Below are 113101 nucleotides of genomic sequence, written 5' to 3' on the forward strand. Positions count from 1 at the left end.
AGCAGGATCTGGAGCTCTCAAACCACTGAGTCTCCCGACTCACCGGGGCGGTTCAGTCGCCCTTGAGGATGGTCGTGGCGTCAACGAATCTGACGTCGCCGAAACCGGCGTCTGCCAACTGCTCGGCGAGACGTTGCCTGTCGAATCCTTGATGACCGTCAAAGTCGACCTTGTCGGCGTGGAAGGCACCGTCGCGATCCTCGTCGAGGTCCGCGATGGCCAGTTGGCCACCTTTGACCAGGAGCTCCGCCACGGACCGCAGCAGCCCGTCCAGGTCCTGAACGTGATGCAACGCCATCGAGCTCCACACCACGTCGTAGGCCCCATCGAGCGGGTCCGTCGTGAGGTCCACCTGGACAGCGCGCAGCCGGTCACTGAGCCCGGCCGCCTGGATCCGCTCCCGTGCTACCTGCACCATTCCGGCGGAGGGGTCGGTCACGACAACAGAGCCGACCCGGTCGGAGAGCAAGATGCTCAGCCGACCCGTGCCGCCACCCACGTCGAGTGCACTCATCCGGGGGGTGAGGGTAAGGGCCTCCTCGATGGCCTGGGCCACCGCCACCTGCCGCTCCTCATGGCCGGCGTCGTCGTCCCACGTCGCCGCCGCGTCATCGAATCCCTTGTGTTCGTGCATGTGCTCGACCCTAGCCCCGGCGCTATCGGCCGATGCCGTCCAACCAGCTTGGCCAAACCGAGACACTGCCTGGACCCGGCCGGCCCCAGGCGGCGGTGAGTCCCAGGGGCAACCCGCCGCGAGGCGAGGCTCGTCGGCTCAGGTGAGTGGGTTCAGCCGACCGTCGCGAATAGACTGGGCACGACGTGGGAGAGGAGGGCGAGCCAGTGCAAGACCGCATCTACCTGGTCCCCCTGGTCGTCATCAGCGCCCTGGTTGCCTGTGTCTTCTGGGTGTTACGCGACGCTCGGGCCAACGCCGCCATCGGACACCCCGTCACCGTCTACCTCGGCGACTTGAAGATTGACAGGCCCGAAGCCTGGGCGAGTGCGTGTCTGATGATGTGGGTGGTGTTCTTCCCGCTCTACCTCAAGGCACGATCAGTGAGCTGAGTCCCTCGCGGCGGCGGAAGGACGCAGCTGCCCATGGGAAACGAGCGCATCGACGGTACGGGCGTTCTGGTCGCTCAGACTGACGGTTGCTCGACGTCTGGGATCCTTGTGGCCAGCAGCCTCGACGAGGCCCTAACTGCCGGCCCTGGGCGAGTGTCCTTGCGCTCAAACATAGGCGTAGGCGCGCGTCAGCAACACCGGGCATGTTTGCGGTTCGACTTTGGGCTGCTTCGGCTACGAGACTGGTGCGGGGGCTGGGTCGGTCAATGTCGGTTCCGCAGTGGCCACCGCCTCCATGCGGCGAGCGTGGCGCAGACCCATCAGCCCGAGGACGAGCAGAATCACTGCCCCGATGAACGCGCCGACGGCGGCATAGCCGGCGATGGTGCCCATCGTCGCGAAGGCCGCACCGTAGAGCAGCAGCCCACGCAGCGTGTTGCCCTGGAACAAGGTCTCGCGAAGCCCACCCAGAGCCTGCCCTGCCGGACTGGCCTTCTCCGCCGGACTCATCGCCTGGTACGCCCCGCTGACCTCCGAGTAGCTCTTGCCGCCGGATGCCGCGTTCAGGTGGGCCTGGATGTAGTGGTCGGCGTACGCGCGTGCCTCTGGCCCGGTGTCCATCGGGCTCCCTGCGTAGGGCTCGAGCGCGGCCTTGTCTGCCGGCGGGAGGGCGTCGAGCGCGGCACCTTGGGGCATCGTGATGTCCTGCGCCGTGAGCTGCTTCTCGACCTCGCCGCCGATGTAGGAATACGCGTAGGTGAGCAGTCCGCCCGCCGCCAGGAGCATGACCGCCAAGATCAAGCCGGTCACCGAGATCAACTTGTCAAATGATGCACGCATGTCGAGCCTCCCTGTTTGAGCCCAAAGCGAAGCGAACTTCGACGGTACTCCTGCCGGTCAGCGGGGCACCATAGTCGACAAACCAGGCCATCAGGCTGCCCCATGAGACTCGACGGCGTTGAGGACGCCAGACGACGATCGCGGCGCCACCCAGGGACCAGGCTCTCGCCGCTCGCCCCTGATGTGACGCCTGCACACGCGGCGGGTTAGACGCGGGCGTCAGGGTTCGGGGCCATGCCGACGGCGTACCGCACACAATGCACTCGGACGGGCAGAGTCATCCGGTCCTTCCCGGACCTGTAACCGCTCCCGGCGAGACAATGAGGCATGGATGAGCCCCGGTCCCTCGTTGCCCGCTGGCTGGCCGCAGGTGACTGCGGTGACGTGGAGGCCTTCGATTGCCTGCTGCATCGCGACGTTGTGGTCCACGCCCCGCGGGGGCTCTCCACTGAGGATCTCGAGTCAGAGAAGCAGGTGTGGCGGGACGCAGTGGCAGCCATGCCCAACCTTCGCCACGAGGTACAGGAAGTCGTGGCCCAAGGAGACGTGGAAATGGCACGGGTCATCGTCACCGGGACATTGGGCCACGACTTCGCAGGCATCCCAGGGAGGGGACAATCCATCCGTATGGATCAGGCGGTCATCTGCCACCTTGAGGACGGCAAGATCGCTGAAGCATGGGAGATCGCCGACGTCGGCTCGTCGGACGACCAGTAATTCCCTGACCGGCATCTTTCCGTGTCACTTGCGGCACGCGGCGAGAGGACGGATCCTACGGCGCCCGTGTCGACGCGTTGGGGCGACCCGGGTTGCACGGTTCTGCCGAAATTGGGGACGTCGCGCACCGTTCACATGCGTTCGCTGTAGCAGTCGCCCTGAGGTCTGCCGCAGGCCATCGAGGCCTTCCCTTGCATGCGTCCGCCTTGAACTGCGCGTAGGACTGCACGGCGTCGGTCTCCACGTCCTGACTTCCGGCCGCCCGCACGACGTGAACGGACGCCGTGGTGTCCAGCAACGCCGCTTCGGTGACGCAGGTCGTCAAGGCCGCTTGCGGTGCGTCGAGCGGAGGACGACAGAGTTGTCACAGCGGCGACGGCTGCCACAATGAAGGTGGCGGCGGTGGTGGCGTTCCCGACCCGGAGCAGGCCATTCGTTCTCGGTGCGCGATCGAGCGACGCGTCTCCGTCGTTGACCCCGCACCGGCAGGCTCACCGAGGAGCCCGACCACCTCGCGGGTCAATGTTTGATGGAGCCGCCGTCGACGACGATGGTCTGGCCTGTGACGAACGAGGAGCCCGGTGAGAGCAGGAACCGGACCGGCTCGATGTAGTCGTCGGTGGTGGACGCCCGCTTGATGGCGCGGGTCTGGATGTTGGCCACCTCCGAACCGGCGATCGACGCTGACAGGGGAGTCCGGACCAGCCCCGGCGCCACCACGTTGACGGTGACTCGGCGGTCGCCGAGCTCCCCGGCGAGGCACCGAGCGAAGCCGATGACGCCCGCCTTGGACGCGGCATACGCGGCGGCTCCTCGAGGGCCCTTGAAGGCCGTGCCGGACGAGAAGAGGACGACGCGGCCCTCGTCGGCGACGTGCGGGGCGAGGGACTGCACGGCTGACAGGGTGCCGTGCAGGTTCACGGTGAGAATCCGCTCCCACGAGCCGCGTGCCATGGTGAGGAAGTCGCCGAAGCCGCCTATGGCCGCACAGTGGACGAGCCCATGCAGCCCCCCATCCGCGCGCTCGGCGATCCCGCGAGCCAGCTGGTCCATCTCCTGGTGGGCCAGGACGTCACCGACGAGGTAGGTGACCCCGGGCGCCGGACGTTCCGGTGCAGCGAGATCCACGACGACGACGTCCCAGTCGGGAGCCAGCGCGCGTGCCAGCGCCGCCCCGATCCCCGACGACCCGCCGGTGATGACGACCGTCCGGGCGGTCACCGGGTGCGGCTCTGGACGAGCCTCTGCAGCCCGGAGATGGCGTAGTCCAGAGACATCGACAACAGGCCCATCGCGAGCAGGACCGCGAACGACTCGGCGACCTGGAAGTTGTTGGTCAGCACGACGAGGCGCTGCCCCAGACCCGTGTATGCACCTACCATCTCGGACACGACCGCGCCGAGCACGGAGTAGACGGCTCCGAGGCGCAAGGCCCCGATGATGCTCGGCAGGGCGCTCGGCATCTCGACCTTGACGAAGCGCTGGACGGGTGTCATCGACAGGGACCTGGCGAGCTGGTCGACGTCGTGGTCGATGCCGCGCAACGCGGTGGCGGTGTTCGTGAGGAGGACGAAGAAGACGACGCTGGCGGCGACGAGGGCCTTCGGGCCGAATCCAAGGCCGAACCAGAGGATGAAGATGGGCGCGAGCGCAGGACGGGGGAGGCTGTTGGCCAGCGTGAGGAACGGCCCGGCCGCACGCTCGAGAACCGGCCACCGCGAGAAGGCGACGCCGCTGAGGATGCCGAGTGCGGCACCGACGACCAGACCCGCCATCGCCCCGGCGAACGTGCTGGTCACGTCCGTCCAGAACTTGGCGTCGCCGAGCTGGGTGACGAACGCTTTGGCGACGTCCTGCGGGGCGGAGATGAGGAGGGGGTCGATCAGCTGGCGCCCGCTGACGAGATACCAGCCGCCGAGAAACAGCACGCCCACGACGACCCGGATCGTCCACGTCGTGCGGGTCGCTCGGCGACGGGCACGGTTGCGCTCGACGAGGATGTCACGCTCGACGGCGTCGGCGGTGTGGTCAGCGTCCCGGTTGGCGGCATGCCGCGTGGAGGCCTGCCCGGCGGGTGAGGCGGAGGGAGAGCCCACGGTCGGTGTGCTCCTCTCGTCGATGGTGTTCACGATGGTCCTGACAGGATCGGGTCCTACGGCGGGCATTGTTGCGCGTCCCGCCGTCAGACGAGGGCCGATTGGGGCACAAGGTCCACGTCGGCGGGGGTGGAGGTGTGTGGTCCTCCCGCGACGACGAGGCTCTCGCCGGTGATGTACGAGGCCGCGTCGGAGCTGAGGAACGCGCAGACGCCGGCGATGTCCTCCGGAGTGCCGACCCGCCCGAGGGCGACGTAGCGTGCCACCTTCTGCTCGGTGTCGCCCCCGGCAAACCGCGACGACGGCGTCATGACAGCACCGGGCTCGATGCAGTTCACGCGGACGCCCAGATGGGCCCACTCCCAGGCCATCGTCCGGGTGAGCGAGGCCAGTCCGGCCTTGGCGGCCGCATACGCCCCTCGCATCGGGTGCGCGTAGTTGGCCGACGCCGAGCCGACGTTGACGATGACACCGCCCCCGGACTCGCGGAACGTCGGCAGGCAGGCCTTGGCCAGGTGGAAGGCGCCGGAGAGGTTCGCCTCGATGGTCGCGTTCCAGGCGTTGACCGAGAGGTCCTCCAGTCGCGCCCCGAAGTTGCCGCCGGCGTTGTTGACGAGCACGTCGATGCCGCCGAGCTCGGACAGCGCCGTCTCCACGATCGCTGCAGCGGTCTCGGGAGACCGGATGTTCCCGGAGACCGTGGCCGCCCGGCGACCGAGGGCCCGGACTCGTTCGGCCCCACGGGCCAGCGCCTCCAGGTCGCGTCCGTGCAGGAGGATGTCGGCGCCGGCACCCGCGAAGAGGTCGACCACGGCGGACCCGATGCCTCCTGATGCACCGGTGATGACGACGACCCGGTCGGTGAAGTCGAAGCTCGCGGATCCGGACGGCGTGCGCCCGGTCGACGCTGCGTGCGCAGGCGGCATGGTTGTCCTCTCGTCACTGGGTGCGACCAGCGTCAGGTCGCACCCCTCGGGCAGGCAATGCATGGCCCCCTATCGGGGCGATAGTCGCGCCCGGGCCAGAGGCGCCTTGACACCGCCGACCACCCGCACTGACGATCGCCGAGTCCGCTGCAGCGGACCCTGAAGAGTCGACGATGCCCAGACCAGGAGTTGACAGGCATGTCCGCACAGAGCGCCCTCGAGCGAGACACCCGTGGTCTCGCGGTGGAGTTCGAGCACGTCCACCACAGCTTCCTCCATGGGGATCGGCCTGTTCGGGTGCTCGAGGACTTCAACCTGAGGATCGAGCCGTCGGAGTTCGTCAGCATCGTCGGGCCCTCAGGGTGCGGCAAGACCACCGCGTTGTCGATGACCGGTGGCCTCATCCAGGCCCGCAGCGGGACGGTCCGGCTGGGTGACGAGGAGGTCTCCGGCGCCTCGCCGGACGTCGCGTTCCTCTTCGCCCGCGACGCCCTGATGCCGTGGCGGCGGGTGCGGAGCAATGTCGAGCTCGGGCTCGAGGTCCGCGGCGTTCCCAAGGCTGAGCGACGCGAGCGCGCCGACGCGTGGTTGAAGCGGGTGCGGCTGCATGAGTTCGCCGACTCGGACGTGCTGCACCTCTCCCAGGGGATGCGGCAACGGGTCGCCATCGCCCGCACCCTGGTCCAGAGCCCGCGGGTCGTGCTGATGGACGAGCCGTTCGCGGCCCTCGACGCCCAGACCAGGGCCCTTCAACAGGAAGAGTTCATCCGCCTCTGGGAGGCCGAGCGCCCTACGGTCATCTTCGTCACGCACGACCTCGAGGAGGCGATCCTGCTCAGCGACCGGGTGATCCTGATGGCGAGCCGGCCCGGCCGGATCGTGGCCGACATGAAGATCGACCTCGACCGGCCACGCACGCAGGAGATGCGCACCTCGGAGCCCTTCCGGCGCCACTTCGAGGAGCTGTCTGCCCAGCTGCGCCACGAGGTCGATCACGCCGAAGCGCTCCGCGCGGCAGAGGGCGGGGACTCCTGACATGCCAGCGTCGTGGGGTGCACGGGACGGGACGCGGCTCGGCTACGAGGTCGTCGGCCGCGGGTCGCGGACGATCACCTGCCTGCACTCCCTCGCGCTCGACGGGTCGTGGTTCCTGCCGTTGGCGGCTGAGCTCGGGAGCGACTACCGCGTCATCCTGCCCGACCTGCGGGGTCATGGGACGAGCGACTCCGGCCCCCTGCCGCTGAGTCTCGCGCAGATGGCCGACGACGTCATCGCTCTGTGGGACCGGCTCGGCGTCGACTCGAGCGTCGTGGTCGGCATCTCCATGGGAGGAATGGTGGCGCAGGCCCTGGCGACGACAGCCCCCGACCGGGTGGAGGCGCTCGTCCTCATCGCGACCGCCGGATCCTATGACGACGGCGCCCGGACGGCTGCGCTCGCTCGCGCCGCCGCGGCCCGGCGCCCCGGAGGCATCGAGCAGATGACCCCGGTGCTCCTCCAGCGCTGGTTCGGGGCGGAACCTTCCGAGCTGGTCGACCGCGCCCGAGGGGAGCTGTCGTCGGCGGACCCTGAGGTGCACGCGTCCTGCCTCGAGTCGATGACCCAGGTCGGGTCGATCGACCTCGACGGCGTGACGGCGCCCACCCTCGTCCTGGGCGGCCGAGACGACCTGAGCACTCCCCGCCCGGTGGTCGAGGCTCTCGCGGACGCCATTCCCGGTGCGGTTCTCGACATGGTGCCCGGCGCTCACCTGACGGCCTTCACCCATCCCCGCGAGGTCGCCGAGCGAATCCGGTCGTTCGTGGGCGTTCCTGCGGCGACCTCACCCACGCCATCCTGACGTCACAGAGCTCGGAGACCCCCATGCCCCAACCGAATCCAGCACATCCGACCCTCGACGAGGTGCGATCCCACATCGAGGCCGCGACGACGCCGGCGCTGCTGATGCTCGTCGCGCACGTCACCGGCGACGTCACGGTGCTGCGAGAGGAGTGGCGACCCGACCCCGCGCTGCTTCCTCACGGTGGCCTCGACCCGGCCGAGGAGCGGCGGGTCCGCGAGTTCTGCCTCGCCCGTCTCGCCGGGCACCTCGAGTCGCCGGAGCCCTGGCCGACCCGACCGAACAGCGAGGTGCTGGAGGCGATCGGGGCATGGAGCCTCGGCCCCGGTGTCGCCCAGGCCGCACGACTGCTCGACGCGGCGTTCGTCCCCGACGGAACGGACCCGCGGGCTCCCCGCTGGACGCTCGAGGACGAGGCTCCGGACCGCACGCTGCGCGCTGCGATCATCGGCGCCGGCATCTCCGGACTGCTGGCCGGCCTGCGGATGAAACAGGCCGGCATACCCTTCACGATCTTCGAGAAGGGCACGAACGTCGGCGGCACCTGGTGGGACAACACCTATCCCGACTGCCGCACCGACGTGCACAGCCACATCTACACGTACTCCTTCTTCCCGCACGACTGGCCGTCGTACTTCAGCCGGCAGCACGTGATCCACGGGTACCTGCGGCGCTTCGCCGAGGAGCACGGCCTCATCGAGCACATCGCCTTCGGCACCGAGGTCACTGATGCGTCGTGGCACGACCGTACGAGCACGTGGCGGCTCAGCACCTCCGGGGACGGCGTGGACAGCACCCACGAGTTCGAGGTCCTCGTTAGCGCCGTCGGCCAGCTCAACCGTCCACTCGTACCTGAGATCGAGGGGCTCGACGGCTTTCGCGGCCCGGCCTTCCACTCAGCCGAGTGGGACCACACCGTCGACTTCGCCGGCAAGCGCGTCGCGGTCATCGGCACCGGCGCGAGCGCCTTGCAGTTCGTGCCGGCCCTGGCCGGCACCGCGGAGCGGCTCACCGTCTTCCAGCGGTCCGCGCCCTGGCTCATGCCGACGCCCGAGCTGCGCGAGGACATCGCAGACGGTGAGCGTTGGCTGCTGAGGAACCTTCCGCTCTACCGGGCCTACTACCGGTTCTCGATCTTCCTGCCCCGGGCGATCGGGCAGCTCGACGCTGCCACGGTCGATCCCGACTACCCGCCGAGCGAGCGTGCGGTGTCGGCGGCCAACGAGCGACTGCGCGTCATGCTCACCGACTACCTCGTGGCACAGGCCGACGGGCGCGAAGACCTCGTCGGCAAGATCGTCCCGAACTACCCTCCCGGGGCGAAGCGGATCGTGCGCGACGACGGCACGTGGGTCGCGACCCTGAAACGGGACGACGTCGACCTCGTCAGCGACAGGGTCGTGCGGGTGGACGCCCACGGCGTCTGGACGGAGTCGGGCGACTACGTCCAGGCCGACGTGATCATCTTCGGCACCGGTTTCACGGCGTCCGAGTTCCTCACCCCGATGACGGTGACGGGGGCGCATGGCAAGGACCTGCACGAGACGTGGGGCATCGACGCGTGCGCCTACATGGGGCTGACGTTGCCGGACTTCCCGAACTTCTTCTGCCTCTACGGTCCGAACACCAACCTCGTCCTGCACGGAAACCTCGTCTTCTTCCTCGAGTGCCAGTCGGCCTACGTCCTCAGCGCCATCAAGGTGCTGCTCGACACGGGCAAGTCGGCGATGTCCCTGCGCCCCGAGGTGTTCGACGAGTACCGCGCCGAGGTGACCGCTGCCAGTGCGCTGCGAGCCTGGGGGTGGTCGAGGACGCACAGCTGGTACCAGAACGCAGAGGGCCGCTCGACGATCATGTGGCCGCTGCCCGCCCAGCGCTACCTCGAGGGGACCGAACAGGCCCACGTCGAGCACTACGACTTCATCTGAACTTCGAGCAAGGAGACCCACGTGATCCTCGAGAAGACGGTCGTCATCAACGACCTCGAGACGCGCTACCTGTCGGGTGGCCCCGACGACGCCCCGACGGTCGTGTTCCTGCACGACGGCGCATGGGGGGCGAGCTCCGACGTGACATGGGGCGGGGTGCTGCCGCTCGCGGCGGAGGGGTTCCGCGTCGTCGCACCCGACCTGCTCGGCTTCGGCGGATCGGCCAAGGCGATTCGGCTCGACCAGTCTCCCTTCGGCTTCCGGCTGCGCCACGTCTTCGCGTTGCTCGACCACCTCGGTGTCGCCGGGCCGGTGCACCTCGTCGGGAACTCGTTCGGGGGGTCGCTGGCGCTGCGCGCCCTCACCGACCCGTCCCTGCGTGACCGGATCGCGTCGGTCGCAACGATCAGCGGGACCGGTGGCCCGTGGCGGACTGAGGCCGCCGCGCAGCTCGGACCCTTCGACGGCACCGAGGCGGACGCGCGCCGCATCGTCGACCTGCTGTGCGACGACTTCGACGGGATCGACGCCCAGGTGGCCGCCCGCTCCCGCTGGGCCGCCGCACCGGGGCACTTCGGGTGCATGATGGCGATCCACCAGCCGGTGCCCGAGCCGCTCCAGGGGCCGCGGCCGGCGGACCCCTACCCGGGATCGCTGGCCGGCGTCGAGACGCCCGTGCTGCTGTTCGAGTGCACCGAGGACCCGCTCGTGGAAGCCGGATGGACGGCACACCTGCGCGCCCTGCTGCCTGAGGCGCACGTCGTCGAGCTACCCCGCAGGCATGCTCCGAACATCAGCCATCCCGCGCAGATGTGGGCTGCGCTGGCCGAGTTCCTGACGCGGGTGGCGCCGTCGGAGGCGGTGCGACTTGCTGCCCGATGACCCCCGGTCGCCCGTCGCGGCGACCGACGTCACCCATGACCGGCTCTTCCAGCTCGACGGCAACGTGTACGTCGTCGTCGGGGCAGGCGCCGGCATCGGGGAGCACGTCAGTCGGACGCTCGTGGCCATGGGTGCTGGCGTCCTGCTCGTCGACGTCGAGGCCGACGCGCTCGGCGCAGTCGCGGCCGATCTCGGGGCGCCCCACGTCGTTGCTGACGTGACGACCGAGGACGGGGTCGCCGGCGTCCGGGACGCCGTCGCGACGCACGTCGACCGCCTGCACGGCTACGTTGACGTCGTCGGGCGTATGCAGCGGAAACGCTTGGGGGACTTCACTCTTGCTGAGTGGGAGGAAGACTTCCGCGTCAACCTCCGGCACGCGTTCCTCGTCTCGCAGGGCCTGGCACCGGTCGTGGCCGCCGGTGGGGGAGGCTCCATCGTGCACGTCTCGAGCGTGATGGGCTCCCGGGCCGGCCGGAGGTCACCGGGCTACGGCCCGGCCAAGGCGGCCCTCGAGCTCTGGGTCAAGCAGCTCGCGGCCGAGTACGGGCCCTCCGGAGTGCGGGTCAACGCCGTGGCGCCGGGGCTGTTCCTCTCGCCACGCTTCGTCGCCAACGAGGCCGGCGCGCGGTCTGCCGACGCCCTCGCGTCCCGGACGATGCTCGGCCGGCTCGGCCAGCCGTTCGAGGTCGCGGCGACGATCGCGTTCCTGCTGACTCCCGCCGCGGGCTACATCACCGGCGCGACGATTCCCGTCGAGGGTGGTTCGCTGTCCGTCGACGCGACGGGCCTGGACGACGTGCCACTCTGAGCCGGCGCCAGGCGCCGCGCGTGTAGCCTCGGGCGAAGGGCCGCCGTGTCGTTCGGGAAGGTGAGGGCGTGAGGTTCGAACAGCTTCGATACCTCGAGGCCGCCCTGCGCACCGGCTCGTTCCGGCAGGCCGCGAAGGAGCTCGGCGTCTCGCAGCCCACCATCACGAACCAGATCCAGCGTCTCGAGGAGGATCTCGGCGTCGTGCTCGTGCTGCGGACGGCACAGGGCGTCCGGCCGACGTATGCCGCCGAACGCATCCTTCCGCACGCGGAAGCGGCGATCCAGGCCGAGAACCTGCTGCGGCAGGAAGCGAGCGCCGTCGAGGGCCTGAAGATCGGCAGTGTCCGCCTCGCCACGGTCTCGACCGGCAGCCTCATCGTGCTGCCGGAGCTCGTGAAGCAGCTGCACGACGAACACCCGAACATTCGCTTCGAGGTCACCGAGGGTGGCTCGGAGATGGTGCGTCATGGGGTCCTCGCGGGCCATTTCGACGTCGGGATCATCACCCGGCTGGGCCTGCCCGAGCCCGACGACCACACCGACCAGCTGCACCACATCGACCTGATGACGGGACGCCTGGTGCTCTGCGTGCCGGATTCGCATCCACTCGCCGACGCGGACACGCTCGAGGTGTCTGCCTTGAGCGGCGAGCCCCTCATCATCTTCAAGAAGGGCAGCATCCTGCGAACGGCGTTCGAGAAGCTCGTCGAGGGCGTCGAGGCGCGCGTGGTCTACAGCACCGACAGTGCCGAGACGGCGCAGCAGATGGTGCGGGCCGGGGTCGGGGTCTCCATCGCGAACACGTTGGCGCCGTCCACCGTCAGCGGCAACGGCGTGGCGCTCGTGCCGATCAAGGAAGCATGGGCGCGGACGACGCTGTCCGCGATCGTGCGCACGGGCGAGCACCGCGGGCCGGTCGTGCAGACGATGCTGCGGCTCATCCGCGAGGACGCCCAACGCGCCCTGCGCGAGCGTCGCTGATAGGCCCTCGGCATCACGGCTCCAACGATCGCGCTCTTCCCAGTGCAGCGAGGGTCTCGGAGACTCGGCGCATGGCAGGGCTGCCTTCGCGGCCCACGGCCTTCCCCGTCAGTGAGGATCCGAACGTGTCCGTTGAGTCCGCCTCCGTCGCGATGGTCGCCGAGGCAGAGGCCAAGGCGATGCTGCGGTCCTTTGGCATCGACGTGCCTTCGGGCGTGGTCGTGTCCAGCATCCATGACGTCCCCAGTAGTCTGCGAGAGCCCTTGGTGCTCAAGGCGGTTGCGCCAGCCCTGATTCACAAGTCAGACGCGGGAGGGGTCCGCGTCGGGCTTCGGCACGAGGACCTTCCGAGCGCGGCCGAGCGGATGCGGACCGACGTGGCCCAGTCCGGGCACGGGCTCGAGGCCTACCTCGTGGAGGAGATGGCTCCCAGCGGTCGTGAGGTCGTCGTGGGTGCCGTGCGCACGCCGGGTGTCGGTTGGGTCGTGATGGTCGGGCTCGGCGGTGTCTTCGTCGAGATCCTCGCCGACGTCGCGTTCGCGGTCGCTCCGGTCTCGTCCGACGACGTGCGCGCGATGCTCGGTGAGCTCAGGGGCGCCGCACTGCTCCACGGAGCGCGCGGCGAGGCTCCGGTCGACGTCGACGCGCTCGTGCAGGTCGTCGAGCGGTTCGCCGGACCGTCCGGGCTGCTCGAGTCACTGCCCGACGACGTCGTCGAGCTCGACCTCAACCCCGTCATCGTGTCGCAGACCGGTGCCGTCGTGGTCGACGCCAGGATCGTCAGCCGTGGGCTCGGTGACGGCTCCCTCGTGCCCTCCGCGCCCGTGCCTGCACGGGCTTTCACACCAGCGGACGCACCGGCGTTCGCATCCCTGTTCGCACCGCGCACCGTCGCCGTGCTCGGGGCGAAGAGCGCGGGCACCAACGGGGCCAACCTCTTCATCCGCAACCTCGTCGCGGCCGGCTACGACGGGCGGATCCTGCCCGTCCACCCGAGCGCCGAGCAGATCGAGGGACTCCCCGCCAGCCCCTCGCTCGCCGTCGTCGACGGCGTGGTCGACTACGCCTACGTCGCGCTGCCGGCCGCCCGGGTGACCGATGCCCTCGCCGCCGGTGGGGGTCGGGTGCGGTTCGCACAGGTCGTGTCGAGCGGCTTCTCCGAGACCGACGAGGGAGCCGGGCTCGAGCGCGAGCTCGTCGAGCGGCTGCGTCCCCTCGGCACCCGGGTCATCGGGCCCAACTGCCTCGGCACGCACTCGTCCGCGGCGCGCCTGACGTTCATCCCTGAGGCACCGCTCACGCCTGGTGGTGTCGCGGTCGTCTCGCAGAGCGGCGGCCTCAGCGTCGACATCCTGCGGCTGGGCGCCGCATGTGGCCTCTCCTTCCACAGCGTCACGAGCATCGGCAACGGTGCGGACGTCACACCTGCCGAGCTGCTCGAGCACCTGCTGGACTCGGCCGAGACGACCGTCATCGGCCTCTACCTCGAGTCGCTCGGCGCGGCGCGCTCGATCCTCGACGTGGTGCGGCGACGCGAGGTCGCCAAGCCCATCGTCCTGCTCGCCGGCGGCCGGACCGCCGACGGTTCGCGGGCGGCGACGAGCCACACCGGTGCGCTCTCGGGCAACCATCGGCTCTGGCCGGCGATCGCCCGCCAGTCCGGCATCACCCTCACCGACTCGCTCGAGGACTTCGTCAACGTCCTGCTCGTGATGGACACCGTGGACCTCGACGTCCGACCTCGCGGTGTCGACGCGGTCCTCTTCGGCAACGGCGGTGGTGCCAGCGTCCTCGCAGCAGACGCCCTGGAGCGTCACGGCCTGCGCACTCCGAGGCTGCCGGACGCGACGGTGGCGCGGCTCGACGACCTCGGGCTCCCTCCGGGTAACGGCCTGCACAACCCCATCGACGCCCCGGCACCGACCCTCGCGGTCCGCGGGGGCGCCATCGCCGAGGACATCATCACGACGGTGCTCGAGGAGACGTGCCCTGCGGTCGTCATCACGCACCTCAACGTGGGCATCATCCAGCGGAACCTGGGCGCGACGCACGGTGACGTGACGGGCGCGATCGTCGAGGCGGTGGCCCGAGCCCGGGTCGCCGCACGGCACGCCTGCCACCACGTCCTGGTGCTCAAGACTGACGGCAAGCCCGACACCGAGGAGCAGATCAGGGGCTACGCCGAGCGGGCGCGGACACTCGGGCTCCCGGTGCTGCCGACGTTCGAGGACGCCGCGGTCGCGGTGCAGGCGCTGCTGCGCCACCAGGCGCGAACCGCCCCCTCCGTGGCGTCGTCAGGCGGAGCCCCCACCACACCCAACGACACCGACAGCCAGCAGGAGGCGACATGACGTCGATGACCGAGACCGACGCGGCCGCGAGGCATGAGCTGCGCCGCGCGGCGGCCCTCGCGATGGGCGGCCCTCGTAAGCTCGAGAAGCGCGCCGAGGCCGGCCAGCTCAATGCGCGCGAGCGCGTCGACCGGCTATTCGACCCCGAGTCCTTCCGGGAGTCCGGGCTCTTCGCGACCTCGCACCTCGAGGCCGACAAGGACGTCACACCCGCCGACGGGAAGGTCACCGGGACCGGTGACGTCGACGGCCGCCGGGCTGCGGTCATCGCGTACGACTTCACGGTCAAGGGCGCCTCGAGTGGCCAGGTGAGCAACAAGAAGATGCAGCACATGAAGGACCTCGCGACCCGTTGCGGTATGCCGCTCGTCTACCTCGCGGAGTCCACCGGGGTTCGAATGCCCGACATCATGGGCGGTACGGGGATGGGCTCGGGCAACGAACGCACGCGCTTCCTCCGCAAGCGCGAGAGTCCTTGGGCCTCAGCGGTCTTCGGCTACGCCTTCGGCTCGGCGACCTGGCACACGGTCTCGTCCGACTTCGCGGTGTTCCGCAAGGGTGCGGTGATGGCCGTCTCGAGCCCCGGCCTGGTCAGCCGTGCGACCGGACAGCAGGTCGACGCCGAGGAGCTCGGTGGCTGGAAGCTCCACGCCGAGGTGACCGGCTTCGCGGACGCGGTGGCCAACACCGACGAGGAGGCCATCGAGCTGGTCCGGCGCTTCCTCGGCTACCTGCCCTCGCACAACGCGGAGCCGCCGCCGGTCGTGCCGGTGACGCCGGGCTCGGGAGAGCGGTCGGCCGAGCTGCGCTCGCTCGTGCCGGAGTCGCGCGCGCAGGTGTACGACGTGCGCAAGGTCATCGAGGTCGTGGCGGACACGGGCTCCGTCTTCCCCGTCAAGGCGGCATACGGCAAGAGCCTCGTGACGTGCCTGGCCCGGATCGACGGGCGAAGCGTCGGCATCATCGCGAACAACCCGATCTTCAAGGGCGGCGCGATCGACGGGCCGGCGTGCGACAAGGCGACGAGCTTCCTCACCCTGTGCGACTCCTACAACATCCCCATCGTCTTCCTCGTCGACCAGCCGGGCTTCCTCATCGGCCTCGAGGCCGAGCGCAACAAGGTCGCCGGCAAGATCATCAACTGGATGAACGCGCTCGCCCTCGTCACGGTCCCGAAGGTGACCGTGATGATGCGCAAGAACTACGGGCAGGCCTACGCCAACATGGGTGGCGGGTTCACCGCAGACGCGACCGCCGCGTGGTGGTCGGCCGAGGTCAGCTTCATGGACCCGCGCTCGGCGGTCGGCGTCGTGTACGGCGTCACGCAGGAGGATGACCCCGAGCTCTACGAGCGCCGGTTGGCCGAGATGGCGCGCGAGTCGACGGCATACGACGTCGCCCGCGTGTACGGCGTCCAGGACGTCATCGACCCGGCCGACACCAGAGGCTTCCTCATCGGTGCGCTGCGCGACAACCACCTCGCCCGCACGGACGGGGTCGGCGAGCACCTGCTCAGCACCTGGCCGACGAGCTTCTGACACGCAGCCCGGACATCCGGCGCGGAGAGCGAGTCCTTCGACGCGTCCTGACATCCGCCTTCCTGACCACCGAGTCCTGACAACCGAGTCCTGACCACCGAGTCCTGACCACCGAGTCCTGCAAAGGGGACGACATGGGAGCCTTTCCAGAGCGGCTGCTCGTCGCGAACCGCGGCGAGATCGCCCGACGGGTCATCGCGACGGCCCGGCGGCTCGGCATCGAGTCCGTGGCCGTGCACCACCCGATCGACGCCGCGCTGCCGTTCGTGCTCGAGGCCGACCTGGCCGTCCCCCTCGAGGGGGACGTCCCGGTCCGGGCGTATCTCGACGGTGCCCAGATCATCCGCATCGCCCGCGAGGTCGGCGCCACGGCGATCCACCCGGGGTACGGATTCCTCGCCGAGAACGAGCAGTTCGCCAGGGATGTCGTCGCGGCCGGGCTGACCTGGGTCGGGCCGTCGCCCGGGACGATCGCTGCGATGGGTGACAAGGTGGAGGCTCGCCGGGTCGTCGCCGAGGCGGGCGTGCCGGTGAGCGGGGGGGCGGACGATGCCCTGGGCTCGGTGGAGGAGGCCCTGCTCGAGGCGAGCCGCATCGGCTACCCGGTCATGGTCAAGGCCGCCGGAGGTGGTGGCGGCATCGGCATGGCCGTCGCCCACGACGCCGACGCGCTGCGCACGGCATTCGACGGCACCCGCTCGATGGCCGAGCGCAGCTTCGGCTCCGACCGGGTCTTCGTCGAGAAGTTCGTCTCCGCCGCGCGCCACGTCGAGGTGCAGGTCCTCGGCCTCGCGAACGGCACCGTCATCGCCTTGGGCGAGCGCGACTGCTCGGCGCAACGTCGCCACCAGAAGCTCGTCGAGGAGAGCCCGGCCCCGATGCTCGACCCGAGGGTCCGTGGGCGGATGCTCCTGAGCGCAGTGCAGGCGGCCGAGGTCGTCGGCTACCTCAACGCCGGCACGGTGGAGTTCCTGCTCGACACCGTCTCGGGCGAGTTCGTCTTCCTCGAGATGAACACGCGGATCCAGGTGGAGCACCCCGTCACCGAGCTGACCTACGGCATCGACCTCGTCGAGCAGCAGCTGAGCATCGCCCACACCGGCACGACCACGGCCGACTTCGCGCCGTCACCGCGGGGGCACGCGATCGAGGTTCGCGTGTGTGCGGAGGACCCGAAGCGGTTCTATCCGCGACCGGGAGTCATCGACGAGTGGGTGGAGCCCTGCGGGCCGGGCATCCGCGTCGACTCCGCGTATGCCGCCGGCGTGGAGGTCACGCCCTTCTTTGACTCGCTCGTGGCGAAGGTGTGCGCGTACGGTGACACGCGCGAGCAGGCGCTCGCGCGGGTCGTCGCGGCCCTGGACGAGTTCGTGGTCACGGGGCTGGTCACCAACCTCCCGTTCCTGCGCGAGCTGGTGCGGTCCGACGAGTTCGCGAGCGGCCGTTACGACACCAACGTCGTCGCGAACGTCAAGGCCGGCCGGTAGCAGGCCCGGGCCGGAACCACGAAAGGAAACCTCGATGTCCGAGAGCATCCATGCCGACATGAGCGCGAACGTCTGGAAGATCCTCGTCGCACCCGGCGACGCCGTCGAGGAGGACACGCCGCTCATGATCCTCGAGTCCATGAAAATGGAGATCCCGGTCATGTCGGAGGTCGCAGGCGTCGTCGTCGCGGTCCACGTGTCCGAGGGCGACTCGGTGGACCCCGGCCAGTCCCTGCTCGACCTCTCCACCGACTGAACACCTACCTGAGCTCCGAGTGAGGAACACGATGACACGTATGAAGGGCTGGTCCGTCACGAGCCTCGGTGAGCCCGAGCAGGTGCTCGAGCTGCGCGACCTCGTGGTGCCGGAGCCGGGGCCGCGGCAGGTGCTCGTCCGAGTCCGTGCCAGCGCGGCCAACTTCCCCGACGTCCTGATGTGCCGCGGCCTGTACCAGATCAAGCCGGAGCTGCCGTTCACCCCCGGTGCGGAGCTGTGCGGGGACGTGGAGGCGGTGGGATCCGAGGTGACGCGTCACACCGTCGGAGACCGAGTGCTCGGGCTGTGCAGCCTGCCGCACGGCGGGTTCGCCGAGTTCGCCCTCATGGACGAACACACCACGTATGCCGCCCCGGCCTCCCTCGACGACGCCCAGTCGGCGGCGCTCTTCATCGGCTACCAGACGGGCTGGTTCGGGCTGCACCGCCGCGCGCGGATTCAGCCCGGCGAGACCCTCCTCGTGCATGCCGCTGCCGGCGGTGTCGGTAGCGCCGCGGTCCAGCTCGGCAAGGCGGCGGGAGCGCGGGTCATCGGTGTCGTGGGGGGCGAGGCGAAGGCTCGGTACGCCAGGGAGCTCGGTGCCGACGTCGTCGTCGACCGCCACACCGAGGACTTCGTCGACGTCGTCAAGCGCGAGACGGGCGGTCGCGGTGCCGACGTGGTGTACGACCCCGTCGGTGGAGAGGTGTACGACCGCTCGACGAAGTGCATCGCCTTCGAGGGCCGCATCGTCGTCGTCGGGTTCGCCGGGGGCACGATGCAGCAGGCGGCGCTGAACCACGCACTCGTGAAGAACTACTCGATCCTGGGCCTGCACTGGGGGCTCTACAACGTCAAGGACCTCCCAGCCGCCGCGGCCTGTCAGGCGGAGCTCACGCGCTTGGCCGACTCGGGCCTCATCGCGCCGTTCGTCAGCGAGAGGTTCCCCCTCGACGACACTGCGTCTGCGCTCCAGCGCCTCGCCGACGGCAGGACCGTGGGCCGGGTCGTCCTCGACGTCCGTTCCTGACACCGGCCGTCGCTCTTGACCTCCTTTAGCCACTTGGCTAGAATCTAGCCAAGTGGCTAACGAGGGCCCTGTCCCTCGCATCAGGAGGACTTCATGGACGCAGTCCCAGTCGACACCGACGCCGACACCAGGACCGACACGAGCAGCGGCGGTCAAGCGACGACCGCGGATGACGGTGCGGCTGCGTGCCCGCACCTGCGCAAGTACTCGTTGACCCCACCCGAGAGCCGGCCGCTCGACGAGCCCGACTACTTCGGCGAGCTGCGCCAGGAGTGCCCGGCCAGCACCGTCACGTTGGGCGAGAGCGGGTCGTCGTGGCTCTTCACGGCCTTCGAGGACGTCAAGACGATCCTGGCCGACACGCGGTTCAGCTCCAGCCCGCTGACACCAGGTTTCCCGCTCGAGGGTGCCCCCGGCTCGGATGCGCCCGTCGCCGTGACGACGATGATCCGTTCCGATCCGCCGGTCCACACGCGCCTGCGGCGCATGGTCGCGAAGGACTTCATGCCCAAGGCCGTCGAGGGCTACCGCGACTTCGTCTGCGCCACGATCGACGCCCGCATCGACTCGCTGGCGACCCTGCCGCAGCCGATCGACCTCATCGAGTCGTTCGCCCTTGCCGTGCCCTCGGACGTCATCTCGAAGATCCTCGGCGTGCCGGTGGAGGACGAGGCGATGTTCCAGGAGCTCACCGAGCGGATGACGACCCTGTCGCTGACCCGCGAGGAGCAGTACCAGGTGATCGGCGAGTTCGCGGCGTTCTGCGACCGGCTCATCTCCCTCAAGGAGTCCGAGCCTGCGGACGACCTCCTGACGCGCCTGACCCACGAGCAGCTGCTCACCGGCGAGCTCACGCGCGAGCAGCTGGCCGGCTTCGTCATCATGCTCGTCTCGGCGGGGCACGACACCACGGCCGGGATGTTCGGCCTGTCCGTGCTGACCCTGCTGCAGCACCCGGATCAGCTCGAGCTGCTCCGGTCCGGCGCTCGGAGCTGGGACAGCGCCGTGGAGGAGCTGGTCCGGATCCACACGGTCGTCCGCATGGGCCCGCGGCGTGCCGCGACAGAGGACATCGAGGTCGGCGGCACGCTGGTGCGCAAGGGGGAGGGTGTCATCGCCTCGATCCTCGCGGCCAACCACGACGAGTCGCAGTTCGGACCCTCTCGCTTCGCCGACTTCAGCATCCCGGAGGAGAAGCCGAAGCATCTCGGCTTCGGCTTCGGGCCCCACCAGTGCGTCGGACAGAACCTCGCTCGTCTCGAGCTCGGCTACGGGCTCCCGCGTCTGTTCGAGCGCTACCCGGACCTGCGCCTGGTCGACGACGACATCACGCGACTCCGATTCCGAGAGGGCCGCGCGTTCTTCGGCATCCGTGAGCTGCGAGTACACCTGTGACCACCGACCTGAAGGCGGCGACGACCATGAACCTCACCATCGACGTGGCCAAGTGCTGCGGCTCCGGCCAGTGCGTCATGGCAGCCCCCGACGTCTTCGACCAGGACGATGACGGTGTGGCGTTCCTGCTGGACCAGACGCCACCCGACACCGAGCGCGCCAACGTCGACGAGGCCATCGCCTCGTGCCCGACCGGGGCCATCACGGTCGTCGATGGCTGAGCCGACGACTGGACGAGTCGTCGTCGTGGGCACCGGACACGGAGGTGTCCAGACAGGCAACGCGCTGCGTCGCGCGGGTTGGGTCGGCCCGATCACCCTGGTCGGCGCAGAGAAGCACCTGCCCTACCAGCGCCCGCCGCTGTCCAAGTCGTGTGCCGACGCCGAGGCCCTGGACGACCTGGCCCTGTTCCACCCAGCCGCGCACTACGACTCAGTCGGGGTCGACCTCGAGCTGGGCGCGCAGGTGGTCGGGATCGACCGCGACGGCTCTGAGGTCGAGCTGCACTCAGGCAGGCGCCTGGCCTATGACCACCTGGTCCTGGCCCTCGGTTCGCGACCCAGACCGGTGCCGGTCGCCGGCTGCGGGCTGGCCGGCGTTCACACGCTGCGGACACTCGACGACGCTCGTTGGATCAGCGCACGCCTGCGCACCGCCGGCTCGGTCGTCCTCGTGGGCGGCGGCTTCATCGGCCTCGAGCTGGCCACGGTCGCTGCCCGACTCGGCAAGCGCGTCACGGTGGTCGAGGCCGCTCCGCGACTTCTCCACGGCGCCGTCACGCCGGTCACCGGCCAGTTCCTGACCGAGCGGCATACGGCAGCAGGTGTGCGTCTGCGGCTCGGTGAGGCGGTCGACCGGATCACCGGCGTCGACGGAGCCGTCCGGAGCGTCCTCACTGCCAGTGGCGACGAGCTGTCGGCCGACCTGGTCGTCGTGTGTGTCGGTGCAGTTCCCAACTGTGAGCTGGCTCGGGCGGCAGGGCTACCCGTGGACGACGGCATCCTCGTCGACTACGACCTGGTGACGGCAGACCCGGCCATCTCGGCGATCGGCGACTGTGCACGGTTTCCCTACGGCAACCGCCGCGTGCGACTCAGCTCCGTGCAGAATGCCTTCGACGGAGCGACCCACGTGGCACGCCGGCTCACGAGCGGCGCCGGCGGGTATGCGCCGGTGCCGTGGTTCTGGTCCGACCAAGCCGGTGTCAAGGTCCAGATGGCCGGGCTCCCGACTGCGCTCCACGGCGGGCTCGGCAGCGGGCCCGAGGAGCAGCTCGACGTCGAGGGGGACGTCGCGGGCGGATCATTCAGTGTGCACCGCTACGTCGATGGTCGCTTCGTCGGCGGCGAGTCGGTCGGTATGCCGCGGGCGCACCTGGCCATGCGCCGCCGGCTGGCCGCCGAGCGTGCCTCAGCCGTCCCGCTTGCCGGATGAGCCCGAGCCGGATGCGATCGTCAGTGCCCGGTCGCGGATGCCGGCGAGCTCCTCGTCGTCGAGCTCGAGCCCTCGCTGGAAGATGGGCTGGAGCAGGCCCCAGCCGATCAGGGTGGCCCCGAACGCAGCCGTGTGGGCGCGGACCTCTCGGTCATCCCAGTCGGGATGCTGCTGCGCGATTCCGGCCGTAATGGCCCGAATGAGCGGAAACTCCCACTCCATGGACTCCATCAGATCGGGGTCGACCACCAGGTTTGCAACAATCCGCCACAGGTCGGCATCGGTCGAGAACAGAGTCGGATCACTCCACCAGTCCGCTTCGTGTTCGTTTCTGGCTTGTGCCGTCGCCCGGTCCGAGAGCTGCAGGAAAACCTCTCGGAATATCTTCTCCTTGGTGCCGAAATACTGATGGATCAGACCGTAGTTCACGTGCGCGCGTCGGGCGATCGCCCGACCCGAGACCTGGCTGGCCGGCTGGGCTGCCAACAGCTCCGTCGCAGCCGTCACGAGCGACGCCTTGACCGCCTCCACCCCCCGCGGGGGTGCGATATCGTGCTCAGCCTTGGGCGTCGCCATGCGTGTCTCTCCTCGTGTGGCACCGGCTCGACGTCAGCGCGGCGGGGTGTCCCGAGCATACTGGCGGGCCCGCTGCACCCACCGACTATCGGAGCGATAGCGCGCTCCACCGGGGTGATCCATTGACACCCCCGATGGCCCGGGATGAGTATCTGGCCACCGGCGTTGGACGCACGATGTGCCTGCAGAATCCTTGTGACCCGAGGTGGCGACCAGTCAGACCACGCGAACCGGCCGGGCCCCTGGAAATGGTCTGAGGAAGTTTGGTTCCAAGCCTTTCATCCAGTCAAAGAAATCGATTCTCGGATTCAATGCCGAATCTCATGAGGAGCAGGAATGTTCAGTACCCAGCAGCGGCTCGCAGGCGATTCGGCCTCCGCTCTCTCCGCGTCGACATCGCGCCGGACCCTGCTCAGGGCCATCGGCCTTGGAGCCGTGGCCGTCGGCGGGGCCAGCGCCCTCGCCGCGTGCGGCGGTGACCCCGCCCCCACGAGCGCTGGCACGCAGGGGGGTGCGGCTGGTGGCCTGGCGGAGCCGACCGCGTTCAAGATCGCCTCCGCGCCCGGCGACAACTACTTCCTCGACGCCGTCTGCGCCGACCAGAAGCTGTTCGACAAGTACAAGCTCGATGTCGGTGAGTTCGTCTTCCCCCAGAGCGGCGTCCAGGCGATGCAGCTCTTCGCGGCGGGGGCCATCAACGGCATGCAGCAGGACACCGTGCTGACCATGGCCAGCTTCGCCAACGCCCAGCAGGGCAAGCGGCCTGTCATCGTCGGCATGCGCATCCCCGAGACGACCTACAGCATCGTCGTCAACCAGGGCACCTGGCCCGCCGCGTCCGCGAGCTTCGACGAGAAGATGCACGCCCTGGCGGGCAAGAAGATCGGCGTGGCGGCCGTCGGTGCGGGGGCGGACCAGCAGCTGCGTCTGGCCCTCGAGGCCGCCGGCATGAAGTACGAGGACGTCACGCACCTCGGTGTCGGACAGTTCACGCCGGGCATCGCGCAGATGAGGGCGGGGCGCGTCGGCGCCTACGTCGCCGTGACGTTCGCGACGAGCGAGCTCATGGCCCAGGCCTCGGGTGGCCAGTCGTACATCCAGTTCTGGAACGAGGACGCTCCCGCGATCCTCAGCAAGCAGCAGGTCCAGCCGATCATCGTCCGCGAGGACTTCCTCGCGGACAGCAAGGACGTCGTCGCCGCGTGGAAGTCGGCCGCGTGGGATGCCAAGGACTGGATCCTGGCCAACCGCAAGGAGGCTGCCGACAAGCTGAACCAGACGCAGTTCGGTGGCAAGGGCGCCGCGGCGGCGACGGCATACATCGAGCACTACGCGACCTCCGTCGTCCCGAAGATCCTGCCCGACTGGAAGGTCGGCAAGGACGGCATCGAGGTGATGATCGCCGTCGCGGAGAAGCTCGGCGCCGTCAAGGCCGGCCAGGTGACCTACGAGAACATCGTCGCGGACTTCGCGCGGGCCTGACGCGAGCCGACCCGGTCACCATGACCACAGACGGACCCGGCCGCGCTCCTCGCGCGGCCGGGTCCGTCGCCGTAGGCCCTCGCCCGGTCACGACGCCCAAGGAGCTGCGCTGATGGATTTCGAGTTCGATGCCAGGACGCTCGAGCTGCGCGACAACCTGCTCGACTTCATGCGGGACCACGTGCACCCGGCCGAGCCGGTCGCCCAGGCGCAGCGCGGACGGCTCGAGGACCGGTGGGCCTGGGACTCGGTGCCCGTGCTCGCCGAGCTGCGCTCCACGGCCCGGGCTCGTGGCCTGTGGAACCTCTTCCTGCCCGGTGAGCACGGAGCGGGGCTGACCAACCTGCAGTACGCACCCCTCGCGGAGATCACCGGTCGCAGCGCGCACCTGGCCCCGGCAGCGCTCAACTGCAGCGCACCGGACACCGGAAACATGGAGGTCCTGTCGCTCTTCGGCAGCGAGCAGCAGCAGAAGGAGTGGCTCGAACCGCTGCTCGAGGCCGAGATCCGATCGTCCTTCGCGATGACGGAGCCGGACGTGGCCTCGTCTGATGCGACGAACATCTCGACGACGATCCGGCGCGACGGAGACGAGTACGTGATCACCGGCCGCAAGTGGTGGATCACCGGCGCCATGAACCCCAACGCGCGCATCTTCATCGTGATGGGCAAGACCGACCCGAGTGCCGAGCGGCACCGGCAGCAGTCGATGGTCCTGGTCCCACGGGACGCTCCCGGCGTCGAGATCGTGCGCGGCATGGAGGTCTTCGGCTACGACGACCACGACCACGGAGGCCACGCGGAGCTCGTCTTCCACGACGTGCGCGTCCCGGTCGACAACCTCATCGGTGAGCAGGGAGGCGGCTTCGCCATCGCCCAGGCGAGGTTGGGCCCCGGCAGGATCCACCACTGCATGCGCTCGATCGGCGTCGCGGAGCGGGCCGTGGAGCTGATGTGCGCGCGGGCGCAGGAACGGGTCGCCTTCGGCCGGCCACTGGCCGACCAGGGGGTGGTGCGGGACTGGATCGCGGAGTCGCGCGTGCGGATCGAGCAGCTGCGGCTGCTCGTGCTCAAGACCGCATGGCTCATGGACACGGTCGGAAACAAGGGAGCCCACACGGAGATCCAGGCGATCAAGATCGCGACGCCGCGGACGGTCCAGTGGATCCTGGACAAGGCGATCCAGGTGCACGGCGCCGGCGGGCTGTCACAGGACTTCCCGCTCGCCAACGCCTATGCGAGCATCCGGACACTGCGGTTCGCCGACGGACCCGACGAGGTCCACAAGAACGCGCTCGCCAAGGCTGAGCTTCGCCGGCGAACATCGACCCAGCATGGGAGCTGAACCCGCGGGAGCCCCGGCCGACCCTCGGGTCGATCCGGTGGTTGCGACCACAGGCGCCGTCGAGCACTCATCCGAGGCGACGTGCCCGAAGTGGTATGGCGTCGTCCCCGGGGTACTGATGGCGCTGGTCGGTGTGGGCCTCGCGCAGGCGGGGCACCTCCTCGTCCCGGAGGTCGGGCTCCTCACCTGGTCGGTGCTATTGGGCGCGGTCGCGACCAACACCGGCCTGGTGCCGCACGCGGCCGAGCCGGGACTACGGGTCGCGACGAAGAAGCTGTTGAGAGTCGGGGTGGCGTTGTTGGGGCTCTCGCTGTCTGTCGAGGCGATGCTGGGTCTGGGGCTTCCGGTCATCGCCCTCGTCGTGGTGACGCTCCTCGCGACCCTGCTGGGCACGAACTGGCTTGGCAGGCGGATGGGTCTCGGGAGCGCACGAAGCCTCTTGCTGGCAACTGGATTCGCGATCTGTGGCGCCTCTGCGATCGCGGCGGTCCAGTCGAGCACAGAGGCCGACGACGACGACGTCGCACTGGCCGTGGCCATGGTGACGTTGTGTGGCACCACGATGATGCTGATCCTGCCCCTGCTCCAGGGGCCTCTGCACCTCTCCGCTCACGAGATGGGTGTGTGGATCGGCGCCAGCGTCCACGACGTGGGCCAGGTGGTCGGAGCCGCCAGTGCGGTCGGTGCGAGTGCGCTGGGCGTGGCCGTCGTCGTCAAGCTCACGCGCGTGCTCATGTTGGGACCCGTCGTCGCAGTGGTGAGCGCGATGGGTGCACGACGTGCGCGCACCGAGGGTGTGTCGCGTCCGGACGCGCGGCGCCCACCCCTCGTTCCGCTGTTCGTCCTCGGCTTCCTGGGATGCGTCGCGCTGCGCAGCACTGTCGTCCTTCCGCAAGACCTCCTCGACCGGGTGGGCATGGTGCAGAGTGCCGTGCTGGCCGCGGCCCTGTTCGGCATGGGGACAGGAGTGAGACTGGGCACCCTCTTCCGCCGCAGCGGACGCGCCACGGTGCTCGCCGTCGTCTCGACCCTGCTCATCGCGACCGTGTCGCTGGGCGGCGTCCATCTCCTGGCCGGCCGAGCCTAGGGGTGTGGCGGAGGCCCTGAACGGTCGTCTTCGGTGCCTTGCACGTTGCCGGCATGTCGGGCATTCGTCACACGCTGCTTCTTGCCGCGATGTCGGGTTGCCGCCCTGATGGTGAACTGGCCGGTCAATGCCATCCCCTGTCGACCCTGACGTAGCGCGCGGACCGACGTCAGCTCACCAGCATCGGAGCACACCTTGAAGGTCGTGAGGCAGCCGCGACCAGCCGTGCGGAAGATATCCGCGAGGGTCCGCCCTTGAAGTCGCGTGACTTCTGCGGACGCACCCTGAGCCGGCCCGTGAGACCACCGCGGCCTAACCGATTCGCGGCGATGTTGTCGCACCCGCACGTCGGCGAGTGGTGGGCCACCCGGCTCGACGTGGCGCCCGGACAGCGGTGCGGCGCCTCGAGCACACGGTCACGTGTGTACGAAGAACCGGGTCGCGAGGTAGGTCAGTCCGGACGCGAGCAGGACGTCGCGCCCGGGCGAGAAGGGGTCATGGCCGGTCGAGTGCGTTCGCGAGGGTGGAGAGAAGGCCGATGTGCTCGTCCACGGAGTCCAGGCCGCGGCCCATGGTCACGACAGAAACGTGTGTGCCGCCGGCTCGTTGCCACGCCTCGATCTGATCGGTGAGGTCGCTGATCTCGCCCCAGGGCGCCATCACGTACTCGCCGCCGAAGGTTTCTGTCGGCCTGCCCTGTGCGCGCACCAGCTCCTGGACCTTGTGCCAGTCGTCGGTGGCGTGGTCGACACCGCCGCCGGAGAAGATGAATCCGTCGCCCAGCCGGGCGGCCCGCTCGAACGCCGCCTCACTGGATCCACCCAGCCAGATCGGGACCGAACGCGTCGGCTTCGGCACCAGGGCGGCTCGGTCAACCCGGTCGAAGCGGCCGGCGAAGTCGACAACCGGTTCGGTGAACATCCGACGGAGTAGCTCGATCTGCTCTTCCTGCCGACTGCCTCGGCTTCGGAACTCCTGACCCAGGGCCTGGTACTCCACCGGGCTCCAGCCAACCCCGACCCCCAGGCGCAGCCGGCCGCCAGAGAGCAGGTCGACGTCGGCCGCCTGCCGGGCCACCAGCGCCGTCTGACGCTGCGGCAGGATCAGGACCCCAGTCGCGAACTCGATCCGCTTCGTCACGCCGGCGAGGTACGCGAACATCACGAACGGGTCGTGAAACGGGTCCCGTTCGGTATAGGGGCCGGTCAGCGGTGGCGTCCGGCCGGCGTGGACGGCGCCGAGGACATGGTCATAGGCGAGCAAGTGGTCAAAGCCCAGCTCCTCGACCGCCCGGCCAAATGGCAGGACAGCCGTCGGGTCTCCACCAAGCTCGATCTGCGGATACACCACACCGATCTGCACACACGCACCCTCCCACGCTGTCCCTGGACTCAACACCAGAAGCAGTCGACCCTCGCTGACCATGTCACTGCCGACGCACGGGTTGGACGCCACGAACGGGCGTTGCCCCCGACTCGCTGCCACCGTGCCCCCACGCAGGCTCGCGGCAGCCCGGACACGCTATGACTGGAAGACTGGTTCGCGTGGTGACGCCTTGATCCAACAGGAAGCCTGGGCTCGGCTGGTGTTCGGCATCAGCGTCGCTGCGTTCGCTGTGGGCGAGTTCTCTCAGGTGGTGAAGTGGCGTCGCGGTGCCTCGCGCACGGACGTGCGAGGTGAAGTGGTGTTCCGGGTGATCTTCTTCGGGGGCATCCTCATGCTGCCGCTCGCCCAGGCCCTCGCGCCCGATGCCGTCCTCGATGGTGCCGGGGTGTTCGTACTGGGAACACTGATCGGTTGGCTCGGCCTGCTGCTGCGATGGTGGTCGTTCGCCACCCTGGGCACGTACTTCACGACCGTGGTGAAGACCTCTTCCGATCAGGTGGTCGTCGAACGCGGCCCGTATCGCATACTGCGGCACCCCAGCTACGCCGGCCTCCTCGCGGCGTTCGTCGGCTGTGGCCTGATCCTCGGGAACTGGGTGGGCACCGCTGCGTGCTTCCTGCTGATCCTGGTTGGGCTCATCTACCGACTTCAGCGCGAGGAGCACGCGATGATCGACAGTCTGGGAGACGCCTATCTGGACTTCGCCAAGGACCGCGCGCGTCTGGTCCCCTTCGTCTGGTGACAGGCCGATCCGAGGGGCCGGCGACACCAGACTGTTTCAATGGTTCGACGCCCCAGGAATACGGTGAGGCGCACGCGCCCGGCACGCGGCGCTGTGACGCAGGTCGAGTTGGTCACCGTCGTGCGTGCTCGATCGCCCTCTGCCGGTCCAGACCCCCAAGGCCCTTGATCCGGACCTGAGGAGGGCGGTCGGATCCTTGACTGTGACGTGACGTCACACCGGATGATGAGGTCATGCGCATCAAGGATCTGGCCAGCCTGTCGGGGACGACGGTTCGGACGATCCGGTACTACCACCAGCTCGGGCTGCTCGCGGTCCCGGACGCGGACACCACGTGGCGGGCGTACGGCTTCGCCCACCTGACCAGGCTCATGCGCATCCGCTGGCTCGTGGAGTCCGGTGTGCCGCTGGCCGAGGTGCCGCACATGCTCAGACCGCCGGGGAGCCCTGACGAACGCGGCATGGTCATCGAGGACCTGGACGCCGTCCTGGCCTCGATCGATGACAAGATCGCCGTCCTCACCACGCAGCGTGCGCGCGTCGAGACCCTGCTCGACCGGGTGAGCACCCACGGGCGTCTGTCTCCGCTGCCGTGGCCGGTCGTGCGGGTGTATGCCGCCCTGCTCGAACGACCGCTGTCGCCGGGCCTGCGCGAGGCGATGTCGCGCGAGCGCGATCTGCTCGAGCTCGCGTGCTATCGCGGGGCCGTGCCGGCCGAGGTCACCGCCCTGCTCGATGCCGCGTCGGAGGATGACCTCGACGAGCTGGCGAGGCTGTGGGAGGCGTGCCATCTCCTCGCGGAGACCAGCGGGCCGCGCCTGCCGGCACCCGTTCGCGAAGAAGTCGACGAGCTCGTGCGACGTACGGTCGACTTCGCCGAACGGCTCGATCCCGACGCCGCTCACCGCCTTCTCCTGCGCGCTGCGGACCTGGACAGACCGGCGGTGCGCGCCGCGGTCGACCTCGCCTACCCGTCGCCGGTGTACCGCGAGTTCGTGCGCCGGTTGACGGCCACGGCCAGGCAGGAGTCTCGAGCATGACCGTGCAGCCCATCGTGGCCGAACACCTGACGAAGACGTTCGGGCAGGACCGTGGGATCAATGACGTCAGCCTCGTCGTCGAACCCGGTCAGGTGTTCGGCTTCCTCGGACCGAACGGTGCCGGCAAGTCCACGACGATCCGCTGCCTGCTGGGCCTCTACCGGCCGAGCCGGGGTCAGGCCCGGGTGCTCGGTCAGGACCCGGCAGCCGGGCAGGCCGGGTTCCTCGCCGACGTCGGCTACCTCCCCGGGGAGCTGCGGCTGCCCGATCGGCTGACCGGGGCCGACGTACTGGGGACGTTCCGCCGGATGCGTCGAGGCCAACACACGGCATACGAGGACGATCTCGTCGAACGTCTCGGTGCCGAGCTCACCCGCCCGGTCGCCTCGTTGTCGAAGGGGAACAAGCAGAAGCTCGGCCTCGTGCTGGCGTTCATGCACCGGCCTCGCCTGCTCGTCCTCGACGAACCCACGTCCGGGCTGGACCCGCTGCTGCAGGACGAGTTCGCCTCGCTCCTTCGCGAGACCACCGCCGACGGCCGCACGGTCCTGCTCTCCTCGCACGACCTCGACGAGGTGCAGCGGGTCGTGCAGCGCGTCGCCATCATCAGGTCCGGGCGGATCGTCATCGACGACACCGTCGCATCGCTGCGCGCCTCCGCCCCCCGCACCATCGAGCTGACCTTCGACCACGACGTCGACGCGCGGTCGCTTGCGTCCGTCCCGGGAGTCACCCTGCACGTCACGACCGCGCGCCACGTCACCCTGACCCACACCGGCGGGGCCGCCGCGGTCCTGACCGCCATCGCCCCACTGCAGCCCGACACGATCACGGCTCGGCCCGCAGACCTCGAGGAGCTCTTCCTGCGCCTGTACGGAGGGACCACCCATGCCGACTGACCTCATCAGGCTCGACCTGCGGTTGCGGCGCCGAATGCTCATCGGCACGGCCGTCGGGGCTGCGGCATACCTGTTTCTCGTCGTCGCGGTCTACCCGACCTTCAAGCACGACACGGCCTTCGACGACATGATCGCCGCGAACCCGGCCGCCGCTGCGGCCTTCGGGATCACCGGTTCGATCACGTCACCCGAGGGCTGGCTGAGCGCCAACATGTACGCCAACTTCGGCCCTCTCCTTGCGCTGATGCTCACGATCGGTTACGGCAGCGCTGCCATCGCCGGGCAGGACGGCGACGGCCTTCTCGGTCTGCTGGCGACCCTGCCCGTGCCCCGCGCACGGATCGTCGCGGGGAAGGCGCTGAGCCTGCTCGTGGCCGCGCTCGTCGTCCCCGCCGTCTCGTATGCCGTGTGCCTCGCGGGTCCGCAGTTCGAGCTGACCCCCCGATGGGGGCCGCTGCTGGGGGTCAGCGTCGCCCTGACCTTGCTGGCCTTCGACCTGGGAGCGATCGCCCTGCTCGTCGGCGCGCTCAGCGGCAGCCGCGGCGCGGCCATGGGCGCGGCGAGCGCGATCGCCGCCTGCGCGTACCTGATCAGCTCCCTGTCACCGGTCGCCGAGGCGGTGCACCGGGTCCGGTGGCTCTCACCCTTCCTCTGGGCAGTGGGTGACGGTCAGCTCACCCGTGGGGTGACCGTCGGCGAGCTCGGCGCCCTGGCCGTTCTGGGCGTCACTCTCGTCGCGGGGACGGTCCTCGCGTTCCGCCGCCTCGACATACAGTGACTCGCGCCGCCGGCATGCAACAGCGGGTGGAGGCGTCGAGCCCAGGTCGATGAGCGAGCGCGTGGGGGACGACACCAAGGAGTCGATGAAGATGACAGGGCGCCGACCCGCGTCGCGCTGCGGTCGCCCTGAGGTTCCGGACCAGGGTGGCTAGACTCGCCGTCGTCCCGAGGTCCGAGGTGGTGGTTGGTCCATGTTGGCTGCTCAGCTGGCGCGGCCGTACCCAACGGTGACGTTGGACACCGGCGCGCTGGAGGCGGCCCGCATCCTGGCTGACGGGAGACTTCCCGGTTTGATCGTGCTGGATGACACAGGTCGGCCGTATACGGTGCTTCCCGGTTCTCAGGTGCTGCGGTTCATCGTGCCGAGCTACGTCCAGGAGGACCCGTCGTTGGCCCGGGCCTACGACGAGGCATCCGCCGACGCCATGTGCGACGAGCTCTCGGCGCGCAGCGTGCGTGACGTGCTTCCGAAGCGGAAGGACGTCTTCGACCTGCCTGTGGTGGACTCCGATGCGACCTCCATGGAGATCGCGGCCGTGATGGCCGCGCAGCGCAGTCCGATCGTCGCGGTCGTCGACGGCTCCTCGTTCCTGGGTGCCATCACCGTCTCGGCTCTGCTGGTGCATCTGCTCGCGCCCGGGCCGGAACGGTGACCACCTGGCTGGTCATCGCCGCGTTCGTCGGGGCGTACGTCTTGATCGCCACCGAACGGATCCACCGGGTGGCGGCGGCGCTCGGCGGCGCGGCGGCGATGGTCTTGCTCGGCGCGGTCAACGCGAGCACCGCGTTCTTCAGCGAGGAGACCGGGGTCGACTGGAACGTCATCTTCCTGCTGCTCGGGATGATGATCATCGTCAGCATCGTCAAGAAGACCGGGGTGTTCGAGTACCTCGCCATCTGGTCGGCCAAGAGGGCTCGGGGCCGGCCCTTCGCGGTGATGGTGATGCTGATCGTGATCACAGCCCTGGCATCGGCGCTGCTCGACAACGTCACGACGGTGCTGCTGGTGGCCCCGGTGACCCTGCTGGTGTGCGACCGACTGGGGGTCTCCCCGATCCCGTTCCTGATCGCGGAGGCGATGGCCTCGAACATCGGCGGCACGGCCACCTTGATCGGTGACCCGCCGAACATCATCATCGCCAGCCGGTCCGGGCTCGGCTTCAACGACTTCCTGATCAACCTGGCGCCGGTGATCATCGTGCTGGTCGGTGCGCTGGTGCTGCTTTGCCGGTGGCTGTTCCGTTCGGCCTTCGTCTACGACGAGAAGCGAGCTGCGCGAGTGATGCGGCTCGACGAACGCGACGTCATCAAGGACAAGGGCCTGCTGGTGCAGTGCGGGATCGTGTTGTCCCTGGTGATGGTCGGCTTCATCGCCCATGGTGCGCTCGACATCGACCCGTCGCTGGTCGCCCTGCTGGGTGCGGGGGCTCTCGTGGCCGTGTCCCGGACGCAGCCGGGGGAGTTCCTCGACGAGGTCGAGTGGATGACGCTGGTCTTCTTCATGGGTCTGTTCGTGATGGTCGGCGCGCTGGTCGAGGTCGGGGCGATCGCCAGCGTCGGGACCTGGCTCGCCGACGCGGTTGGCGACAACTACCTGCTCGCCGGAACCGGGCTGATCTTCGGCTCCGCGGCCTTGTCCGGGGTCATCGACAACATCCCCTTCGTGGCCACACTCGCCCCCATCGTCAAGGACCTCGTGGACGCCGGAGGCGGGTCCGATCAGGCCACCTCGATGTGGTGGGCGCTCGCCCTCGGGTCGGACCTCGGCGGAAACGCCACTGCGGTCGGAGCCAGCGCCAACGTGGTGATCATCGGCATCGCCGCACGCAACGGCCACCCGATCTCCTTCTGGCACTTCACCAAGTACGGCTTGGTCGTCACCGCGGTCACGGTCACGATCGCCTGGGCCTACTTCGCTCTGAGGTACGTCGCCCTCGCGTGAGCCCTCATGGACGGGCAGCGTCCGGGACGCCCGGCGAGGCGTCGGTGCGGCGTCAACGGTCGTGGTCGGCACGCTGCCACCACACCACGGTCACGATGCCCAGCACAGGATCGGCAGACACGTCCCCTTCCTGGATCCGGTCTCCGGTGATGGGGTGGCTCACCCGGTGGGCGGTCATGGGCTGTGGCAGCAGTTTCGTCCTGCAGGTGGCAGCGCCAGAGCCACGAGCGCGGCAAGTCCGGCGCCGGTGATGGCACTGGAAGATGGCTGGGCCCACACCGACGCGTGCGTCGACGCAACGGTCGCCAGGCTCGAGGCCGAAGCCCCTAGCGAGACAGCCAGAACCCCGGCCCCGACGACGCGACGACCGAGCCGCCAGCACAGCACTCCGGCTGCCGGAAGCAGGAGCCAGTGGTGCGACCACGAGATCGGTGAGATGAGCAGCCCGGTCAGGGCGCTGACGATGACGCCGTTGATCGGTGGTCCGGTCCGGTGCCGACGCAGGACGATGACCGCCACGCCGATCGCGAGCACACTTCCGAGAAGCCAGGCGCTCGTGGACCACGACGGGCTCAGACGCGTCGCGGCCCCGAGCAGGGACTGGTTGTCGGCGAATCCAGGAGCCCCGACCCGACCTGTGTCGACGACGAGGTCGCGCCAGAACGACACGGTTTCCCTCGGCAACGCCAGTGCGCCTGCGAGCACAGTCAGTCCGAAGCCGAGTCCGACTCGGGCGGCGGCGGCGCGTTCCCGTCGCACGACAAGGTGGAGCAGGAAGACCAGCGGTGTCAGCTTGAGTCCTGCGGCCAGTCCCGTCAGCCAGCCACGCCACCGCGGGGGCACCACGAGGAGATCGAGGAGGACCAGTCCCACCACGAGGCCGTTGACCTGGCCGAGGTGCAGTCCCCGTAGCACGGGCTCGCTCGCAAGAGCGATGGCCACGACGATGGGCAGCCGGTGTCCACGCAGATCGCCGCGTTCCTGCTGGCTGGCGCGGGCATTCGTCACGCTTGCGGCTTGCGACGAGTTCCACGCCGCCGCAGCGGCTGCTGCGGCCGCCGTGACCGTCGAGAGGCCGAGCACGACGACGGCTGCGGCGGGGGCGATCGCGGCGCCCGCAGCGAGAACGGCGGCGAAGGGCGGGTAGGTGAAGGGCAGCTCGGGGCGGGCAGCATACGGGTCCTGTCCCGTCAGCCAGCGATCGCCGGCGCGCCGGTACACGTCCAGGTCGACCAGGTCGCCGCGCGCAGCGACGGCGAGCGCCACGGTGAACGCACCCACGAGGAGCACGACGGACGGCCAGCGAGGCCTGGACCCGTCCGTGCGCACATCCGGAACGAGACCCGTTCCCGGCGGCGAGCTCCGGGTCGCCGGAGAGAGCGGTGTCGGGGTCCCCGACGGACTCGGCACTGGTCTCATCACTCGGGCTGGCCGGCGCGCCGCAGCAGCACGAACTGCCTCCCGCCGCGGCGGAGTCGCTTGGAAGGGACGAGTCCGTGGGCGACCGCGAGCGACTCGACGACGTGCGTCCCGACGTGGGCCCAGGGAAACGAGTCGCTGCCGACGTCGCCGTCCTCGCCGTCGACGACGAGCTCTGCGTGGTAGCGATGGTCACGCTCAGGGTCGCAGTCGGTCTCCACCGCGACCGTGCCGCCGGGCGTGATGAGCTCGGCGCACCGAGCCAGCAGCGCGCCGGGATCTCCACCGATCCCCACGTTGCCGTCGAGGAGAAGCGCCGTCGACCAGTGGCCGTCGTCCGGCACGGCGTCGAAGACCGACTGCAGCAGCACCGGACGCCCCGATGCCCGGGCCAGCGCAACGGCAGCGGGGGAGACGTCGATGCCCAGGGACACCCGACCGCGGCGCATCGCCTCGGCCACCATCCGTCCGGGGCCCGATCCGATGTCGAGCACGGAGCCGCGGGTCCGGGACAGGACCATCCGGTCGACGCGGTCCGCGTCGGCGAGGAAGCGTCCCACCTCCACGACGCCAGCGTCGATGTGGGTTGTCGGCTCGTCAGGCCGCCCACCGGGCCGGGGGCGGAGGATCAAGGTGGGGCGTCGTTGGGTCAGGGCGAGCTCGTACGGGCTGGCCCCACCATGACCGAAGTGCACGACGGCGCTGCCGTCGAGCCCGATCGCCAGCCCGTTTACGGACGCGCTCACGACGGTACGCCGGCGGTGATGGGGCCGACGGTCGTGACCCCCAGATCGGCCAGCGACCGACGCAACTGCCGCGCGAACCGCGTGTGGGGTGCGGCTGCGGCGACGTCGATCGCGTCCGCCACGGTGTCCACGTCGCGCAGCTCCCCGACAGAGCACGTACGCAGCCCCGCCTCGTCGAGGCGGGATCGGACCTCTGCGCCCGTCGTGTCCAGTGACATCTCGACGCCCCGCACGTGGGCGCCGGTCGGCTCGCGCAGGGCCAGCAGCCAGAAGCCGCCGTCGGCGGCCTCACCGAACCACGCTTCGACGTCGTCGGGCCACGGGGCCGCAAGGCGGCGCAGGAGTGCCGGGTCAACCTGCGGGGTGTCCATCCCGATGAGGACCGTGGGGCCCACGCACACGTCGAAGAGGTGGGCCAGCCGCTCGTCGAACGGTCCGCAGCACTGCGACAGCACGTCGAAGCCCGAGGCGGAGGACGGGGGGCGTGCCCCGTCGAAGTAGAGCAGCGGGGTCCCCCCGGCACCCCGCACGGCCGTCAGGGTGTCGTCGAGCGCGGCCTGGGCCACGAGGGCCGCGTGCACGCGCGTCAGCGGTGGGCACAGTCGCGTCTTGACCCGCCCGGGCAGGCACTCCTTCGCGACGACCACGACGGTGGTCATCGGCCCGCCTCGGCGAGGAGGCGCGACATGTCCGACACCGCCTGGGCGGTGCCGCGCACGGTGCCCGTCACCTTCGAGCGCCCGAGCCTCGGTGCGTACGCCACGTCGACCTCGCGTACGCGCCAGCCTGCGGCATGTGCGCGCAGCACCGTCTCGAGGGGGTACCCGCTCCGACGGTCCGTCAGCCCGAGGTCGAGGAGTGCCTCGCGGGCCGCGACCCGGATGGGGCCCAGGTCGTGCAGCCGCAGACCCGTGACCTGTCGGATGCGTTGCGCAAGAACACGGTTCGCAACCTGGGCGTGCAGCGGCCAACTCCCACGTGCCGTCGGTCGACGGCGCCCGAGGACGAGCTCGGCGTCGCCGTCGAGCACGATGTCGGCGAGCTGCACCACGTCAGCGGGATCGAGAGAGCCGTCGGCGTCACAGAACGCGACCAAGGGCGCCGTTGCGGCGAGGAGGCCGGCGTGGGCGGCGGCCCCATAGCCGCGGCGCCGCTCGCGGATCACGAGGGCGCCGAGGGCTGCGGCGATGTCAGGGCTACCGTCCGTGGAGCCGTTGTCGACGACGACCGCCCGGCAGCTTCGGGGCACGGCGGCGAGCACGCCGGGCAGGGCCTGCGCCTCGTCGAGACACGGCAGGATGATGTCGACGAGAGTGGGACGTGGCGATGACGGGTTCACCCTCCCGACGCTAGGAGTCACGGCCTCACCCAGATCTTTCGTAGGTCTTACGAACTGCGGACGGTCGAGCGTCGTTGAGCGACAAGGACTCCGAGAGCCGTCAGCACAGCCAGTCCGAGCCACACGCCGGCGAGCACGGCGGCGTAGGGTCGGGTCAGCACGGTGGGGTTGAAGGTGCCTCGCCACTGGGCGACGACCGCCGGGACGGTGATCAGAGTCAGTACGACCCCGACGACGACGCCGACCCGGATGACGCCGCGCGACGCGGGGGCCAGTGCCGCACCGCGACGTTCGAGCGCCCGGGACAGCACCGCACCGCCCGGCGCCAGGAGCGCGTCGTGGAGGGCGATCGCGCCGGCGAGCCACACCGCCATCCCGACGAGCTGGGCGATGCCGAGAGCCCGCCAGGCCTCGACCGCGCCCACCCCGACGAGACCGATCCCGGCAACGAGCAGGGCAGCACGGCTCGAACGCATCACAGCACCTCGATCTCGGAGAGCCACTTCGTCTGGAGGACGCCCGGTCGTCCCGGGGCGATGACCCGCGCGGGGTAGCCGTGCTCGAGGTCGAGCGGCTGACCCGCGATGCCGAGGGCGACGAGCGTCAGGGGGTCGGCGACATACGACGCCGGCATCTCGGTCACGCGGTAGGCCCCGCTGCGCTCGAGGCTCGTCAGGCGCAGGGCGGAGCCGTCGGGTGCACCCGCCGCGGCCAGCAGGTCCCGGACAGGCACGCCGTCCCACGTGGCGGTGGCGCTCCAGCCCTCGACGCACGCGATGGGCAGCTCGGAGCGAGACTGGGGCAGCGCGAGCAGCTCCTGGCGCGAGAACTCACGCTGCGCGGAGCCGACGAGCACCGTCAGCCGCCAGGCCCGGTCGCGGGCCGTCGAGAGGACCCCTGCCTGCGCCGCCGTGCGGTTGACGGGGATCCCCTGCGGTCCGACCCGCGGGTCGCGTGGGGCGAGGAGTGCGAGCGGCGCCAGGCCGGGGACGGTCTGCCCTGCGGTGAGAAGCGCGGCGGTCGCGGCCCCGAGCCCGGTGGCCGCGAGGAGCGTCCGCCTCGACACGCGCCCAGTTGCCGCGCCGCGATCTATCTCATCGTCGCTCAACGCGATCCGCCTCCGGCCCGCCAGTGCCTGACGATGAGCGGCAGCTTGACCGCGAGGTGGACGAGGAGCGCGCCGACCATGACCCAGGCGAGCGCGTAGTGCGTCTCCCGGAACGGGAACGGCCACGGGTACCACTGGTAGGTGTTGACGAGGCCGATGAGCGGCTGGAGCACGCTCGTCGACACGAGGAGCGCGACGGACAGTCGCTCGATGCCGTTGACCGGTGACGTGACCGGCGGCCACTCGAAGAGTTTCGGGTAGACGACCCAGAGCTTGGCGAGGACGAGCGGGAGCATGACGGTGCCGAGCAGGACGTGAGTGCCCTGGGTCCACTGGTAGAGCGTCGACGGCCGCGTCGGCAGGGGCAGCCATTCCGGAGGCTCCTGGAGCAGGTGGCTCCACAGCCCGGTCAGGAAGACGAGGATCACGACGCCACCGAGCAGCCGCCCGATGACGACGGCCTGGCGCGTCGTCCGGGCCGGCGAGTCGAGCCCGCGACGAACTGCCTCGAGCCGTGGCACGACGGTGTCGTCGATCCGTTCAGTCAGTCTGGTCACGTCGCCCAGCATCCGCGGCGCAGTGCGGGGGAGACCATGACGCACTCCTTACGATCCGCGAACGCCGCTGTCGCGTCGGCGCTTTCGCGCCCTCGACGAGGCCACTATCGGTCGGGTGAGAGCTGCCCTGACCACCGCGCTGCTCGCGGCCCTCGTCGCGGTGACAGCGCGCGCGACGGCCACCGAGTCGATCTTCGACGGTGCGAGCGGGGTGCCGTTGCTCGGTTGGACCGCCGGCGCGTGGCTGCTCTTCGGCCTGGCCTGGCTGGCCGTGCGACGCGTCCCGCGCAGGGCAGCGTCGGTCCTCGTCCTCGGGGGTACCGTGGCCCTCGGGCTGGCAGCCATGGCCGGCCCACCCAACACGAGCACCGACTCGGCTCGGTACGCCTGGGACGGCATCGTCAGCGATGCCGGAACCTCGCCGTACGCGTACGCCCCCGTCGCTGACGCCCTCGACGGCCTGCGGGTGCCGTGGCTCTACCCCGAGCCGGCCCCCGCCGCGGACGGCACACCCCGGTGCACCGGCGCCCGTGTCGCCTCGACACGGACCGTCCCGGACGGCGACCTGCTCTGCACGACCCTCAACCGCCCGGCCGTCCCGACGATCTACCCTCCTACCGCGCAGGCGTGGTTCGCCGTCGTGCGCGCACCCGTCGACGTTCACGCGACATGGTGGCCCATGCAGGCCGGTGGAGTGGTGCTCGTCGTCGTGGTGACGCTCCTGCTCATGCGCCTGCTCGCGCGACGAGGTCTCGACCCCGGGGCAGCGGCGTGGTGGGGCTGGTGCCCGTTCGTCGCGTCCGAGGCCGTGACGAACTCGCACGTCGACACCCTCGGGGTCGCCTTCGTCGTCGCAGCAACCCTCGTGGCCGTCCCGCCGCCCGGGTCGACCCCGCGCTCCACCAGGCGACGCGCCACCGCCGCCGGGGTGCTGCTCGGGCTGGCCGCCACCGTGAAGTTCGTGCCCGTCGTGGCGGCGCTGCCGCTGGCCCGCCGACGGCCGCTGTACGTCGTCGCCTCCGCGGCCGCCACCGTGGTCGCCGTCTACGTCCCTCACGTCGTCGCCACGGGAGGCCAGGTGGTCGGCTACCTGCCGGGCTACCTCAAGGAGCAGGGCTACGAGGGCGGCGACGGCTTCACGCTGACCGGGCTGCTCCTCAGCGGCCCTGCGAGCACCGCGCTGTCGGTCGTCGCACTCGTCACCGTCGCTGCACTCCAGTGGCGGTTCACCGACCCCGACGACCCGTGGACGGCGCAGCTCGTCGGCGCCGGCGCGATGCTGCTCGTCGTCAGCTCGCCCTTCCCCTGGTACGCCCTCGTCCTCGTGCCTTTCATCGCCCTGACCCGTCGTTGGGAGTGGTTCGTCGTGCCCCTGCTCATGTCAGCGCACCTGCTCGTGCCAGGCGTGGCCGTCCTGCGCGCGGTCATCCCGGTCGCCGTGGCCGTCGTCGTCGCCGGCTGGCTCGTGCGGCGCCGGCCCCAGAGCGACGACGCCGCACCAGCACTCGAGGAGGTGACCGCATGACGATCCTCGTGACCGGAGGGGCTGGCTTCATCGGCTCGCATGTCGTCGAGGCGCTCGTGCGTGCCGGCCACGGGGTCCGCGTCCTCGACTCGCTCCGCGCAGACGTGCACGGCCCGGATCCCGACCTCGCGCCGATCACGCTCCCTGGCGTCGATCTGGTCGTCGGCGACGTCACCTCCCCCAGCGCTGTCGCCGCCGCCGTCGACGGTTGTGACGCCGCCGTGCACCTCGCCGCGAAGGTCGGCCTCGGCGTCGACTTCGCCGACACCACGGACTACGTCCACACCAACACGATGGGCACCGCGGTACTGCTCGCTGCGCTGGCCGACACCGGCATCCGTCGTCTCGTGCTCGCCTCCTCGATGGTGGTGTACGGCGACGGTGACTACCTCGACGACACCGGGCGCCTCGTGCGGCCAGCACCGCGCCGGATGGAGGATCTCGAGGCTGGACGGTTCGACCCGACCGGACCCGCCGGCGAACCGCTCATCCCGACCCTCGTCGACGAGACCTCGCGGCTCGACCCCCAGAACGTGTACGCCGCGACGAAGCTTCACCAGGAGCACCTGTCGGAGGCCTGGGCCCGCTCCACCGCTGGCCGAGCAGTGGCCCTTCGCTTTCACAATGTCTACGGACCACGGATGCCGATGAACACGCCGTACGCCGGTGTCGCCTCGATCTTCCGTTCGGCCGTCGAGCGCCGGGAGGCACCGACCGTCCTCGAGGACGGGGCGCAGCGACGCGACCTCGTCCACGTGCGCGACGTCGCCGACGCCGTGGTCGCCGGGCTCGACGCGACCACGCACGCTGCAACCGGGTCGCTGGCGGCATACAACGTCGGAAGCGGCATCGTCCACACCATCGGGCAGCTCGCGGATGCCGTCAGCCGAGCCGGGGGTGGGCCCGCCCCGGTCGTGACCGGCCGCTACCGGATCGGCGACGTCCGGCACATCACGGCGAGCTCGGAACGGATCGCCGCGGAACTCGGGTGGCGTGCCCGCATCGGCTTCACCGAGGGAATGAGAGAGTTTGCTCTCGCTCCGCTGCGGCAGCGATCAGGGTCCGCTCAGAGGTGAGGGCACACGGGCAGACGATGCGAAGGGGGCACCCCGTAGGGCGAATCTGCCGGAATGCACCACGGCCGGCGTCTCTCGCCAAGACTCATGTCCGCCTCGCGATGAGGTAAGAGACAGGGAGTCAAGCCGGCCGACGCCGCCCGACGAGAAGCCATGAGGTCTGGTCGCGCGAGGTCGACGGCGACGGGAGGTGACAGTGGTGCATGTGACGGATAGCACGCAGATCGCACGACGACGTAGGGGCATGGCGGTCGCGACGCCGTCTTCGAAGGTCAGGTGCTCGCTTTCGCCCGGGTGTCCGTCGACGGCTTGTCAACAGGCGGTTAGGGGTTCGGGTCCCCTCGCCAGCTCTCCGTGTCCTCTGTCGACATCGAGGCGGCGGTCAACGGTACTCGAGGCAGGTTCCGAGTCTCCGACCTAGAAGAAGATCGCTCCGATCGCCGTGCCGACCGCGACCGTCGTGACGGAGAGGATCAGCATCGGCACGAAGTAGCTGTGGTCGACGAGCTTGGTGCCGAGCTTGGTGGTGCCGGACAGGTCGAAGTTGGCGCCGGCGATCTGAGGACCGCCTGTGGGGAGCGTGTAGACGCCGCCGATGGCGCCCGCCCACATGCCGGTGACGACGCCCACGGGCAGGCCGGCCGCCAGGCCGATCGGGACCATGGTGCGCGTGGCGGTCGACTGGCTCGTGGTGAGTGCAGCGACGATGAAGACCGAGAGCGCGAAGACGAACCGGTAGTCGTTGACCCAGCCTCCGACGGTGTTGACGATCGCTTCCTCGTTCGCCGAGATGAAGGTGGCGGTCAGCCAGGCGATGCCGAACAGGGCGATGGCCGACATCATGCCGGCCTTGAACACCGACTGGTCGGGCACCGTCTTCACGGAGGGCTTGCCCAGGAAGAGGATTGCGACACCGACGACGAACATCACCATGACGATCGTGGTGGTCATGTCGATCGGCACCGGTCCCTCGCCCGAGTCGAAGGCCGGGCGCAGGCCTGGGAAGAGGCCCAGGAGGACGATCAGGAGCACCCCGGACAGGAACGCCATGGCTGCGTTGCGGCCCTCCGTGGTGGCAGTCAGTCGCGCGGACGCCGGCTCCACCGGGGCATCGGCAACCGCGCCGGAGGCGTCCGTCGCGCCTGCGCCGGCTGACAGGGCAACCGCCGGGGCTGGCGCGCCGGCACTGGCGTGGGCGGGCGCGGCGAGCAGCCCGGCCCGGATCCGCTCCTGCACTTCGGGGTCGTCGGCGAGCTCTGGACCCAGCCGGTTGACGACGAGTGACGTGACGACGATGCCGACCACGCAGGCGGGGAACGTGATGAGCAGGATCTGGGTGAGGCCCAAGCCGTACGTGGGGGTGTCGGTGAGGGTCAGCATGGCCGCCATCGCTGCCGAGACCGGGGAGGCGGCCAGAGCGACGCCGGACTGGACGACGCTGACGCTGATCGGGCGGGAGGGACGGATCCCGTTGCGGTACGACACGTCGTAGATCACCGGTAGGAGGGGATAGAGGATGTTGCTCGTCCCGGCTCCGACCGAGAAGAGGAAGGCCGTCAGCGGCGCGATCAGGGTGATCTGCTTCGGTCGGCTCTCGATGATCTTCGCGGCGACCAGCACCATCCAGTCGATGCCACCGGCGGCCTGCATCATCGCGGCTGCTGTCACGACGGCCAGGATGATGGCGATGGCAGCGGCGGGCGGCTCACCGGGCGGCTCACGGAAGACGAAGACGAGGACGAACACGCCGAGGCCGCCCCAGAGCCCGACGCCGACGCCGCTGACCCGCGTGCCCATGAGGATGCACCCCAGGACGACCAGGGCTTCCAGCACGAAGATGATGCTGTCCATGCGTGAACCTGCCTCTCATTACGCAGTGCTGGACACGGAACGCCGCCGCGGCGAAGCCCGCGAACCGGCCCCGCGGTGCGGGGCACCGCCTAGTGGATGGATCCGCCCACCGTGCGCTCGTCCGGCTTGCCGGTGTATTCGACGATGGCGCCGATCCCAGCGGCCAGGGCCGTCGTCATGTCGTCGATGCCCATCGAGGGCTGGGGCGGCTGGTTGACGACCTGCTGGGGGGAGTAGGGCACGTGGACGAAACCGGCTCGTTTGCCCGAGAACTCGCGGTCGATCATGTAGAGGGCCTGGTACATGATGTGGTTGCAGACGTAGGTCCCCGCCGTGTTCGAGACCCGACCCGGAATCCCGGCCTGCCGCATCGCCGTCACCATCGCCTTGACGGGCAGCGAGGTGAAGTAGGCGGCCGGACCGTCCTCCCGGATCGGGGTGTCGATGGGCTGCTGCCCGTCGTTGTCGGGGATGCGCCCGTCGTCGACGTTGATGGCGACGCGCTCGGGGGTCACCTCGAACCGGCCGCCGGCCTGCCCGACGTGGAGCACCACGTCCGGGTCGTGCTCCACGATCGCGTCGCGGACGACATCGGCGGACCGGCCGAACACCACGGGGATCTGCACCTTGATGACCTCAGCGCCGGAGATCGTGTCGGGCAGGTGGCGGACCGCCTCCCACGACGGGTTGATCGGCTCGCCACCGAACGGCTCGAAGCCTGTGACCAAGATCTTCATGGACGTGCCTCCATCATTTCCTTGTCAGAACGCCCAGACGTACATCAGGACGACCTGGATGACGAACAGGATCGCTGCCAGTGGTGCCTGGGCCTTGATGACCCCGTAGGTGTTCTTCATCTCGAGCAGGCCCACGGGCAGCGCGTTGAAGTTGGCCGCCATGGGAGTGACCAGGGTGCCGCAGAAGCCCGTGGTCATGGCGATGGCCCCGACGATGACCGGGTTGCCCCCGAGCGCGATGACGAACGGGATCCCGATGCCGGTGGTGATCACGGTGAAGGCGGCGAACGTGTTGCCCACGATGATGGTGAACACGGCCATCCCGACGCAGTAGGCGATGACGCCGGCGAGCTGGTTGCCTTCGGGCACGATCTTGGCGATGCCGTTCGCGACGACCTCACCGACGCCCCCGGTGGTGAAGACGACGCCCAGCATCGCGAGGAACTGGGGAAGCATCCCGATCGGGCCGACCTGCTGGATCATCCGGTCGGACTGCGCCACCACCACCCGGGCCGGTGCCCGGGTCAGCACCCAGGCGATGACCAGCGCGAGGACCGACGCGATGCCGATGGCGACCGAGCCCGACTGGTCCCCGAAGGGCGCCCATGTCGAGATCAGCACCGCGATGGCGGCCAGGGAGAGCGCTGGGGCGAACAACCAGTTTCCGAGTCGTCGGGCGTGTGCTCCCCGGTCCTCGGGTGTGCCTTCGTCGAAGGTACCGGTCTTGACACCACGCGCCAGCGACAACCCGCCGATGGCCAGCACGATGATGCCGGCGACCCGGTCCGGAAGCACGGCTCCGAAAGCGAACGTGATGCTGAGGAGCAGCCAGAAGGCTGCGGTCGTGACCCGACGAGGGTTCGAGTGGTCGAGGAAGGCACGGACGCCGGTGACGGCGAGCATGATGCCGATGAGGACGAAGGTGGCTTCCAGGAGCCCGGGCCCGAGGTCACTCATCGCCGGCCACCTCGCTGTCCTGCGCAACCGCGGCGTGTTTGGTCAACCGGCGGTCGATGTTCCAGAAGTGGACGGCCGCGACGATGGCGGCGATCACGATCATGGGCAAGGACGCGGCCGCGATGAGCTCCGGCGTCACGTCGTAACCGGCCTCCTTCAACGTGGCGACGATGAGCAGGACCCCGGAGGCTGCGACGAAGCCGTTCTGGCCGAAGAAGTTGCCGATGTTCTCCGAGAGGGCGCTCTCCGCCTTGACCAGCTCCGCCTCGGACTCGGAGTCCGCGCCACGGCTCTTCGCCGCGGCGGAGCTCATCGGATGCACGATCGGACGGACGAACTGCACCATTCCACTGATGCGGATCCCGAAGATGCCCGTCAGCTGGCGGATGACCGTGTAGATCGTCAGGAACCTGCCAGGGGTGAGCGCGTGCAGCTTGCTGATGAGAGTGACGGCTTGTTCCTTGAGTCCGTAGCGCTCCGAGAGAGCGATCATCGGGAGCGTCAGCAGGAACAACGACACCGAACGGTTGTCCACGAACGCCTTGCCGAGCAGGTCCAGGAACGCCAGGAAGGACTCACCGGCCGCCAGCATCGTCACCAGAGCAGCGGCGATGACGACGGCGATGACGTCCAGCTTGAGCAGAAACCCGACGACGATGACCAACACGCCGACCAACACGAACCAATCCGGCATTGCGACCCTCCTGATCGACTGACCTGCCCGGGCGCGAGGACGCTCTGGGAAGCACGTGTCTCGCACGACCAACGTGACACCGCCCGACGGACCCGTACTCACCCTCCTAGGATGAGAAGCCGTCTCGGTCTCGTGGAGTGTGGCGCCGACGGGGGCATGGCGGGCTTGCAAGAGGGTGGCCGGATCATCCATCGTGTGTGGTGCCTCGACGAGCGCTCAGGCAGCGCTCGACTGCAGCACCGCTGCCATCAGGGTCGGCGCGAAAGTGACTGGACCGCAGAACTTTTCGCAACCTCCACTCCCACCTCGATGGGGCCGCCAGAGCGCCCCCGAAGCCGAGCAGATGGCATCCTGACGCCTTGAGCGGCCGGCCCGCACCGACGTCACCACATGGGCGGCTGTCCGTGCCTCTCGCTACGCCGGCGACGCTCGGAAGGACGAGACGAGGAGGTGCAGGCTGAGGAGCAGGACCCACAACGGGAAGAGCAGGACGGCCCAGATCGTCCGCGGCGGCGCGAGGAGCAGGACCGGCGCGACCACGAACCCCACGGCGACCAGCCACCGCGGCACGATGCCGGTGCGCCGACCGAGGTTGGTGACCACCATGGTGAAGACCGCTGCCATGCGGATGCCGAAGGTCGTGAGGAGGGCCGAGCTCACCGCTCCCACCTGCCGGATGTACTCCGGCGACACGCTGTCCGGTCCGTTGTACAGGGCCAGCAACGCTCCGACGTCTGCAGAGGCTGCGAACAGCATGGCGACGAACAGCAGCCCCGACCCGAGGAAGGCCGTGGCGAAGAGCTTGTCCTCCTGGTGCCCGAGACGCGAACGGATCACCCCGATGAACCACAGGAAGGCGATGCCCGCGTAGGGGGTGAGCTGCATCGCCAGCGCCACCCGGTCGCGGCGGTCGGCATCGGTGATCCACGACGAACGACTGCCGGTGCCGGGGAGCGCCAGGTACATCAGGATGATGACGGCCCCCAGGAGCACGGCGAAGGCGATCCCGGCGATGGCCGCGGCTCTCGGCGTACGGATCTCGTCGAGCACCCTCCCTCGCGGGCCTGGCTCCGCTGGTGACTCGTCCGGACCGCTCTGATCTCCAGGCATGTTCATGCTCCAGTTGTAGCGCCCACGGACCTCGTCGGGTCAGATCGCGGGAGACTGCCGCCCGTCTGACGGCCGGCTCGACGTCAGGACCGATCCGCCGAGGCGCCCTGACAGCAGGTCGTTCTGGACAGGGCGGGCGTCGAGTGTCACGGTGAGCTGCGCACGCTGCCGGGACGGGTGGCGGGACGCGTGGGCTCACCGCGAGTTCGCGGTGCCACGTCCGACGGAGGGAGATGCGTGTGAGCGACAGCGTGTTCGTGCTTCACACGGGCGGGACCATCGGGATGGTCGACACTCCCGACGGCTACGCGCCGGTGGCCGGAGCGCTGGCTCCGTACGTCGACTGGATCGTCGAGAACTCGAGGGGCGAGCTGCCGCCGATCGTCTTCGAGGAGCTGGACCCGCCGATCGACTCCGCCAACGCGACACCCCACGACTGGTGTGCGATCGCGCGCGTCCTGCACGAGCACCGCAGCCAACACCGTGGTTTCGTCGTCCTGCACGGGACGGACACGATGGCCTACACGGCGTCGGCGCTCTCGTTCCTGCTCCCGTCGTTCGGCAAGCCCGTCATCGTCACCGGCTCGCAGATCCCGGTCGCCCGCACCCGCAGCGACGGGCGGCAGAACCTCATCGGGGCCCTGCAGGTGGCGGCGCGGTCGGACGTCCCCGAGTCCACCCTGCTCTTCGGGGAGGTCCTGCTCAGGGGCAACCGGGCGACGAAGGTCGACGCCTCGGGCCTCGACGCCTTCGACTCGCCACGCTTTCCGCCGCTTGCCTCGATCGGTATCGACATCGACGTCCGGCACTCGCTGCTCCGCCCCCCTGACGGGGAGCCTCAGCTCAGAGCCGGTCGACTGGGAGAGGTGGCAGCGGTCCGTCTCTTTCCCGGGTTCTCGGCCTCCATCCTCGCGAACCTGTGCCGACCGCCGCTGCAGGGCCTCGTCATCGAGGCCTACGGGGCAGGCAACGGGCCCTCGAACGACGAGGATTTCATGGCCGTCGTCGAGACCGCCACGGCCCAGGGCATCGTCGTGGTCGTCGTCACGCAGTGCGTGCGTGGGTCGGTGCAGCCGGGTGCGTATGCGACAGGGTCGGCCCTGATGCGGGCGGGCGCCGTGCCCGGATACGACATGACGTCCGAGGCGGCGCTCACCAAGCTCGCGGTCCTGCTCGGCCAGGGCCTCGACCCGGCCGGGGTATCCGAGTTGATGCAACGTGACCTTGCCGGCGAGCTGACGAGAAGGGACGTCGCCGGGGCGACCTGACCCCGGCCCCGCCCGGCCCGAGACCACGCCCGTCGCCGGGCAGCGGCGCGCTGTGTGCAGGCGCTCAGGCGGGGGGCGTCGTCCGGGCGCGGGTCGGCGCGACCGCCGCCCCGGGATCGAGTGGTCCTGCAGGCTCGAGCCGGCGCCTCCTGACCAGCTTGCCGAGCTCCACGACCGTGGGGAGCGCGGCCGCCAGGGCTGCGCACGCGAGCCACTCGCGCGGCGTGAGCGGGGTGGTGAGGAGTCCCTGCTGCAACGTCGGGAGCTGGGTCGCCAGCAGCAGCATCCCGGCCGTGACGAGGGCGATCGCCAGCGCCTTGAGGACCGGTGGAGTGAGCCCGGTGGTGGGGTCGCGCCGGTTGACCACGGCGTTCAACGCCGTCGCCAGGCCCATGACCACGAACGTCATCGTCATCGACACGGACGCGCGCGTGGGGCTCGGCTCGTCGGGGCCCAGGACGAGGGGGACGAACGCGGCGACGAACAGCACCAGTGCGTAGACCACCCACATGACGACGGCCCGGCGGTTCGTGATCGGGACGGCGGGATCGCGGGGCGGGCGGTGCATGACGTCGGGGTCGCCGGGATCGACGGCGATGACGATGACACCGACGGCGGTGGCGAAGAACAGCAGGTAGAGCACCATGGTCGGGGTCATCGCGACGCCCTGGTTGACGTTGAACACGGTCGCGGCGAGGAAGAGGAACACGAGCGAGAGCAACTGCGTCATCTGGTAGCGCACGTACGAGACGACCTTGTCGTAGACCCGCCTCCCGATCTCGACCGCATGGACGAGCGTCCCGAAGTTGTCGTCGGTGAGGACCATGCGTGCGGCCTGCTTGGTCACCTCGCTCCCGCTTCCCATCGCGACGCCGATGTCGGCCTGCTTGAGGGCGGCCGCGTCGTTGACGGCGTCGCCGGTCATCGCGACGATCATCCCCTCCTCCTGCATCGCCCTCGCCAGTCGGAGCTTGTCCTCCGGTGTCACGCGGCCGAACACGTGCAGCTCCGGCAGCCGTCGCTTGAGCTCCTCGTCGCTGAGCGCCTGGAGCTCCGTCCCGCTGATGGCGCCGGCCCCCAGCCCCAGCTCCTGGCCGATCGCCTGCGCGGTCACGGCGTGGTCGCCGGTGATCATCCGCACGTCGATCCCCGCTGTCAATGCCGTCGCGACAGCGCTTCTCGCCTCGCTGCGCAGAGGGTCGATGATGCCCGCCAGGCCGACGAAGGAGAGGCCCTGCGTGAGGGACATGGGATCGTCGGTCATGGTCGCCAGCTCGTCGTCGGCGACGAGGCGTGCCGCGAACGCGAGCACCCGCAGTCCCTTGGCTCCCATCCGCTCGTTCGCCTCGTCGATGCCGTCGTTCGCGTGCTCGATCGGCGCCTGCGAGCCACTGAGGGGACCGCCGGCCATGGTGCACCGGGCGATGACGACGTCAGGGGCGCCCTTGACCAGCTCGATCACGTGCTCGCCGCCGTCGATCGTCACGCGATGGAACGTGGCCATGAACTTGTACTCGGAGTCGAAGGGCACCTCGGCGAGGCGCGCAAAGGTGCGGCGGGTCTCCTCTGCGTCGATGCCGAGCTTGGCGGCGAGCACCACGAGCGCCGCCTCGGTGGGGTCTCCGATCACCGAGCCGTCGTCGCCGACCAGGGCGTCGCTGGCGAGGCACAGTCCCAGTCCGAGCCGGGTGAAGTCCGGCACAGGTGTGCCCGCGACGGCCCGGATCGCTCCGGTCTTGGCATAGCCCTCCCCGTCGACCGTGAACCAGGAGCCACTCGCGTAGAGGACGGACACCATCATCTCGTTCAGGGTCAGCGTGCCCGTCTTGTCGGTGTTGATCGCGCTCGTCGACCCGAGGGTCTCGACGTCGGTGAGGTTCTTCACGACAGCCTTGGACGCAGCGAGCTGCTTGGCACCGAGCGACAGCAGACCGGAGACGAACGCCGGCATGCCGGTAGGAATCGCCGAGACGGCCATCGCCGTTCCCAGGAGCAGAAGGTCCTTGCCCGGCGTCCCGCGGACGAGACCGACAACGACGATGACGGCGACCGCTCCCCAGGCGATGAGGCCCAGCACCTTGGTGAGGGCGTCCAGCTCCTTCTGCAGCGGCGAACGCGTGCGGGTGACCGAGGTGAGCATCGTCGCGATCTGGCCCATCTGCGTCTGCATCCCGGTGGCTGTGACCACGATCGCGCCGGTCCCCCGGGTGACGGACGTGTTCTGGAAGAGCATGTTGGTCCGGTCACCGAGCGCCACGTCTCCGGACGCCAGCGTGGTGTGGTCCTTCGCGATCGGGGCGCTCTCTCCCGTGAGGGCTGCTTCCTGGGCCTCGAGGGTGGCGGACCTGACGATGCGCCCGTCCGCCGGGACGATGTCACCCGCCTCGAGCTGCACGAGGTCGCCCGGCACGATCTCGGTGGCGGGGACCAGGGCGACGGAGCCGTCACGGACGACCCGGGCCTGAGGGACCTGCATCTTCGCGAGGGCGTCGACGCTGGCCCGAGCTGTCAGCTCCTGGCGGGTGCCGAGCACGACGTTGAGCACGATGAGCAACCCGACCAGCACCCCGGTCGAGACCTGTCCGATCGCGAGGCTGACGACCACGACGGCCACGAGCATGATGTTCATCGGGTCGCGGAGCTGGGACGCCGCGATGGCCCAGCCGGAGGGCGGCCGTTCTGCCGCTATCTTGTTGGGGCCGTGGGCCGAGCGGCGCCTCGCTGCTTCGGCGCTGCTCAGACCGGAGACGACATCGGTGCCGGCGGCCGCCACGACCTCGTCGGCACTCATGGCAAATGGTGGGGTCGCGATGTCCGCAGTCGACGCCGGCGTGCCGCTCTCGCTCATCGGTGGTCCCCCTCAGCTCCGGGTGCCTCAACCTCAGCATCTGTCACGCTAGTGCCAACCAACCCCTGCGTGGCTGGTCGGCGGCGTCATGTCGTCCCACATGTCGTCCGACGATCCGCTGAGCGCCCACGACTTCCGTGCGAGCCTTGACCGCGTGACGAGTCAAGAACCGCATTCGGTGCGCGTCGCCGGGGTCGCGCTGGACCTCGAGCGTCTGACGTACGCGACCATCGTCGTGATGGCCGTGCTGTCCGCCTACTCCGGCTGGTCCGAGCTGTCGTTCCCCGCCGCTGCCGTCGTCGTCATCTCTCCCGTGGTGGCCGTGTGCCTGGCGCACGCGTTCTCCGAGCTGCTCCAGGAGCACGCTGCGGTCCAACGGGGACTCACGAGGTCGGAATGGCTCGCCGTGGCGCGCCGGCAGGTGCATCTGCTGCTGGCTGCCGTGCCCCCGATCGCCGTGCTGGCCATCGGTCGGGCCACGTCGCTCAGGACCGCCGACACCCTTCCCGTCGTGGAGATCACCGGGCTGCTGACCCTGGCCTTCCTGTCGGCGATCGCGAGCAGGCGGGCGGGCCTCCGGGGACCGTGGCTGGTCGTCGGGTCGCTCGCCGGCGGCCTGGTCGGGCTGACGGTCATCGCTCTGCAGGTCGTCCTGAAGCCGCACTAGTCCGGGGCCCACGAGATCCCTCGCCGTCCACGTCGCCCGCACCCTCGTGCTTGCCGGATGCCCCGCTCGACGAGCGGCGCAGGCCGATGGGCCACCAGATGCGGTCGCCGAGGTCGTAGGAGACCGCGGGGACCAGCAGGCTGCGCACGATGAGCGTGTCGAGCAGGACGCCGAAGGCGACGATGAAGGCGATCTGCACGAGGAAGAGGATCGGCAGCACCGCGAGGGCCGAGAACGTCGCCGCGAGCACGATGCCCGCGCTCGTGATGACACCGCCCGTCACGGCGAGACCCACGAGGATGCCGGGTCGGGTGCCCCGGGTGCGCGACTCCTCACGGACGCGCGTCATGAGGAAGATGGAGTAGTCGATACCGAGGGCGACGAGGAAGACGAAGCCGTAGAGCGGCGTCGACGGGTCGGAGCCCGGGAACCCGAACACGTGGTTGAACGCGATGGCGGAGACGCCCATCGTCGCGGCGAACGACAGGACGTTCGCGGCGACGAGCACGAGCGGAGCCACGATCGAGCGCAGCAGCAGCATGAGCACGACGAAGATGACGGCGAGGATCGTCGGGATGATCACCTTGAGGTCGCGCTCGCTGGCGAGGCGCACGTCGAGGTTCGTCGCCGTGGTCCCTCCCACGAGGACGTCGGAGCCGGCCCGGTCGAGCGAGGCGCGCAGGGTCTCGATGGTGTCCTCGGCCGCGACGCTGTCGGCGGCCGCGTCGAGCGTGGCCTGCACGACGACCTGGCCGTCGACGACCTTCGGCGCCTGACCGGGGACGAGTCCCACCTGTGGGCTGCTGACCCCGTCGGTCGACTCCAGCACCTTGACCACGGCATCGGCCTTGGCCTCGGGGGCGGCGATCTGGACAGGTGAGCCTGACCCGGCAGGGAAGTGGCGCGCGAGCACCTCCTGCCCGGTGACGGAGTCCACTTGGGTGAGGAAGAGGTCGGACTGGGCGATGCCGCGGGCGTTGAGCGTCGGCAGGAACGCCGCACAGGTGGCGAGGGCGAGGAGGGTGACCACCCAGGTACGCCGGGGGTGACGCCCGACCAGTCCGGCGACCCGGCCCCAGATGCCGCGGGTCCCCACCGCGTCCGCGCTGTGCACGTGGTCGACGTGGGGCACCTGCGGCCAGAAGACGCGTCGGCCGATGAGGAGAAGGACGGCAGGCAAGAAGGTCAGGGAGGCGACGAAGGCGCCGACGATGCCCAGCGCGCCGACGGGACCCAGGCCTTTGGTGCTGCCGAGATCCGACAGCCGCAGGCAGAGCAGCCCGATGACGACGGTGGCGGCGCTCGCGGCGATCGGCTCGACCGAGGCGCGCCACGCGATCTTCATCGCCTCCCACGTCGACTCCTCGTCGTGCAGCTCCTCCTTGAACCGCGCGACGAGGAGCAGGGCGTAGTCGGTCGCGGCGCCGACGACGAGGATCGACAGGATGCCCTGGCTCTGACCGCTCAGGCTGATCGTGCCGTTCTCGGCGAGCGGGAAGACGACGAGCGCGGCGAGGGAGAGGCCGAACACCGCCGAGATGAGCACGGCGAAGGGCAGGATCGGGCTGCGGTAGACGATGAGCAGGATGAGGAAGACGACCCCCAGCGCGACGAGCAGCAGGATTCCGTCGATGCCGCCGAAGGCGATGATGAAGTCGGCGAAGAAGCCGCCGGCCCCCGTGACGTGGACGGTCAGCCCGGACTCACCCAGCGTCGACGCAGCGGACTCGCGCAGGGCCTGCGCGACGGCATACAACGCGGTGTCCCCGGCGATGGTGTCCTCGGCCTTGTCGGCGAGGAAGGCGACGGGGACGAGCGCGGCCTGCTTGTCCTGGCTGGGGATCGCGAGCTTCGGGGGCGACTGCAGGAACTCGCCGACGGTGCGTCCGGGGTCGGCGAGCTTCAGATCGGGGATGCCCTCGACGTAGCGCTGGACGGCCGCGAGGTCCGCCGGGGTCAGGCCGCTAGGGCGCTCGACGACGACGAGGTAGGGCAGCGTCTGGGTGTCGGTCGTGCGCGCCACCAGCTTGCTCACCGACGTCGACTCCGCCGACGGGGGAAGGAAGTTCGCGTTGTCGTTGGTGGCGACCTCGGAGAGCCGGCCCACCAGTGGACCGCCGACGCCTCCGATGGCGAGCCAGGCCAGCACCGCCAGGGCGGCCACCCACCGGACGGCGGCACGGCCCTTCGGCCTGCTCGACCCGTGCCTGCCCCCGGATGCGTCGCTCATGGACTCATCATGGGGCAGGCGCGCGCCTCAAGGTTGGACAGTCGGCGAAGCACGGTCAGGCGGGCACGTCGGCGCCCGTGGGGTCGGTGTCGGTCTTCGAGACGGCCGTCTCGAAGTACGGGGAGGCGAGGGCCGCGATGGCACCGCCGATGAGCGGCGCGACGATGAACATCCACACGTGAGCCAGCGGCTCGCCGCCGTTGAGCAGGGCGGGACCGATGGACCGGGCCGGGTTGACCGAGGTGCCGTCGAGCGGGATGCCGACGATGTGGATCACGGTGAGCACGAGTCCGATCGCGAGTCCGGCGAAGCCCGGTGCCGCGGCCCGGCTCGTCACGAGCAGGACGACGAACACGAGGAGGAAGGTGAGGACGACCTCGAGCACGAAGGTGCCCCCCGCGGTGATCGTCGCGCCCCAGTTGTTGGTCCCGAGGGCGCCGGTCTCGTCCTTGACACCACCGAAGCTCGAGACCATGAGCTTGAGCAGGGCCGCCCCGAGGATCGCACCGACGAGCTGGGCGATCCAGTAGTAGATCGCCTCGGTCGTCGTGATGCCCTTGCGCATGAGCACGCCGAGGGTGACTGCGGGGTTGACGTGGCAGCCCGAGACGGGGCCGATGGCGTACGCCAGTGCGAGCAGCACGAAGCCGAAGGCCACGGCGACGGCGAGCCTGCTCATCGTCTCGAGGCCGACGACGGCGGCACCCACGGCGAAGAAGACGAGGATGAACGTTCCGACCGCCTCGGCCACGGCCTTGCGCGTGAGGTCGGGAGTCGGGCCGGCAACGGTGCTGGAGTCAGGCATGAAAGTCCTTCCGTAGCAGGGCGAGCGGGCCCGTTCCCCCGGGGCGCTCGTCTTCAGAGTAGGGGTCAGGCGGTCCGAGGGCAGTCATCTGCGCGGCGCCTCGCGGTGCGCCGGCTGGACCCCGGCGTCGAGCTCTTCGGATTCCCATGGTGCGTCGACCGTTCGGGGAGGACACTCGTGTGGGGGACCACAGGGACTCACAGGTCGATGGGGGACTCGCATGAGCGGGTTCGGAAAGACGGGCGACGAGGCGGTCGAGGGTGCCCACCAGCTTGCCGACCGGCTGGCGACGACGCAGGAGCAGCTGCGGGCCACGAGCGACATCCTCAAGGTCCTCACGGCCTCGACGACGGGCGGCGCCGCCAGCCGTGACGAGGTCTTCGACGCGGTCGTCGACAGCGCCCGGCGGCTCCTCGGCGCGCAGGTCGCCCAGATCTACCTCGTGCAGGATGACTCGTTCGTGCTCGCGCGGTCGAGCGGACTGACGCCCGAGTTCGTCGACTTCGTCTCGCAGCACCCGATCGTCCGCGACCGCGCGACGTTGGTCGGGCGGGTCACCATCGACCGGAGGGTGCACCAGATCGAGGACGTCCTCGCCGATCCGGACTACCGTCGCATCGACTTCCAGCGGGTCGGGGGCTACCGGACGATGATGGGCGCACCGATGGTGGTCGGCGACCAGGTCGTCGGCGCCCTCAACGTGTGGCGAACCCAGGTCGCGCCCTTCGACGAGGCCGCCGAGGAGCTCCTGTCGACGTTCGCCGAGCAGGCGGCGCTCGCCCTTCGGCACGTCGAGCTCTTCTCGGCGCTCGAGAGCAGGTCGGCCGAGCTCGCCCGCAAGGTCGACCAGCTCGAGGCGCTCGCCGAGGTGGGGGAGGCGATCAGCTCGACGCTCGTCGCGGACGAGGTGCTGACGACGATCGTCAGCCACGCGGTCGAGCTGTCGGACACCGACGGCGGCTCGCTCATGGAGTTCGACGAGGCGACGGGTCTCTTCCGGGTGCGCACGGCCTACGGCACGAGCGAGGACGTCATCGACGCGCTGCGAGCCGCGGAGATCCACATCGACCGGACCTGGGTGGGCCGGGCCGCGCGCGGCCGGCGGGTGCTCCAGATCCCCGACCTCGACGCCGCGCCCGAGCCGCTCGACCCGCACCTCGCCGTGCTCCACGGGTCGGGCTGGCGCTCGCTCGTGGCCATCCCCCTCGTGCGTCCCGACCGGGTCGTCGGGGCGCTCGTCGTGCGGCGCAAGTCGACGGGCTCGTTCAGCGACGAGACGTGCGAGCTGCTCGCGGCCTTCGCGAGCCAGTCGGCCGTCGCCCTGACCAACGCCCGCCTCTACCAGCAGCTCGAGCAGCAGAGCGTCGCGCTCGCTGAGGCCAGCCAGCACAAGTCGGAGTTCCTCGCGAGCATGTCGCACGAGCTGCGCACCCCGCTCAACGCCGTCATCGGCTTCTCCGAGGTGCTCCTCGAGCGGATGTTCGGCGACCTCAACGAGCGACAGGAGGACTATCTCGAGGACATCCACTCGGCGGGCCGCCACCTGCTCGCGCTGCTCGGCGACATCCTCGACCTGTCGAAGATCGAGGCCGGACACATGGAGCTCGACCGCACGACCTTCCCCATCGACGACATCCTCGTCCAGGCGCTCTCGCTGGTGCGCGAGCGGGCCGCGCTGCACGGCATACGACTGACCCTGGAGGCGGCGGACGGGCTCGGCCTCGTCACAGCGGACGAGCTGCGCCTCAAGCAGGTGCTGCTCAACCTGCTGAGCAACGCCGTGAAGTTCACGCCCGACGGCGGCAGCATCGTCGTCCGCGCGTGGCGCGACGGTGAGGAGCTCGACGTCACGGTCACCGACACGGGCATCGGCATCGCACCGGCGGACCAGGAGCGCATCTTCGACTCCTTCCAGCAGGGCGAGCGGTCGGCGTCGTCGAGCGAGGGCACCGGCCTCGGTCTCACCCTGAGCCGCCGCATCGTCGAGCTGCACGGCGGGCGACTCTGGCTCACGAGCGCACCGGGCGAGGGAAGCACCTTCGGGATCTCTGTCCCGCAACCCGACGCCGACCGCTCGGCCGGCGGGGGCGTGTGGATGCTCGACGACGGCCCCGCCGACGGCCCGACCGTCGTCGTCATCGAGGACGACCCCCGCTCGGCCGAGCTCGTCGAGCTGCACCTGCGCGCAGCGGGTCTCCGTCCCGTCGCAGCGTCGACGGGCGAGCAGGGACTCGACCTCGTCCGGGCCCGGGACCCGGTCGCGGTCGTCCTCGACATCCACCTGCCCGGGATGGACGGGTGGGAGGTCCTCACCGAGCTCAAGAGCGACCCTGCCACGGCCGACGTGCCCGTGGTCGTGGTCAGCGTCGAGCCCGAGCGCGGCCGTGGCTTCGCCCTGGGGGCCACGGAGTACCTCGTGAAGCCCGTGAGCGGCGAGCACCTCCTCGCGGCGGTGACGCGGCTGCTCCCACCGCCGCGCGCGGACGAGCAGAGCCCTCGGCTGCGTGTCGTCGTCGTCGACGACGACCCCCTCGCCCTCAAGCTCGTGCGCAGCACGCTCGAGCCGCTGGGCTGGGAGGTGCACACGTGCGCGGGCGGTCAGCAGGCGGCGGACCTCGTGCGCGCGGTCGCCCCGTCCGTCGTCGTCATCGACCTGCTCATGCCCCACGTCGACGGCTTCGCCGTCATCGACGAGCTGCGGCCGCACCGCGACTCCGACGGGCCGCCGATCGTCGTGCTCACCGCGAAGTCCTTGACACCACAGGATCGCTCGCGTCTCGAGGGGCGCATCGCGTTCGTCGCCGAGAAGGCCGGCATCGACCTGCCGGGGCTCGCGCGCCGGCTCGCGACGGTCGCCGCCGAGCACGTGAGGGAGGAGGAGCGGCCGTGAGCGATCTGCCCGTCGTGCTCATCGTCGAGGACAACCCGCGCAACCTCAAGCTCGCGCGGGACGTGCTGGAGTATGCCGGCTTCTGCGTCGTCGTCGCCACCACCGGTGAGGAGGCGGTCGAGCAGGCGAGGACCAGCCTTCCGGACGTCATCCTCATGGACCTCCAGCTGCCCGGCATCGACGGTTTCGCCGCCCTCGAACAGATAAGAGGCCACGAACCGACGGCGCACATCCCGATCGTCGCGCTCACGGCGTTCGCCATGCACCGCGACCGCGAGCGGGCCCTCCTCTCGGGCTTCTCGGGCTACCTCGAGAAGCCGATCAGCGTTCGCGAGTTCCCGGCCCAGGTGCGCCGTCACCTGCCGCGACGCGAGGCACCGGAGCCGTGAGCCCCGTCGACGGCGATGCCATGGTCCCGCCGCTCACGGGCGTGCGGGTGCTCGTCGTCGACGACCTCGAGCAGAACCGCAAGCTCATGCACGCCGTCCTCGAGCCCCGCGGCTTCGTCGTGCGTTCGGAGGCGTCGGGGCACGCCGCATTGGAGGCACTCGCCGAGTGTGAGGTCGACGTCGTCCTGCTCGACGTGCTCATGCCGGTCATGGACGGCTATGAGACGTGTCAGCGCATCAAGGCCGACCCCCGCACGGCGATGCTGCCGGTCGTCATGGTCACGGCGAGCGGGACCCAGCAGCGGCTGCGTGCCCTCGAGGTCGGCGCCGACGACTTCGTCACCAAGCCGTTCGACCAGGCCGAGCTCATGGCTCGGGTCCGGTCGCTGGCGCGCGTCAAGCGTCTGCACGACACGGTGCTCGAGCAGACGGTCGCGCTCGAGCGCTGGAACGCCGAGCTCGAGACCCGGGTCGCCGAGCAGGTGGACGACCTCGACCGGCTGGGTCGCCTGCGCCGGTTCCTGTCCCCCCAGATCGCTGGGCTCATCGTCGAGTCCGGCGACGAGTCGTTCCTCGAGAGCCACCGACGCGACATCACCACCGTCTTCACCGACCTCCGGGGTTTCACCGCGTTCGCCGAGACCGCCGAGCCGGAGGAGACGATGTCCGTGCTGCGCGACTACCACGGCGCCCTGGGGGAGCTCGTCTTCGCCTACGAGGGCACGTTGGAGCACTTCGCCGGCGACGGGCTCATGGTGTTCTTCAACGACCCCCCGCCGTGTCCGGACGCACCCGAGCGGGCCGTGCGGATGGCGCTCGACATGCGGGACCGCGTCGACGACCTCGCGTCCGGGTGGTCCCGGCAGGGGCACCGGCTCGGCTTCGGGGTCGGCATCGCGCAGGGCTACGCGACGCTGGGTCGGGTCGGCTTCGAAGGACGCTGGGACTACGCGGCGATCGGGACCGTCACCAACGTCGCGGCCCGCCTCTGCGCGGTCGCAGCCGCGCGCCAGATCCTCATCAGCCCGCGCGTTCTGGCCGGCCTCGACGAGCGGTTCGAGACGCGCTCGCTCGGGCCGGTGGAGCTGCGCGGCATCTCGCGGCCCCTCGAGGTCCACGAGGTCATCGGCACCACCGACCGGGAGGACGACCCATGAATGCGACGACCCAGGCCCAGATCGTCCCGACGGTGGACGGCGGTGGCCTCGACGCGCTCGACGAGGCGGCGCGCAGCCGACTGTTCGACGACCTGCAGCAGGCCCTGCCCGAGGTCTGGCGCCACTTCGGTCAAGCCGACCCACGGGAGTCGGTGGTCGTCGTGCCGTCGATGAGCGTCGACAACCTCACGCAGTCGGCGGGCGCCATGAACCAGGCCTTGGAGGAGCGTTTTCTCTTCATGCTGCTGCTGCTGCGTCAGCCGCGCCTCCGGATGGTCTACGTGACGTCGATGCCGATCAACGAGCACATCATCGAGTACTACCTGTCGCTGCTTCCCGGCGTCATCCCGAGCCATGCCCGGGCCCGACTCGACCTCGTCTCGGTGGGTGACTCCTCCCCGCGGCCTTTGACCGACAAGCTGCTGGCCCGCCCCCGGGTCCTGTCCCGCATCGCCTCCCTCGTGACGGACCCCGCGAGGTCGCACCTCGTCCCGTACACGAGCACGACGCGCGAGCGTGACCTGGCGCTGATGCTCGGCATCCCCATGTATGCCGCGGACCCGCGCCTCTATCCGCTGGGCACCAAGACCGGCTGCCGACGGATCTTCGCCGAGGCCGGCGTCGACCATCCCTTCGGCGCCGAGGACGTCCACTCCGTCGACGACGTCGTCGACGCCGTGCTCGAGCTGCACGCGTCGCGGCCCGGCGCGCAGTGGGCGATGGTCAAGCTCGACGAGGGTGTCTCGGGTTCGGGCAACGCCCTCGTCGACCTCGCCGACGTGGACGCGGCGGCCGCGACGGCCGCGGAACCGGGCGGGGAGACAGTCGCACTGCGTGCGGTCGTCACCGACCGGGTGCTGGGCCTGCAGCTCGAGGACGCACGCATCGAGACCGCTGCCTACCTCGGGCGGCTGGACGAGCGCGGTGGCATCGTCGAGGAGCGCATCGTCGGTGACGAGGTGCGCAGTCCGAGCGTGCAGCTGCGCGTGACGCCCCTGGGGGAGCTGGAGATCCTCTCGACCCACGACCAGGTCCTCGGTGGCCCGACGGGCCAGATGTACCTCGGTGCGCGGTTCCCGGCCGACCCGGCCTACGCGACGACGATCACGAAGGAGGCGGAGAAGGTGGGTCGCGTCCTCGCGGACAAGGGCGTGCTCGGGCGGTTCGCCCTCGACTTCGTCGTCGTCCGCCATGGCGAGCAGTGGCAGACCCACGCCATCGAGATCAACCTGCGCAGGGGCGGTACGACGCACCCGTTCCTCACGCTGCAGTTCCTGACGGACGGCACGTACGTCCACGAGGAGGGGCGCTTCGTCACCCCGTCCGGTGCCGAACGCCACCTCGTGGCGACCGACCACCTCGAGGACGAGACGCTCCGGGGCATGGGTGTCGACGACCTCTTCGACCTCGTGGCCCGCGCGGGGCTCCACTTCGACCAGTCGCGCCAGACGGGCGCCGTGTTCCACATGATCAGCTCGATCACCGAGTGCGGCCGCGTCGGCATGACCGCCATCGGGGACACGCCAGACTCCGCCCAGGATGTGTTCGACCGGGCGGAGTCGGCGTTGCTCGCCGAGGCGCGTGCGTCGCTGTCGCCGCTCCCCGTGCCCCTGCGGGGGCGCATCGGCGAGGGTCTGCGGTGACCGTTCAGGGAGCGATCGAGGCCGAGTGGATGAGGGCACCCACGAACGCCTGGTGCCACGTCAGGCGGGCCACGACGGAGCGGGCCGAGGCGCCGCCGCAGTCGCACTCCCACGTCCACCCTCCGCGGGGCAGGCGCGTCACCCGTGGGTGGTGGTGCGCCAGGTCCGGGTGGACCCGTCGTCGTGCCGTGGTCGTCGTCATGGAAGTGCCTTCCCTCGGTGAGGGGTTCGCTGCCCCTCGTAATGCGGATGTCCCGGTGCGGTCACGTTCTGGTGTCGTCTCCCACGACGGTCCCGCCGACGCCGGCCCCTGTCTGTGCGCGCGACGACACCCCGGGAGTGCTCGCGGTCTCCGGGTCCGGACGGCAGGGCAGCCGTGACCCTCGACCTCGGGCTGCTGTCCGACCTCGCGCCGGCCGAGCGTCGGGAGGTCGTGGCGACGATGCACCGGCACACGTACGACGCGGGCGAGGTGGTCTTCCACGAGGGGGACGCCGCCGACACCGTGCACTTCGTCGTCGAGGGGCGGGTCGTCGCCCGCCGGTCGTCGGAGCAGGGGGACCGGCTGGCCTATGCGGTCATGGGCCCCGGCCAGGCCTTCGGCGAGCTCGCGATGATCGTGCGCGCCGGTCGGCGGACGGCGACGATCGAGGCGGTCGAGCGGACTGTGACCCTGGCGCTGTCCTTCGCGGACTTCGAGCGGCTGTGCGACCGTCACCCCGAGGTCAACCGCCTCCTCGTGCGCCTTCTCGCAGCCCGGGTCAGCCGCCTGACAGAGGCGCTCATGGAGGCCTTGCACACGCCCGCCGAGCTCCGTGTCGTGCGCAGCCTCGTGTCCCTGTGTGGGGTGTATGCCGTTGCCGCACCGCCACGCTCACCGGTGACCGTGCACCTCAACCAGTCCGAGCTGGCCGAGCTGGCGGGGGTCACCCGGCCGACGGCCAACCGGGTCCTGCGTCGCCTCGAGTCGGCCGGGGCCGTGGTCCTCGACCGTGGCCGCGTCACCGTCGTGGACCCTGCGTCCCTGCGCCGTTCGGCGACCGGAGCCCCCGGCCCCGAGCCCGGGCCGGCCTGAGGGGTCCGGCCTGCCGGTCAGTCCTGGCGGGCGAGCCGGTAGCGCGCGGTGTCGTCGGACATCGGTGCCGTGTCGACGAACTGCGTGCAGGTCCCGGCGAGCGTGCAGGTCTGGAGGTCGCTCACGGTCCCCGGCCGGCCGTACTGGTGGACGAGGCCGAGCACCACGGTCGTGTCATCGAGGAACCGTGCGTCGAGGAACCCGGCACCCTTGAGACGCACAGTGATCCGGCCCGTGGCGACGTCGAGCCGCTCCCGGTGGCGCCAGGTTCGGCGCCACCACGTCGTGTGCTCGTTGACCATGACCTTGCGCACCCAGGCCTCGACGGCCTCGCTGGCGCGGATGGTGTCCCACTTGAGGTAGAGCTTCGCGAGGGCCGTCTGGGTCAGGTCCTCGCCGCTCATCCGGTCGCCGGTGAGGAGGTAGCCGAACCGCACGAGGGCGTGCTGTCGGGCTCGGACGAACGCGGCGAAGTCGTCCTCGTCCTCTGGTGTCTGCATCGTGGGTGCCTCTCTGGCGGTTCCCCCTGTCGGAACCGACGACCACAGGACGCGGTCGGCCCCGCGAATGGTTGCACGTCGTCCGGACCTGTTCAGCCCGAGCACGCAGGCCGCCCGCCCAGGTGTGGGCGGACGGCATACGCGGGCGGTGGGCGGGCGGGAACCCGGTCAGCGCGGCACGGTGTAGCGGGGCTCCCTCGAGCCGCCCCAGTCGAGCGTCGGGAGCTCGGGGCGCAGGTCGGTGCAGTCCAGGGAGAGGGTGCACTGCTGGAGCGTGTTGCCGGTCGCGGGCGACAGCGGCGTCGAGGTGTTGCGCGAGATCGTGAACGTCGACTCGTCGTCCCCGAGGTGCCAGGTCCACCCCGACACGACACGGTCACCCGTGCCGCCGAGCACTCTGCTGCCGTCGCTGGCGCGGACCACGCCCGCGCTGAACCAGAAGCCGCCGTCGACGTAGTGCGAGCCGACGAGGTAGGTGCCCCGGCTCGAGAACGCGGTCGGCATGAACATCGCCGGGTTCTCGCCGGGACCACACCGCTCGACGGTCTTGGGGAACGACGGCTTCGTCAGCTCGACGACGGCCCAGCACGCCTCGTCCATCGCGTCGGTCGAGACGAACCACTGGAGGGCGGCCCGCGTGCGGTCCGGCGACACCGCGACGACGTGGGCGGGGAGCGCCCTCGTCGCGCCGGTCGCGACATTCCACTCGAGCGATCCTCGCGTCGCATCCCCCGTGAGGTAGGCGACGTCGCCGACGATCGCGCCGACGTCGCGGGCGTCCGTGCGCTGGGCCACCTTCGAGCCGTCTGCGGCGTAGACCACGATGGTGTCCCCGTTCGCGTCCCCGCTCTTCGCGATCACGTACGAGCCGTCCGGCGACACCGCGTACATCCCGCTGAGCCCGAGCGATGCCACGGTGCGACCGGTGGGGGAGAGGATCTCCATCTCGCTCTGGGACGAGCCGGTCGACTGGTGTGACTGGAGCAGGAAACCGCCGTTGGCGAGCACCGCGAAGGTCTCGACGACGGTCCCCTTCTCGAGCCCGACCACCGTGTCGCCGAAGCGGATCGTGTCGTCGAGGGCGTATGCCGTGTCGCGCGTCGCCGTCGTCGCGGAGGGTGCCGCGCCGGTCGTGGTCGGTGCGCCCTCGGTCGGCACGGAGCTCGTCGACGACGATGGGAGAGGCGTCGTCGAGGTGGTCAGGGCCGGGACGGGTGCCGTGCCGCGGCCTGCCGACCACACGGTCGGGACGGCCACCGCGATGACGGCGACGGCCGCAGCCGCCCCGAGGGCGGCCCGGGTGCGCTGGTCACGACGGCGGCGCGCGATGGCGACGGGCGCGAAGTCCCCGGACACCTCGACGCCGTCGGCGTGCTGCCGGAGCAGCGCCTGGAACTCGTTCTCCTGGTCTGGCGTGGTCACGACGTGACCTCCTTCATCCTGCTGCGCAACGAGCTGATCGCTCGGCTCGTGTGGCTCTTGACGGTGCCGACGGAGACCCCGAGGATCTCCGCGGTCTGGGCCTCGGTGAGGTCCTCGTAGTAGCGCAGGACGACGGCGGCCCGCTGCCGCGGCGCGAGCGAGCGGACGTGCGCCCACAGCTCGGCGTCGTGCGCCGTGGCGGGCGCGGCCGCCGGGTCGATGACGCGGATCAGCTCGCTGTCGGTGCGCTCGCGGTGACGCCAGGCCCGGCGCCACCATGTCGTGTGCTCGTTGACCATGACCTTGCGCACGTAGGCGTCGGGCGACTCGACCGTGCTGATGTGGTCCCACCTGGCGTAGACCTTCGCCAGCGACGACTGGACGAGGTCCTCGGCGCTGTGCGGGTCTCCGGTGAGCAGGTACGCGAAGCGCGCGAGCGACGTCTGTCGTGCCCGCACGTAGGCCGAGAAGTCGACCTCGCGCTCGGTGTTTCCCACTGACGTCCCCTGTCTGAAGTGGTTGGACGCACCCTCGACGCGGTGGGGTCACCCGGAGGTTGTCATCCGGCACGATCTTCTAAGAGAACGGCACCCGGGGCACGGCGGCACCACGTGAATCCCGGCGCCGAGCGCCGGCTCCGTCGTCAGCCGTGGATGAACCGCTCGAGGACGCTCGCGAAGCGGTCCGGCTGCTCGAGGTGCGGGAAGTGCCCGGCGCCCTGGAAGAGCACGACCTCCGCGCCCGGGAAGACCTCGTGGGCGCGCTCGGCGTGGCCGACGGGGATCATCCGGTCCCGCGTGCCCCAGATGACGAGGGTGCGGATGTGGTCTGCCGTCGTCAGATGGCCGTGGGCGTTGACCGTCTGGCCACCGGGGTCGATGACACCGCGGGTCGTGGCCAGGAAGGCCCGACGGCTCTCGGCGTCCGAGAGGGACGTGAAGCCCTTCCACGCGGCCGAGACATCGGCGCTCGGTCGCCAGCCCAGGCCGCGGACGGCGCGCCCGACGGTCTCGACGCGGTCGCGCACCCAGGCCGAGGCGATGACCGGCAGCACGAGCTCGGCGCCGGGGAGGGTCGCCGAGCGCAGCAGGGGGCTGACGGATCTCCCGAGGCCGCCGCTGGAGACGAGGACGAGGGCCTCGACGCGCTCGGGGAAGAGGTAGCAGAACTGCATGGCGATGCCGCCACCGAGGGAGTGGCCCACGAGCGTGACCTGCGCGATGCCGAGCCGGTCGATGAGGTCGCGCAGGATCGCGGCATGCGACCCGAGCGAGTAGTCGCCGACGGGCTTGGCCGAGGCGCCGTGCCCGAAGAGGTCGGGGATGACGACCCGGTGCTCGGTGTCGAGGCGGTCGACGAGGTGGGTCCAGTTCTCGTGCGAGCCGAGCAGGCCGTGGATGAAGAGGATCGCGGAGCCGTGGCCCGTGTCGACGTAGGAGAGGTCGTGTCCGCCGAGGTTCGCCACGCTCGGCGGGTATCTCAGCTCGGCCTCCTCCCGAGGGTCCTGCGTCCTGGTCATGGTGCGACGTCCTCCCAGCAGGTGCGTGCGGCCGGGGACTGCGGTCGACCGCGATCCACACCTCCAGCCTCTCTCTCCTCAAGGGGGCGTGGGGGCGGCCTGAGATACACGTCACCGCTCGCGGGCCGGCTTGGTAGCGTCGCGCCGCATGATCTACCACCTGGCCGAGCAGGCCCACTGGCAGCAGGCCCTCCGGGAGGGCGCCTACACGCGTTCGACCCGCGGGCGCTCGCTCGCCGACGAGGGCTTCGTCCACGCCTCGTCGGCGGAGCAGTGGCCCGTCGTGCGATCGCGCTTCTACGCCGACGTCACCGAACCCCTCCTGCTGCTGCACATCGACGAGACGCGGCTGTCGTCTCGCGTGGTCCACGAGGTCGGGGACCCGGCGACGGGCGAGACGTTCCCGCACGTCTACGGCCCCGTCGACGTCGACGCCGTCGTCGACACGACGCTGCTCGAGCCGCCGCACGCCTGAACCGTCGAGAGGCCACGTCCGGCCGCTCCTGAACCGTCGAGAGGCCACGTCTGGCCGCTCCTGGACGGTCGAAGGGCCAGGCGTGTCCGCCGGCCTCACTCGGGTTGAACGCGACCCCGACCCGACTTGACCTGCGACCGGCGCTTCTTGCCCTCGATCCGCCGCCGCTGCGAGCCGCGCGTCGGCTTCGTGGACCGCCGGGCCGGCGGCGGGGGAGCCAGGCCCTCGCGCAGCAGGTCCACGAGACGGTCGCGGGCCGCGGCCCGGTTGCGCAGCTGCGAGCGCTGCTCGGAGGCCACGATCGTGAGCCGTCCGGCGACGAGCCGACCGTCGAGGGCGGTGAGGAGGCGCTCGCGCTGGGCCGGCGTCAGGGCGCTCGAGGTCTCCGGGTCGAAGACGAGCTCGACCCGGCTGTCCGTCGTGTTGACGCCCTGACCGCCGGGGCCGGACGACCGGCTGAACCGCTCGACGAGCTCGCCGGCCGGGATGACGAGACCCCGCCGCAGGCCGGGACCGGCCGCGATCACGAGGTCACCGCCGGGCTCGTTCACCTCGCCATTGTGCCTGCGTGAGCCCGGGAACGCCGGATGCCGCCCCTCCGGGGCGGGGGGACGGCATCCGGTGGAGCGGGCGTGGGCGACTCAGCGCGGCGGCATACGGAGGGCGCCGTCGAGGCGGATGACCTCTCCGTTGAGCATCGGGTTGTCGACGATGTGGCGCACGAGGTTGGCGTACTCCTCGGGGCGGCCGAGGCGCGACGGGTGCGGCACCTGCTTCTCGAGGACCTCCTTGACCTCGCCCGGGAGGCCGGCGAGCATCGGCGTCTCGAAGGTGCCGGGTGCGACGGTCATGACGCGGATTGCCTTGTCCGCGAGGTCTCGAGCCGCAGACAGGGTGAGCCCGACGATGCCGCCCTTGCTCGCGGCGTACGCGGCCTGGCCGATCTGGCCGTCGTAGGCGGCGATGCTCGCGGTGTTGACGATGACGCCGCGGTCGCCGTCGACGGGCTCGTTGCCGAGCATCGCGGCGGCCGCGAGGCGCAGGACGTTGAACGAGCCGACGAGGTTGATGTCGATGACCGTCTTGAAGGTCTCGAGCGAGAGCGGGCCACCTCGCCCGATGACGCGGCCGGGGGTGGCGACACCGGCGCAGTTGACGGCGATGCGCAGCTCGCCGAGCGCGGTGGCCCGGTCGATCGCGGCCTGCACCTGGGCCTCGTCGCGCACGTCGGCCGCGACGAAGACGGCGCTGCCCTCGCGCTCGGCGTTGAGCTCGTCGACGAGCGTCGGGGCCGTCGAGCCCTCGAGGTCGATGATGACGACGGTGGCGCCGTCGGCGACGAGCCGTCGGGCGGTGGCGCCGCCGAGGCCGGATCCGCCACCGGTGACGACGGCGACGGTGGACGAGTTCAGCTGCATGACAGGCCTTTCGGGCGTCGGTGGGTCAGCGGGGAAGCAAAGGCGCTGGGCGTCAGCGGGCGAGGAGCTGGCGCGAGATGACGAGGCGCTGGATCTGGTTGGTGCCTTCGAAGATCTGGGTCACCTTCGCCTCGCGCATGTAGCGCTCGAGCGGGAAGTCCTCGGTGTAGCCGGCTCCGCCGAGCACCTGCACGGCGTCGGTGGTCACCTTCATGGCCGCGTCGGTCGCCACGAGCTTCGCGACCGCTGCCTCCTTGCCGAAGCCGCGACCGGCGTCCTTGAGCCGAGCGGCGTGGAGGTAGGTGGCGCGCGCCGAGGTGACGGCGGCCTCCATGTCGGCGATGAGGAAGGCGAGCCCCTGGAAGTCGGCGATGCGGTGCCCGAACTGCTGGCGCTCGGTCGCGTAGTCTGCGGCCGCGTCGAGGGCTGCCTGTGCCAGACCCGTGGCGGCAGCGGCGATGCCGAGACGGCCGGCATCGAGGGCCGACAGGGCCATCTTCATGCCGTCGCCCGCGCGGCCGATGAGACGGGCGCCGTCGACAGGCACCCTGTCGAACATGACCTGCGCGACGGGGTCGCAGTGCAGGCCCATCTTGCGCTCGGGCGCGGCGAACGTGAGGCCAGGGGCGTCACCGGGGACGATGAAGGTCGACAGGCCCTTGCTGCCGTCGTCGGAGGTGCGCGCGAAGGTCGTGTAGTAGTCGGCGTGCCCCGCGTGCGAGATCCATGCCTTGGTGCCCTTGAGCGACCAGCCGTCGTCGGTGCGGGTGGCCCGCGTCGTCATCGACCCGATGTCGGAGCCGGCGAGGGGCTCGGAGAGGCAGTAGGCGCCGAGCTGCTCGCCCGAGAGCATCCCGGGCAGCAGGGCCTCCTGCTGCTCGTGGGTGCCGAAGGTCGCGACAGGGTAGGCCGTGAGGCTGTGCACGCTGACCCCGACGGCGACGCTCATCCAGACGGAGGCGATCTCCTCGACGACCTGGAGGTAGACCTCGTAGGGCTGGTCGGCCCCGCCGAACTCCTCGGGGTAGGGCAGCGACAGCAGGCCGGCCCGCCCGAGCGTGCGGAAGGTGTCCTGGGGGAAGGTGCGGGCGCGTTCGGCGTCGTCGACCTCGGGCGCGAGGTCCTTGCGGCAGATCTCTCGCGTCAGCTCGATCAGGTCGGTGGCTTCGTCGGTCGGCATCAGCCTCGTCGCTGGCATGGCTCGATACTAGGACGTCCGAGCATTTCGTCCAAAGTGTGAGACGGACCCGGTGGTCGAGGGTTAGCCGCTTGTTAGGCCACGTCGGTTCAGTGGCTCGTACAGGGCACCACCTCACCGCTCGGAAGGACACGAGATGTTCAGGAGATTCGCAGTCGGACTGGTCGCCGTGCTCGGCGTCGCAGCCGCCCTCGTCGGCACGGCGCCGAACGCCAACGCCACGGCCCGCAACGGGGTGTGCGAGTCCGGCGAGTTCTGCCTCTACTACAACAGCGGCAACGCCGGGTCGCGCGTCGACCTCGTCAACTCGCAGCGCGACTACGGCACCGGCTCGGGGTGCATCGAGTTCGTCAGCAGCGGCTCGGGCCAGGGCCAGTGCGTCAAGAACAACACCGCGTCGGTCTGGAACCGCACCGGGAAGTCGGTCTTCGTCTTCTACAACAGCGACTTCGGCGGCGTCTACGACGAGGTGCCCAACGGCGCCCAGGTCGACCTCAATGCCAACGTCAAGAACAACAACGCCTCGCAGATCGTCGGTGACGCGTCGCTGCGCTTCCCGCTAGCCGTCAACCAGGCCGACGTCAAGAACCGCACGCCGCACTGGTGCTGGGACAGCAAGGTCAACTGCCACCACGACTACAACGCCTCCGACATCTTCGCCGCGACCGGCACCTCGGTCCTCTCGCCGGTCAACGGGACGGTCATGACGAAGAACATCCGCGCGGGCAGCACCGGCTGCGACAGCGTCGGCAGCACCGTCACGGTCAAGGACGGCTTCGGCCGGCTCTGGTACTTCGCCCACATGGACGACAGCCCCGCCCCGGTCGTCTCCGTCGGGCAGTCGGTGACCAAGGGACAGCGCATCGGCTACGTCGGCACGAAGTACCACGCCCTCTGCACCGACTCCCACCTGCACATCGACATGCGGGTCGGCGTCGACTCGCGGGTCTCGTGCAGCGCGGCCGCGTGCGCGAGCTACGGCTTCGTCAACGACCAGCCCCTCCTGCGCAACGCCTTCCTCGCGCTCCCCTGAGCGCCCGCCGGTGGCCGGGACCGTTGAGGTCCCGGCCACCGCCGCGCCCCGCGGCGCCCGCGGTCGAAACCCCGGCGACGCGGCCACCCCGCGGGCCCTACCGTCGGAGCGTGCTCACCCTCCTGCGGCGTCCGCTTCGCGAGGCGGACGCGACGTCCACCTTCTACGTGCTGACGGCCGTGGCGGCCTTCGCCTTCGCGGCGTGCTTCACCCTGAACCTCGTCTTCCAGTACCGCGTCGTCGGCCTCGACCCGTTCCAGATGGTGCTCGTCGGCACGGTCCTCGAGGCGACGTGCTTCGTCTTCGAGGTGCCGACGGGGATCGTGGCCGACCTGCACAGCCGCCGCGTCTCGGTCATCATCGGGTTCTTCCTCGTCGGGGTCGGCTTCGCCGTCGAGGGCGTCGTCGCGACCTTCGCCGCCGCGATCGTCGGCAACGTCATCTGGGGCATCGGCTACACCTTCACGTCCGGTGCGTTGCAGGCCTGGATCACCGACGAGGTGGGCGAGGAGCACGTCGCGCGCGTCTTCACGCGGGAGACCCAGCTCGACCTCGCCTTCGGCTTCCTCGGCACGCTGACCGCGGGCGGCCTCGGTCTCATCGCGCTCCGGGTGCCGATCGTCGTGGCCGGCGTGACGCTCGCGCTCCTCGCCGTGGGACTCGCGGTGGCGATGCCCGAGCGCCACTTCCACCCCACGCCCCGCGGTGACCGTGAGACGTTCGGACACCTCAGGGACCAGTTCGTCGCAGGTCTCGCCGTCGCTCGCGGGCGACGGGTGGTGCGGGTCTTCCTCCTCGTCAGCGTGCTCGTCGGCCTGTCGAGCGAGGTCTTCGACCGGCTGTGGCAGGTGCGCGTGCTCGACACCTTCGCCATGCCGTCGTTCCTCGGCAGCGATCCCGCCGTGGCGTTCACGGTGTTCGCGCTCATCGGGTCGGTCGTCTCCCTGCTCGCGTCGGGGGCGAGCAGCCGCTGGCTGCCCGCGCGGGTGGTCGAGGAGAACCCGGGACTACCGGTCGCTCTCGCCGCCGCGGCGCAGGTCGCCGCCGTCGTCGGGGTCGCCCTGTTCGGCCAGCTGTGGCTCGTCCTCCTGGCGCTGTGGCTGCACAACGCGAGCAGCGCCTTCAGCGCGCCGATCCAGGCGACGTGGCTCAACCGCAACCTCGAGTCGTCGTCGCGGGCGACGGTGCTGTCGATGAACAGCCAGGCCAATGCGATCGGCCAGGTCGCGGGCGGGCCTCCGCTCGGCGCGCTCGCGACCCGGACGTCGATCCCCGTCGCTCTCCTCGTGGCGGCGGTCGTGCAGCTGCCGTCCGTGCTGGCCTTCCTCCGCGTCCGCCGCTCCACCACCCCGTCGAGCGAGCGCCCTGTGCCGGTCGAGTGAAGGAGGTGGGACTCAGCGCGGGTAGGTGCGCACCTCGGTGGCCTTGACGGCCGCCCACACGTCCTGACCGACCTGCAGCCCCAGCGCCGTGACCGACTCGAGCGTCACCTCGGCGGTGAGCGGCACCTCGCCCACGAGACCGATGCGGGCCGACTGGCCCTGCATGGTCACGGACGCGATGCGCAGCCGCCAGGCGTTGCGCGGGGACCCTTCCGGGTGGTGACGGTGCAGCGACACGGCGCTCGGGGGCACCGTCGCCCAGACAGCCCCCTCGGTCGGGCTCGTCGTGACGATGAGACCACCGTCCGCGGTGTGCACATGACCGTGCGAATCACCTTGTGCGGCATACAGGTTGAGTCCGACGACGGTGCCCACGTAGGCGCTCCGTGGCTCCCTCAGCACCTCAGCGGGCGTGCCGAGCTGGGTCACCCGCCCGTCCTCGACGAAGACGAGGTGGTCGGCGAGCGTCAGCGCGTCGAGCGGGTCGTGGGTGACGAGCACCGTGACGCCGTCGTATGCCGTGAGGCGGGCTGCGAGGTCGCTGCGTGTCCGGGCGCGCGTGTCGGGGTCGAGGGCTGCGAGCGGCTCGTCGAGGAGGAGGAGGGCCGGGTCGGTGGCCAGGGCGCGGGCGAGGGCCACGCGCGCCTGCTGTCCCGACGAGAGCTCGCGGGGGCGCGCGGTGGCTCGGTCGGAGAGGCCGACACGATCGAGCTCGGTGCGCGCGCGGTCTCGCGCATCGTGCCGGCCGACACCGCGGCTGCGCGGGCCGAAGGCGACGTTGTCGAGGGCACGCAGGTGGGGGAAGAGCAGGCTGTCAGCGAGCATCAGCCCGACCGCGCGCTGCTCCGGGGCGAGGTGCTGCCGTCCGTCGTCCCACACCTGGCCACCGACCCGGACGTGGCCCTCGGCGAGGGGCAGCACCCCGGCGAGCGCGAGAACCGTGGTCGTCTTGCCGCCGCCGTTGGGGCCGAGCACGCCGATGACCTGGCCCGGCTCGGCGGTCAGGGCCACGTCGATCTCGATCTCGCCGCGGGACACGCGGATCCGCGCGTCGAGTCCGGCACCGACGCGGTTCGGAGCGCTCATCGGAGCCACCGCCCGCGCAGCACCCCGAGCACGAGCACGCTGACCGCCAGCAGCATGATGCTGATCGAGATCGCCACCTGCGGGTCACGCTCGAGCTCGACGTAGACGAGCAGCGGCAGGGTCTGGGTGCGGCCCGGGAAGTTGCCGGCGAAGGTGATCGTGGCGCCGAACTCGCCGAGCGCCCGCGCCCAGGCCAGGGCGAGGCCGCTCGCGATCCCGGGCAGGACGAGGGGGATCCCGACCGTGCGCAGGTAGCGCAGGTCGCTCGCACCGAGGGTGCGGGCCACGGACTCGAGGCGGGGGTCGAGCCCGCGCATCGCTCCCTCGACGGCGAGGACGTAGTAGGGCATGGCGACGAAGGTCTCGGCGAGCACGACGGCCACGGTCGTGAACGGGACCTGGATGCCGAAGGGCGTCAGGTACTGGCCGATGAGCCCGTTGCGCCCCCACGTCATGAGCAGGGCGACGCCGCCGACGACGGGTGGCAGCACGAGGGGCACCGTGAGCAGAGCGCGGACCCAGCTCGTCGCCCGGTGCTCAGAGCGCGCGAGGAACCAGGCCAGGGGAGTGCCGAGCAGGAGGCACAGGACGGCCGTCACCGAGGTCGTCGTCAGTGAGAGCCGCAGGGCCGGCAGGACGGTCGGGGTCGCGAGGTCGGCGGGGATGCGCGCCCAGTCGGCGCGGAGCAGCAGGGCGACGAGCGGCACGACGAGCAGCAGCAGGGCGAGTGCCGCCGGCACGCCGAGCGCGACGCGGGAACGCCACCGGACGGCATACCTCATGTCACGTCATCCTGCCGGTGGCCGGCCAGGCCGCCGCTCAGGGCGCGCCGAAGCCGAACGACTGCACGGTCGACAGTCCCTCGGCGCTCAGCAGGTAGGCGACGAAGGCCTTCGTCGCCGCGTCGTCGGAGAGCGTGATGACGGGGTAGGACAGGGTCGTGTTGAACTGCGAAGGGATCTCGACGCCCGTGACGGCGTCCTTCGCTGCGACGACGTCGGAGTGGTAGACCACGGCGGCGTCGGCCTCGGCGAGCCTGACCTTGGAGAGGGTCGCCTTGACGTCGACCTCCTTGCTCACGACGTTTGGCACGATCCGGGCCTTGGCGAAGGTGGCCTGCGCGGCCTTGCCGCACGGGACGGTGTCGGCGCAGAGGACGACCTTGACGGTCGGCTTCGCGAGGTCGTTGATCGAGGCGACCGCGCCGGGATTGCTCGGCGGGACAGCGATCTCGAGGACGTTGGTGGCGAAGGTCTTCGTGTCCTTGACCATGCTCTGGTCGAGCGGCGTGGCCGCGGCGGTGCCGGCGAGGGCGACGACCGACGCGGGGGCGCCGTTGTTGACCTGCTGCACGAGGGTCGCGCTGGATCCGTAGGAGGTCTCGACGGTGACCCCGGGGTGCGCCGCCTCGAAGTCCTTCTTCAGCTGGTCGAAGGACTCGGTCAGCGACGCTGCGGCGAGCACCGTCACGGTGCCCTGGAGGGAGGCCGCCGAGGCACCGGACTTCCCCGGTTGCCCGGTGCCGTCGGCGGCCGGGGTGGAGCTGCCGCAGCCGGCGAGGAGCACGGCGGTCGCGGCGAGGGTGGCGACGGTCGGCGCGAGGGTGCGGCGGACGTCTCGGGGGGCTCGGGGGGCTCGGGGGGCTCGGGAGGGCGGCGCGCTCATGCGGGGACCTCCACGACCACGTGGGTCGACTTGACGCTGGCGACGGCGACGGAACCGACCTCGAGCGCAAGGTCGTCGACGGACTCGCTCGAGAGCAGCGAGACGATGCGGAACGGCCCGCACTGCAGCTCGACCTTGGCCATGACGGTGTCCTTGGTGATGGCGGTGACGATGCCGCGCATCCGGTTGCGGGCGGACGCGCCCCCGATGGTGCCGACCGCAGCCGGATGTGCGAGCTCTTGGGCCACGGCTGCGAGCTGGGCACCGTCCACGGTCCGGCGGCCGGCGTCGTCGGTGGACCCGTCGAGACGGCCGGAGTCGACCATGCGACGGACGGTGTCGTCGGAGACGCCGAGCAGGGAGGCTGCCTCCGTGATACGCAGATGCGGCATGAACTAGACCCTACACCCGCAGGTGCGGACTGACAGCGCCTCCGTATGCCGCGTGCGCGTCTGGCGGGTGACCGCGCGGGGCGTGGTGCGCGAGGCTCGGAGATCACCGGGGTTGACGGGAGTGACGCTCATGAGCTGTAATCAACGTATTAGTTGATCAAGGAGTTAGTTGACAATGATTCTCTCGCCCGTCTCGGATGCGGACCTCGACCGCGCCTTCGCGGCCCTGGCCGATCCCGTCCGGCGCGCCATCATCGCCCGCCTCAGCCGCGGCGCGGCCACCGTCAACGAGCTCGCCGAGCCGTTCGAGATCAGCAAGCAGGCCGTCAGCAAGCACATCCAGGTGCTCGAGCTGGCCGGCCTCGTGAGCCGGACCCGCGACGCCCAGCGCCGCCCGGTCCACCTCGAGGCCGCCCGGCTCGAGGCGATGACGGGGTGGATCGACCGCTACCGGCTCGCCGCAGAGCAGCGTTTCCGGTCGCTCGACGCCGTCCTCGAACGCACCGCCTCACCTGCAGCATCAGCAGCAACCACACCGAACACCGACAAGGAGCAGCAGCCATGACCAACACACTCACCCTCGACATCCCCGCCGGCGTGCCGTGGATCGACTTCACCCGCGAGTTCGACGCCCCCGTCGAGGCCGTGTTCAACGCCCACCGCGACCCCGAGCTCGTCCGCCAGTGGCTCGGCCCGCGGGGCTACGAGATGCAGATCGAGCGCTGGGACTTCACGTCCGGCGGCGGCTACCGCTACACCCACCGCGACGGCGACAACGTCTACGGCTTCCACGGCACGTTCCACACGGTCCGCGACAACGACTTCGCGGTCCAGACCTTCGAGTTCGAGGGCGCTCCTGACGAGGTTGCCATCGAGTTCATGCGCTTCGTCGACCTGGGCGATGGCCGCTGCCGGCTCGAGGGACGCAGCGTCGGGCGCACAGTCGAGGGCCGCGACTTGATGGTCGAGAGCGGCATGGAGACAGGCATGGCCCAGGGCTACGAGCAGCTCGAAGAGCTCGTCGCCGCCTCCGCCTCAGCATCCGCTTCGGCCCAGGGCTGACCGCCGTGGACTGGACGCTCGAGGTCGTCATCGTCCCGGTCAGCGACCTCGGGGCCGCGATCGCCTTCTACCGCGACCAGGTCGGCTTCGACCTCGACCACGACACGCAGAACGAGCACATGCACGTCGCCCAGCTGACGCCGCGGGGCTCCGGGTGCTCGATCGTCGTCGGCGACCTCCCGTCGCAGCAGGCGATGGCGCCCGGTTCGCTCCACGGCATCCAGCTCGTCGTGGCCGACGCCGCCGCGGCTCGAGCCGAGCTCGTCGGCCGGGGCGTCGAGTGCTCTGACGTCCAGGTCATCGATCCGCGCGACGGGGGCACGTTCTTCGGCTTCTCCGACCCGGACGGCAACTCGTGGGCCGTCCAGGAGCTCAAGGTCCGCGGCGAGAAGCCGCTCATCCCGCACGAGGCCCGAGGCCGTTTCGGCGAGGGCGTCGAGCTCTGACCTGGCGGACGGCGGCACGACGACAGGGTGTGCCGCCTGCCGGTGGTCGCGCGATACAGGAGGAATCATGAGCAGGACCGTCTTCGACATCAGCCTCTCGCTCGACGGTTTCGTCACCGCGGCGCCCCAGACCGCCGAGGAGCCGCTCGGGCCGGGCGGCGACCAGCTGCACGGCTGGCTCGTCGACCGGGACTACCTCGAGCGTGCCGTCGCCGACCTCGGCGCCGTGGTCGCCGGTCGCACCACCTATGACCATTCGATCGCGAGCTGGGGTGCCGACGGCCCGTCGGGCGACGCCCGACGCCCGGTTTTCGTCGTCACGCACGAGGCCCCGCCGCCCGGCTCCGTGCCCGAGGGCGGTGTCTACACGTTCGTCTCGGACGGGCTCGAGTCCGCCCTCGACCAGGCCCGCGCGGCGGCCGACGGTCACACCGTGACCGTCATGGGAGGTGCGGACCTCGGCCGACAGTGTCTCGCGGCCGGACTCGTCGACGAGGTCTCGCTGCACGTCGCCCCGGTGCTCTTCGGCCGCGGCAGCCCGATGTTCGCCGGCCTCGACGTCGGCCACGTCCAGCTCGAGCTGCTCGAGGCGGCCGGCACCCGAGAGACCGTCCACCTGCGCTACCGGGTAGTCCGCCCCGCCCACTGACACCGAACGACGCGTTCGGTCGTGAACTCAGCGGTCTGCCACTGAGTTCGTGACCGAACGCGGCGTTCCAGTACGGAATGAGCAGGTACGCCGCGCCGACCCGGGTTCCACTCGGAGGCGTCCGGACGGCATACTGACGGGCATGAGCAACGTCCCCCAGCAGCGGCTCCTGCAGACCGCCATCCCCGGCCCCAAGTCGGCCGCGCTCCAGGCCCGCAAGACGGCGGCCGTGTCCGCCGGCGTCTCCACCGGTCTGCCGGTCTACGTCGAGCGCGCCGGCGGCGGCATCCTCGTCGACGTCGACGGCAACCAGCTCATCGACTTCGGGTCCGGCATCGCCGTGACCACCGTCGGCAACGCCGCGCCGCGCGTCGTCGACCGCGTCACCGCGCAGGTGCAGGACTTCACCCACACGTGCTTCATGGTGACCCCCTACGAGGAGTACCTCGAGGTGGCCGAGGCCCTCAACGACCTGACGCCCGGCGACCACGACAAGCGCACCGCGCTGTTCAACTCCGGTGCCGAGGCCGTCGAGAACGCCGTCAAGGTCGCCCGCCACTTCACCGGCCGAAATGCCGTCGTCGCCTTCGACCACGCCTACCACGGGCGCACCAACCTCACCATGGCGCTCACGGCCAAGAACATGCCCTACAAGCACCGGTTCGGACCCTTCGCCGGCGAGGTCTACCGGGCGCCGATGAGCTACCCCTACCGCTGGCCCGGTGGCGCCGCCGACTGCGCCAAGGAGGGCTTCGACGCGTTCGTCACGCAGGTGCACGCACAGGTGGGGGAGGACAACCTCGCTGCCGTCATCCTCGAGCCCATCCAGGGGGAGGGCGGATTCATCGTCCCCGCACCGGGATTCGTCAAGCAGGTCGCCGACTGGTGTGCCGACAACGGGATCCTCTTCATCGCCGACGAGGTGCAGACCGGCTTCTGCCGCACCGGTGACTGGTTCGCGAGCGAGTACGAGGGCGTCGTGCCCGACCTCATCACGACCGCCAAGGGCATGGCAGGCGGCCTCCCGCTCGCCGGCGTCACCGGCCGTGCCGACGTCATGGACTCCATCCACGGCGGTGGCCTCGGTGGCACGTACGGCGGCAACCCCGTCGCGTGCGCGTCCGCGCTCGGTGCCATCGAGACGATGAAGGATGAGGACCTCTGCGCCCGGGCCAAGCAGGTCGAGGCCCTCTTCGTGCCGCGCCTGCAGGCCCTCGCCGAGAAGTACCCCCAGATCGGCGACATCCGCGGCCGCGGGGCCATGCTCGCCGTGGAGCTCGTCAACGGTCCCGGCGACCTCACGCCCAACGCCGCGCTGACCGGGGCCGTCAACCAGGCCTGCCACGCCGAGGGGCTCGTCACGCTGACGTGCGGCACCTACGGCAACGTCTTCCGCTTCCTCCCGCCGCTCGCCGCGAGCGACGAGCTGCTCTCCGAGGGGCTCGACATCTTCGAGAAGGCGTTTGCGGCGTCCGTCTGAGGCGAGACGCGCCGAGGGCGTATGCCGTCCGGTTGCCTCCCAGCGCAGCGAGCCGGACGGCACACCTCCTCCACGACAGCGAGACCCGCCCCCGGCTGGGGGACGGGCCTCACTGTCTCACAAGGGGATCCGCGTCAGCGGAGCCAGACCTTGAGCTGCATCGAGGTGCCGAACTGGTTGCCGATGCCGATGGTGACGCCGTTGTTCGGGACCTTGACGCGGGTGCACGGCGTCGAGGACCAGAACTGCGTGGAGTCGTCGAGGACCGGCTGGGCCGCAGCACCGGCGACGGGAAGGCCACCCCGTACGTCGGGTGGCCGGCCGGGGATCCGGAACCGCGCTCCTCGGGGAACGTCCGCGGCCGGGGCGGACCGGTCCGTGGTCCGTCGGCACGGACGGCTTCAGTCGAAGGGGGTCACGTCGGGGCGCTTGGCCTGGCGGTGGTCGCCCGAGCTGCGGCCGGTGAGGCGACGGTGGACCCATGGGCCGACGTACTCCTTGGCCCACTGCGCGTTGGCCTGCAGGGCCTCTCGGCGGCCGATCGGCGGAGCGGGCTCGAGCGGTGTCGCCCAGTCGGTCTCGGCCGGGGTGTGGCCGAGGGCCTCGAGGGCCGCGAGGGCGACGCGGCGGTGGCCCTCGGTCGTCATGTGGATGCGGTCCTCGCTCCACATCCGCCAGTCGCGCAGCGCGTGGAGGCCCCACTGGTCGATGACGTGGGCGCCGTTGCGCCGGGCGATGCTCCAGATGTTGGCGGTGTGGATCGCGGCCCGGCCGCGGGTGGCCTTGACGAGCGGGGCGTCCGCGGGGTCGACGGGGGTCGCCATGAGCACGTCGGCGCCGGTTGCCCGGATGCGGGCCACGGCGGCCTCGAGTCGGGCGGCCAGGCCGTCGAGGTCGGCCTTGGGCCGGAGGATGTCGTTGCCGCCACCGACGATGCTGACGAGGTCGGGCTGGAGCGACAGGGCGTCCTCGAGCTGGGGCCCGACGACGTCAGCGAGCTTGCGTCCGCGCACGGCGAGGTTGGCGTAGCCGAAGTCGAGCCCGTCGGCACGGGCGATCTCCGAGAGGTGCGACGCGAGACGGTCGGCCCAGCCGGCGAACTCGCCGTCGTGGCCGAACGTCGGGTCGTCGTCGCACATGCCTTCGGTGAAGGAGTCGCCGATGGCGACGAAACGGGTCCAGACCGTGGGCCCGGAGACCTCGGGGGTGGGCTGGGTCATGTCAGCCTCCAGTCGATGGGAGCCGCGCCCTGCTGGGCGAGGAGGTCGTTGGTGCGGCTGAAGGGCCGCGAGCCGAAGAAGCCGGAGCGGGCCGAGAGCGGGGACGGGTGGGCCGACTCGATGCGCGGCACGTCGTCGAGCATCGGCGCGAGCGACTGCGCCTGCCGCCCCCAGAGGATGGCGACGAGCGGCCCGCCGCGTGACACCAGGGCAGAGATCGCTTGTGCTGTCACGGTTTCCCATCCCTTGCCCTGGTGGCTGGCGCTCGCCCCGGGGCGCACCGTCAGGACCCGGTTGAGCAGCATGACACCGCGCTCGAACCACGGCGTCAGGTCGCCGTTGCCCGGCGTCGGCACGCCGAGGTCGGTGCCGAGCTCCTGGTAGATGTTCTGCAGCGACCGCGGGACCGGCCGCACGTCCGGCGCGACGCTGAAGCTCAGCCCCACCGGGTGGCCGGGCGTCGGGTAGGGGTCCTGGCCGACGACGAGCACCCGCACGTCCGGCAGCGGCAGCGAGAAGGCCCGCAGGACGCGGTCGCCGGCGGGCAGGTAGCCGCGGCCGGCCGCGACCTCGGCGCGCAGGAACTCGCCCATCGCGGTGATGGTGTCGGCCACCGGCTCGAGCGCCGGGACCCACGTCGGGTGGACGAGGTCGCTGAGGGGTCGGGCTGGCACGGCCTCACGCTACCCCCGCCCGGTGTGCGACAGAATCGACCCCGATGAACCTCACACTGCGCGGACCTGCCCTCGTCGACGACATCGTGCTGCCCGACGTCCTCGTCCACGTCGAGGGCGAGCGCATCACGGCGGTCACCCCGGTCATCGCGGGCGACGGGCCCCCACCCGGCGACGGTGCGACCGAGCGGGTGAGCGGGACGATGGTGCCGGCGTACGTGGACATCCACTGCCACGGTGGCGGGGGGACGGCGTTCACCGACCTGCGCGACGACGCCGCGGCCGCGGCGGCCGAGCACCACCATGTCCACGGATCGACGAGTCTCATCGCGAGCCTCGTCACGATGAGCCCGCGCGACCTCGAGCGTGGGGTGGCGATGCTCGCCGAGCTCGCCGACGACGGGGTCGTCGACGGCATCCACCTCGAGGGCCCGTGGCTGGCCGAGGCCCGCTGCGGGGCCCACGACCCGGCGCTGCTCCGCGACCCCTCGCTCGCCGAGGTGGAGCGGCTCATCGAGCTGGGCCGCGGTCACATCCGCCAGGTGACCCTCGCCCCGGAGCGCGCGCACGGCCTCGACCTCGTCCGCTGGCTCACGACGGCCGGCATCCACGCGGCGATCGGCCACACGACGGCGTCCTATGCGCAGGTCGAGCAGGCCGTCGCGGCCGGTGCCGACCTCGCCACGCACCTCTTCAACGGCATGGACCCGTGGCACCACCGCAAGCCGGGCGCAGTCCCGGCACTGATGCGGTCGGCCGCCCGGGGCCACGTCACCGTCGAGCTCATCGCCGACGGCGCGCACCTGTCGGACGACACCGTGCGCACCGTCCTCGACCTCGTCGGCCCCGACCATGTCGCCTTCGTCTCCGACGCCATGGCCGCCGCCGGGGTGGGGGACGGCGCCTATGTCCTCGGCGGTCTCTCGGTCGTCGTCGACCGTGGCATCGCCCGCCTGACGCGCGACCCCGACGGCACGAGCCCCGGATCCATCGCCGGTGGCACGAGCCACGTCGCCGACATCGTCGCCCGCGCCGTCGCCTCGGGCGTCCCGATGGCGTATGCCGTCCGCCCCGCCACGCGCACGCCCGCCCGCGCGCTCGGGCTGGCCGACCGGGGCTCGATCGAGGTCGGGTCCCGGGCCGACGTGGTCGTCGTCGACGCCGCCGCTCGCCCGACCCGGGTCATGAGACGCGGGCGGTGGCTGGAGCCCTCGCTGCCCTAGGCTCGGCCGGTGACGTCTCCCCGCTGGTCCACCGCCGTCTTCGACCTCGACGGCACGTTGGCCGACACGATCAACCTCATCGTCGAGTCCTACCAGCACGCGTTCCGCACGATCCTCGGCCGCGAGGAGGACCCGGACGTGATCCGCTCGTGGATCGGCCGTCCGCTGCTCGGCGCCTTCCGCGACCATTCCCCCGAGCACGCCGACGAGCTCTACGCGACGTACCTGACGTGGAACGCGGACAACACCGAGCGCCTGATCCGTGGCTACGACGGCGTCGTCGACGTCCTCGGTGACCTGCGCGCCGCCGGCATACACGTCGGGGTCGCCACGTCCAAGCGGCGCGAGTCGGCGCAGCAGGCCATGGACATCCTCGGCATCAGCGAGCACGTCGACGTCCTCGTCGCGATGGAGGACACCGAGCGGCACAAGCCCGATCCGACGCCGCTGCTGCTCGCGCTCGACCGGATGGGCCGCGGGTCGAACGACGCCGTCTACGTCGGAGACGCTGTCGTCGACGTCCTCGCCGGCAAGGCAGCGGGCATGGACACCGTGGCGGTGACGTGGGGTGCGGGCCTGCCCGACGCGCTCCACGGCGTGCGGCCCACCGCCGTCGTCGCGTCCGCCGACGAGCTGCGCACCGCCCTCCTCGGCTGAGCTCCCGCCCCACCGGTCACCCGTCCCCGGGCCGGTCGGGTCAGCCGGCCGCAGGGCCTAGCATCTGTGCGTGCACAGCTTCGACAAGGATGCCGACCACGTCGCCGTCGACAAGGTCCTCAGCTACGCCCGCGACCGCCTGCTCATGGACCCGATCCCGCTCGACGGAGCGCAGCCGGAGGCCTACCTCCGGGCTGCCGCCGGCCAGACCATCACCGCCGGTGGGCTCGGCTCGACGCGGGCGATGGAGCTCTTCGAGCACACCCTGGCCCCGGCCTGCCTCTCGACCGACCACCCGCGCTACCTCTCCTTCATCCCGTGTGCCCCGACGCGCGAGGCAGCAGCCTTCGACGTCGTCGTCGGCGCCTCGTCGATCTACGGCGGGTCGTGGATGGAGGGCGCGGGCGCGGTCTACGCCGAGAACCAGGCGCTGCGCTGGATCAGCGACCTGGCGGGCCTGCCGGCCGAGGCCGGTGGCGTCTTCGTGCCGGGTGGCACGGTGGGCAACCTGTCGGCGCTCGTCGTGGCACGGCACACAGCCCGGGCGAAGGCCAAGGAAGCGGGCACGGGCGCGCGCCCCTACCGGATCGCCGCCACGGACAACGCCCACTCGTCCGTCGTCTCGATGGCGGCCGTCATGGATGCCGAGGTCTGCGGCGTGCACGTGGACGAGAAGCTGCGCCTCACCGGGGCCGAACTGCGAAAGACCTTGGAGGAGAACGGTCCCGAGACCTTCTTCGCCGTCGTCGCGACGAGCGGCACGACGAACTTCGGCGTCGTCGACGACCTCGAGTCCGTCGCCGAGGTGTGCCGCGAGTTCGGCCTGTGGCTGCACGTCGACGGTGCCTACGGGGGCGCCGGCCTCGCCGCACCATCGGTGCGCCACCTCTTCAACGGCATCGAGCACGCGGACTCGTTCATCGTCGACCCGCACAAGTGGCTCTTCGCGCCGTTCGACTGCTGCGCCCTCATCTACCGCGAGCCCGCGCTGGCGCGGGTCGCGCACACGCAGGAGGCGGGCTACCTCGACGTCATCACGAAGTCGGCCGAGTGGAACCCGACCGACTACTCCATCGGCCTGACGCGCCGCGCGCGTGGCCTGCCGCTCTGGTACTCCCTCGCCGTGCACGGCACCGACGCCTACGTCGACGCCATCGAGAGCACCCTCGAGGTGACCCGCTTCGCCGCCGACGAGATTGGGCGCCGCGACTACCTCGAGACAGTGCGCGAGCCCGACCTGTCGGTCGTCGTCTTCCGCCGCCTCGGCTGGGAGGCCGAGGACTACCAGGCGTGGACCGACCGGCTCCTCGCCCAGGAGTTCGCCTTCGTCGTTCCGACGACCTTCCGCGGTGAGACGCTGACGCGCTTCGCCATCGTCAACCCGCACACCACCAAGGAGGACGTCAACGCCATCCTCGACACGATGGCCTGACCCGGGTCGGGCGGGTCATCGGGTCATCGGGTCATGTCGTCTTCGTGGACGGACTCCGCACCGACACCGACGAGGGCACCGGTCGACGCGATGGGCCGTCACGGGTGGGGCGCACGAGGCTCGTGGGACGTATGTTCCCGGCGGTGCGACAGTCTGCCGACGACATGCCCCGCGCCACGCCTGACCTGAATGACACCCTTGTCATTTCGGTCTAGGGTGTGACCGGAGCCAACGCACGACGCGACACGCAGCACGACTGCAGCGAGACGGGGACATGAGCACAGAACACGCCACGGCGCAGCCGCAGCGCCACGAGTCCGAGGACGGCCTCAGCGCGCGCGACCTCGAGATCCTGGCGTTCGAACGCCAGTGGTGGAAGTACGCCGGCTCGAAGGAGCAGGCCATCAAGGAGCTCTTCGACATGAGCTCCACGCGCTACTACCAGGTGCTCAACGCGCTGCTCGACAGCCCGGAGGCCCTCGAGGCCGACCCGATGCTCATCAAGCGCCTGCGCCGGATGCGCGCGAGCCGCCAGCGGGCGCGCACGACCCGCCGCCTCGGCATCAACGTCTGACTGCTGCTGCCCGACGCGTCCCACCCGCTGGGCAGCGCGCCCCGGCCGGGCCGTCGTTGCGCGCCGCCACGGCGCGCGCGTGGTTCACTTCCCTCATGGCCGAGGTGACGATCCGCCGTGCGTCCGCCGACGACGCGCTCATCGTCGCCGCGCTCCACCTCCAGTTCGCCCGCGAGCTGGGGATGCCGTCCGAGACCGGCTACCTCGACCGTTTCGTCGACGCGTGGCTGGCCGAGCGGCCCGACCGCCCGACGTGGATCGCAGAGAGCCGGGGCGACCACGCCGGCATCCTCGAGACCCGGCGCATCCGCGCGCTGCCGTGGCCCGGGCGCAAGGACGTCTCGTGGCTGCACGTCGGCGGCCTCTTCGTCGCACCGGGCTGTCGTGACCGCGGCGTCGGCCGGGCCCTGACCGAGGCGATGATCGAGTGGTCGCGCACGACCGACGTCAAGTGGATCCGGCTCAACGCCCCCGACGACCGCGCGCAGGAGTTCTACGAGCGGCTCGGCTTCAGCTCGCCGGGACGCCTCATGGAGTTCGACCTCAGGGACCCGCAGTGAGCGGTGGCCCCTTCGTCGCGGCCCCCGGCCCGACGAACTCCCTCGTCGACGTCGCCGGTGTGCGCGTCGGCCACTGCACCCGTGACGAGCCCGGGTGGCTCACGGGTGTCACCGTCGTGCTCGCACCCGAGGGCGGTGCGGTAGCCGGGGTCGACGTGCGTGGCGGTGGCCCCGGCACGCGTGAGACCGACCTGCTCGACCCGCGCAACCTCGTCGACCGGATCAATGCGATCGTCCTCGGCGGCGGGTCCGCCCTCGGCCTCGCCGCCGCGGACGGGGTCGTGGACGCCCTGCTCGACGACGGGATCGGCTGGCCGATGGGCGAGCCCGGACACGTCGTGCCGATCGTGCCGTCCGCGATCCTCTTCGACCTCGGACGGGGCGGCACATGGGGCCACCGTCCGCGCGCGGAGGACGGGAGGGCGGCATACGCCACTGCGTCGGCCTCGGGCGTCGCCCAGGGCTCCGTCGGCGCCGGGACGGGCGCGAAGGCGGGCGGCTTCAAGGGAGGCATCGGCTCTGCGAGCGTCGTGCTCGAGTCCGGTGCGACCGTCGCGGCGCTCATCGCCGTCAACGCGGTGGGCTCAGCCGTAGACCCGGCCACCGGGCTGCCGTATGCCGTCGGCCTGGGTCTCGACGACGAGCTGGCCCACGTGGGTCGGCCGAGTGCGGCAGAGCTCGAGGAGTCCCGTGCCCACGCCGAGGCGCTGCCCGCCAATGCCGGCCGCCCGGGCCTCGCGACGACGATCGGGGTGATCGCGACGGACGCCACCCTGAGCAAGGCCCAGTGTCAGAAGATGTCCGGCATCGGTCACGACGGCTTCGCGCGGGCGCTCAAGCCGGTGCACACGCTCTTCGACGGCGACACCCTCTTCACGCTGGCGACGGGGGAGCGGCCCGCACCCGACCCGGTCGAGCAGACGCTGCTCATGGAGGCAGGCGCCGACTGCGTGGCGCGAGCGATCGTCCACGCGCTGCTCGCGGCGACGTCGGTCGACCGTTCGGCCGACGGCGGTGTCGCGCTGCGCTCCTGGTCCGACGCCTTCCCGTCCGCGATCGCGCGCTGACGCCCCCGACCGGCGGCCTGGCTGGCTGCCCCTGCTCAGGTCGTGGAGTTCTTCCGGCACCTGGCGCCGGAAGAGCTCCACGACGTGTCCGTCGGTGTCCACATCCCCCGCGGCGAGCCGGGGGTTGCCCACAACTGCGGCCCCTACCTCGTGGGTGGCCGGAGCCGCAGCGACCCTCGAGGAATGGATCTGACGAGTGCAGGCGACGTGCTTCGCGCGCAGGACGGAGTGATCTCGAGGACGCAGGCTCTCGAGTGCGGCCTCGACGACAACGACTTGGAGCGTCTGCTGCGCCGCCGGGAGCTCGCGCGGATCCATCCCGGTGTCTACGTCGACCACACCGGACACCCGACCTGGACGCAGCGGGCCTGGGCCGCCCTGCTCTTCCACTGGCCGGCTGCGCTCGCCGGGGCATCCGCGCTCCGAGCTCACGGCCTCAGGTCGGCTGCGGGCGAGGTGGCGGCAGCGTCCTGGCTCGACCGCGAGATGTCTCCCGGGCGGGTCGCCCTGGAACCCGTTCACGTGGTCGTCGACGCACGCCGGCGGGTCGCTCCGCCTGCGGGGGTGGTCGTGAGCCGTCGAAGCGACTTCGAGTGCCGGGTGCAGCTCCATCTCTCGCCGCCGCGCCTGCGGCTTGACGAGGCCCTGCTCGACGTCGCCTCCTCCTGTGCTGACGAGGCCACGGCCGTCGCCGTCCTGGGCGACGCCTGCCAGCAGCGGGTGACGACAGCGGCCCGACTGCACGACGCGCTGTCGGCGCGAGGTCGATCGCCTCGTCGGCGCCTGCTCCTTCCGATCCTCGACGACGTGGCCGCGGGCGCGATGTCGGTGTTCGAACGGCGTTACCTGCATGACGTCGAGCGGTCGCACGGCCTGCCGACCGCGAGGCGGCAGGTCAAGGTCGTCACGAGGCGGGGCGTGACGTACCGCGACGTGGAGTACCCCGACTTCGCCGTCGTCGTCGAGCTCGACGGGCGGTTCGTCCACACGGGACCGCGGCGCGAGTGGGCCGACCTCGAGCGTGATGTCGATGCCGTCGCCCGCGGCGAGTCCACGCTGCGGCTCGGGTGGCCCCACGTCCTCGAGCCCTGCCGGGCGAGCGTGCTCGTCGGACGGCTGCTCCGGTCCCGCGGCTGGGACGGCGATCCCAGCTCGTGCGGCCGCGACTGCCGTGCGGGCCCAGGTCGGCGGCGCGCGGCGTGACCTGGGTGTCGTGAGAGCGGGTTCGTGGAGTTCTTCCGGCACCAGGTGCCGGAAGAACTCCACGAACCGGTGACGGAAGGCTTCCGGCGCGGCGGGCGCCGGGGCGGGTGTCGCGTCAGGGGGTGGGTGGGGAGAGGTGGTCCCAGCCGCGGCGGATCGCGGAGGCCAGGTCGTCGAGCGGGTAGGGCAGGCGCGGGTCCGGTTCGTTCAGCGCCTCCGTGAGGGAGACGGCGCCGAGCCGGCGCTCGCGGATGACGCCGGCGACCGCAGCGATCTCGTCGCGCTGGCGGGCGACGAAGGCGCCGTCCACGGGGTGCCCGTGCCCGGGCACGACGATCGTGCGGTCCTCGGCCTGGACGAGGTGTGAGGTGAGGGTGTCGGCCCACTCGAGCGGCCAGCAGTCGTCACCGAACGACGGGTGGGCGCTCTCCTCGACGAGGTCGCCGAGGAACATCGCGTCGGTGTCGGGCACGAGCACGGCCACGTCTCCGTCGGTGTGGCCGCGGCCGGCATACGTCATCGTGACGACGCGGTCGCCGAGGTCGATGGTCGCGTTCGAGCCGAAGGTGCGGTCGGGCCCGCGGACCACGGTCGCCATGACCTCCACGGCGTCGCGCGCGGTGTAGCCGTACTCCGGGCCGTCCCCGGGGTCGGCTCGGAAGGCGGTCTTGATCCGCTCGGCATCGGCCTCGAGGGTGCGCCCGACGTTGTCATGGGCGTGGACGATGGCGGTGTCGAAGGCGGTGTTGCCGAAGGTGTGGTCGAAGTGCACATGCGTGTTGACGACGTGGCGGACCTCGATGTCACGGCCGAGGCGTCGCACGTCGTCGAGGACCTGGCTGCCCTGGACGCCGCTCGCCCGCGTGTCGATGACGACGGCGCCGTGGCGGCCGAGGACGAGGCCGACGTTGACGTCCCACTGCCGGTAGCGCGCGACGAAGACCCGGTCGGCGACCTCGACGAAGCCGCTCGTCGTCGCGGGGCGGTCCCCGGCCGGCGGCGCGCTCACCCGGCGCACCTCGGTGTGACCCACGTCTCCCCGAGCATGGGACCACCGTAGCGGCCACCCTCTGGGGAGGCGTCTGCCGCCCGATTCCTCTACGTTCGTTGACCATGTCGACCGAGAACCACACCTCCACTCCCGGCTCGAAGTCCCGACGCAAGGTCCTCATCGCCGCGGTCCTCGCGGCCATCGCCCTGGTCTCGACCGGCGCCGTCGCCTACTGGTCGGGCGACAGCTGGAGCGACGAGGCGACGTCCTCCGGCGGCTTCCCCGGACTGCCCGGCGGTGACTGGACGAGCACGACCTCCGACGACGCCTGGGGCTCGGTCGACACCTCCGCTGCCGCGACCGGCACGGCCACCGCCGCGACCGGGACCACCCGCCCGGCAGCCACGCGGGTTCCGGCGACGGCGGTCGTCCAGCCGGCCTCCGACCCGACCTCGTCGGTGCGGACCACCTCGGCACCCGCCCCGTCCTCGAGCCAGGCCACGACGCCGCCCGCGCCGAGCTCGACCGTGGCCCCGAGCCCGTCGTCGACTCACACGAAGGGCCGCCCGAGCCCCAAGCCGAAGCCGACCTCGACGAAGAAGCCCACCCCGACGCCGACCCCCTCGCCGACGTCGAGCGACGGCGGCTGCTTCCTGCTCATCATCTGCTGACCGTCCTCGAGCCTGGCGCAACACCGGGGCGACACCGGGGCGACACCGGGGCGACACCGGCGCGATCCCGGGGCGACCCCGACGTGGGAGCCTGTCGCCATGGACTGCGTCTTCTGCTCGATCGTGGCGGGGGAGGTGCCGGCCGACGTCGTGCTCGACGAGCCGGACCTCGTCGCCTTCCTCGACCGCCGCCCGGTCTTCAAGGGTCACGTCCTGCTCGTCCCGCGCCGACACGTCGACACCCTGCTCGACCTGCCGGCCGAGCTGCACGCCACGGTGCTCGGGGCCACCCAGCGCCTCGCCGCGGCCGTCGTCGGTGCGCTCGGCGCGCAGGGCACCTTCGTGGCGATGAACAACGTCGTGAGCCAGTCCGTGCCGCACCTGCACGTGCACGTCGTCCCGCGTACCAAGGGCGACGGCCTCCGCGGCTTCTTCTGGCCGCGGACGACCTACGCCTCGGAGCAGGAGTCCGCCGAGCACGCCGCCCGGATCGCCGCCGCGCTGGCACCGGCCGTGGACGCCTGACCCGCGCGGACGGCATACGCCCTCACCCGGGGGGCCAGACGTTTGCACTCTCACCCCGAGAGTGCCAATAATGGCGTTAGCACTCTCCCTAGGGGAGTGACAGAAATGGGCCGTATGCCGAGGGGCTGGGTTCGCAGCTACATGAAGCTGGGGAGACCGGTCCCGTCCGTCGCGGGCGTCATGCGGGCCACCACCAACGATTCGCGTGGAGGACCACCCGAATGGCCAAGACCATTGCGTTTGACGAAGAGGCGCGTCGCGGGCTCGAGCGAGGAATGAACATCCTCGCCGACGCCGTCCGCGTGACCCTCGGCCCCAAGGGCCGCAACGTCGTCCTGGAGAAGAAGTGGGGCGCCCCCACGATCACCAACGACGGCGTCTCGATCGCCAAGGAGATCGAGCTCGACGACCCGTACGAGAAGATCGGCGCGGAGCTCGTCAAGGAAGTTGCCAAGAAGACCGACGACGTCGCCGGTGACGGCACGACGACGGCGACCGTGCTCGCCCAGGCGATGGTGAAGGAAGGCCTGCGCAACGTGGCCGCCGGCGCCAACCCGATGGCGCTCAAGCGGGGCATCGAGAAGGCCGTCGAGGCCGTCACCGCCCGCCTGCTCGAGCAGGCCAAGGAGATCGAGACCAAGGAGCAGATCGCCTCGACCGCCAGCATCTCGGCGGCCGACGAGGAGATCGGTGCTCTCATCGCCGAGGCGATGGACAAGGTCGGCAAGGAAGGTGTCATCACCGTCGAGGACTCCAACACCATGGGCCTCGAGCTGGAGATGACGGAGGGTATGCGGTTCGACAAGGGCTACATCTCCGCCTACTTCGTCACCGACACCGAGCGCATGGAGGCCGTCCTCGACGACGCCTACGTGCTCGTCGCGAACTCCAAGATCGGCAACATCAAGGACCTCATCCCGCTCCTCGAGAAGGTCATGCAGTCGGGCAAGCCGCTGCTGATCATCGCCGAGGACATCGAGGGTGAGGCGCTCGCGACGCTCGTCGTGAACAAGATCAAGGGCACGTTCAAGTCGGTCGCCGTCAAGGCTCCCGGCTTCGGCGACCGCCGCAAGGCCATGCTCACCGACATCGCCATCCTCACCGGTGGCCAGGTCATCTCCGAGGAGGTCGGTCTCAAGCTCGAGAACGCCACCCTCGACCTGCTCGGCAAGGCTCGCAAGGTCGTCGTCACCAAGGACGAGACGACCATCGTCGAGGACGCCGAGGACCGCTCGCAGATCGAGGGCCGGATCGCCCAGATCAAGGCCGAGATCGAGAAGTCGGACTCCGACTACGACCGCGAGAAGCTCCAGGAGCGCCTCGCCAAGCTCGCCGGCGGCGTCGCCGTCATCAAGGCGGGCGCGGCCACCGAGGTCGAGCTCAAGGAGCGCAAGCACCGCATCGAGGACGCCGTCCGCAACGCGAAGGCTGCCGTCGAGGAGGGCATCGTCGCCGGTGGTGGCGTGGCCCTCATCCAGGCCGCCAAGGCGCTCGACGAGCTGTCGCTCGAGGGTGACGAGGCGACCGGTGCCAACATCGTGCGCGTCGCGACCGAGGCCCCGCTCAAGCAGATCGCGATCAACGCCGGTCTCGAGGGTGGCGTCGTCGCGGAGAAGGTGCGCGGTCTCGAGGCCGGTCACGGTCTCAACGCCGCGACGGGTGAGTACGGCGACCTGCTGGCCGCCGGCATCATCGACCCGGTCAAGGTGACGCGCTCGGCGCTGCAGAACGCAGCCTCGATCGCGGCCCTCTTCCTCACGACCGAGGCCGTCATCGCCGACAAGCCCGAGAAGCACGCGCCGGCGATGCCCGGTGGCGACGACATGGGCGGCATGGGCGGCATGGGCTTCTGAGCCATGTCGTCTGAGCAGTACCGCAGCACGTCCGAAGGGCGGCTCCTCCTCACGGGGGAGTCGCCCTTCTCCCTTTGCCTTTCGCCGTCCGCGGCACGACGCCCTGCGGCGCCGCGAGGGCGGGCGCCGCTTCCGGGAAAGGTCAGCGCGCGAAGAGGGCGCGGGTCGCGTTCTCGTGCTCGGCGTAGGCCGAGGACGCCTTGAGGGTGAGGCGGCCGACGTCGGCCAGGGCCTCGGTCATCTGGGCCTGGATGCGCTGGTAGTCGTGCATGACGCGCTCGAACTCGACCTTGGCCGGGCCCTGCCAGTCCGCGCCCATGCCGGCGAGGCGCCCGCGCAGCTCGGCGGTGCTCGACGTGATGGTGTCGGCGAGCCGGTGGATGTCGCCGGCCGCTGCGGCGATGCGTTCGGTGTCAACGACGGAACGGGACATGGGTGCTCTCCTCGATCGTGGGCCGACCGGACGGTGGCCGCGTTCGTCCGAGGCTAGGTCGGACGAGGGAGCGGGAGCCGGGGTCGTCCACAGGGCGCCGACGGCACGCGTCGGCGCCCTGGCCTAGGCTTCGAGGCATGACCGTGTGGATCGACCAGCCGATCTGGCCCGCCCACGGTCGGCTCTTCGCCCACCTCGTCAGCGACGTCTCCTACGACGAGCTGCACGAGGTCGCGCGGGCAGCGCAGCTGCACCCGCGCTCGTTCGACGGCGACCACTACGACGTACCGCAGGGGCGCTGGCAGGACGCCGTGGACGCGGGCGCGACGCCGACGACCGGGGTCGACCTCGCGCGCCGGCTCAACGCGTCCGGGCTGCGGCTCCGCAAGCGCAAACGCGACCGGGGGGTGCGTCGCATCCTCGACGTGTCCTTCCCCAACGGGCCGAGCGACGTCGACCTCGTGGCCTCCGACGACCCACTCGACCCCGCCCGGGTGCTCGCGGCGATGGTCTTCGTCCGCGACCGGCGGGGAGACTTCGTCGTCGTGCACAGCGTCCGCCGCGACCAGTGGGGCTCGCCGGGCGGCTGGCGCGAGGGCGACGAGACGCCGGTCGAGAACGCCGTCCGGGAGACCTTCGAGGAGACCGGCCTGAGGTTGCGGCACCCGGACGTGCTCCCTTGCGGCTACGAGCGGTTCACGCCGAAGACCGATGACAACGTCTTCGGCCGCGACAAGCCGTTCCTCCAGGTCTTCCGCACCCGGCTCGACGACGTGCGGCCCGAGCTCACCGACGGCGACGACGGCATCCACGAGACCCGCTGGGTCACGCCGCAGGATTACGCCCAGCTGTGCGGCCACCTTTTCTGGTGGCCTCTCGCGGTCGAGGTCTTCCCCGACCTGCGCGATCTCGCCCGGCCGCTCTGAGACGCACGTATGCCGCCCACCGAGGTGGACGGCATACGTGCTCTGTCGTGGTGGGTTCGCTTGTGACCCAAGCGAACCGAGGGAGTCAGCGCTGGTTCGTGAAGTTGAGGGCGACGTCGAGGTCGGCCTCGCGAAGCATCCGCTGGACGGCTTGGAGGTCGTCGCGGGACTTGCTCGAGACGCGCAGCTCGTCGCCCTGGATCTGGCTCTTGACGCCCTTGGGCCCCTCGTCGCGGATCAGCTTGTTGATCTTCTTCGCGTTCTCCTGGGAGATGCCTTCCTTGAGGGGCGCGTCGAGGTGGTACTCCTTGCCGGAGAGGCGCGGGCCTGCCTCGGGGACGTCGAGATGCTTGAGGCTGACCTTGCGCTTGACCAGGTGCGTCTGCACGACGTCGAGCACCGCGAGGCAGCGCTCCTCGGTGTTCGCCTTCATCTTGATGACCTCGCCGGCGAGGTCGACGGAGGCGCCGACGTTCTTGAAGTCGTAGCGCGTCGCGATCTCCTTGCTCGCGCTGTTGACCGCGTTCGCGATCTCCTGCTTGTCGAACTTGCTGACGATGTCGAACGAGGAGTCGGCCATCGGTGGGGTCCTTCCGGATGCTGTTGTCTGGTCTGTTGGGCGAGTGCGCGAAGGCGGTGCGGCCACGACGAAGAGGTCGCTGCGGCCCCGATTTCGGACCGCGCCCGATCTCTTGCTATCCTTCCAGACGCACCAAGGCAGGTTGTCCGAGCGGCCAATGGAAACGGACTGTAAATCCGTCGCGAGAGCTACGAAGGTTCGAATCCTTCACCTGCCACCCAGTGCTCGGAAGGGCCTCTGACCAGCGGAAACGCGGGTCGGAGGCCCTTCTGCCGTCCTACGGGCATGTCCGACTGTCGGTGGCCGCGAACGGCTATTTACGGACCTGTGGGAAAACGTGGGGAAATCTGACGGGGGCCCACGCAGGGTGGCTGCGTGAGAAGCTGCGGCACCGCTGAGCGCGGACTCGACTCGTCGTCGGGCGGCCTCGTCCTGGCCCCACGATGCAGGACGCGTAGACGCGCAGGAGTACGTCCACGCTGTGTCCCGCCCACTCCGCCACCTGGCTGGCGGACATCCATCTCGAAGATCGACGCCACCGAGTCCATGGCGTTGGCATAGGACGACACCGGCGAGCGTGTCCGTGCACACGCGGTTTCTGCGGAGACTCGTTGCGGGGTGGCTCGCAACAATCGCGCTGATCGTCGTGTTCGCGCCGTTGTGCTTGTCAGTCGACCCGGCACATGGGGACTGGGTCGGAGTCGTCCGCCGTGATCGGGCGGTCAGCTCTCGTGGCCCTCTCTCCGTCGCTTCATCCCGAGCTGCGTTGCTCCTGTGATGACCCGGGCCACGAGGCCGAGGAAGACGAGACCGAGCAGCATCTGCAGCGTTGCCACGAGTCGCGCCGTCTGCGACACGGGGGAGATGTCGCCGTAACCGACGGTCGCGAACGTCGTCACGGTGTAGTAGAGGGCGTCAAGTCGTGTCATCGGCTGGGTGTAGCTGTCTGGATCGATGTTGTCGATGACGTAGTGCGAGCTGGCGAACACGATGAGGAACAACGGACCCGTCGTCGCGAGGGCTTCCACCGTCCGGAGCAGGGGAAACGGCGAACGAACGATTCCGCGGGTCTGGAAGGCGAGCACCACGACGACGATGACCAACCCGGAGACGAAGGTCGCGACCGACCGCGCCTCCGACGCCCCCGTGAGCGGAATGCGGAAGTACACGACGACGGCCACGACCAGCGACAGCACGACCCGGAGCATCGCCACGACGACCACTCGACGCGGGGGAGAGACCAGGACGTCCGCCACCCTTGGTGCGGGCTCTTCGGCGTGCTGCGGCGGTGGTCCGACCATCAGCTCAGACCCCTGCGCGCGCTTCGACGCGGCCCGAGCTGATGGCGTCGAGAAAGGCCTCGTAGTCGTGGTCGTTCTGGTCGGCGTACCGTTCCGCGAACTCGGCGACCGCCTTGTCGAACCGCCGCTTGCTGCCGAGGTAGGCCGCGATGGCGATGGGGTCCCCGGTCCGCGCGTGGGCGCGGGCCAGCGTCCAGCCGCAGATCTGGGCGTAGAAGGTCATGCCGGCCGGGACCATCGCCTCGACGACCGCAGCCCCCTTCATGTCCCTGAGCTGGCGCCAGTAGTAGTGCCGGTCCGTCTCGATGCCCGCGGACCAGCCGAGGAAGATGTCCGACGCCGACTGGAGCAGGTGCTGGCCCTCGACCACGCGCTGTCCGGAGTCGACGTACGCGCTTGCAGGCAGGTGCGCCTCGAGGACGGACCGGGTGGCTTCCTTCACCTGGAGGAACAAGGGGTCCTTCTCGTCGCGACCCTCCAGGAGCGCCACGAAGGCTCGGGTTCCGACGGAGCCGACGCCGACGACCTTGCGGGCAACGTCGACGATCGTGTAGCGGTCCAGCAGGCGCCGCCGACTGTCGCTGAGCGTCAGCCTGTAGCGCGCGAAGAACTGCCTGATGACGTCGTCGATGTCGGCGGCGTCGAGCTCGTAGTACTGGTCGAGCTCGCGGCGCGGGATGAGCACGGGTGGTTGGCTGACAATGCGCTGCTTCCCGTCGACGACCTCGGTGAGCTTGGCCAGGGCCTGCAGGTTGGTCCGGCGGTGTGCCTTCCGCAGGAGGGCCTCGCCTGCCTTGATCGACGCGCCCGCGTGTTCGGCCGAGGGGTGCTGGTGGCTCTTGGTGTCCTTGGTGTCCTTGTCCAGGGCCACCAGGCTCCGGCGGGCCCGCTTCATCCCCTTGCGCAGCTCGGCCTCGGACAGGCGGGCATACCAGACGTCCAGCGTGTCCTGCTGGGCGAACTCCGCCATCGCCTCCCGGTAGGACCTAGCCACGGTCAGGCAGATCTCGCGGACGTCCGAGGGCTCGAACAGGTTGTGGCGCGCCGCGATGACGAAGCTGGCGGCCAATCGCCAGACGTCGAACTCGAACGGGCCGGGCAACGTCTCGTCGAAGTCGTTCAGGTCGAAGAGCAGTTGCCGTTCCGGCGATGCGTAGACCCCGAAGTTCGACAGGTGGGCATCGCCACACAGCTGCACATCGAGCCTTGCGGTGCGCCTGGTGGCCAGGTCAGCGGCCATGATCGCGGCCGAGCCGCGATAGAAGGTGAACGCGGAGACCATCATCCGGCCGTGCCGGACCGGAACGAGGTCCGGCTCTCGTGTGGCGTTCTGGGCCTCGAGCAAGCCCACCGGGTCTGGGCGCCCCGGTGGTGGTTGCCAGCCAGCCTGCGCCTCGAGCGGCGCGCGGTCCCGCGCCTGCCTGCCGAGGGCCCGTCGCTCGGCAGCGCTCAGGTGCGATGGGGTCCCGGAAACGGTCATGATGACTCCTACGTCTCGGCTGGTCGAGTGCCGGGGCCGAGCTTCGGCGACGACGAGCGGAACGCAACGACGGCGTCCGCGACGGTCGGGTAGATGTGGTCGGCGGAGAGCATCTGCAGGACGCCGAGCTTCTCGAGGGTCGCGCGCAGGTCCGGGTCGAGGGCGGCCAGAGCCAGCGTCGCTCCTCGGTTGTCGACGAAGGTCACGAGCTGGTGTAGCGCCGCCCCTGCCGAGTAGTCGATGTCAGGGATCGACGAACAGTCGAGCACCAGCCACCGCACCGGGTCTGGCGTCGAGGTGATGAGCTGCTGGACCCCGTCGGAGAACTGGTTCGCGTTGGCGTAGAAGAGGTCAGCGTCGTAGCGGAAGACGAGCAGCCCCGGTGCGCTCTGCATGCCCTGCTGCGCTCGGGCGTAGGTCGGCTCGCCTTCGGCGTCGATGCCCATCACGAACCGGTGTGGCCGGTACTGGCGCCGCACCATCTCCACGATGGAGAGGACCACGGCCAGGACGATGCCCTGCTCCACGCCCACGGCGAAGACGACGACCGCGGTGAGGACCGCGATGTAGAACTCGCTGGGCCGGGCCAGCCAGACCCGGCGCAGCCCGGCGATGTCGATGAGGTCGACGCCGATGAGGAACACGATCGCCCCGAGCACCGGCTTGGGCAGGTTGGTCAGCGCGCTGGTGAAGAACAGCACGATGACGAGCACCACCAGTGCCATGGTGGCGTTGGCCAGCTGGGTCTTGCCCTTCTGCTCATCGAGGATCTGTGTCTTGGTGGGGCTGCCGTTGACCACGAACGTGCCGCTCAGGCCCGCTGCGAGGTTGGCCCCGCTCAGGCCGACGATGTCTCGGTTGATGTCGACCCGCTGACCGTGTCGGGTGGCGAAGCTGCGCGAGGTCGCGGCGCTCTGGGCGATGATGAGGACGAAGCACGAGAAGGCCACGCCCAGCAGCTGCGGCACATCGGACCAGCCGATTCCCTCGGGCAGTCCGACCGGCGGGAACCCGCCCTGCATCGGCCCGACGATCGCCACCCCGTGTGACGAGACCTGCAGGGTGGAGGCCAGGATGATCGACAGGACCACCGCGACGATCGCCCCCGGGACCTTCGGCACGAAGCGCTTGAAGCCGACGATGATGGCGAGGGTCCCCACGGCGAAGGCCAGGGTGGGCAGGCTGGTGTCGCCCAGACGGGTCAGCATCGACCACTGCTGCTCGAACCAGTTGCCCTTTCCCTTGGGGATCCCGAGCATGTCGGGCAGCTGGCCGGTGAAGACCTGGATGCCCACGCCGGTGAGGAAGCCGATGAGCACCGAGGCGGACAGGAAGTCACCGAGGAACCCCAGCCGCAGGAGTCGGGCGAGCAGCAGCAGGACGCCGCACATGAGCGCGGTCAACGAGGCCAGGGCGAGCCACTGCGGCGAGTTCGGCGTGAGCCCGGCGATCCCGAGGGCGGCGAGGCCGCCGGCCAGGATCGCTGCGGTGGCGGAGTCGGCGCCGACGACGAGCAGCCGGGACGAGCCCAGCAGCGCGAAGACGAGTGCCGGGAAGAGAACCGTGTAGAGACCGGTGATCACCGGCACCTGGGCGATCGAGGTGTAGCCCATGGTCTCGGGGATGGCCACCGCCGCGAGGGTCAGCCCGGCGACGATGTCCGCCCTCAGCCACGATCGTCGGTAGCCGCGCAGCGACTCGGGGGCCAGCCGGGACGCCTTGTCGGGCCGATCCGTACTCATGTGCGGCTTCCCGCCCTGGACGGCCGGGCATCCTCTGCGCGATACCGGGCCAGCAGCTCCAGCTCTCCCTGATGCTTCGGGAACAGGACGAACACGATGACGGCACCCACGAGGATCGCGATGATGCCGGCCGTGTAGGCCCAGTCGGCGCCCGACAGGAACGACTCCCGGGCGCCGGCGATGATCTGTGCCGAGTACTGCGGATACTGCTCGGCCACCGCGTCGGCGCCGGCGAACGACTTCGTCAGCTCGCTCTGCACGCTGCTGGTGATCTCGTCGCCGTTCGAGGCGGCGGCGACGCTCGCACTGACGGCGGCGGCATACCCAGCGGTGAGCAGTGCCCCGAAGATCGACTGCATGATCGCACCGCCGAGGTCACGCTGCAGGTCGGCGGTGCCGGAAGCCATGCCGGCCCGCTGCACCGGGACGGAGCCGGTGAGCGAGTGCGACGCCGGCGTGCCGGCGAACCCGACGCCGATGCCGATGAAGGCGTAGGCGAGCGCGATCTGCCAGTAGGGGCTGCCTTCGGACCAGAAGACGAGCATCCAGGCGAACGCGAGGAACAGGAACACGTAGCCAGCCAGCAGCGTGAACCGGGATCCGTGCGACTCGATGAGCTTCGCGGAGCGCGGCGCGACCAGGACCATGAGGACCACCGCTGGCAGGAAGGCCGCACCGGCCTCGAAGGTGGAGTAGCCGAGGACGTTCTGGAGGTACTGCTGGCTGACGAAGGCGGATGCCATCAGCGAGCCGAAGACGACGATCCCCGCGCACGCCGCCACCCAGAAGACGCGGCGCCCAGCGATGTGGAGGTCATAGAGCGGCACCGAGGCCCGTCGCTGTCGCACGCCGAACGCGACGAGCGCGGCGGCCGCGACGACCGCGAGGCCGAGTGCCACCGTCCTCTTGCCGGAGACGGGAGCGAAGTTGATCGCGAGGATCAGCGCGCCGACGAGGATGACGGACAGCACTCCACCGAGGTTGTCCACCGGATCGGCGGTCTCGTTGACGTGGGCCGGCACGTGCATCACCGCCATGACGAGTGCGACGGCGGCCAGCGGAAGCGTGACGAGGAAGACCGACCCCCACCAGAAGCGCTCGAGCAGGAAGCCTGCGACCAGCGGTCCCAGAGCGGCGACGCCGCCACCGATCGCAGACCACAGGGCGATCGATCGGGTGCGGGCGGGGCCGGCCCACAGTGCGGTGATCAGCGCGAGGGTGGTGGGGTAGGCCATGCCTGCCGACACGCCGCCGAGCACCCGCGCCAGGAACAGCACGACGTCGGAGGGGGCGTAGGCGGCCAGCAGGCAGGCCGGTACGGACAGCGCCATGCCGAGGACGAGCAGCAGCTTGCGGCCGTAGCGGTCGCCGATCGCTCCGAGGTAGAGCACGGATCCGGCGAGCCCGAGGGAGTACCCGACTGCGATGAGGTCGAGCGTCGTCTGGGAGGAGCTGAAGGCGCGGCCGATCGACGGCAGCGCGACATTGGCGACCGACAGGTTGAGGTTCGCGACCCCTGCGACCGTGATGAGGGCGAGCAGGACGAGCCCGGCGCGCGTCGGCTGGGTCGATGCCTCCGCGCCGGTCGCGCCGACGGGCGGTGGACCCTCAGCCATGGTGTCCGCCACTCCTGACGGGCGACATCCCGGGCAATCGCGCCCGCACACGTGTCATCGTCAACCCCTCACACTCGAGAGCACCGGTCACCATGGTCGGCCCCTCGGGGTGGGCGCGCATCACCCTGATGGGGTGGCTCTACAGCTCGCCCGTAGCCGTCTCCGCGCCCGAGGCGGTTGTGGCAGCAGACGGAATCACGGCGGTTGGCCGCACGGCGGCGAGACCTTGCGTCGGTGACCCGAGACCGACCGGCTGGTCTGAATTGCGAGCCGAGGGACCCACCGTGAGGACTTGAGCCGCCGCACTGCACGTGAAGTGCTCGATGACCACCTGAACCTGGCCAACGACTGGGTGGACAAGCCCTCGAGCGTCCTTGATGAGGACCTTCAGCGCACTGTCGCCGAGGACGTCGTCGTCCTCATCGACCGGGGCACGTTTCGGGGCTATGACGGGGTAAAACAGCTCGCGCAGATGCTCTCCGAGGAACGTCCAGAGCACGAGGCGTTTGACTACACATATATCGCCGTCGACGGACGAAATGACGGGTTGGGTGGACCTGGGCCCGCGATTGACATGCACCGCAAGCGATCCATGCTCGCGCACGCGGGTCTCAGGTCCCTGCGACGTTCCCAGGCGGGGCGGGGTGGGGGACCGGTCGACCGCGTCCCTTGGGGGACGCGGTCGACTGTCACGTGGCCAGGAGTGCAAGGTCAGTATTTGAAGGCGCGCTTCCACACCGCCGAGTCGGCCACCTGCTTGTCGACGTCGGCGAGCGACATCCGCCATACCTTGTCCGACGTCACGTCCGGCAGCTCACGGCCGAGCGCTACCGGGGCAGCAACATCGGGGCGCACGGCGTAGTCGCCGAGCTGGGCGAAGAGGCTCTGACCGCGCTTGGAGAAGTTGTAGTTCATGAAGATCTTGGCGGCCTCGACGTTCTTGGCCGCCTTCGTCTTGCCGAGGTAGTAGTCGAAGGTCACGAAGCCCTCTGCCGGCACGACGTAGTTGACCGGCGCCTTGTCCTTGGTCGCGGCGACGTTGACCGACGCCGAGCCGGTGGTCGCGATGGCGATCTCGCCGCGCGCGAGAGCCGTCGCCTTCTGCCCGGCGCCGTCGTAGACCACCGGCTTGAGGGCGGCGAGCTTGTCCCAGTAACCGGGGGTCAGTTTTGTGGCCACGAACCGGTTGAGCGCGACGTTCGACCCGCCGGAGAGGCCTTGGGAGATGCCGATCTTGCCCGCCCACTTCGGGTCGAGAAGGTCGGCCCAAGACTTCGGCGCGTCGGCCTCGGAGACCACCTGGGTGTTGTAGCCGAACGTCTGCACGACGGCGGCGACGCGCGAGAACTTGCCGCCCTCGATGACGACGTCCTTGAGCGTGCTGGTCCCGGGAACCACGTAGGGGTCCCACACGCCTGCCTTGGCGAAGCCATCCACGATGTCGTAGTCGGAGGTTCGGATGACATCCGCGCCGAGCTTGCCGGCGCCTTGCTCGGACAGGACTCGCTCCGACAGGCGGGCGGGCACGAGACGCATGAGGTCGACCTTGATCCCGGTGTCCTTGGTGAACGCCGCGATGAACTCCTTCTCGTTGGACTCCTGGTAACCGGAGTAGAGGCTGAGCGTCTGGGTCTTGGCCGTGTCGTAGGTGGCCCGATCGGCGATCGACTCACCGTCGATCACGAGCCCGGCCGCGGTGTTGACTGTGGCATTGCTCTTGATGACGCTGCCGGCGGAGGACGTCCCCCCGCACGCGGCGAGGGTGCCGACGAGCAGCAGGGTCATCGCGGGGATTGCTGCCGTGCGCTTGTTCATGGTCGTGGAACCTTTCCTGGGCATGGATGCAGGGAGCATGCGTCGAGAGGCGCAGCACGTGTTGCCGCCGGCGGTTGCCGTCGGCCGGGGGTCGCGGGTCGCGGGTCAGAGAGAGTTGGTGCCCGCGTCAGAGGCCTCAGTGAGCTGTTTGCGCTTCGTGTCGCGCCCGCCGATGAGCTGCGCGGTGATGGCGAGCGCGGCGATGACGAGGACGAAGAGCAGGCTGATCGAGGCTGCCGTCGTCGTCTGTCCATTCTCGAACTGGTCGAAGACGAGGATGGAGAGGATCCGGGTGTCGGAGGTGAAGAGGAACAGGGACGCGGACAGTTCGCGCATGGCGAGCATGAGCAGCAGGAGGACCGTCGAGACGATGCCGACGCGCATGAGCGGGACAGTGACGTGGAGGATCGCGCGGCCACGGCGCGCCCCGAGCATGACTGCGCTGTCTTCCAAGTCGCCGTGCAGCTGGAGCATGGAGGCCGAGATCGAGCGGTAGCCCTGCGGGAGGGCGACGGCCATGCAGGCGATCCCGAGGATGACGAGGGTCCCGTAGACCGGGAGCGGCAGGCTCAGCCAGGTCCAGAGGATCCCCATGCCGAGCACGATCGAAGGGATCGCCAGCGGCCCCATGGCGACCTGCTCCAGGAGGCTGCCGAGCCGGCTGGGCGTGCGGTACCGGATGTACGAGGAGGTGAAAGCCAGCACCGTGCCGGCGAGGGCGGCACCGATGGCGACCACGACGGAGTTGGCCAGCGACGATTGGAAGTCCGGCGCGTTGGCGACGTCGACGATGCGCTCGAGGGAGAGGCCCCCGCCCTCGAAGAGCTGCGACATGCTCGTCAGGTACGGCGAACCCTGGGTGGCACCGAGCAGCAGCGCGAGCGTCGGGAGCGCTGCCGACAGGGTGAAGTACACCATCGCGAAGATCGTTGCGGGCCAGCGCCACCGGCGGAGCGGCACCTGCCGCGGTCGCGCGCCCTTACCGGTGAGGGTGGTGAACTTGCGGCGGTTGACGAACCACTGTTGGCCAAGGGTCACGAGGATGAGCCCGGCGGTGAGCAGTATCGCGATGCCGGCCGCGGCGTTGGCCTCCGCGGGCCCGGCGCCCATCAGCTGGAAGATGTAGGTCGGCAGCGTCTCGATGTCGGCCGGATTGCCGAGGACCGCGGCGACCGGGAAGTTCTCCATGCTCAGCGCGAACACGAGGATGCCCGACCCGAGCAGCGCCGGCATCGCGAGGGGCACCGTCACGGTGCGGAACATGCGCCCGAGGGAGGCGCCGTGCACGGCGGCGGCCTCCTCCAGGTCGGCGTTCATCATCGAGAGCGAGCTGTGCACCAGCATGAAGACGTACGGCGCGTAGAACAGCCCCAGGACGAAGATGAGCCCACCGATGCTGTAGATGTCGAGTCGCAGGTCCAGTCCGAGGTCGGCCAGCAGCACATTGATGTACCCCGCGCTCGGTGACCCGAGCAGCGACCACGCGAGGGCGCCGACCAGCGCCGGCACGAAGACCGGCGCCATGCCGATGAAGAAGATCAGGCGGCGCCACGGAGCGTCGGTCCGGGCGCAGATGAAAGCGAGCACCGCGCCGATGACGAGCGCGAGCACGGCGGCGCCTGCCCCGATGACGAGGGAGTTGACCAGGCCTCGCGTCGCCTCCGGGGTGGCGAGGCGAGCGAGGTTGTCGAGCGTGAACGACCCCAAGCCCGTGTTGCCCGGGCGCGGCACCTCCGTGGCGAGGGCAGCGATGAGCACGAGGATCATCGGGGCGATGACGAGCACCGCGAGGATCGCGAGGATGACGGAGGCCGGCCCCTCCCGTCGCAGGATCCGCCGGGTCCGCCGGGTCGCACCTCGAGTCGTCGGGCTGCTTTGCGGGGGACCAGCAGACGACGTGGCCGCCGTACCCGCCGTCGCCATCCCGGCGGTGTCGGGTCGGTTGTCGACCTGGGTCATGCCGCCACCCCCTCACCTGACGCGTCGGACACGTCATGGGTGACCTCGGCGGGCAGGATCTGGACGTTCTCCGGCGCGACCGACACGTAGACCCGGTCCCCGATCGCGTACGGCGTGCTGCCCTTTGCCGGCGAGAAGACGTCGAGGTCTGCCCCGCCGTCGAGCGTCACGGTGTAGCGCACGCTCGCGCCCTGGAAGCTGGTGACGGCGATCGAGCCGGCGAACTCGCCTCCGTCGCCCCGGGTGGGGGTCGACGAGATGACGAGGTCCTCCGATCTGACGCACACCCTGAGGTCGCCGGCGGGCAGGCTGCGCTGACGCGTGGGCACCGTCGTCCCGGATGAGGTCACGGTGGCGACCACGTAGCCGTCGGAGCCGGTTCGGGCGGTGCAGTCGAGGACGTTGGAGACTCCGAGGAAGTAGGCGATCGAGGCGCTGGCCGGCCCGTGGTAGATGTCGGTCGGCCCGCCGATCTGCACGATCCGGCCGCCCTGCATGAGGGCGATGCGGTCAGCGAGAGCGAAGGCCTCCTGCTGGTCGTGGGTGACGTAGACCGTCGTGAGCCCGAGCTGGAGCTGGATCTCGCGCAGCTCGACCCGCAGCCGGTCGCGCAGGCGCGCATCGAGGTTGGAAAGCGGCTCGTCAAGCATGAGGACGGACGGGCGCATGACGAGCGACCGCGCCAAGGCCACTCGCTGCATCTGGCCACCGGACAGCAGGCTGGCTCCCCGCTGGGCGAAGTCGCTGAGCCCAACGAGTTCGAGGACCTCGTCGACGCGTGACCTGACCTCGGACGAGGGAAGCTTCTGGACCTTGAGGGCGTACGCGACGTTCTGGAAGACGGTCATGTGCGGCCACACCGCGTACGACTGGAAAACCATGCCCACGTTGCGCTTGTTGGGCGGCAGGCTGATCCCGCGTTCGGCGTCGAAGACGACCGTGTCGCCGATGGTGATCCGTCCGGACGTCGGCTCCTCAAGCCCCGCGATGCACCGCATGGTGCTCGTCTTGCCGCACCCCGACTTGCCCAGCAGGACGACAGATTCCCCCTCGCCGATCTTGAGGTTGAGGTTGTCGATCGCCGTGAACTTGCCATAGCGCAGATGCAGGTTCTCGATGGTGATCTTCATGGTGGTTTCCTTGCTCTCCAGACGACCTGTTGCCGTCAGTCGAAGTACGTGATGGCCTCGATGAGGACCGGTGACGTGCCGGCGAAGGCCTTGGTCAGGGCGTTGGCGAGGTCGTCCACGTTGTCCACGCGCTCGCTCGGCACGTCGTAGCCTTCGGCGAGCCGGGTGAAGGAGATGCCGGGCACGTCGAGCCCGGGGGTCTCGCCCGTGTCGAGGTGACGGGTGAAGCGGCGCAGCGCACCGTAGGTGCCGTTGTTGAGGATGACGAAGATGACGGGAACGTGGTATCGCGCCGCCGTCCACAGGGCGGTGATGCCGAAGTTCGCCGAGCCGTCGCCGATCGTCGCCACCACTCGCCGCTCGGGGTGCGCGAGCTGGACCCCGACCGCTGCCGGCAGTCCGAAGCCCAGACCGCCGGACGCGGGGGAGTAGAACGAGCCGGGCTCGACCATCCGCGCGTGCTGCCAGAACGACTGCGCCGTCGAGGTGGACTCGTTGACGTAGACGACGTCGTCGGGAGCCGCCGCCGCGATGGTGGCGAAGACCGTGTCGGGATGCATGGCTCCGACCCGGTCTGCCCCGCGCACGACCGCCGGTCGGCGCGCCGCCGCGGTGGCGTCCTGGCCGCGGTGCCCGACGACCTCGGCCAGCGCCGACAACGTCGCCCCGACCGGAGCCAGGTAACCGTCGCCGAAGGGGGCGCGGGCGATCTCGGAGGGGTCGCCCGAGACCTGCAGCACACAGATGCCCGGGGGGAGGTAGGCGCCGGGACGGTGGTGGTGGTAGCGGAAGACCGGGGCCCCGACGACGAGCACGAGGTCGTGCCCCTCGAAGGCTTCGCGTACGGACGTGACGTCGGCGGGCAGCACCCCGAGGAACCCCGGGTGGGTGGTCGGGAACGGGCAACGGGCGGGAGACGGCGCGATCCACACCGGCGCCCCGAGGGCCTCCGCCACCCGGACCGCGGCCTCGTTGGCCCGCTCCGCATCGACGTCGGGGCCGAGCACGAGCACGGGGCGCTCCGCCGCCTCGAGGCGCACCAACAGGTCGTTCAGCATCTCGTCCGAGGGCCGCACGTCGGACACGACGTGGCGTTGCGTCAGGTGGCTGGTCTCCGCGGGCGCCGGCTTGTCCCAGTCGTCGTACGGGACCGAGACGTACACCGGGCCGGGCGCGGGGAGGCTCGCCAGGTGGATGGCCTGGCTCAGCGTGCGCGGCACGTCGTCGGCGCACAGGGGCTCGGCGCTCCACTTGGTGAGCGGACGGGTCAGGAGCGACGCGTCGACGTTTGCCAGCATCACCTCCTGGCCCACCGTGGCGCGCACCTGCTGACCGGCGGTGATCACCAGGGGCGACTTGGAGTAGACCGAGTTGGTCAGGACGCCCATACCGTTGCCAGTCCCCGCCGCCGCGTGCAGGTTGACGAATGCCGCGTGCCCGGTGGCCTGCGCAAAACCGTCGGCCATCGCGACGGCGGCGCCCTCGTGCAGGGCGAGCACGTAGTCGAAGTCCTCCGGGAAGTCCTTGAGGAACAGCAGCTCGTTGGAGCCAGGATTACCGAAGACGGTGGTGAGTCCATGGCGCCGCAGCAGCTCGAACGTCGCTTCACGAACGGTGGCCATGGTGCTCTCGCTCCTTCGGGACCCGGTCGTCGTCGACCAGGTGCTTTTCTCGAAGGTAGGGCGCGCGGGACATTCAATCCAATCGATTCTGTTCATGCTTATATAGACCGGGTCTATGATTGAACGATGGCGCAGTACGACGTGGGCATGGTCCGTGTCTTCGTGACGGTGTACGAGACGCTCAGCGTCACGACGGCCGCCGAGCGTCTCTTCCTCACGCAGCCATCGGTCAGCTACGCGCTCGGCAAGCTGCGGCGGCTCTTCGGCGACGAGCTCTTCGTGCGTCGGGGCCACCGGCTCGTGCCGACACGGCGCGCGGAGCTGCTCTACCCCCGCCTGAGGGAGCTCCTCGATGGGCTCGACAGCGCGATGGGTGCCAGCGAGGCCTTCGAGCCGGCCACGTCGCGACGCACCTTCACCATCATGCTCAGCGACGTGGGCGTCACGGGCCTGCTGCCACGCGTCGTGGCGGCCATGCACGAGCAGTCCCCCTCGGCGAGGCTCTGGGTGGGCGCCCTCCGTGTCACACAGGCCTCCGACGCCCTGCGCATGGGCACTGTTGACGCCGTCGTGTGCACGCCCCAGCTCGAGGGGGACGACCTCGTGCGGGACTTCCTCTTCTCCCAGCCGTACCTGGGCATGTGCCGCACCGACCACCCGCGCATCGGGCCGCGCCCCAGCCGCGCTGAGTACGAGGCCGAGCAGCACGTCGCGGTCGCGGCGACGACCGGGCATGGCGTGGTGGCATCGAGCGTGCGAGAGCACGGGATCGTCCGCGACGTGGCCCTCACCCTGCCCAGCTTCACCGGGATCACGAATATCCTGAGGGTCACCGACTATCTCGGTTTCGCGCCGGGCAGCTATGCCGAGCGCTTCTCCGACCGTGGTGAGGTGCGCGCCTTCGAGCTGCCCTTCCCCGTGCCTGCGTCAGCGGTCTCCGCGTACACGATGCGCCGCAGCATCCGCTCCCCGGAGGTCGAGTGGTTCCGGGGGCTGCTGCGCTCGACACTCGGGGAGCAGCAGGACGGCGCCTGACGGCACACCTCAGGCAGCCGCCGGTGGCGGTGCGCTCAACCGTCGGCCGCGAGATCGTGCGAGATGGCCCGGGCCGTGGCCCGCACCCGCGGCACGATGTCCTGCGGGTCCGGTATCCGGGACTCGGGGAAGGCCACCGCGATGCTCGCGACGATCACGCCCTCGGGCCCGAGGACCGGCGCGGCGACCGACGTGCGGCCGGGAAGCCCGTCGTCGCGGGACACCCCGACGCCGGTCTGCCGGATCTCGGCGAGCTGGGCCCGCAGCCGTGGCAGCAGGGCGGCGAGGTTGGGGTCCTCCTCCGCGTCTCGGCACAGTGCGTCCCAGGCCTCGGGACTGTGCGCGAGCAGCACGCGCCCGCCGCCGGTCCGGTGCAGTGGCAGCCGGCGCGTCGCCCTCGTCGACCCCGGCGTCGCCTTCACGCGGGTGATCCGGTCGGAGAAGATCCCGTCGCTGCCATCCCGGACGCCGAGGTAGACGGTCCCCCTCGTGGCCACGTGGAGGTTGACGAGATAGGGCTGAGCGAGCTCCCTGAGCCGCCGCACCTGGGGGGCGCCGATGCCGAGCCGCCAGATGCGCGAACCCAGGCGGTAGCGTCCGTGCGACAGTCGCTCGACGCCCTCCCACTTGACGAGGGCAGCGAGCATCCGGTGCACCGTCGCCGGTGGCAGCCCGGTGCGCTCGCAGATGCCGGCCACCGTGAGCTCCGCCCCGCCGGCGAAGCAGTCGAGGATGTCGAACGCGCGGCCGAGCACCGAGCGCCGGCTCTCCTCGTGACCGTCCGCCACGGTCACCCTCCCTTCGGACCTGCGGGGACCGCGCAGGCGCCGCGGACGCGCGGCTTGGACCGATGGACCCCGCACCCATGCAACCACCTGCGAGCGGGTGCGTGCCACGACTCCCTCGTCCAGGGTGAGTCAGAAGGGGTAATGCTCGATCTCGGGCTTCACGGTGACCCACTGCGTCTCGGTGAACGCCTCGATGTTCGCGGTCGCGCCACCGAAGCGCGAGCCGGTGCCCGAGGCACCGACACCGCCCATCGGTGCGTACGCCTCGTCGCCGACGGTCTGTTCGTTGATGTGGACCTTGCCGGCATCGACGCGGTCGGCAAGTCGCATTGCCGCGCCGACGTCGCCGAGAATCCCCACCGCGAGGCCGTACTCGCTCGCGTTGACGAGGTCGGCAACCTCGTCGACGTCGTCGAAGGGCAGGATCGGCGCCACGGGCCCGAAGATCTCCTGTGTCCACGCCGGCATGGTGGCATCGAGCTCCGTCAGGACCGTGGGCCGGTAGAGCAGGCCCTCGTGCCTGCCCCCGGCCCTGACCCGCGCACCCGCGCGCACCGACTCCGCGACGATCGCGTCGATCCCGGCGAGCTGCCCTTCGTCGATGACCGGGCCGAGCTGGACGTCCTGCCTGAAGGGGTCGCCTACGCGCAGGGCGTCGGCACGCTCGGCCAGCCGGGTGGCATACGCCTCGTACACGTCGCGGTGCACAAGGTGCCGCCCGGTCGCCATGCAGATCTGCCCCTGGTGCAGGAAGGACCCGAAGGCGCCGGCCGAGGTGGCGAGCTCGATGTCCGCTCCCGGCAGGACGACGAGGGCGTTGTTGCCGCCGAGCTCGAGGTGGGCCCGTTTGAGCAGGCGGGCCGCGGCCTCACCCACGCGCCGCCCTGCCGCAGTGGAGCCGGTGAAGGAGATCACGCGGACCTCCGGGGCGGTCACGACAGCCTCCCCCACGTCACCGGCACCGGGGAGCAGGTGGAGCCCACCACTGGGGAGGCCGGCCTCCTCGAACACCCGTTGCAGGACCACACCTCCGCTGACCGAGGTACGCGGATCCGGTTTGAGCAGAACGGAGTTGCCCAGCCCGAGCGCGGGCGCCACGGAGCGGATGGCGAGTGTCAGGGGGAAGTTGAAAGGGGCGATGACCGACACGACGCCGACAGGCCGACGGCGTGCGAAGGACCAGCGGTCGCTGTTGGTCGCGAGCACCTCGCCTGCAGGGTGGGTCGGCAGGGCGGCGGCCTCGAGGCACTCGGCCCGGGCGGCCGCGATCTCTCGATCCGCCTTGAGGCGTGTCCCGCCGGACTCGCGCACCAGCCAGTCGGAGATCTCGTCGGCGTGCTCGCCGAACAGCTCGGCGGCCCGCCGCAGCACGGTTGCCCGGGTCTGCGGTGTCGCCCGCGCCCACGGGCGCTGCGCCCGAGCGGCCTCCGTCGCGGCAGCACGCACCTGGGCCGGCGTCGCATGACCCACGGTGCCCAGGGTGAGGCCGGTTGCGGGCTCGCGGACGTCATGGCTTCCGCCGTCACCAGTCAGCCACCCCCCGCTGTGGATGCGGCCGGCCCAGAGCCCTGGATCGAGGAAGTTCATCATGCCCCCTCAGCGGTTCGTCCACGCCGGCGCGCGCTTCTCGAGAAAGGCCCGCACGCCCTCGACCCGGTCCTCGCTGAGATACGGGTTGGGGCCGACATTGAGCCGCAGTGCGCTCGCCAGCGGCAGTCCCCAGCTCTTCGTCGCCATCTCCTTGTAACGGCGCAGCGACACCGGCGAGTTGGCGAGGATCTCGTCGACGTACCTCTGGACCTCCTCGGCGAAGACCTCGCGGGGCACGACGCGGTTGACCAGCCCCAGCTGCTGCGCCTCCTCGACCGGGATGGTTCGCGCGGTGTAGAGCAGGTCCATGGCCACCGCCCGCGGGACGAGCCGTGGGAGCAGAACAGACCCCAGGTTGGCGCCCATGCCGCGGCGCGCCTCGGTGAGGCCGATCGTGGCTCCCGCCACGGCGATGCGCACGTCGGCGGAGAGCACGATCTCGCACCCGCCGGCGATGGCGTGACCGTTGATGGCGGCGATGACGGGCTTGTACGTCTCGAGCATGACCTCGAAGAGCGCTCGATGGCGGCCGGTCATCGGGACGTGGATCTGCTTGCCGGAGCGGGCGATCGAGTCCATCTCCTTCATGTCCCCACCGGCACAGAAGGCCTTGTCGCCCGTGCCTGTGATGACGACCGCATAGACGTCGGGGTCCTCGCCCGCCTCGACGAAGGCCTCGGTCAGCTGCTCGACCGTACGCCGCGACATGGCGTTGCGACGGTGAGGACGGTTGATCGTGATCCAGGCGGCGTGACCGCGGACCTCGTAGAGGACGTCCTGGTCGTCGGACGTGGTGTCCGCCGACGCGGGCTCCGGGGTGGCACTCATCGTTGCTCCTTTGATGGTCGTGGCGACGTGTCGACGTGTCGAGGTGTTGACGTGGTGGGTGGGCGCCGGGGGCGAGACGCGTCAGGCGAGAACGGCGGGGAAGGCGGGCGAGGGCGCGGTGTCGAAGGGGCGCGCGACGGCGCCGTCGTCGACGAGGGCGTCGATCTCGTCGTCGGTTCGCCCGAGGGCACGCAGCACCTCGACGGTGTCCTCCCCGAGGCAGGGCGGGGCCTTGGTCAGGGGGACGTACTCGCCGTCGAAGGTCGCGGGCAGGTTGACGACCTCGAGGTCGGCGACCTGCGCGTGCGGCAGGGCCTGCAGCATGCCGAGAGCGCGCACCTGCTCGTCCTCGTAGACCATGTCGACGGTGTTGACCGGTGAGTGCGGGACGCCTGCGGCGGCGAGCCGGGCGGTCAGCGCGGCCAGGGTGAAACGGGAGGTCCGCTCCCCGAGGGTGTCCTGGACGAGGCGCCGGTTGCGCACTCGGTCGGGGTTGGTCGCGAAACCCTCGCGGCCAGCCAGGTCGAGGGAGTCGATGGCGCCGAGCAGCCGGTGAAAGATGTCGTTGTTCCCGGCCGAGACGAAGATGTGCCCGTCGGACGTCGGGAACGCGCCGTAGGGGACGACGCCCCGGAAGCCCGACCCCAGGCGCGTGGGCGGAGGGTTGCCTGCTGCCGCCCCGATGAGCGGAGAGGTGATCCAGGTCAGCGCCGTCTGCAGCAGGGAGTTCTGCACGTGACATCCGACTCCGGTCTGGTCCCGGCGTCGCAGCGCTTCGAGCGCAGAGATCGCCATCCACATGCCGGTACCCATGTCGAGCAGCGATACCGGGACCCGGGAGGGCTCACCGCCGTCCTCGCCCGTCATCGACACGATCCCGGAGTAGGCCTGCAGCAGCGGGTCGTATGCCGGTTGCTGGGCCCGTGGTCCCTGGTGCCCGTAACCCGACATCTCGCAGTAGACCAGACGTGGGTTCAGCTCGTGCAGGTACTCCCACGTGAAGCCCGCCTTGGCGAGCGCGCCCGGACGGAGGTTCTGGATGAGCACGTCCGCATCCCGGAGCAGGTCGACGAGAACCGCTCGGCCAGACTCGGTCTTGTAGTCGAGGACGATGGACTTCTTGTTGCGGTTGAACGACATGAAGGCGATCGACTCGCCGTGCCAGGCCGGTGGGGCCCAGTGTCGCGTGTCGTCGCCCGCTGGGCGTTCGACCTTGATCACCTCGGCGCCGAGGTCCCCCAGGATCTGGCCTCCGAAGGGAGCCGCGACCGAGGTGCTGATCTCGATGACGCGAAGGCCGCGGAGCGAGCCGGGGTGCTGCGGCGCGGTCATGCTGGTCCGCCTTCTCTCGTCAGTCCTGCCTGCCCGAGACGCACGGCGTCCTCGAACTCGTCTCGTGCGTCTGAGGTGATGGGCTGTCTCCAGGGGGCGATGGCCCCCTCGTAGGCCAGGGGCCCGACCAGGAAGTGCTGCGCCTCGTCGAACGTCTCGATGAACGGCATGTCCATGGCGTAGACGTCCGCGCCGTGGGGCCGGGGCCCGGCCTTGGAGACGTGCCCCCAGAGCTCGTGACCGACGACGACCTCGGCGAGCAGCGCCGCCTCGATGAGGGCGCGCAGGTCGATGCCCGTGTCGATGCCCTCGCTCTCGAGGAAGTGGACGAAGTCCTCGGTCGGGATCATGCGCGTCGCGCGTCCGTTTCCGCAGTAGGGGCAGCCACCCATGCCGCCGATGGCGGTGTCGACGACGAGGGTGTGGCGCTCGTCGAGCTCGCACAGCGCCGCGTAGGCGCTGAGCGGGGCCATGGCCCGAGCGTTGTGGAGGTGCACCTGGAAGTGCCGGATGTCGGGCCAGGTTGCGAGCACGCGCCGGATCTGAGAGCGCATGGCAGAGGGCGTGTTCCAGCTCATGGGGTCGCCGAAGTGGATCCGGGTGACGGGCACGCCGGCGGCTGCCCACGCGTCGATCTGCAGCTGCAGCACCTCCATGCGCCGGGCCTCATCGATCTCACCGGTCCAGTTGGAGCCCCAACATGCGTTGACGGACACCTGCGCGTCCTCGGCACCGGCCTCGGACGCACGACGCACGACTCCGGGCAACGCCTCGATCTCCTCCTGCATCGTGCGCGCCGTGTTGCGCTGGACGAACACGTCGTCGAGGTGGATGCGGCTCTGCCCGATGCGAGGGTCGGGCGGAGTGATCTTGGGCGCGAAGGCCGCCCGTCGTTCGACACCCTTGGCGTTCAGCGCAAGCGCCGTGTAGCGCACCCCTGGCGCCGGAGTGAAGCCCTCAACCACCTCTTCGACGTGAGCCATCTGCGGCACCCACTTCGGCGAGACGAACGACCCGACGACGATCGTCCGCAGTCCCGTCCTCGACAGAGCGTCGAGAAGACGGATCTTGGCCTCGACCGGGATGCCCGCGCTCTCGATCTGCATGCCCTCGCGCATGCCCTCCTCGACGATCTCGACACGTGGGTGCGAGCGGGGTGGGGTCGTCATGGGCGGGGCTCCTTCTCTGACAGGGTTGGGGTGACAGGACGTTCGTCGCGCCAGAGGTTGCGCGCGAGTGCGGGTCCGACGTCCTCGACAGGGCCTCCGGCCACGAGCGCGGTCAGGGTTTCGAGGAGCCGAGTGGCGTCGTCGCGGGACCAGCCTCCCGTCGCGCAGCAGTCGTCGAACTTGTCGAACAGTTCGGCGTCGGTGAGGGGAGCACGGGCATCGCCACGGGTCACGTCCACCCGCTCCACCTCGCGGCGACCGTTGCGGTCGACGACCTCGACGACGGCGTACCCACCGGCTGTTCCGCCCGGACCCGTCGGCGGCTCGGCAAGCTCCGAGACCACGACCCGGTGCATGAGCGTGCGGACCTCCGGGTCCGTGAACGCCGGGTCGACGAAGTCCGCCAGACGCACCGGGCCCCGGACGAGCGCCGAGGCGACGGCGTACTCGAGGCTGAACTTCGCCGCGGTAGCGGACTCAGGTGGGAAGGGCACGAGCGCCGTGGTCCCCCGCGGGTGCACGGTGACGCGGATCGTCTCGACGGCCGCGGGGTCGACCCGGGACCGCAGCGCCAGCGCGGCGTCAATGCCTCGGTGCGTGCCGTAGCAAGCCGGGTAGCTCTTGAGTCCCCAGTCGTTTGGCCACGTCTCGGCCCAGTGCTCGAGGCGCTCGGCGAGCGTCTCGCCCGGGTCACCGACCGGCGCGAGGTCGGGGTCCCCGTAGCGGTCGAAGAACCCGTCGCGCGCCTCGAGCTCGTCAGGGTTCGCTGTGAAGCCGGCCTCGGCGAGCTCGACGGCCATGACGGCATCCCGTGCGGCGCAGCCGGCGTGCAAGGGTTTGGTCATGGACCCGAAGTTGGGCCGGGACCCGGCGACCTGGGAGGAGACGATCCCGAGAGCGTGCCGGGCTGTGCCCGTGGACCCTCCGACCAGTCGGACGATGGCGGCCACGGCCGCGAGTCGGCCGACGGTGGCCGTCGTGTGCCAGCCCCGGGCGTAGTGAACGTGCTGGGGCAGCAGCTCGGCCACCGCTCGGAAGGTCGCTGCGCCCACGTCGTAGGCCTCGACGATCCGTCGCCCGTCGAGGCCGCGGTCCTCGGCAACGGCCACGAGTGCCGGCATGAGCACGGCACTCGGGTGCATCGGTGTGTTCGGCGAGATGTCGTCGTAGTCGAGCTGGTGGGCGGCCGTCCCGTTGAGCAGGGCTGCGTGGGAGACGCTCGCGGCCCTGCCCGTGGTCCAGACGCTGGCTCGGCCGGCCGAGCCCTGGCGCGCGGCCCAGGCCTGGAGCACCTGCTCGGCCGGCTCGCCCGTCGAGGCGATGGCGACCCCGACGGTGTCGACGAGGGCGCGCGTCACGGCGGCCGCGTGGTCCGAGATCGCGGCCGTCCCGCCCGTGGCGAAACGGGCGAGGACCTGGGTCAGACCGACCTGCTGCTCCGCCGGGGTCGACGCCGTTGCGCTCATGGGTGCTCCTGGACTGTTCAGAAGGACTTGGGCAGGCCGAGCGTGCCGTGGGCGATGCCGGCCAGGACGAGGTTGTTGGAGATCGGCGCCGTCGAGGGGAGCCGCGCCTCGCGCCACTTCCGCTCGATGCCGTACTCCTCGGCGGCGGCGTAGCCGCCGAAGGTGTCGAAGGCCGCCTGCGCCGCGTTCCACAGCGCCTGCGATGCGAGCAGCTTCGCCGCGCCCACCTCGAAGCGGGGGTTCTCGCCGGCGGCATACATCTCGGCGGCTCGCCAGCGCATCAACGACGCGGCCTGCAGCTCGGCGTAGGCCTGCGCGATCGGGAACTGGACGCCCTGGTTCTGCCCGATGGGGCGGCCGAAGACCTCGCGCTCGTTCGCATACTGGACGGCGCGGTCGAGCAGGTAGAAGCCGGCCCCGATGTATTCCGACGTCACGATGACACGCTCGGAGTTCATGCCGGAGAGGATGACCTTGAAGCCGTGGTGCTCGTCACCGATGCGGTTCGCGACCGGCACCCGGAGGTCCTGGATGGCGAGCTCGTTCGTCTCGTGGTTGACCATGGTGCGGATCGGCGTGGCGACGATCGTGCCGTCAGCGATGGCCTGGCGCAGGTCGACGAGCAGCACGGTGAAGCCGTCGGAGGGCTTGGTGGAGTCCTCCCGCTTCTTGGTGCGTGTGAGCAGGAGAAGCAGGTCGGAGTGCTGGATCCGGGAGATGAAGATCTTCTGGCCGTTGACGACGTACTCGTCGCCCTCACGCCGTGCGAAGGTGCGGATGCGCGTCGTGTCGGAGCCGGCGTCGGGCTCGGTGACGCCGAAGGACTGCAGGCGCAGCTCACCCGAGGCGATCTTGGGCAGGAACCGCTGCTTCTGCTCGTCCGACCCGTGGCGCAGCAGGGCGCCCATCGTGTACATGCCCGCCCGCGCGGCACCCGCGTGGCACCCGTTGCGCTCGAGCTGC

At 70.3% G+C, this 113101-nt stretch carries 108 protein-coding genes and 1 tRNA gene (1 of these 109 cut by a window edge); 55 read left to right on the forward strand and 54 right to left on the reverse strand.

From position 1 onward, the window contains the following. Positions 1-52: 52 nt before the first annotated feature. Positions 53-634 (reverse strand): class I SAM-dependent methyltransferase, encoded by a 582-nt coding sequence (locus NR112_RS11690; RefSeq protein ID WP_256794506.1) that lies wholly within the window; start codon positions 632-634, stop codon positions 53-55. Positions 635-840: 206 nt separating this feature from the next. Here NR112_RS11690 and NR112_RS11695 point away from each other — a divergent pair, with 206 nt between their 5' ends. Next, the gene (locus tag NR112_RS11695) at positions 841-1065 is read left to right on the forward strand and encodes a hypothetical protein (RefSeq protein ID WP_256794507.1); all 225 of its coding nucleotides are present in this window, start codon (positions 841-843) and stop codon (positions 1063-1065) included. Positions 1066-1299: 234 nt separating this feature from the next. On the opposite strand, the gene NR112_RS11700 is transcribed toward NR112_RS11695, so the two are convergent. After that, positions 1300-1875: a hypothetical protein gene (locus NR112_RS11700; RefSeq protein WP_256794508.1), complete on the reverse strand. Its 576-nt coding sequence runs from the start codon at positions 1873-1875 to the stop codon at positions 1300-1302. Between the two features lie 357 nt (positions 1876-2232). On the opposite strand from NR112_RS11700, the gene NR112_RS11705 reads away from it, so the two are divergent. After that, the gene (locus tag NR112_RS11705) at positions 2233-2622 is read left to right on the forward strand and encodes an ester cyclase (protein WP_256794509.1); all 390 of its coding nucleotides are present in this window, start codon (positions 2233-2235) and stop codon (positions 2620-2622) included. A 519-nt stretch (positions 2623-3141) separates the two neighbouring features. On the opposite strand, the gene NR112_RS11710 is transcribed toward NR112_RS11705, so the two are convergent. From NR112_RS11710 to NR112_RS11720, 3 genes are read right to left on the reverse strand one after another with little or no spacing between them, the layout of a single operon-like run. Beyond that, positions 3142-3843: an SDR family oxidoreductase gene (locus tag NR112_RS11710; RefSeq protein ID WP_256794510.1), complete on the reverse strand. Its 702-nt coding sequence runs from the start codon at positions 3841-3843 to the stop codon at positions 3142-3144. After that, entirely contained in the window at positions 3840-4751 is a 912-nt protein-coding gene (locus tag NR112_RS11715; protein ID WP_256794511.1) for an ABC transporter permease, read from the reverse strand. Before NR112_RS11715 ends, NR112_RS11710 begins: the two co-directional genes overlap by 4 nt. A 53-nt stretch (positions 4752-4804) precedes the next feature. Next, positions 4805-5644, reverse strand: coding sequence for an SDR family NAD(P)-dependent oxidoreductase (locus NR112_RS11720; RefSeq protein WP_256794512.1), 840 nt, complete (start codon positions 5642-5644; stop codon positions 4805-4807). Positions 5645-5842: 198 nt separating this feature from the next. On the opposite strand from NR112_RS11720, the gene NR112_RS11725 reads away from it, so the two are divergent. From NR112_RS11725 to NR112_RS11790, 14 genes are all read left to right on the forward strand, one after another. Continuing rightward, positions 5843-6679 carry an ABC transporter ATP-binding protein gene (locus NR112_RS11725; protein ID WP_256794513.1) on the forward strand — a complete coding sequence of 279 codons (837 nt, stop codon included), beginning with the start codon at positions 5843-5845 and terminating at the stop codon, positions 6677-6679. A gap of 1 nt (position 6680) precedes the next feature. After that, positions 6681-7484, forward strand: a complete 804-nt coding sequence (locus NR112_RS11730; protein ID WP_256794514.1) for an alpha/beta fold hydrolase — start codon at positions 6681-6683, stop codon at positions 7482-7484. 62 nt (positions 7485-7546) lie between these two features. Beyond that, on the forward strand, positions 7547-9412 hold the full coding sequence (locus NR112_RS11735; protein ID WP_256794515.1) for an NAD(P)/FAD-dependent oxidoreductase: 1866 nt from the start codon (positions 7547-7549) through the stop codon (positions 9410-9412). A 21-nt stretch (positions 9413-9433) separates the two neighbouring features. Continuing rightward, positions 9434-10294, forward strand: coding sequence for an alpha/beta fold hydrolase (locus NR112_RS11740; RefSeq protein ID WP_256794516.1), 861 nt, complete (start codon positions 9434-9436; stop codon positions 10292-10294). Next, entirely contained in the window at positions 10281-11105 is an 825-nt protein-coding gene (locus tag NR112_RS11745) for an SDR family NAD(P)-dependent oxidoreductase (RefSeq protein WP_256794517.1), read from the forward strand. Before NR112_RS11740 ends, NR112_RS11745 begins: the two co-directional genes overlap by 14 nt. A gap of 68 nt (positions 11106-11173) precedes the next feature. Beyond that, the gene (locus tag NR112_RS11750; RefSeq protein ID WP_256794518.1) at positions 11174-12088 is read left to right on the forward strand and encodes a LysR family transcriptional regulator; all 915 of its coding nucleotides are present in this window, start codon (positions 11174-11176) and stop codon (positions 12086-12088) included. A gap of 125 nt (positions 12089-12213) precedes the next feature. Further along, a complete protein-coding gene (locus tag NR112_RS11755; RefSeq protein ID WP_256794519.1) occupies positions 12214-14439 on the forward strand; it encodes an acetate--CoA ligase family protein in 2226 nt (741 codons plus the stop codon). Further along, on the forward strand, positions 14436-15977 hold the full coding sequence (locus NR112_RS11760) for an acyl-CoA carboxylase subunit beta (protein ID WP_256794520.1): 1542 nt from the start codon (positions 14436-14438) through the stop codon (positions 15975-15977). The genes NR112_RS11755 and NR112_RS11760 overlap by 4 nt, the downstream gene beginning before the upstream one ends. Positions 15978-16111: 134 nt before the next feature. Further along, positions 16112-17464 (forward strand): acetyl/propionyl/methylcrotonyl-CoA carboxylase subunit alpha, encoded by a 1353-nt coding sequence (locus tag NR112_RS11765; protein ID WP_256794521.1) that lies wholly within the window; start codon positions 16112-16114, stop codon positions 17462-17464. Between the two features lie 34 nt (positions 17465-17498). Continuing rightward, a complete protein-coding gene (locus tag NR112_RS11770) occupies positions 17499-17720 on the forward strand; it encodes a biotin/lipoyl-binding carrier protein (RefSeq protein WP_256794522.1) in 222 nt (73 codons plus the stop codon). Positions 17721-17760: 40 nt separating this feature from the next. After that, positions 17761-18750 (forward strand): NADPH:quinone oxidoreductase family protein, encoded by a 990-nt coding sequence (locus tag NR112_RS11775; protein WP_256794523.1) that lies wholly within the window; start codon positions 17761-17763, stop codon positions 18748-18750. 93 nt (positions 18751-18843) lie between these two features. Then, a complete protein-coding gene (locus tag NR112_RS11780; RefSeq protein WP_256794524.1) occupies positions 18844-20145 on the forward strand; it encodes a cytochrome P450 in 1302 nt (433 codons plus the stop codon). After that, complete coding sequence (locus tag NR112_RS11785; RefSeq protein ID WP_256794525.1) at positions 20142-20366, forward strand: ferredoxin; 225 nt, start codon at positions 20142-20144, stop codon at positions 20364-20366. Before NR112_RS11780 ends, NR112_RS11785 begins: the two co-directional genes overlap by 4 nt. Beyond that, positions 20359-21579 carry an NAD(P)/FAD-dependent oxidoreductase gene (locus NR112_RS11790; protein WP_256794526.1) on the forward strand — a complete coding sequence of 407 codons (1221 nt, stop codon included), beginning with the start codon at positions 20359-20361 and terminating at the stop codon, positions 21577-21579. Before NR112_RS11785 ends, NR112_RS11790 begins: the two co-directional genes overlap by 8 nt. On the opposite strand, the gene NR112_RS11795 is transcribed toward NR112_RS11790, so the two are convergent. Then, the gene (locus tag NR112_RS11795; RefSeq protein ID WP_256794527.1) at positions 21556-22155 is read right to left on the reverse strand and encodes a TetR/AcrR family transcriptional regulator; all 600 of its coding nucleotides are present in this window, start codon (positions 22153-22155) and stop codon (positions 21556-21558) included. The genes NR112_RS11790 and NR112_RS11795 overlap by 24 nt on opposite strands. Before the next feature lie 336 nt (positions 22156-22491). Here NR112_RS11795 and NR112_RS11800 point away from each other — a divergent pair, with 336 nt between their 5' ends. From NR112_RS11800 to NR112_RS11810, 3 genes are all read left to right on the forward strand, one after another. Continuing rightward, positions 22492-23637, forward strand: coding sequence for an ABC transporter substrate-binding protein (locus NR112_RS11800; RefSeq protein WP_256794528.1), 1146 nt, complete (start codon positions 22492-22494; stop codon positions 23635-23637). Positions 23638-23749: 112 nt separating this feature from the next. Continuing rightward, positions 23750-24982, forward strand: coding sequence for an acyl-CoA dehydrogenase family protein (locus tag NR112_RS11805; protein WP_256794529.1), 1233 nt, complete (start codon positions 23750-23752; stop codon positions 24980-24982). A gap of 37 nt (positions 24983-25019) precedes the next feature. Next, positions 25020-26069: a putative sulfate exporter family transporter gene (locus tag NR112_RS11810; protein ID WP_256794530.1), complete on the forward strand. Its 1050-nt coding sequence runs from the start codon at positions 25020-25022 to the stop codon at positions 26067-26069. Between the two features lie 495 nt (positions 26070-26564). On the opposite strand, the gene NR112_RS11815 is transcribed toward NR112_RS11810, so the two are convergent. Next, entirely contained in the window at positions 26565-27431 is an 867-nt protein-coding gene (locus NR112_RS11815; protein WP_256794531.1) for an LLM class F420-dependent oxidoreductase, read from the reverse strand. 223 nt (positions 27432-27654) lie between these two features. On the opposite strand from NR112_RS11815, the gene NR112_RS11820 reads away from it, so the two are divergent. From NR112_RS11820 to NR112_RS11845, 6 genes are all read left to right on the forward strand, one after another. After that, a complete protein-coding gene (locus NR112_RS11820) occupies positions 27655-28197 on the forward strand; it encodes an isoprenylcysteine carboxylmethyltransferase family protein (protein ID WP_256794532.1) in 543 nt (180 codons plus the stop codon). Positions 28198-28430: 233 nt separating this feature from the next. Next, entirely contained in the window at positions 28431-29237 is an 807-nt protein-coding gene (locus NR112_RS11825) for a MerR family transcriptional regulator (RefSeq protein ID WP_256794533.1), read from the forward strand. Next, positions 29234-30136, forward strand: coding sequence for an ABC transporter ATP-binding protein (locus NR112_RS11830; RefSeq protein ID WP_256794534.1), 903 nt, complete (start codon positions 29234-29236; stop codon positions 30134-30136). Before NR112_RS11825 ends, NR112_RS11830 begins: the two co-directional genes overlap by 4 nt. Then, on the forward strand, positions 30126-30914 hold the full coding sequence (locus NR112_RS11835) for an ABC transporter permease subunit (RefSeq protein ID WP_256794535.1): 789 nt from the start codon (positions 30126-30128) through the stop codon (positions 30912-30914). Before NR112_RS11830 ends, NR112_RS11835 begins: the two co-directional genes overlap by 11 nt. A 193-nt stretch (positions 30915-31107) precedes the next feature. Next, positions 31108-31569: a CBS domain-containing protein gene (locus NR112_RS11840; protein ID WP_256794536.1), complete on the forward strand. Its 462-nt coding sequence runs from the start codon at positions 31108-31110 to the stop codon at positions 31567-31569. Continuing rightward, positions 31566-32858 (forward strand): ArsB/NhaD family transporter, encoded by a 1293-nt coding sequence (locus NR112_RS11845; protein ID WP_256794537.1) that lies wholly within the window; start codon positions 31566-31568, stop codon positions 32856-32858. Before NR112_RS11840 ends, NR112_RS11845 begins: the two co-directional genes overlap by 4 nt. A 174-nt stretch (positions 32859-33032) precedes the next feature. On the opposite strand, the gene NR112_RS11850 is transcribed toward NR112_RS11845, so the two are convergent. The 7 genes from NR112_RS11850 to NR112_RS11880 form a co-directional block, all read right to left on the reverse strand. Continuing rightward, entirely contained in the window at positions 33033-34139 is a 1107-nt protein-coding gene (locus NR112_RS11850) for a glycosyltransferase 87 family protein (RefSeq protein WP_256794538.1), read from the reverse strand. Positions 34140-34276: 137 nt separating this feature from the next. Continuing rightward, on the reverse strand, positions 34277-35023 hold the full coding sequence (locus NR112_RS11855) for a methyltransferase domain-containing protein (RefSeq protein ID WP_256794539.1): 747 nt from the start codon (positions 35021-35023) through the stop codon (positions 34277-34279). Continuing rightward, positions 35020-35682 (reverse strand): DUF2064 domain-containing protein, encoded by a 663-nt coding sequence (locus NR112_RS11860; RefSeq protein ID WP_256794540.1) that lies wholly within the window; start codon positions 35680-35682, stop codon positions 35020-35022. The genes NR112_RS11855 and NR112_RS11860 overlap by 4 nt, the downstream gene beginning before the upstream one ends. Next, a complete protein-coding gene (locus NR112_RS11865) occupies positions 35679-36362 on the reverse strand; it encodes a glycosyltransferase family 2 protein (protein ID WP_256794541.1) in 684 nt (227 codons plus the stop codon). The genes NR112_RS11860 and NR112_RS11865 overlap by 4 nt, the downstream gene beginning before the upstream one ends. Positions 36363-36409: 47 nt before the next feature. Continuing rightward, positions 36410-36838, reverse strand: a complete 429-nt coding sequence (locus NR112_RS11870) for a hypothetical protein (RefSeq protein ID WP_256794542.1) — start codon at positions 36836-36838, stop codon at positions 36410-36412. Continuing rightward, positions 36838-37428 carry a molybdopterin-dependent oxidoreductase gene (locus NR112_RS11875; protein WP_256794543.1) on the reverse strand — a complete coding sequence of 197 codons (591 nt, stop codon included), beginning with the start codon at positions 37426-37428 and terminating at the stop codon, positions 36838-36840. The genes NR112_RS11870 and NR112_RS11875 overlap by 1 nt, the downstream gene beginning before the upstream one ends. Before the next feature lie 38 nt (positions 37429-37466). Further along, the gene (locus NR112_RS11880) at positions 37467-38027 is read right to left on the reverse strand and encodes a cytochrome b/b6 domain-containing protein (protein ID WP_256794544.1); all 561 of its coding nucleotides are present in this window, start codon (positions 38025-38027) and stop codon (positions 37467-37469) included. Between the two features lie 115 nt (positions 38028-38142). Between NR112_RS11880 and NR112_RS11885 the strand changes: the two genes are divergently transcribed. Then, positions 38143-39552 carry a glycosyltransferase 87 family protein gene (locus tag NR112_RS11885; RefSeq protein ID WP_256794545.1) on the forward strand — a complete coding sequence of 470 codons (1410 nt, stop codon included), beginning with the start codon at positions 38143-38145 and terminating at the stop codon, positions 39550-39552. After that, on the forward strand, positions 39549-40628 hold the full coding sequence (locus NR112_RS11890) for an NAD(P)-dependent oxidoreductase (protein ID WP_256794546.1): 1080 nt from the start codon (positions 39549-39551) through the stop codon (positions 40626-40628). The genes NR112_RS11885 and NR112_RS11890 overlap by 4 nt, the downstream gene beginning before the upstream one ends. A gap of 417 nt (positions 40629-41045) precedes the next feature. On the opposite strand, the gene NR112_RS11895 is transcribed toward NR112_RS11890, so the two are convergent. From NR112_RS11895 to NR112_RS11915, 5 genes are all read right to left on the reverse strand, one after another. Beyond that, positions 41046-42479: an anaerobic C4-dicarboxylate transporter family protein gene (locus NR112_RS11895; protein WP_256794547.1), complete on the reverse strand. Its 1434-nt coding sequence runs from the start codon at positions 42477-42479 to the stop codon at positions 41046-41048. 89 nt (positions 42480-42568) lie between these two features. After that, complete coding sequence (gene pcp / locus NR112_RS11900) at positions 42569-43216, reverse strand: pyroglutamyl-peptidase I (protein ID WP_256794548.1); 648 nt, start codon at positions 43214-43216, stop codon at positions 42569-42571. A 24-nt stretch (positions 43217-43240) separates the two neighbouring features. Further along, positions 43241-44173, reverse strand: coding sequence for a DUF979 domain-containing protein (locus NR112_RS11905; RefSeq protein ID WP_256794549.1), 933 nt, complete (start codon positions 44171-44173; stop codon positions 43241-43243). Then, positions 44166-44867, reverse strand: coding sequence for a DUF969 domain-containing protein (locus NR112_RS11910; RefSeq protein ID WP_256794550.1), 702 nt, complete (start codon positions 44865-44867; stop codon positions 44166-44168). Before NR112_RS11910 ends, NR112_RS11905 begins: the two co-directional genes overlap by 8 nt. A 414-nt stretch (positions 44868-45281) precedes the next feature. Next, complete coding sequence (locus NR112_RS11915) at positions 45282-45983, reverse strand: hypothetical protein (RefSeq protein WP_256794551.1); 702 nt, start codon at positions 45981-45983, stop codon at positions 45282-45284. Between the two features lie 233 nt (positions 45984-46216). Between NR112_RS11915 and NR112_RS11920 the strand changes: the two genes are divergently transcribed. Continuing rightward, positions 46217-47245 (forward strand): type I asparaginase, encoded by a 1029-nt coding sequence (locus NR112_RS11920; protein WP_256794552.1) that lies wholly within the window; start codon positions 46217-46219, stop codon positions 47243-47245. Between the two features lie 64 nt (positions 47246-47309). On the opposite strand, the gene NR112_RS11925 is transcribed toward NR112_RS11920, so the two are convergent. After that, positions 47310-50036, reverse strand: a complete 2727-nt coding sequence (locus NR112_RS11925; RefSeq protein ID WP_256794553.1) for a cation-transporting P-type ATPase — start codon at positions 50034-50036, stop codon at positions 47310-47312. 211 nt (positions 50037-50247) lie between these two features. Between NR112_RS11925 and NR112_RS11930 the strand changes: the two genes are divergently transcribed. Beyond that, a complete protein-coding gene (locus NR112_RS11930; protein WP_256794554.1) occupies positions 50248-50760 on the forward strand; it encodes a hypothetical protein in 513 nt (170 codons plus the stop codon). On the opposite strand, the gene NR112_RS11935 is transcribed toward NR112_RS11930, so the two are convergent. Together NR112_RS11935 and NR112_RS11940 are read right to left on the reverse strand one after the other, a co-directional pair. Then, entirely contained in the window at positions 50726-52990 is a 2265-nt protein-coding gene (locus NR112_RS11935) for an MMPL family transporter (protein ID WP_256794555.1), read from the reverse strand. The two genes, NR112_RS11930 and NR112_RS11935, sit on opposite strands and share 35 nt — an antisense overlap. A gap of 55 nt (positions 52991-53045) precedes the next feature. Next, positions 53046-53795, reverse strand: coding sequence for an MIP/aquaporin family protein (locus NR112_RS11940; protein WP_256794556.1), 750 nt, complete (start codon positions 53793-53795; stop codon positions 53046-53048). Positions 53796-54015: 220 nt separating this feature from the next. Here NR112_RS11940 and NR112_RS11945 point away from each other — a divergent pair, with 220 nt between their 5' ends. Genes NR112_RS11945 through NR112_RS11960 form a run of 4 tightly spaced genes read left to right on the forward strand, consistent with a single transcriptional unit; the run spans position 54016 to position 59874 of the window. Beyond that, the gene (locus tag NR112_RS11945) at positions 54016-56685 is read left to right on the forward strand and encodes a response regulator (RefSeq protein ID WP_256794557.1); all 2670 of its coding nucleotides are present in this window, start codon (positions 54016-54018) and stop codon (positions 56683-56685) included. Beyond that, positions 56682-57074, forward strand: coding sequence for a response regulator (locus NR112_RS11950; protein WP_256794558.1), 393 nt, complete (start codon positions 56682-56684; stop codon positions 57072-57074). The genes NR112_RS11945 and NR112_RS11950 overlap by 4 nt, the downstream gene beginning before the upstream one ends. Further along, positions 57071-58231 carry an adenylate/guanylate cyclase domain-containing response regulator gene (locus NR112_RS11955; protein ID WP_256794559.1) on the forward strand — a complete coding sequence of 387 codons (1161 nt, stop codon included), beginning with the start codon at positions 57071-57073 and terminating at the stop codon, positions 58229-58231. The genes NR112_RS11950 and NR112_RS11955 overlap by 4 nt, the downstream gene beginning before the upstream one ends. Continuing rightward, complete coding sequence (locus NR112_RS11960; protein WP_256794560.1) at positions 58228-59874, forward strand: peptide ligase PGM1-related protein; 1647 nt, start codon at positions 58228-58230, stop codon at positions 59872-59874. Before NR112_RS11955 ends, NR112_RS11960 begins: the two co-directional genes overlap by 4 nt. A gap of 4 nt (positions 59875-59878) precedes the next feature. On the opposite strand, the gene NR112_RS11965 is transcribed toward NR112_RS11960, so the two are convergent. Beyond that, positions 59879-60076 (reverse strand): hypothetical protein, encoded by a 198-nt coding sequence (locus NR112_RS11965; protein ID WP_020143422.1) that lies wholly within the window; start codon positions 60074-60076, stop codon positions 59879-59881. A 174-nt stretch (positions 60077-60250) separates the two neighbouring features. On the opposite strand from NR112_RS11965, the gene NR112_RS11970 reads away from it, so the two are divergent. Beyond that, positions 60251-60949: a Crp/Fnr family transcriptional regulator gene (locus tag NR112_RS11970; RefSeq protein ID WP_256794561.1), complete on the forward strand. Its 699-nt coding sequence runs from the start codon at positions 60251-60253 to the stop codon at positions 60947-60949. Positions 60950-60966: 17 nt separating this feature from the next. On the opposite strand, the gene NR112_RS11975 is transcribed toward NR112_RS11970, so the two are convergent. From NR112_RS11975 to NR112_RS11990, 4 genes are all read right to left on the reverse strand, one after another. Beyond that, on the reverse strand, positions 60967-61449 hold the full coding sequence (locus tag NR112_RS11975) for a sigma factor (protein ID WP_256794562.1): 483 nt from the start codon (positions 61447-61449) through the stop codon (positions 60967-60969). A gap of 168 nt (positions 61450-61617) precedes the next feature. Further along, positions 61618-62871 carry a hypothetical protein gene (locus NR112_RS11980; RefSeq protein ID WP_256794563.1) on the reverse strand — a complete coding sequence of 418 codons (1254 nt, stop codon included), beginning with the start codon at positions 62869-62871 and terminating at the stop codon, positions 61618-61620. Continuing rightward, complete coding sequence (locus NR112_RS11985; RefSeq protein ID WP_256794564.1) at positions 62868-63368, reverse strand: SigE family RNA polymerase sigma factor; 501 nt, start codon at positions 63366-63368, stop codon at positions 62868-62870. The genes NR112_RS11980 and NR112_RS11985 overlap by 4 nt, the downstream gene beginning before the upstream one ends. A gap of 146 nt (positions 63369-63514) precedes the next feature. Then, positions 63515-64390: an alpha/beta fold hydrolase gene (locus NR112_RS11990; RefSeq protein WP_256794565.1), complete on the reverse strand. Its 876-nt coding sequence runs from the start codon at positions 64388-64390 to the stop codon at positions 63515-63517. Positions 64391-64538: 148 nt separating this feature from the next. Here NR112_RS11990 and NR112_RS11995 point away from each other — a divergent pair, with 148 nt between their 5' ends. Continuing rightward, positions 64539-64865, forward strand: coding sequence for a DUF952 domain-containing protein (locus NR112_RS11995; protein ID WP_256794566.1), 327 nt, complete (start codon positions 64539-64541; stop codon positions 64863-64865). Between the two features lie 95 nt (positions 64866-64960). On the opposite strand, the gene arfB is transcribed toward NR112_RS11995, so the two are convergent. The 3 genes from arfB to NR112_RS12010 all read right to left on the reverse strand — a co-directional run bounded on the left by arfB (position 64961) and on the right by NR112_RS12010 (position 67481). After that, positions 64961-65416 (reverse strand): alternative ribosome rescue aminoacyl-tRNA hydrolase ArfB, encoded by a 456-nt coding sequence (gene arfB / locus NR112_RS12000; protein ID WP_256794567.1) that lies wholly within the window; start codon positions 65414-65416, stop codon positions 64961-64963. A 90-nt stretch (positions 65417-65506) separates the two neighbouring features. Next, on the reverse strand, positions 65507-66283 hold the full coding sequence (locus tag NR112_RS12005; RefSeq protein WP_256794568.1) for an SDR family NAD(P)-dependent oxidoreductase: 777 nt from the start codon (positions 66281-66283) through the stop codon (positions 65507-65509). A gap of 52 nt (positions 66284-66335) precedes the next feature. Beyond that, a complete protein-coding gene (locus NR112_RS12010) occupies positions 66336-67481 on the reverse strand; it encodes an acyl-CoA dehydrogenase family protein (protein ID WP_256794569.1) in 1146 nt (381 codons plus the stop codon). 136 nt (positions 67482-67617) lie between these two features. Here NR112_RS12010 and NR112_RS12015 point away from each other — a divergent pair, with 136 nt between their 5' ends. Next, positions 67618-68514 (forward strand): peptidoglycan DD-metalloendopeptidase family protein, encoded by an 897-nt coding sequence (locus NR112_RS12015; RefSeq protein WP_256794570.1) that lies wholly within the window; start codon positions 67618-67620, stop codon positions 68512-68514. Positions 68515-68624: 110 nt separating this feature from the next. After that, positions 68625-69896, forward strand: coding sequence for an MFS transporter (locus NR112_RS12020; RefSeq protein ID WP_256794571.1), 1272 nt, complete (start codon positions 68625-68627; stop codon positions 69894-69896). Between the two features lie 12 nt (positions 69897-69908). Here the strand turns inward: NR112_RS12020 and NR112_RS12025 are convergent, their stop codons facing one another. The 4 genes from NR112_RS12025 to NR112_RS12040 are packed head-to-tail and all read right to left on the reverse strand — an operon-like array spanning position 69909 to position 73039. Then, positions 69909-70982 carry an ABC transporter ATP-binding protein gene (locus tag NR112_RS12025; RefSeq protein ID WP_256794572.1) on the reverse strand — a complete coding sequence of 358 codons (1074 nt, stop codon included), beginning with the start codon at positions 70980-70982 and terminating at the stop codon, positions 69909-69911. Then, positions 70979-71764: an ABC transporter permease gene (locus NR112_RS12030; protein ID WP_256794573.1), complete on the reverse strand. Its 786-nt coding sequence runs from the start codon at positions 71762-71764 to the stop codon at positions 70979-70981. The genes NR112_RS12025 and NR112_RS12030 overlap by 4 nt, the downstream gene beginning before the upstream one ends. 37 nt (positions 71765-71801) lie before the next feature. After that, complete coding sequence (gene modA, locus NR112_RS12035) at positions 71802-72647, reverse strand: molybdate ABC transporter substrate-binding protein (protein WP_306217123.1); 846 nt, start codon at positions 72645-72647, stop codon at positions 71802-71804. Beyond that, positions 72644-73039 (reverse strand): molybdopterin-binding protein, encoded by a 396-nt coding sequence (locus NR112_RS12040; RefSeq protein ID WP_020143406.1) that lies wholly within the window; start codon positions 73037-73039, stop codon positions 72644-72646. The genes modA and NR112_RS12040 overlap by 4 nt, the downstream gene beginning before the upstream one ends. A gap of 175 nt (positions 73040-73214) precedes the next feature. On the opposite strand from NR112_RS12040, the gene NR112_RS12045 reads away from it, so the two are divergent. The 5 genes from NR112_RS12045 (at position 73215) to gabT (ending at position 76676) form a co-directional block, all read left to right on the forward strand. Further along, positions 73215-73604 (forward strand): helix-turn-helix transcriptional regulator, encoded by a 390-nt coding sequence (locus NR112_RS12045; RefSeq protein ID WP_256794574.1) that lies wholly within the window; start codon positions 73215-73217, stop codon positions 73602-73604. Next, positions 73601-74101 (forward strand): SRPBCC family protein, encoded by a 501-nt coding sequence (locus NR112_RS12050; protein WP_256794575.1) that lies wholly within the window; start codon positions 73601-73603, stop codon positions 74099-74101. The genes NR112_RS12045 and NR112_RS12050 overlap by 4 nt, the downstream gene beginning before the upstream one ends. A 5-nt stretch (positions 74102-74106) precedes the next feature. Next, positions 74107-74547, forward strand: coding sequence for a VOC family protein (locus NR112_RS12055; protein WP_256794576.1), 441 nt, complete (start codon positions 74107-74109; stop codon positions 74545-74547). Between the two features lie 67 nt (positions 74548-74614). Then, positions 74615-75196 (forward strand): dihydrofolate reductase family protein, encoded by a 582-nt coding sequence (locus tag NR112_RS12060; RefSeq protein ID WP_256794577.1) that lies wholly within the window; start codon positions 74615-74617, stop codon positions 75194-75196. A 142-nt stretch (positions 75197-75338) separates the two neighbouring features. Further along, entirely contained in the window at positions 75339-76676 is a 1338-nt protein-coding gene (gene gabT, locus NR112_RS12065) for a 4-aminobutyrate--2-oxoglutarate transaminase (protein ID WP_256794578.1), read from the forward strand. A 401-nt stretch (positions 76677-77077) separates the two neighbouring features. Here the strand turns inward: gabT and NR112_RS12070 are convergent, their stop codons facing one another. Further along, positions 77078-77896 carry an SGNH/GDSL hydrolase family protein gene (locus tag NR112_RS12070; protein WP_056771467.1) on the reverse strand — a complete coding sequence of 273 codons (819 nt, stop codon included), beginning with the start codon at positions 77894-77896 and terminating at the stop codon, positions 77078-77080. Beyond that, positions 77893-78570, reverse strand: coding sequence for a uracil-DNA glycosylase (locus NR112_RS12075; RefSeq protein ID WP_256794579.1), 678 nt, complete (start codon positions 78568-78570; stop codon positions 77893-77895). Before NR112_RS12075 ends, NR112_RS12070 begins: the two co-directional genes overlap by 4 nt. 44 nt (positions 78571-78614) lie before the next feature. Here NR112_RS12075 and NR112_RS12080 point away from each other — a divergent pair, with 44 nt between their 5' ends. The 7 genes from NR112_RS12080 to NR112_RS12110 all read left to right on the forward strand — a co-directional run bounded on the left by NR112_RS12080 (position 78615) and on the right by NR112_RS12110 (position 85286). Beyond that, positions 78615-79793 (forward strand): N-acetylglucosamine-6-phosphate deacetylase, encoded by a 1179-nt coding sequence (locus NR112_RS12080; protein WP_256794580.1) that lies wholly within the window; start codon positions 78615-78617, stop codon positions 79791-79793. Positions 79794-79802: 9 nt separating this feature from the next. Beyond that, entirely contained in the window at positions 79803-80450 is a 648-nt protein-coding gene (locus tag NR112_RS12085; protein WP_256794581.1) for an HAD-IA family hydrolase, read from the forward strand. 70 nt (positions 80451-80520) lie between these two features. Next, positions 80521-81882 (forward strand): aspartate aminotransferase family protein, encoded by a 1362-nt coding sequence (locus tag NR112_RS12090; protein WP_256794582.1) that lies wholly within the window; start codon positions 80521-80523, stop codon positions 81880-81882. 274 nt (positions 81883-82156) lie between these two features. Further along, positions 82157-82456 carry a DUF3263 domain-containing protein gene (locus NR112_RS12095; protein ID WP_020143394.1) on the forward strand — a complete coding sequence of 100 codons (300 nt, stop codon included), beginning with the start codon at positions 82157-82159 and terminating at the stop codon, positions 82454-82456. Between the two features lie 95 nt (positions 82457-82551). Further along, positions 82552-83016 (forward strand): GNAT family N-acetyltransferase, encoded by a 465-nt coding sequence (locus NR112_RS12100; protein ID WP_020143393.1) that lies wholly within the window; start codon positions 82552-82554, stop codon positions 83014-83016. Further along, positions 83013-84083, forward strand: a complete 1071-nt coding sequence (locus NR112_RS12105; protein ID WP_256794583.1) for a P1 family peptidase — start codon at positions 83013-83015, stop codon at positions 84081-84083. The genes NR112_RS12100 and NR112_RS12105 overlap by 4 nt, the downstream gene beginning before the upstream one ends. A gap of 183 nt (positions 84084-84266) precedes the next feature. Further along, positions 84267-85286 (forward strand): type IV toxin-antitoxin system AbiEi family antitoxin domain-containing protein, encoded by a 1020-nt coding sequence (locus NR112_RS12110; protein WP_256794584.1) that lies wholly within the window; start codon positions 84267-84269, stop codon positions 85284-85286. A gap of 115 nt (positions 85287-85401) precedes the next feature. Here NR112_RS12110 and NR112_RS12115 read toward each other — a convergent pair whose 3' ends face one another. Continuing rightward, on the reverse strand, positions 85402-86295 hold the full coding sequence (locus tag NR112_RS12115; protein WP_256794585.1) for an MBL fold metallo-hydrolase: 894 nt from the start codon (positions 86293-86295) through the stop codon (positions 85402-85404). A 104-nt stretch (positions 86296-86399) separates the two neighbouring features. On the opposite strand from NR112_RS12115, the gene NR112_RS12120 reads away from it, so the two are divergent. The 3 genes from NR112_RS12120 (at position 86400) to groL (ending at position 89326) form a co-directional block, all read left to right on the forward strand. Then, on the forward strand, positions 86400-86948 hold the full coding sequence (locus NR112_RS12120) for a hypothetical protein (RefSeq protein ID WP_256794586.1): 549 nt from the start codon (positions 86400-86402) through the stop codon (positions 86946-86948). 99 nt (positions 86949-87047) lie between these two features. After that, positions 87048-87473: an HIT family protein gene (locus NR112_RS12125; protein WP_056771440.1), complete on the forward strand. Its 426-nt coding sequence runs from the start codon at positions 87048-87050 to the stop codon at positions 87471-87473. Positions 87474-87694: 221 nt separating this feature from the next. Next, on the forward strand, positions 87695-89326 hold the full coding sequence (groL, locus tag NR112_RS12130) for a chaperonin GroEL (RefSeq protein WP_256794587.1): 1632 nt from the start codon (positions 87695-87697) through the stop codon (positions 89324-89326). Between the two features lie 142 nt (positions 89327-89468). Here groL and NR112_RS12135 read toward each other — a convergent pair whose 3' ends face one another. Further along, on the reverse strand, positions 89469-89759 hold the full coding sequence (locus NR112_RS12135) for a WXG100 family type VII secretion target (protein ID WP_020143387.1): 291 nt from the start codon (positions 89757-89759) through the stop codon (positions 89469-89471). A 137-nt stretch (positions 89760-89896) separates the two neighbouring features. On the opposite strand from NR112_RS12135, the gene NR112_RS12140 reads away from it, so the two are divergent. Beyond that, on the forward strand, positions 89897-90685 hold the full coding sequence (locus tag NR112_RS12140) for a DUF4031 domain-containing protein (protein ID WP_256794588.1): 789 nt from the start codon (positions 89897-89899) through the stop codon (positions 90683-90685). 85 nt (positions 90686-90770) lie between these two features. On the opposite strand, the gene NR112_RS12145 is transcribed toward NR112_RS12140, so the two are convergent. Next, positions 90771-91265 carry a YajQ family cyclic di-GMP-binding protein gene (locus NR112_RS12145; protein ID WP_256794589.1) on the reverse strand — a complete coding sequence of 165 codons (495 nt, stop codon included), beginning with the start codon at positions 91263-91265 and terminating at the stop codon, positions 90771-90773. A 136-nt stretch (positions 91266-91401) separates the two neighbouring features. Between NR112_RS12145 and NR112_RS12150 the strand changes: the two genes are divergently transcribed. Beyond that, positions 91402-91482: transfer RNA gene (locus tag NR112_RS12150), tRNA-Tyr, on the forward strand. Positions 91483-91987: 505 nt separating this feature from the next. Here the strand turns inward: NR112_RS12150 and NR112_RS12155 are convergent. The 8 genes from NR112_RS12155 to mdlC form a co-directional block, all read right to left on the reverse strand. Beyond that, complete coding sequence (locus NR112_RS12155; protein ID WP_256794779.1) at positions 91988-92473, reverse strand: potassium channel family protein; 486 nt, start codon at positions 92471-92473, stop codon at positions 91988-91990. Positions 92474-92570: 97 nt separating this feature from the next. After that, positions 92571-94046, reverse strand: a complete 1476-nt coding sequence (locus tag NR112_RS12160; protein WP_256794590.1) for a DUF2252 domain-containing protein — start codon at positions 94044-94046, stop codon at positions 92571-92573. An 8-nt stretch (positions 94047-94054) separates the two neighbouring features. After that, the gene (locus tag NR112_RS12165; RefSeq protein ID WP_256794591.1) at positions 94055-95788 is read right to left on the reverse strand and encodes a SulP family inorganic anion transporter; all 1734 of its coding nucleotides are present in this window, start codon (positions 95786-95788) and stop codon (positions 94055-94057) included. Beyond that, positions 95785-97404: an MFS transporter gene (locus NR112_RS12170; RefSeq protein WP_256794592.1), complete on the reverse strand. Its 1620-nt coding sequence runs from the start codon at positions 97402-97404 to the stop codon at positions 95785-95787. Before NR112_RS12170 ends, NR112_RS12165 begins: the two co-directional genes overlap by 4 nt. 711 nt (positions 97405-98115) lie before the next feature. Beyond that, positions 98116-99219 carry an ABC transporter substrate-binding protein gene (locus NR112_RS12175; RefSeq protein ID WP_256794593.1) on the reverse strand — a complete coding sequence of 368 codons (1104 nt, stop codon included), beginning with the start codon at positions 99217-99219 and terminating at the stop codon, positions 98116-98118. A 105-nt stretch (positions 99220-99324) separates the two neighbouring features. After that, positions 99325-101178, reverse strand: a complete 1854-nt coding sequence (locus NR112_RS12180) for an iron ABC transporter permease (protein ID WP_256794594.1) — start codon at positions 101176-101178, stop codon at positions 99325-99327. Continuing rightward, a complete protein-coding gene (locus NR112_RS12185; RefSeq protein WP_256794595.1) occupies positions 101175-102308 on the reverse strand; it encodes an ABC transporter ATP-binding protein in 1134 nt (377 codons plus the stop codon). The genes NR112_RS12180 and NR112_RS12185 overlap by 4 nt, the downstream gene beginning before the upstream one ends. A gap of 35 nt (positions 102309-102343) precedes the next feature. Beyond that, entirely contained in the window at positions 102344-103930 is a 1587-nt protein-coding gene (mdlC, locus tag NR112_RS12190) for a benzoylformate decarboxylase (RefSeq protein WP_256794596.1), read from the reverse strand. A 126-nt stretch (positions 103931-104056) separates the two neighbouring features. On the opposite strand from mdlC, the gene NR112_RS12195 reads away from it, so the two are divergent. Further along, entirely contained in the window at positions 104057-104965 is a 909-nt protein-coding gene (locus NR112_RS12195) for a LysR family transcriptional regulator (protein WP_256794597.1), read from the forward strand. Between the two features lie 35 nt (positions 104966-105000). Here NR112_RS12195 and NR112_RS12200 read toward each other — a convergent pair whose 3' ends face one another. The 7 genes from NR112_RS12200 to NR112_RS12230 all read right to left on the reverse strand — a co-directional run. Continuing rightward, complete coding sequence (locus tag NR112_RS12200; RefSeq protein ID WP_256794598.1) at positions 105001-105753, reverse strand: IclR family transcriptional regulator; 753 nt, start codon at positions 105751-105753, stop codon at positions 105001-105003. A 129-nt stretch (positions 105754-105882) separates the two neighbouring features. Beyond that, complete coding sequence (locus NR112_RS12205; protein WP_256794599.1) at positions 105883-107340, reverse strand: benzaldehyde dehydrogenase; 1458 nt, start codon at positions 107338-107340, stop codon at positions 105883-105885. Between the two features lie 9 nt (positions 107341-107349). Next, a complete protein-coding gene (locus NR112_RS12210) occupies positions 107350-108171 on the reverse strand; it encodes an enoyl-CoA hydratase/isomerase family protein (protein ID WP_256794600.1) in 822 nt (273 codons plus the stop codon). Between the two features lie 81 nt (positions 108172-108252). Then, entirely contained in the window at positions 108253-109503 is a 1251-nt protein-coding gene (locus NR112_RS12215; protein WP_256794601.1) for a CaiB/BaiF CoA-transferase family protein, read from the reverse strand. Continuing rightward, a complete protein-coding gene (locus NR112_RS12220; RefSeq protein WP_256794602.1) occupies positions 109500-110672 on the reverse strand; it encodes a citramalate synthase in 1173 nt (390 codons plus the stop codon). Before NR112_RS12220 ends, NR112_RS12215 begins: the two co-directional genes overlap by 4 nt. Beyond that, positions 110669-112138, reverse strand: a complete 1470-nt coding sequence (locus NR112_RS12225) for an MmgE/PrpD family protein (RefSeq protein WP_256794603.1) — start codon at positions 112136-112138, stop codon at positions 110669-110671. Before NR112_RS12225 ends, NR112_RS12220 begins: the two co-directional genes overlap by 4 nt. A 17-nt stretch (positions 112139-112155) precedes the next feature. Next, positions 112156-113101, reverse strand: partial view of an acyl-CoA dehydrogenase family protein gene (locus tag NR112_RS12230; RefSeq protein WP_256794604.1) — the 3' portion only. The gene runs 239 nt beyond the window's last position; 946 of the gene's 1185 nt are visible here — the last part of the coding sequence; its start codon lies beyond the right edge, outside the window; it ends in the stop codon at positions 112156-112158.

Source organism: Terrabacter sp. Ter38 (assembly GCF_024519435.1).
Taxonomy (GTDB): Bacteria; Actinomycetota; Actinomycetes; order Actinomycetales; family Dermatophilaceae; genus Terrabacter.

Coding starts and splice junctions, on each gene's coding strand:
- NR112_RS11690 (WP_256794506.1), bottom strand. CDS start 634: ATGCACGAACACAAGGGATTCGATGACGCGGCGGCGACGTGGGACGAC.
- NR112_RS11705 (WP_256794509.1), top strand. CDS start 2,233: ATGGATGAGCCCCGGTCCCTCGTTGCCCGCTGGCTGGCCGCAGGTGAC.
- NR112_RS11720 (WP_256794512.1), bottom strand. CDS start 5,644: ATGCCGCCTGCGCACGCAGCGTCGACCGGGCGCACGCCGTCCGGATCC.
- NR112_RS11725 (WP_256794513.1), top strand. CDS start 5,843: ATGTCCGCACAGAGCGCCCTCGAGCGAGACACCCGTGGTCTCGCGGTG.
- NR112_RS11730 (WP_256794514.1), top strand. CDS start 6,681: ATGCCAGCGTCGTGGGGTGCACGGGACGGGACGCGGCTCGGCTACGAG.
- NR112_RS11760 (WP_256794520.1), top strand. CDS start 14,436: ATGACGTCGATGACCGAGACCGACGCGGCCGCGAGGCATGAGCTGCGC.
- NR112_RS11765 (WP_256794521.1), top strand. CDS start 16,112: ATGGGAGCCTTTCCAGAGCGGCTGCTCGTCGCGAACCGCGGCGAGATC.
- NR112_RS11770 (WP_256794522.1), top strand. CDS start 17,499: ATGTCCGAGAGCATCCATGCCGACATGAGCGCGAACGTCTGGAAGATC.
- NR112_RS11775 (WP_256794523.1), top strand. CDS start 17,761: ATGAAGGGCTGGTCCGTCACGAGCCTCGGTGAGCCCGAGCAGGTGCTC.
- NR112_RS11780 (WP_256794524.1), top strand. CDS start 18,844: ATGGACGCAGTCCCAGTCGACACCGACGCCGACACCAGGACCGACACG.
- NR112_RS11790 (WP_256794526.1), top strand. CDS start 20,359: ATGGCTGAGCCGACGACTGGACGAGTCGTCGTCGTGGGCACCGGACAC.
- NR112_RS11795 (WP_256794527.1), bottom strand. CDS start 22,155: ATGGCGACGCCCAAGGCTGAGCACGATATCGCACCCCCGCGGGGGGTG.
- NR112_RS11800 (WP_256794528.1), top strand. CDS start 22,492: ATGTTCAGTACCCAGCAGCGGCTCGCAGGCGATTCGGCCTCCGCTCTC.
- NR112_RS11805 (WP_256794529.1), top strand. CDS start 23,750: ATGGATTTCGAGTTCGATGCCAGGACGCTCGAGCTGCGCGACAACCTG.
- NR112_RS11825 (WP_256794533.1), top strand. CDS start 28,431: ATGCGCATCAAGGATCTGGCCAGCCTGTCGGGGACGACGGTTCGGACG.
- NR112_RS11830 (WP_256794534.1), top strand. CDS start 29,234: ATGACCGTGCAGCCCATCGTGGCCGAACACCTGACGAAGACGTTCGGG.
- NR112_RS11835 (WP_256794535.1), top strand. CDS start 30,126: ATGCCGACTGACCTCATCAGGCTCGACCTGCGGTTGCGGCGCCGAATG.
- NR112_RS11840 (WP_256794536.1), top strand. CDS start 31,108: ATGTTGGCTGCTCAGCTGGCGCGGCCGTACCCAACGGTGACGTTGGAC.
- NR112_RS11860 (WP_256794540.1), bottom strand. CDS start 35,682: ATGACCACCGTCGTGGTCGTCGCGAAGGAGTGCCTGCCCGGGCGGGTC.
- NR112_RS11870 (WP_256794542.1), bottom strand. CDS start 36,838: ATGCGTTCGAGCCGTGCTGCCCTGCTCGTTGCCGGGATCGGTCTCGTC.
- NR112_RS11890 (WP_256794546.1), top strand. CDS start 39,549: ATGACGATCCTCGTGACCGGAGGGGCTGGCTTCATCGGCTCGCATGTC.
- NR112_RS11895 (WP_256794547.1), bottom strand. CDS start 42,479: ATGGACAGCATCATCTTCGTGCTGGAAGCCCTGGTCGTCCTGGGGTGC.
- pcp (WP_256794548.1), bottom strand. CDS start 43,216: ATGAAGATCTTGGTCACAGGCTTCGAGCCGTTCGGTGGCGAGCCGATC.
- NR112_RS11905 (WP_256794549.1), bottom strand. CDS start 44,173: ATGAGTGACCTCGGGCCCGGGCTCCTGGAAGCCACCTTCGTCCTCATC.
- NR112_RS11910 (WP_256794550.1), bottom strand. CDS start 44,867: ATGCCGGATTGGTTCGTGTTGGTCGGCGTGTTGGTCATCGTCGTCGGG.
- NR112_RS11915 (WP_256794551.1), bottom strand. CDS start 45,983: ATGAACATGCCTGGAGATCAGAGCGGTCCGGACGAGTCACCAGCGGAG.
- NR112_RS11925 (WP_256794553.1), bottom strand. CDS start 50,036: ATGAGTGCCGACGAGGTCGTGGCGGCCGCCGGCACCGATGTCGTCTCC.
- NR112_RS11935 (WP_256794555.1), bottom strand. CDS start 52,990: ATGAGCGACGCATCCGGGGGCAGGCACGGGTCGAGCAGGCCGAAGGGC.
- NR112_RS11940 (WP_256794556.1), bottom strand. CDS start 53,795: ATGCCTGACTCCAGCACCGTTGCCGGCCCGACTCCCGACCTCACGCGC.
- NR112_RS11945 (WP_256794557.1), top strand. CDS start 54,016: ATGAGCGGGTTCGGAAAGACGGGCGACGAGGCGGTCGAGGGTGCCCAC.
- NR112_RS11960 (WP_256794560.1), top strand. CDS start 58,228: ATGAATGCGACGACCCAGGCCCAGATCGTCCCGACGGTGGACGGCGGT.
- NR112_RS11965 (WP_020143422.1), bottom strand. CDS start 60,076: ATGACGACGACCACGGCACGACGACGGGTCCACCCGGACCTGGCGCAC.
- NR112_RS11975 (WP_256794562.1), bottom strand. CDS start 61,449: ATGCAGACACCAGAGGACGAGGACGACTTCGCCGCGTTCGTCCGAGCC.
- NR112_RS11990 (WP_256794565.1), bottom strand. CDS start 64,390: ATGACCAGGACGCAGGACCCTCGGGAGGAGGCCGAGCTGAGATACCCG.
- NR112_RS11995 (WP_256794566.1), top strand. CDS start 64,539: ATGATCTACCACCTGGCCGAGCAGGCCCACTGGCAGCAGGCCCTCCGG.
- NR112_RS12005 (WP_256794568.1), bottom strand. CDS start 66,283: ATGCAGCTGAACTCGTCCACCGTCGCCGTCGTCACCGGTGGCGGATCC.
- NR112_RS12010 (WP_256794569.1), bottom strand. CDS start 67,481: ATGCCAGCGACGAGGCTGATGCCGACCGACGAAGCCACCGACCTGATC.
- NR112_RS12015 (WP_256794570.1), top strand. CDS start 67,618: ATGTTCAGGAGATTCGCAGTCGGACTGGTCGCCGTGCTCGGCGTCGCA.
- NR112_RS12025 (WP_256794572.1), bottom strand. CDS start 70,982: ATGAGCGCTCCGAACCGCGTCGGTGCCGGACTCGACGCGCGGATCCGC.
- NR112_RS12030 (WP_256794573.1), bottom strand. CDS start 71,764: ATGAGGTATGCCGTCCGGTGGCGTTCCCGCGTCGCGCTCGGCGTGCCG.
- modA (WP_306217123.1), bottom strand. CDS start 72,647: ATGAGCGCGCCGCCCTCCCGAGCCCCCCGAGCCCCCCGAGCCCCCCGA.
- NR112_RS12040 (WP_020143406.1), bottom strand. CDS start 73,039: ATGCCGCATCTGCGTATCACGGAGGCAGCCTCCCTGCTCGGCGTCTCC.
- NR112_RS12045 (WP_256794574.1), top strand. CDS start 73,215: ATGATTCTCTCGCCCGTCTCGGATGCGGACCTCGACCGCGCCTTCGCG.
- NR112_RS12050 (WP_256794575.1), top strand. CDS start 73,601: ATGACCAACACACTCACCCTCGACATCCCCGCCGGCGTGCCGTGGATC.
- NR112_RS12060 (WP_256794577.1), top strand. CDS start 74,615: ATGAGCAGGACCGTCTTCGACATCAGCCTCTCGCTCGACGGTTTCGTC.
- gabT (WP_256794578.1), top strand. CDS start 75,339: ATGAGCAACGTCCCCCAGCAGCGGCTCCTGCAGACCGCCATCCCCGGC.
- NR112_RS12070 (WP_056771467.1), bottom strand. CDS start 77,896: ATGACCCAGCCCACCCCCGAGGTCTCCGGGCCCACGGTCTGGACCCGT.
- NR112_RS12080 (WP_256794580.1), top strand. CDS start 78,615: ATGAACCTCACACTGCGCGGACCTGCCCTCGTCGACGACATCGTGCTG.
- NR112_RS12095 (WP_020143394.1), top strand. CDS start 82,157: ATGAGCACAGAACACGCCACGGCGCAGCCGCAGCGCCACGAGTCCGAG.
- NR112_RS12100 (WP_020143393.1), top strand. CDS start 82,552: ATGGCCGAGGTGACGATCCGCCGTGCGTCCGCCGACGACGCGCTCATC.
- NR112_RS12110 (WP_256794584.1), top strand. CDS start 84,267: ATGGATCTGACGAGTGCAGGCGACGTGCTTCGCGCGCAGGACGGAGTG.
- NR112_RS12120 (WP_256794586.1), top strand. CDS start 86,400: ATGTCGACCGAGAACCACACCTCCACTCCCGGCTCGAAGTCCCGACGC.
- NR112_RS12125 (WP_056771440.1), top strand. CDS start 87,048: ATGGACTGCGTCTTCTGCTCGATCGTGGCGGGGGAGGTGCCGGCCGAC.
- groL (WP_256794587.1), top strand. CDS start 87,695: ATGGCCAAGACCATTGCGTTTGACGAAGAGGCGCGTCGCGGGCTCGAG.
- NR112_RS12135 (WP_020143387.1), bottom strand. CDS start 89,759: ATGTCCCGTTCCGTCGTTGACACCGAACGCATCGCCGCAGCGGCCGGC.
- NR112_RS12140 (WP_256794588.1), top strand. CDS start 89,897: ATGACCGTGTGGATCGACCAGCCGATCTGGCCCGCCCACGGTCGGCTC.
- NR112_RS12145 (WP_256794589.1), bottom strand. CDS start 91,265: ATGGCCGACTCCTCGTTCGACATCGTCAGCAAGTTCGACAAGCAGGAG.
- NR112_RS12155 (WP_256794779.1), bottom strand. CDS start 92,473: ATGCTCCGGGTCGTGCTGTCGCTGGTCGTGGCCGTCGTCGTGTACTTC.
- NR112_RS12160 (WP_256794590.1), bottom strand. CDS start 94,046: ATGACCGTTTCCGGGACCCCATCGCACCTGAGCGCTGCCGAGCGACGG.
- NR112_RS12165 (WP_256794591.1), bottom strand. CDS start 95,788: ATGAGTACGGATCGGCCCGACAAGGCGTCCCGGCTGGCCCCCGAGTCG.
- NR112_RS12170 (WP_256794592.1), bottom strand. CDS start 97,404: ATGGCTGAGGGTCCACCGCCCGTCGGCGCGACCGGCGCGGAGGCATCG.
- NR112_RS12175 (WP_256794593.1), bottom strand. CDS start 99,219: ATGAACAAGCGCACGGCAGCAATCCCCGCGATGACCCTGCTGCTCGTC.
- NR112_RS12180 (WP_256794594.1), bottom strand. CDS start 101,178: ATGACCCAGGTCGACAACCGACCCGACACCGCCGGGATGGCGACGGCG.
- NR112_RS12185 (WP_256794595.1), bottom strand. CDS start 102,308: ATGAAGATCACCATCGAGAACCTGCATCTGCGCTATGGCAAGTTCACG.
- mdlC (WP_256794596.1), bottom strand. CDS start 103,930: ATGGCCACCGTTCGTGAAGCGACGTTCGAGCTGCTGCGGCGCCATGGA.
- NR112_RS12195 (WP_256794597.1), top strand. CDS start 104,057: ATGGCGCAGTACGACGTGGGCATGGTCCGTGTCTTCGTGACGGTGTAC.
- NR112_RS12205 (WP_256794599.1), bottom strand. CDS start 107,340: ATGAACTTCCTCGATCCAGGGCTCTGGGCCGGCCGCATCCACAGCGGG.
- NR112_RS12210 (WP_256794600.1), bottom strand. CDS start 108,171: ATGAGTGCCACCCCGGAGCCCGCGTCGGCGGACACCACGTCCGACGAC.
- NR112_RS12215 (WP_256794601.1), bottom strand. CDS start 109,503: ATGACCGCGCCGCAGCACCCCGGCTCGCTCCGCGGCCTTCGCGTCATC.
- NR112_RS12220 (WP_256794602.1), bottom strand. CDS start 110,672: ATGACGACCCCACCCCGCTCGCACCCACGTGTCGAGATCGTCGAGGAG.
- NR112_RS12225 (WP_256794603.1), bottom strand. CDS start 112,138: ATGAGCGCAACGGCGTCGACCCCGGCGGAGCAGCAGGTCGGTCTGACC.